The sequence below is a fragment of the Affinundibacterium amnicola genome (assembly GCF_014284275.1).
Classification (GTDB): domain Bacteria; phylum Pseudomonadota; class Gammaproteobacteria; order Burkholderiales; family Burkholderiaceae_D; genus Undibacterium; species Undibacterium amnicola.
Map to the genome: position 1 here is coordinate 57,672 of NZ_JACOFU010000004.1, position 115,343 is coordinate 173,014.

The window sequence follows — 115,343 nt, forward strand, 5'->3', positions numbered from 1 at the left end:
CTGCCACACAGGTAGCAACGAGTAAGCCGCGACGACTTGGATCGACCTGCTTTTCGATACTCATACAAACCCCAATCTATCAAAAATCAAAACTTGACGAAGCACAACCCCACTTCTTACAACCTTAAATTATAAAGGAGCTGGGAGGTGAATTAAAGAAAAAGATGCTTCACAGACCGATTTACACCGTTTTTCCATGGAAATGACCCACATGCTACGAAAATTTCATGCAAAAGTGCACGATCAGCTTCCACATGGACTAGGAATAACAACAATTTGGTAGTTGATTCACAAGAATTGACAATATTCTCTCAGCTGATATGGTTTTTGCGGATTATCATATTGCTGTTTTGCCATACTCTTAGCGCAAATACTTCAGATTTTTACTTACACTTACTTAAAACTACTTTGGGGAAATTTATGGGCATGATGCAAGAATTTAAAAGCTTCGCCGCACAAGGCAATGTCATTGACTTAGCGGTTGGTGTCATCATTGGTGCCGCATTTGGCAAGATCGTTGATTCTTTAGTTGGCGATATCGTGATGCCTGTCGTCGGTAAAATTTTTGGCGGATTAGATTTCGCCAATTACTATTTGCCATTAAATGGACAAGCGGCTGATTTAACGCTGGCAGAAGCAAAAAAAGCTGGTGCCGTTCTTGCCTATGGTAATTTTTTAACTATCGCATTGAACTTTATCATTCTTGCCTTCATCATTTTCCAAATGGTGCGCTTAGTGAATCTGATGAAGAAAAAAGATGCAGCGGAAGCCGCAGCCGTCCCAGCAGCACCAGCACCAACGCCAGAAGATGTGGTCTTGCTGCGTGAAATTCGTGATGCGCTGAAGAAGTAAGCATATCGATCCACATCGCCGCAAAAAAATGCCACCTAAAATGCCACCAACCAAGGTGGCATTTTTGATTTAAAACTCTGTGTCGTCATTTAGTCAGCTCAAACCGGATTATCAATATCGACAAACTGATGTTCTATCCCAAATTCTTGTGCGATCAATTGACCCAAAGCCTGTACGCCATAACGCTCACTCGCATGATGTCCGCAAGCTAAATACGGCACGCCAGATTCTCTTGCTAGATGCACAGTTGGTTCTGATATTTCACCGCTGATAAATACACTAGCTCCGGCCTCAATTGCTGCACCCAACATGTTTTGTGCAGCACCAGAACACCAGGCAATGATATTCACTGGCTGATCGGCCTGACCTATCATCAAGGCCTCACGCCCAAGTTGTGTTGAAATATGCGCGGCCAATTGCGCTACATTCAGAACTTGTCCCGCAGATAATTTACCCAGCCAGCCCAATTCATCTTCACCAAATCGGCCGCAAACTTCAAATCCAAACAACTTGGCCAATTGGGCATTATTCCCCAGCGCAGGATGAGAATCTAAAGGTAAGTGATAAGCAAATAAGGAAATACCATTCTCAATCAAGGTTTTCAAGCGTTGAAATTTCTGTCCCACCACCCGCATATCTTCGCCTCGCCAAAAGTAACCGTGATGTACCAGGATGGCATCCGCTTCAAGCCGAACGGCCTCATCAAGTAAGGCCTGGCAAGCAGTAACACCACTAACAATACGCTTAATTTCATTGCGCCCTTCCACCTGAAGCCCATTTGGGCAATAATCACGGAAACGTGCGACTTGTAATTCATTGGCTAAGAATTGCGCAAGCGCATTCCTCTCGACTGATTTTCTTAACATACATTCCTCATGATGCGTCGTTTATGGCTATTATTCGCTCAAACCGTGACCGTCGGTTTAGCACTGTGGTTTATTGTAACCAGCTTAAAGCCGAATTGGGTACAACAAGGCTTGGTGATTAATAAGAATCTGAGCCTGACTTCGTCAGCTACTTTGAGGGAAGCGCCAAGCAGTAAAAACAATTCACCAGGTTCCTATAATCTGGCTGCTAAGCGAGCGATGTCGTCGGTGGTCAATATCAGTGCGACGCGCAGCTCTAACAATAAGAATCCCCTGCTAAGCGATCCCTTCTTTAAGCGCTTCTTTGGCGAACAAGCGAAGCCTAGATCAGAACGTCCATCCAGTAGCGGCTCTGGGGTGATCATGAGTCCGCAGGGCCATATCCTGACGAACAATCACGTCATTCAAGGCGCTGGCGCGATTGAGGTCGCTTTAGCAGATGGTCGGTTAGCCACCGCCAAGGTAATTGGTACAGATCCAGACACCGATCTCGCGGTACTGCAAATCGATCTAAAAGATTTACCAACCATCACGCTAGGTCACTCTGAAGAAGCCAACGTCGGTGACGTCGTCTTAGCGATTGGCAATCCATTTGGCGTAGGTCAAACTGTCACGATGGGAATTATTTCTGCATTAGGTCGCAATAGTGTTGGCATCAACACTTACGAGAATTTCATTCAAACGGATGCAGCAGTCAATCCGGGCAATTCTGGTGGTGCGTTGGTGGATGCGAACGGTAACTTACTCGGTATTAATTCAGCGATTTATTCACAAAATGGCGGTTCACTGGGTATCGGTTTTGCGATTCCTGTATCCACCATCAAAATGGTCATGGAAGCCATCATCACCGATGGGCAAGTGGTACGCGGCTATCTCGGCATTAGTCCTGAAGACATCACGGAAGAAATGGCAGAAAGCTTTAACATCAAACAAACCAAAGGATCGATTGTTGCCGCGGTTGTACGTGGTGGCCCAGCGGACCAAGCGGGTGTCAAACCTGGCGACATCTGTATCGCGATTGATGGCAAGCCATTTTTGAATAGTCGTGAGATGATGAACCAGATCGCGCAACTCAAACCCAATTCCAAAGCAAAATTGAAAGTCGTGCGGCAATCAAATGAAATTCAATTGGATATCGTGGTCGGCAAACGTCCTCCATTTAAGCCGGAAGAATAAGCACTATGCACATACCAGAACTTAGCCGCTTTTTATTTGAGCTAGCAGAAAACAATAACCGCGCGTGGTTTGTTATGAACAAGCCACGCTACGATATTTTGCGTGCCGAGTTCTTGCAGATGGTGACGCGATTGATTCAAGAATTGAGCAAAATTGACCCTACAATCGCGCAATGCGATCCCAAGAAAGCCTTATTTCGCATCAATCGGGATGTGCGTTTTGGTAAAGATAAATCTCCCTATAAGACCTACTTTTCCGCATCCATTTTACCTAGCGGCCGCAAGAAACCTAGCGAAGGTGGTGGCCCAGCTTATTACTTTCAGATCAGTCAGGATAATCGATTATTATTTGCGGTCGGTGAATATATGCCACCAGCAGATCGTCTAAAGAACATTCGTCAACATATTCTTGACGATGATACTGGATTCAAAAAGCTGATCAAAAACAAAGCAATGAAAAACTGCTTTGGCGAACTACAGGAAGAAGGAAAATTAATACGTCCACCCAAAGGTTTCGACCCTGAACACGCTTTGATCGAGTATTTGAAATTGAAAAGCATGATGGTATGGACGGAGTGTTCTTTAGACGGCATGTTGTACGAGGACGTGCACAAGACACTGCTTGGCGGCTTTAAAACCGCCTTACCTTTGGTGACTTGGCTGAGGGCAGCCGAGTTCAGTTAAGGCACTTTATTGATCAGGTGGCGTGGTCGGCGCTTGCGTCGCTTTGACAAAGATCGGCGCGATAAACAATCCCAATTCAAATAGCATCCACATCGGAATCGCCAAGGCCAATTGGCTCACCACGTCCGGCGGTGTCACGACAGCAGCGATAATAAAAGCACCAACGATCACGTATGAGCGTATCGCCTTCAATTTTTCAACGGTCAAAATACCTGTTCGTACTAACACAATCACCACAATCGGTACTTCAAAAGTCAAACCAAACGCCAAGCACATCGACATAATAAAATCGAGATAATTTTCGATATCAGGTGAAACAGTAATCGAGGTCGGCGCAAACTCAGCGATAAACTTAAACACCCGACCAAACACAAAGAAGTAACAAAAAGCGACGCCGGCGGCAAACAAAAATGAAGACGAGATCACCAATGGGGCGACTAAGCGTTTTTCATGTGCATATAAGCCAGGCGCAATGAAAGCCCAAGCTTGGTACAAAACCCAAGGCAAAGCGATGAGAAACGCCAACAGCAAGGTCACTTTCATCGGCACCAAAAATGGTGAAATCACGCCGGTTGCGATCATCTTAGCGCCAGCTGGCAAGGCAGCAATCATAGGCTGCGCCAAGAAATCATAAATCGCTGAAGGACCAGGCCAGGCGAATAAGGCCGCGCAGATGACAGCCACGCCAGCACAAGCTTTAACTAATCGATCGCGCAACTCGACCAGATGAGAAATAAAGGTATCTTGCATACCCAAAAAATTATTGTCACTCATGGCATGCCCTGAAATGAATTATTGAGAGCATTTAGAAAAAACTCGATGATGTACTGCGATTGACACGATGCTTAGCCATCCGTGCAGCGCCAGAAATAACTTGACTGCGATGTCCGTGACGGCTTTTATACCAATGTGGAATATTCGAAGTTTTGGCGACTTTTCTGCGGCGGAAATTCTTAGCTTTTGCCATCATCTCTTCACTAGAAGCAGAGGCTCGATGATCATAAGCGGAATAAATAGAATTCGAATCGGGTTGCACGAGCTCATTTAACTCTTGCTGTGCCTCAGAAAATTCTTTATGAATATCTTGCTCGAAATTTTGCGCGGCAGATTCAACTTCTTTCTGCATTTTGCGCAATTCTTCCATTTCGATTTCGCGACTCACCTCGGATTTCACCTGGCTAATATAACGCTGCGCACGACCAAACAAAGTGCCCGCCATGCGCGCTACTTTGGGAAGATCTTTAGGGCCGATTACGATCAAGGCCACTGCCCCAATTAAAGCGAGCTTGGTCAGTCCGAGGTCTATCATAAATCTGTTCTAACACCATCCGAAGATTAGTGTGTCGACTTATCCTTTGCATCGACATCAATGGTTTTTTGTTCATCAGCCTTTGGCGATTTATCTTCATCACCTTTGACGCCATCTTTAAAACCTTTGACGGCTTTACCCAAATCACTACCAACGTTGCCGAGTTTTTTGGTGCCAAATACCAAGACCACAACAACCAAGACGACCAACCAATGCCAAATACTAAATGAACCCATCATGCTTCCTTTAGAGCCTAAGCCCAAAAATCGATCAATAAAATTTACAGCGAGTGACTACAACTTCGTGCCACCAATCACATGCATATGCAAGTGATAAACAATCTGACCACCGTTAGGACCTGTGTTCACCACGGTTTTAAAACCGCCGGACTTCGATCCATCCGCATGTTCTGTGTATGCACAGCCTTGTTGCGCTGCCAGTTTAGGTGCTAATTCCAACATTTTACCCAACAATACGGCATCTTCGGCTTTTGCGTCGGCCAAACTCGACAAATGTTTCTTGGGAATAATCAAGAAATGTACAGGTGCTGCTGGATTGATGTCATTAAATGCCATCAATTCATCATCTTCATACAAAATAGTTGCTGGAATTTGCTTCTCAACGATTTTACAAAAAATGCAGTTATCCATACAGTTCACTCAAAAATTGTTACAAAATGCCGTAGACAATAATGATTAATTATCTAAGCGAGAAGCCTTTTCTTCTATTCCAGAAATCCCTTCGCGTCTAGCCAACTCGTCTAATACTTGCTGCGGGTGCAAATTATACTGCGCTAACATGACAAGCGAATGAAACCAGAGGTCGGCGCATTCATACAGCAAATCTGACGTATCGCCCGAAACACGCGCATCTTTTGCTGCTATCACGGTTTCGGTCGCCTCTTCACCAATTTTTTTCAAAATCGCATCATCGCCTTTGTGAAACAATTTAGCGACGTAAGAAGTTTCAGGGTTGCCACCATTGATCGCTTTACGGCTTTCTATCACGGCTGCCAACTGATTCAATATCGTTTCTTGAGTCATAGTCTGTGCGGCGCTTATTTATAAATGGTTTCAGGATCTTTGAGCACAGGATCAACCGTCACCCATTCACCTTCGTCCACATTGCCTTCAAATTTTTGGAAGAAACAAGAATGGCGTCCGGTATGACAGGCGATACCTTCAACTTGTTCAATTTTCAGAAGAATCACATCTTCGTCGCAATCTAAACGAATCTCTTTCACTTTTTGCACGTGACCGGATTCTTCGCCTTTGTGCCAAAGTTTTTTGCGCGAACGACTCCAATACACCGCTTCGCCAGTTTCTACTGTGCGGCTCAGCGCTTCACGATTCATCCAAGCGAACATGACCACATCATTGCTACCAACTTCTTGAGCAATGACAGGAACCAAGCCGACTTCATCCCACTTCACTTTATTTAACCAACGAAAACTCATGCTAACCTCATTGGTATATGTTGTGCTGCCATAAACTGTTTTGCTTCCTGCACTGTGTGCTGTCCAAAATGAAAAATACTTGCTGCTAATACGGCATCGGCTCCGCCGAGTTTGATGCCATCTGCGAGATCTTGCAAACCACCGACGCCACCCGACGCGATCACCGGAATATCAATCGCATCCGACACTGCGCGGGTTAAGGCCAGATCAAAACCTGAACGAGTGCCGTCTTTATCCATACTGGTGAGCAGAATTTCACCTGCACCCAATTCCGCCATTTTGCGTGCCCATTCGACCGCATCGAGACCCGTCGCATTGCGACCACCATGCGTGTACACTTCCCACTTGCCTGGCGCGACGGCTTTAGCGTCGATTGCGACCACGATACATTGCGAGCCATATTTATGTGCTGCATCTGCGACCAATTGCGGATTGGTGACGGCAGAAGTATTCATACCAACTTTATCTGCACCAGCATTCAACAAGCGCCGCACATCCGCCACTGTACGCACACCGCCACCGACGGTTAAGGGAATAAACACTTGTGAAGCGACCGCTTCTATCACAGGCAAAATCAAATCTCTGTCATCGGAAGATGCGGTGATATCCAAGAAAGTAATTTCATCCGCACCTTGCACATCATAACGACGCGCAACTTCCACCGGATCACCGGCATCGCGCAACTCTAAAAAATTAACCCCTTTGACTACCCGCCCGGCATTCACATCCAGACAAGGAATAATCCGTTTTGCTAAAGTCATTCTTCGTCTTCTTCGTAGATAAGATCACCGCTAAGTTCGTCAGCACGTTCTTGTGCGCTGAACAAATCTAAAGTGCCTTCGTAAATCGAACGACCACAGATCACGCCTTCTACACCTTCATCTTGCACGGCGCATAAAGCTTCGACATCGGCTAATACATGCACACCGCCTGAAGCGATCACAGGAACCGTCACGGCCTGCGCCAATTTCACTGTCGCGTCAATATTCACACCGCCCATCATGCCATCGCGACCGATGTCAGTGTAAATAATCGCTTCTACGCCATAGCCTTCAAATTTTTGTGCCAGATCGATCACATCATGACCGGACATTTTGCTCCAACCATCTGTGGCGACTTTGCCATCTTTGGCATCGATACCCACAATGATTTGCCCTGGAAAAGCACTGCAAGCATCTGCTAAAAAGCCCGGACTTTTGACCGCAGCTGTACCGATAATGATGTAAGAAATACCGGCATTCAAATAGCGCTCGATCGTATCGAGATCACGAATACCGCCGCCCAGTTGCACGGGCACTTCTTCGGTATCGGTTTCTTCAGCATACTCGCGCACGGTTTTGATAATCGCTTTAATCGCCGCCTCATTTTTTGGCTTACCAGCGAAGGCACCATTCAGATCCACCAAATGCAGACGACGCGCGCCTTGTTCTAGCCAGTGGCGCGCCATATCGGCGGGTTCTTCAGAGAATACAGTGGCTTGATCCATATCGCCTTGTTTAAGACGTACGCAGTGACCATCTTTCAGGTCGATAGCAGGAATGAGCAGCATGATGAGTTTATAGGGTAATTAAAAATAAAAAATTGAGGTAAAACAACAGACAGTAAAACAGACAATAAGTTTGACGTATGTTCAATAATTCAAGGCCTACGGGTTCCAGTGTACAAAATTTTTATACAGTTGCAATCCGGCTGCAGCGCTCTTTTCTGGATGAAATTGCGTTGCAAAAATATTCTCGCGCGCCACAGCTGCGGTAAATACCTGACCATATTCAGTGGTACCGACCACATCTTGCGCCTGTTCTGGCTGAACATAGTAGCTATGCACAAAATAAAAATAACTGTCGTCAGCAATGCCATTCCAAAGTGGATGTGTTTGCGACTGGCGGACGCGATTCCAACCCATTTGTGGCACTTTATAACGGGAACCATCTTCTTGCAATTGTCCGCTCAAATCAAAGCGCACAACCTTGCCTGGCAACAAGCCTAAACAAGGCGTATTACCTTCGGCGCTGACATCAAATAACATCTGTTCACCGACACAGACGCCAAATAAAGGTTTTTCACGCGCCGCTTGCAAAATCGCCTCTTGCAAACCGGATTCCTGCAAACAGCCCATACAATCTGGCATAGCACCTTGACCTGGCAAAACAAGTCGGTCAGCAGAACGGATATCGGCGATGTCGCCTGAAATCACGATCTGCGCTTCAGGTGCAACTGCGCGAAAGGCCTGAGCGACGGAACGCACGTTGCCCATGCCGTAATCGACAACAACTATCTTATTCATAAATGTGGAGTAGACATAGTGAAGGTTGTAGGTGCTACAGCGACATACTTATCGATATAGCACTTAAGCTCTTTTATAGACTACCTTTAGTGGATGGAATGGTACCCAAGGCGCGCTGATCTAATTCAGCTGCCATACGCAAAGCACGGCCAAAGGCTTTAAAAATGGTTTCACATTGATGATGCGCATTCTCGCCGCGCAAATTATCAATATGCAGAGAGACTAAAGCATGATTGACGAAACCCTGAAAAAATTCATGGGTCAAATCGACATCAAATGAACCTATCATGGAACGTTTGAAATCAACATGGTATTCAAGGCCTGGGCGGCCGGAGAAATCAATCACCACGCGTGACAAAGCTTCATCAAGTGGCACATAGGCATGGCCATAACGGCGTATGCCTTTTTTGTCGCCGATCGCAATCGCGAATGCCTGACCCAAAGTAATGCCGACATCTTCCACCGTGTGATGCGCATCGATATGTAAATCACCATCGGCTTCGATATCCAAATCAATCAAACCATGACGGGCAATTTGATCCAACATGTGATCTAAAAATGGCACGCCAGTTTTCAATGATTGTTTGCCAGTGCCGTCGAGATTGATGGCGACACGAATTTTGGTTTCGTTAGTGTTGCGTGTAACTTGCGCTGTACGTTGCATGATGAGTTTAGCTGGTGATTGTTAGCTATTAGTTTAAATATTTAAAGCTAGAGTGAATGCTTTTAAAAATAAGGCGTTTTCTTCTGGCGTGCTCACAGTAATGCGTAGGCAGTTCTGCAAAAGATCATGCATTTTACCCACATTTTTCACTAAAATTTTTTGTTCCAATAATTTTGTGAACACTTCATTGCCATAAGTCTCACTTTTCGCATTATTTGACACGCGTATCAGCAAAAAATTCGCCGCTGACGGGAAAACTTCTACACCCGGTAAGGCTGCAAGTTGACTAGACAACTCACTGCGTTGAGCACGTAATTGCGCAGCTTGCGCTTCAAAGATTTCTGCGTGTTCGAGCAGGCAAATAATCGCTGCTTCGGTCAACACATTAATGTTGTACGGCGGCCTGACTTTATCGAATTCTTCGAGCAATTCTGCCGATGCTGACATATAGCCTAGACGGATTCCCGCGAGGCCTAATTTAGACACCGTACGCATCACAATTAAATTAGAAAATTCTGGCAAGCGCGACATAAAACTGGTTTGCGCAAATGGCTGATACGCTTCGTCAACAATCACCACACCAGTATCACCAACCGCATGAATAATTTCTTCCATGTCCGCAGCATCAAACAAAGTACCAGTAGGATTATTCGGATACGCCAAATAAGTGACAGCAGGTCGATGTTCTGCAATCGCCGCCAACATCGCTGCTTTATCCAAAGTGAAATCGGTCTTGAGCGGCACACCGATAAACTCCATACCTGCAAATTTTGCTGACATCGCGTACATCACAAAACCTGGCAAAGGCGCTAGCACTTTTGCACCCGGTTTCGCGCAGGCGATGCTGATCATCGCAATCAATTCGTCTGAGCCATTACCCAACACCAGATCGTAGCCCTCAGGTACACCAAAATGCGTGCTGAGCGCGGTTTTGATGCCAGCATAATTTGGCACAGGATAACGATTCAGATCAGTTTCAGATAAGCGTTTGGCCAGCGCTTGTTGCAGCTCCGGCGTTAGCGTATAGGGATTTTCCATGGCGTCGAGTTTCAGAAAACCCGTTGCATCCGGCACGTTATATGCCGACAAGGCGCGCACGTCGGCGCGGATAATATTTTCTACTAAAGACATGAGGCTTTTGCTCGTTTTAAAAATCGATGAATAATTCTTGAATAATTTTGAGATATTCGTTCAAACCGGAATCAAGTTTCAAGTGCTACTGCGCTCTTCTTACGAACTGCAGTTTTCACACCTTTGGCTTTCGCCTTATCAGCTACAGTTTTAGTCTTAGCTTTACTAATATGCTTACTTGCTTTGGCCAACACAGGTTTAGCCCGCACTGGTTCGGTCGGTTGATTATTCAGAACTTGTAACTCTGCCTCTGCCGATTGAAGACGCGCCGCTATGATGGCGCAGTATTCTGGATTTAATTCAAAGCCGACAAATTGCCGGCCGCAACGTCGTGCTGCGATCGCAGTTGTACCGCTACCCATAAACGGGTCAAGTACCACACCGTTCTCAGGACAAGATGCAAGCAACATGCGTTGAATAATTTCTAAAGGTTTTTGGGTAGGATGTTCGACTCGCTCGGCATCTTCTTTATGCAGGCGCGAAACACTCCATAAGTCCTTAGGGTTGTAACCTAGCTCTAACCATTTGGCGCCAACAAATATCGAACGTGAACGCGCTTTCTTGGTCGCGGCATCATAGGGAATACGTACTGCATCTAAATCGAAATAATAGTTTTTCGACTTCACAAATAAACCTATCGTGTCATGGACAGACGAGAAGCTGCGAGTACTGCCGCCCATGGATGGCACACGTCTATCCCAAATAATTTCATTAATCATGGTCATGCGCTGCTTCAGCATCACGAAGACTTCTGGAGAATAGCGCCAGGTCAAAAAGATATACAGCGATCCGGTCGGTTTGAGTTTTGGCAGTGCCGCATCTATCCAACGTTCCGTCCATGCCAGATAATCAGCCGCTTCTTGTTTATCTGAATCATTACCGTAATCCTTACCCAAGCCATAGGGCGGATCAGTCAAAATCAAATCGATACTGCCATCGGGTATGCGTTGCAAACCGGTGATGGCATCTTCGTTGAAAATCTGATTGATGAAGCTAGTCATATTGCGAAAGCCTGCATAGTTTTCTCTATCGCAAAAAAGACTTTTAAACCTTTCAACACAGAGAAACAGAGACACAGAGGAGAATCTGAGAAAAGACTTTGTGCATCTCGGTGCCTCTGTTTCTCTGTGTTGAGAGGTTTTATGCAATTCATAGCGGTTATGCCTGAGCCTTCAAACGCAATTCAGCGCTACGTGCATGGGCTGGTAGGCCTTCACCGTAAGCGAGTTCCGCTGCGATCTTGCCCAGTGTCTGAGCGCCCTGCTCACTGACTTGTATCATCGATGAACGTTTTTGAAAATCATATACACCCAAAGGTGAGGAAAAACGTGCGGTACGTGAAGTCGGCAATACGTGATTTGGCCCTGCACAATAATCACCTAAAGCCTCAGAAGAAAAACGGCCAAGAAACATCGCACCCGCGTGACGGATTTGATCTGCCCACTGCTGCGGATTTTCTGCGGAAATTTCTAAGTGTTCTGCCGCAATATCATTCGCGATATCACAGGCTTCTTGCATATCACGCACCTTGATCAAGGCACCGCGATCTTTGAGTGAAGTACGAATAATTTCTGCGCGCGGCATGGTCGTAATCAGCTTGTCGATACTCGCGTGGACGGCATCGATGTAGGCCGCATCAGGACACAACAAAATCGACTGCGCGAGTTCATCATGTTCCGCTTGCGAAAACAAATCCATCGCCACCCAATCGGGATCTGTCGTGCCATCACATAACACTAAAATTTCGGATGGGCCGGCGATCATATCGATACCAACAGTGCCGAATACACGTCGCTTGGCATTCGCGACATAAGCGTTACCGGGACCAACGATCTTATCGACTTGCGGAATGCTGCCTGTGCCATAAGCCAAAGCGGCAACAGCTTGCGCTCCGCCGATAGTAAATACACGATCAACGCCAGCGATGGCGGCAGCGGCTAAGACCAAGGGATTACGCACACCATCTGGCGTCGGCACTACCATAATGATTTCACGCACGCCAGCAACTTTTGCTGGAATCGCATTCATCAATACGGAAGAAGGATAAGCGGCCTTACCGCCAGGCACATAAATACCAACGCGATCTAAAGGCGTGACTTTTTGTCCGAGTACGGTGCCATCCGCTTCAGTGTAAGAAAATCCGGCCGAACCGCATTCACGCTTTTGCACTTCGTGGTACGCACGCACACGTTGTGCCGCAGCTTCTAAAGCGCTGCGACGTTCACTAGAAATACTAGCGAGCGCGGCATGTAAATCGGCTTGCGAAATTTCCAGCGCTTGCATACTGCTGACGGTGGCTAAACGATCAAAGCGCTGCGTGTATTCCAGCACCGCCGCATCGCCACGCGTTTTCACCGCCTGCAAAATCTGCACCACACTTTGATCTATCGCGGCATCTTCACTCGCTTCAAACGCTAACAATTGGCGTAAGGTTTGTGCGAACCCTGCTTGCGTAGAATCTAAACGGGTCAGTGCCGTAGCGAACGACATGGTGGGAGCCATTACTTGCCCTCCGACGCACGTTCAAATGCTTGGAGGATAGGCTGCAAACGTTCACGTTTGAGTTTTAAGGCCGCTTGATTCACTACCAGGCGCGAAGAAATTTCCATAATTTCTTCTACCTCAACCAAATGATTGGCGCGCAAGGTATTGCCTGTGCTGACCAGGTCAACGATCACATCTGACAGGCCAACCAAGGGTGCTAATTCCATAGAACCGTACAGTTTAATCAAATCGATATGCACGCCTTTGCTAGCAAAATGCTGGCGCGCTGTTTCTGTGTATTTGGTCGCTACCCGCAGACGTGCCCCCTGACGCACCGCAGTTGCATAATCAAATCCAACCGACACCGCTACCGACATACGGCATTTGGCAATACCCAAATCAATCGGTTGATACAAGCCAGCACCACCGTGTTCGAACAACACATCTTTACCCGCCACACCAAAATCCGCGGCGCCATATTGCACATAGGTTGGCACGTCAGAAGCACGCACAATGATCACACGCACATCAGGATCATTCGTCGCCAAAATCAGCTTGCGCGATTTTTCAGGGTCTTCCGTGACGTGAATACCCGCCGCTTCCAACAGCGGTAAGGTTTCTTCAAAAATGCGTCCTTTGGATAAGGCCAAAGTCAGTTGCTGAGAACTCATATCGATTTACTTTTCTATTTAGCTTGCTCCAAGAAACCTCTAAAAATTCAATTATAGGGATGCAGTGCTAGACGCTTCCCGCAACAATACTCCGGTATTGTGAGGACAAGCAACGACGCAATGCGCCCTAGAATTGAATTTGTAGCGGTTTCTTTATTTAACGCGTTGAATTTGTGCGCCTACCGCTGACAATTTGACTTCCATGCGGTCATAGCCACGATCCAAATGATAAATGCGGTCAATCAAGGTCTCACCGTGCGCCGCCAAACCAGCAATCACCAAAGAAGCGGAAGCACGTAAATCGGTTGCCATCACCGGTGCACCGACCAATTTTTCTACGCCGTTCACGATTGCGGTATGGCCATCGATTTCAATATGCGCGCCGAGGCGATTCATCTCTTGCACGTGCATGAAACGATTTTCGAAAATCGTTTCGGTCACGCGCGCAGTACCATTTGCAAGGCAAGCTAAAGCCATGAATTGCGCTTGCATATCGGTCGGAAAACCTGGATATTCGGTAGTACGGAAACCAACTGCTTTTGGACGTCCGCTCATCTGCGCTCGTATCCAATCAGGACCGGTCGTAATAATCACGCCAGCTTCACGCAATTTATCCAAAGCCACATCCAGAATATCACTGCGCGTATTTTTAACAGTCAGATCACCGCCAGTCGCTGCTACCGCACACAAGAAAGTCGCCGTTTCAATACGATCTGCGATCACGGTATGCGTCGCGCCATGTAAGGCTTCCACGCCTTGTATCACTAGTCGATCGGTACCGATGCCGGTGATTTTTGCACCCATCGCTACCAGCAAGTTCGCCAAGTCCGTGACTTCAGGTTCGCGCGCCGCATTTTCCAATACGGTTTCGCCATCCGCCAAGGTCGCTGCCATCAACAGATTTTCTGTACCTGTCACCGTGATCATATCGGTCACGATACGAGCACCGCGCAAGCGCTTGGCTTTGGCGTGAATATAGCCCGCTTCAATATTGATTTCAGCACCCATCGCTTGCAAGCCCTTGATGTGCTGATCGACAGGACGGGAACCAATTGCACAACCGCCAGGCAAGGAAACTTTTGCTTCACCAAATCGTGCCAGCAAAGGGCCAAGCACCAAGATTGAAGCGCGCATGGTTTTCACCATATCGTAAGGGGCTTCCAGCTTATCAATCGCCGCGCCATTTAAAGTGACGACACCGTTTTCGTCGGTCACTTGCAAACCCATTTGCTTGAGCAATTTCAACATCGTTGCGACGTCTTGCAAGTGCGGCACATTGTGCAAGACGACATCGCCAGCGCTTAACAAACCTGCGCACAAAATCGGTAAAGCAGCATTCTTTGCGCCAGAAATTATGACGTCGCCATTCAGGCGATTGCCGCCTGTGATCAGTAACTTATCCATGCTTATTGAAATTCTTCCGGAGTTAAAGTTTTCATCGACAAAGCATGAATTTCTTCACGCATGCGGTCGCCCAAAGCGGCGTATACGAGTTGATGACGTTGAATCAAACGCTTGCCTACAAAAGCTGGCGAGACAATCACGGCGGTGAAATGCTGCCCATCGCCTTCGACTTCCAGATGTGTACATTCCAAGCCGGAAGCGATGTAGTTTTTAATTTGTTCTGGTGTAGGAAACACGATATGTCTTTCTAAAATATTTTTAAAATTTACTTTGTAATGTTCTTCAATACTGCAATTCAGTGTCGCACTCAGTGACGTAACTTATAACCACTGCGCAGCATCTGCATTGCGACTGCAGTCAACGCGACTAGGAAGATAGTAACAATCACCAAACTACGTACAGGATCAACATCCGATTGCTCTGAAAAGCCATAACGGAAACCATCGATCATGTAGAAGAAGGGATTGAAATGCGAAATCGTTTGCCAGATTGGTGGCAGTGAATTAATCGAATAAAACACGCCCGACAAAAAGGTTGCGGGCACAATCACGAAATTTTGAAAGCCTGCGAGCTGATCAAACTTCTCTGCCCAGATACCAACGATCAAACCCATTGTGCCAAGTACAAAGGCGCTCATCAAAGCGAACAAGGCGATCCACAAAGGCGCACTAAAACTCAAATGCGCAAACCAGGCCGTCACCACAAATACGCCTAAACCGACTGCTAAACCACGTACTACGGCCGCTAGCACATAGGCAAAAAACATTTCCCAATGCGAGAGAGGCGGCAACATTATGAACACCAGATTGCCGGTAATTTTGGATTGAATCAACGACGAAGAGGCATTCGCAAATGCGTTCTGCAAGACGCTCATCATCACCAAACCGGGAATCAAAAACGCCATGTAAGTGACGCCATGTACTTTGACATGCCCCTCCAAAGCCTGACCAAAAATCAGCAGATACATCATCGCCGTCATGATAGGCGCGGTAATCGTCTGCGTCGCGACTTTCCAGAAGCGTAAAACCTCTTTATACAATAAGGTGCGGAAGCCTATCATTGTGGATTTCCTCCGCCCATAATTTGTAGGAACACATCTTCCAAATCGGCTTGTTGCAAATGCAGATCTTCAATCACGCAACCCGCTTGACGTAAATTAGCCAGTATTGGCTCAACTTCAGCATAATTCGTAATCCGCAATGCAAAGCTATTCGCTTCAGCTTGGGTATCTGCGGGAATAATCAGATTATGCAATGAAGATGGTAAGGGGGCTGACAATGAGCTTTGCGCCAGTTGCACTTTCATTTGCGAGCCTGAGATACGCTTAATCAAAGCAGACATGGTATCGAGCGCCACCACTTTACCGGCTTTTAACATCGCAACCCGATTACACAAGGCCTGTGCTTCTTCCAGATAATGCGTGGTTAAAACGATGGTATGGCCTTCACGATTTAAGCGCGCAATAAACTTCCATAAAGTCTGACGTAACTCAACATCAACACCCGCCGTCGGCTCATCCAAAATGATGACTGGCGGTTTATGAACCAAGGCCTGTGCAACTAAAACCCGGCGTTTCATACCGCCCGACAAAGCCCGCATATTCGCGTCAGCTTTATTGCTCAGATCGAGGTTTTCCATAATCTCGTCGATCCAGGCGTCATTATTCTTGATGCCAAAATAACCGGATTGCAGACGTAAAGTTTCGCGCACCGTAAAAAAGGGATCAAACACTAATTCTTGTGGCACCACGCCGAGCTTGCTACGCGCCGCACGATAATCGCGCACTACGTCATGACCTTGCACTAAAACTTGTCCAGAGTCGGCACGATTTAAACCCGCAATAATTGAGATAAGCGTGGTCTTACCAGCACCGTTCGGTCCAAGTAAGCCAAAAAATTCACCCTCTTCAATCGAAAGTGAAACACCACCTAAGGCCTGTAGCGGTTTGCCAGCAGACTGATAGGATTTTTGTACATTGCTAATTTGTATGGCGGCCATGTGGCATTCGCGCTTATGCGTATTGATTGTGAACTGAGTGCTAGTAAAAATAATCTGTAGTTGGCATATCATTTCTTAGTGAGCACTTAGCTCGACCGCTTCGAAATAAGAATACCAAAACAAGATCACGACAATTGCCGTGAAAACCTTCGATTATAGGGGATTTTGTCTGATTACGGGTTGCGCTTTATTGAACCGCTTGTATAGACAAATTGATATAGATGGGTTGAGGATCAATGTCGCTCAGGTGTGGCGGCTTCGACGAGTTTAAAGAAATCAGTCAATCCATAGAGCGAAATTAGGCTTATCAAGCTCGCTGGGACGCCGATAAATTGCAGACTGCGGTTAAGGGATTGTGCCTGACGTTGCCAAGCCAACATGACCGCCACCGCAGCAGAATCAACGATCTGCAATGGTGTCATATCTATTTGTTCAGAGCCAGCATGAATAGCCTGCAAGCCCGCTTCTGAAACGGACACTGCGTTACGCAAACTTAATTCTTGATCTTGCAAGACCATGCTGAGCTCCGACATTCTATAAATAATTAATTCTTCGCAGAAGCTGATGCCAGCTTCTTATTTTTTTCAGTCAAAGTTTTGATCAAACCATCAACGCCATTTTTACTAACTTCAGCTGAAAAACTACCTTTGTAAGTTTCTACTAACCAAGCACCGAGAACATTAATATCAAAAATCTTCCAACCCGATGCTGTTTTCTCTAAGCGATAACTCAATTGCAGAGGTTCACCACGAGTTTGAATGACCAAACTTTTTACTTCGACTTCAGTATCATCTGGCGCGCTGCGAAATGGTTTAAATTCAACGCGCTGATCACGAATTTGGGTAATCGCACCTGAGTAGGTATGAATCAGCAAAGTGCGGAATTCTGTCACCAATTGCTTTTGCTGCTCTGGTGTAGCTGTACGCCAGCTTTTACTCACAGCTAATGAAGTCATACGTTCAAAATTAATATGTGGCAGAACCTTCACTTCAACCAAATCATTAATCCGCTGGCGATTACCAGATTGAATACTCTTATCTGTTTTCGCAGCATCGATGATTTCTGTGCTCAGACGCTTAATCAAGGCGTCTGGGGCTTCTTGCGCGTGCACCGAAGCAATCAAACCAACACTTAAACATAAACTTACTAAGAACTGACTAATTTTTTTCATCATATTTTCCTGACTTATGGGATTCATTCTTTAAACTGCACTGATGCGTTAACCGTACTCGATGGCATTTGGTTGACGCAAACTATCTCCCTCGCACCTGCCCGTCATGTTGAATGGACAAAGTACACTTTTCGAACTATTCCTGTTCTTCTTTTTTACCAGCACTAATTTGGCTTTCTCTTCTTTGTAAATATGCACCGCGAATGAACACATATTTATCTAAAGCAGCTTCCTCAATCAAACTAACAGCATCTAAAGCTGAGGCACGCTTATCAATCACTTTCAATACCGACGTAGAATTTTTCACCGCTGTTGAAGTCTGTGAATACAAAATATCCCCTTTGAAATCTATCGGTGTCGCAATCGTGTCACGCAAAGTAGACGCCCCCAAAATCGGCAGCATCACAAAGGGCCCGGCAGGCACACCCCATACGCCTAGTGTTTGTCCAAAGTCTGCGCGGTGCTTGGGCATGCCAGCAGCGCTCGCAATGTCGATCAGCCCCGCTAAACCGATAGTTGTATTCACACCGAAACGCAAAATGTCATTGACACCATCACCGATATTTCCTTGCAAAACATTATTCACCGCGGTCCAGACATCGCCAATATTGCTAAAGAAATTACCTATCCCTGTTTGCACAAAATCTGGTGTCATCGATTGATACGCTTGCGCCGTTGGTTTTAGCACAGAGGCGTCAAGACTCTCGTTGAAATTGAACATGGAACGATTAAAGCCTTCCAAAGGATCATCGGGATTATTGCCGATACCAGTGGTTTCACTGACTTTCTCTAGGGTGACCAATGCCTTCGACTTCACTTTCGTCACCGTGGAACAAGCGGTCATTGTCATACCAAATATGCACAACACCAACAAGCGGACACCCACAGTACGCAAAGTCATTAAATTTAAAAAGCGAAAACTCATTTTTGTTCTTCCTTACCTTCCGCCGCTTTACTGAACAAGAATTGACTGATCAAATTTTCCAGAACAACAGCTGATTGCGTCATGGTGATTTTGTCACCCGCCGCTAAATTTTTCACATCACCGCCAGCCTCTAAACCGATGTATTGTTCACCGAGCAAACCTGCAGTCAAAATCTTCGCCGAAGAGTCTTTAGGAAAACTATAGCGTTTTTCCATCTTCAAAGTGACTGTCGCCTGAAAACTCTTGTCATCGAAATTAATTGAACTAACACGACCAACCACCACACCCGCACTCTTGACTGCTGCGTTTGGCTTGAGACCACCAATATTGTCAAACTTTGTGGTGACATCGTAGGTCTGCTCAAATGACAGGCTACTCATATTGCCTGCCTTTAGCGCCAAAAACAAAAGCGACGCAGCACCTAGTAAAACAAACACACCCACCCACAAGTCTATCGATTTCTTTTCCATCATTTACCTCTTACTAAAATCCATTTGTGCACAAGGACGACAAATGCGATTATAAAAATTCAAATTTCAAAAACAGTTTTATTGGAACATCCAGGCGGTCAACAAGAAATCCAACCACAATACCAGCAGCGATGAAATCACCACCGTGCGAGTCGTAGCACGTGCCACGCCTTCTGGAGTTGGGGTTGCTTCATAACCTTGATAGAGCGCCACAAAAGTCACCGCAAAACCGAACACAATACTCTTGATAATGCCATTCCCAAGATCGTTCCAAATATCCACACCCGCCTGCATTTGCGACCAAAACGAACCGCTATCCACACCGATTAAGGAAACACCAACCAGATAACCACCAATGATGCCCATGGCATTAAAGATCAACGTCAATATAGGCAATGCGATAACACCAGCAATAAAACGAGGGGCGACGACACGCTGCAAAGGATTAACCGCCATCATTTCCATGGCAGCCAACTGTTCCCCGGCTTTCATCAAACCGATCTCTGCTGTTAATGATGTGCCAGCGCGTCCGGCAAATAGCAATGCTGTCACCACAGGCCCTAGTTCTCGCACCAATGACAATGCCACTAATAAACCAAGTGCCTCTTCTGAACCGTAGCGATTCAGCGTGTAATAACCCTGATAGCCCAACACAAATCCAACGAACAATCCAGAGATTGCGATAATCACCAAAGAGTAATTACCAATGAAATGGACTTGATCAGCGATCAACTGCGGTCGACGCCACAGGCTTGGTGCGTTAATCACAATACTGACGAAACTACGACTGGCGTGCCCGAGATTTTCTATAATTTCGCGCGTAGAACGACCAAGACGACTGACTAAATTCACGATCATGTCTGGTCTCCAGAATTTGACTTCAAACCAATTTCTTGCGCCATTGATTTACCTGGATAGTGGAATGGTACAGGCCCATCACTTTCTGCATGCACAAATTGTTTCACATAAGGATCGGTTGATTCCAACATCTCTCTCGGTGTGCCTTGCGCCACAATTTTTCCTTGCGACAGGAAGTAAACGTAATCAGCGATAAGGAAAGTCTCATGCACGTCATGTGATACCAAAATACTGGTAGAACCAAGTGCGTTATTTAGATTACGAATCAAAGTTGCCGTCACCCCCATCGAGATAGGATCAAGTCCAGCAAATGGCTCGTCATACATAATCAACTGTGGATCAAGTGCAACCGCGCGAGCCAAAGCAACGCGACGCGCCATACCACCGGAAATTTCAGATGGTTTTAACTTTGCTGCATTACGCAAACCAACTGCGTTTAACTTCATCATCACCAAATCTTGAATCATGCTGTCTGGTAACTTGGCATGCTCACGTAATGGAAATGCAACGTTATCGAAAACGCTTAAGTCAGTAAACAAAGCGCCGTGCTGAAACAGCATGCCCATCTTGCGACGTAAAGCATATAAACCGGATGTATTTAATTGATGAACAATTTCACCATTGACAGCAACATGACCACGCTGCGGTGTAATTTGGCCACCGATCAGACGCAAAATGGTAGTTTTACCAGAACCAGATCCACCCATCACGGCGATCACTTTGCCACGCGGAAAATCCATGTTCAAACCGGACAAAATATGCCGATTACCATAGCCAAACTGCAAATCACGAATTTCAACTAGATTGGGCACGACGATTGATTTCTGAAATAAAAACGAGATTGTAAACTAGAACGGGAAATTGAGTTGCCTTCCCATGCTATGAAAAATGTAACGAAATAATTAAATTCAATGAAAATCAATAATTTTTAAATTAAATTTAAACGAATGCAAATTCGCCAAATTAAATTCCACAACCTCACTGAAATTTAGTAAAAATAAATGAACCTAAAGTCAGCAATTTTAATTATTTCGTCTATTTATGGTGTTTTATACATCGAAAAACCACTTAAAACACGCTGCTAAGACATCAAAGTCTGGGTGAAGTTTGATGCGAAACCAAATTTATTTAGATCGGCTTACATCGCAAGCCCAAAGGTATCGTCAAACAACACTAAAGCACAGCCACATTTGAAGATATGGTGCGATAGATGGTGCGATGTTTGAGAGATGAATACTAGGGCGTGTTGAAATAATATTTTGGCATACGAATGAGTCGAAATGGACACAGGGCTAGGCTATCGCTGAAGGAAAGCATCTTTACAAAGATGCTTTGTTGCGCCAGCAAGCAGCATGCTGCTCGAAACCCTGACTTCACCGTCAAGGCGCGCCGCAGCGAATTTTAACTGTGGCACTGTAAGCGACTTGCAACAACGCCATGTGTCCATTTCGGCCATTCCCGAAGGGTTCTTAGCAAAACGCACGATGGACAGCGTTGCATCTCTTGCTGGGGCGGCCAGCCGCAGCGGCGAGATGCGCCTTGCCATCCTGCGTTTTGCTAAGAACGCATTGCCCAAATATTATGTCAACACGCCCTAGCTAGTTTGCCCGCTACAAATCAGCATCTGCTTGCGTTCTTCGGTGAACTTCCACCACGCCTGCGCTGGTTCACCTGCCATAAAACGCGTAATGGATATAAACACGTCTATCATGCAAGGATCGTGTCTTTGCTGCGTCAGTACACACAATTCCTGATACATCTGGAGAGGATCACGCCCAATTAATTGCTCAGGATAAGTAATACCCAACACAATCAAATCTGCAGCACATGCCTTACCAATGTTCGGCAAATCAGTCAGGTCTCGCAGGTGTTCACGACAAACTTTATCAGGATGCATAAGTAGAAGTTTCGCTGGTAACTCAGTTGGTAAATCAATCGGCTAAGGGCTGTTCTTCAAACATCTTAGTTTGTTCATTCCACAAATATTCCACTTCATGTGTAAAGGGAAGGTCAATCAGTGACCGAAATTTATCATCGATATTTAGAACTGCACCTAAGGAAACAAAGTGCCAGTTTTTGGCGTCATCGCAATATTCATCAGTTTCATCGCCTGCCGCCAAAGTCCAGCCACTAAATCGACGCTCAATATCTTCAGCCTCAAGCGCTTCGCGATAAAGCATATTCACCGGACGCCGATCTTGCAACACTGCACTAGTGACAAAGCATCGCTCGTTATATTTATCTGCCAAGCTGGGAATTGGATCATCTTTTTGGGATTGAATAATATGACAAGAAGAAAAAGCGATCTCATCATGTAAATGCAAGTCAGGAATAAAACGCGGCGTATTGTCTAATCTACCTAGAAATTGATCTCCGTCACGAGAGATAATTTCAACCCACATGCGCTCGGCAGTACACCCCTGATCATTTTCAGTTTCGCATTCAAAAATCAGCTTAATCAGATCACCCGCTTGCAGTTGCGCGATTAGCTCCGCTGAAGGCAGATAAAAAGTGTAAGGTGCTTCAATCGCACGACCTGATACATCTTCGAGTTTGCAAGTTTTGGACATGATGATTTGGTTTGATGTTTGAAGTTATTAGTCTACTCGAAAAAATCTCTGAGATTAAGCAGTGCCAATCTCGCATCTACACAAACAATAGGCATTATTCGACTGCTTTTTTTCAAAGTTATTGACCGATGACGCAATCAGCAGCAAGATCACAAACGAACACTTACAAATAAATTTCAAGATTCGAAAAAATGAAGCATATGCTGTTCACATGCGAAGTTTCCAATGAAATCAAGCATTCCATATTGCGACAACAACTAAAGAGAACATGCGAGCACACGAACTTAAAGATATTGCTGCGGGGATTTGCGGCTCTTTCATCAGTCGAAACAATGAAATAGAAGGATACTGGGCGCTGGGAAAGATCTATCTGTATGCAAAAGAATTGAAACTCAATAGCATAGAACTAGATTTACTGAAGAAGAATAGTCGCCCCAGTCCAACGATATATTCTGGCGTCCTAGAGTACTACGCATTGTGGCTAAGAAATCGACTACTGAAAAATCGGAATGGACATAATGTATGTAAGGCTACGGTCACACTTAACTTTCATATTTCAAGCGATACAGTACATTTACCCCGTCGCGAAACTTGGGGAGACTTATTCGAGGTTTCGGTCGTCATTTCAAACACAAAGGGGCGTGAAGCAAGGATAAAAAATTACGGCTATTGCGCACCACACGATCCTAATCGCGAATCAAGAAGTTGCCGCTAACATAAACAACATCTAAGCAAAGTAAAAGAACCGACGGTTAACTAAATCAAGCAAAAACGTCGCTAAATGACAGATGATTCAAGCGGGCCTCTCGATCACAAACACATCTATCATAACGACGCACGAATGCGGCAGCGCAGCATTTTAATTTCTTAGAATCCCTCTTCACTTAGCAAAATAAATCAAGCACAAAATTTCTTAGACAAGATCAACAAACAAGCTAACTTTACTTGCCAATAGCATGTGTTTTGTGGATACTTTGCGCCAGAAAGATTGAAGGCTTTCGAGGCGTGTAACTCCACAAGATTTAAACGCCACAATTAAAGAGGAATGCTGCACCACAACAAAGGTGCAGTAAAAAATGACCACAATTGCCTAACATTGCTTAACACAATTGAGCAAGGAGACAAACCATGCCACACTCAGAACCGTTACGTCTGCACGTACCGGAACCCACCGGCCGTCCCGGCCAGACTACCGATTTTTCTTATTTGCGACTATCGCCTGCGGGTGAAGTGCGACGCCCTGAAGTGGATGTCACACCGGTCGATACGCGCGATATCGCTTACTCGCTGATACGTGTCTTGGACGAGCATGGCAATGCCGTTGGTCCTTGGGCACCAGACATCAGCATAGAAACCCTGCGCGCTGGTATGCGTGCGATGATGAAGACGCGCATTTTCGACTCGCGTATGTTGATCGCACAGCGCCAAAAGAAAATGTCTTTCTATATGCAAAGCCTGGGCGAAGAAGCGATCGGTGCTGCACAAGCAATGGCCTTGAATCGCGACGATATGTGCTTCCCTACCTATCGCCAACAAAGTATTTTAATGGCGCGCGATGTGCCCTTGCATGGTTTGATTTGCCAACTCATGTCGAATGAAGGTGATCCACTCAAGGGTCGCCAATTGCCAGTCATGTATTCGATTAAAGAAGCCGGCTTCTTTTCTATTTCTGGTAATCTCGCGACGCAATACATACAAGCGGTCGGCTGGGCGATGGCATCGGCGATTAAGAACGATACCAAGATCGCTTCGGCATGGATAGGCGATGGCGCAACTGCCGAAGCTGACTTCGACACCGCACTGACTTTCGCCCACGTCTATCACGCACCAGTGATTTTGAATGTGGTGAATAATCAATGGGCTATCTCGACTTTCCAAGCGATTGCTGGTGGCGAGAATACGACTTTTGCAGCACGCGGCGTCGGTTGTGGGATTGCATCTCTACGCGTTGATGGCAATGATTTTCTTGCGGTGTATGCGGCATCCAAATGGGCGGCAGAACGTGCGCGCAGCAATCTTGGCCCTACGCTGATTGAATGGGTCACTTATCGTGCAGGTCCGCATTCTACATCGGATGACCCATCGAAATACCGTCCTTTAGATGACGCGAATCACTTCCCCTTAGGTGATCCGATTGCGCGTTTAAAACAATACTTGATCAATCAAGGCGCATGGTCAGAACAAGAACATGAGGATACCCAAAAAGAATTAGAGGCGATGGTGATCGCTGCGCAGAAAGAAGCTGAGAAATTTGGCTCTCTGGCAGACAACCATGTATTTAGTCCGGCAGAAATGTTTGAGGACATCTATGAGCAAATGCCTGAGCATTTGCGTCAGCAACGCCAACAATTGGGGATCTAAAAATGAGTAACGATGTAAAGGGAAAATCCACGCCCATGACCATGATTCAGGCGCTACGTTCAGCGATGGATGTGATGTTAGAGCGTGATAATGATGTGGTGGTGTTCGGCCAAGACGTTGGTTATTTCGGTGGTGTATTCCGTTGCACCGAAGGCCTGCAAAAAAAATACGGTAAGTCACGTGTCTTCGATGCGCCAATTTCTGAAAGCGGTATCGTGGGTGTGGCAGTCGGTATGGGCGCTTATGGTTTACGTCCCGTTATCGAAATTCAATTCGCTGATTATATTTATCCGGCTTACGATCAAATTGTTTCTGAAGCAGCGCGTTTGCGTTTTCGCTCTGCCGGTGATTTCACCGCACCATTAACGATACGTACGCCTTGTGGCGGTGGTATTTATGGTGGACAAACGCACAGCCAAAGTCCGGAAGCGGTGTTCACCCATGTGTGTGGTTTACGCACGGTGATGCCATCCAATCCTTATGATGCGAAAGGTCTGTTGATCGCCTCGATAGAGAATAATGATCCGGTGATTTTCTTAGAACCTAAGCGCATTTATAACGGTCCGTTTAATGGTCATCATGATCAACCTGTTGTTCCTTGGTCTAAACATCCTATGGGCGATGTGCCTGAAGGTTATTACACGGTGCCATTGGAATCAGCATCGGTTTTCCGCGAGGGTAAAGATCTGACCGTGCTCACTTACGGCACGATGGTGTGGGTGTCTGAAGCGGCTGCGGCGGAAAGTGGTGTCGATGCCGAGATCATCGATTTGCGTAGCATCTGGCCTTTGGATTTGCCGACTATCTTAGCCTCGGTGAAAAAAACAGGTCGTTGCGTCGTTGTGCATGAAGCGACGCGTACCAGCGGCTTCGGTGCTGAACTGACGGCACTCGTACAAGAGCATTGTTTCTACCATCTGGAAGCACCGATCGAACGCGTGACGGGTTGGGATACACCTTACCCGCATGCGCAAGAATGGGATTACTTCCCTGGTCCAGCCCGCGTTGCCGCGGCATTCAAACGTGCGATGGAGAAATAAGATGGGTATTCATGTCATTAAAATGCCGGATATCGGCGAAGGTATTGCAGAAGTTGAGTTAGTCGCGTGGAATGTCAAAGTCGGCGATATGATCACCGAAGATCAGGTGATGGCGGACGTCATGACGGACAAAGCCACCATCGAAATTCCTAGTCCTGTGCATGGCAAAGTGCTAGCGCTTGGCGGCGCTGCGGGTCAAGTCATGGCGGTGGGATCTGAGTTGATTCGGATTGAAGTCGAAGGTGCTGGGAATATGGATGCGAATGCAGCCTCAACAGCGCCTGCTCCTGCAAAAGCAGAACCAGTTGCAGTCGCAGCTGCGCCTGCGCCAGTTGTAGAGAAACCAGCAGCACAAACAGCGCCGCCGGCTAAAGCGCCTGTCGCGGCAACAGCCACTTCGGCAGCAAAAACCAGCAGCGTTCCAAGCGCAGCGCGCGCCAATGGTGAAAAACCCATCGCCTCCCCAGCGGTACGTCGCCGTGCTTGGGATCTGGGCGTGGAATTGCAATTCGTTCCTGGCACTGGCGCAGCAGGTCGTATTACGCAAGACGATTTAGATGCCTATGTTGCACGCGGCTCAACGCCGATTGCTTCTGGCGGCAATAGCTATCGCGAACTACATGAAGAAACCGCGATTCCCGTCATCGGTCTGCGTCGCAAAATCGCGCAAAAAATGCAGGACGCAAAACGTCGAATTCCACATTTCTCCTACGTCGAAGAGGTCGATGTCACGGAACTGGAAGCTCTGCGCACGCAACTCAATCAAAAGTGGGGTAAAGAACGCGGTAAGCTCAGTTTGTTACCCTTATTGATGCGTGCCGTCGTTTTAGCAGTACGCGACTATCCACAAATCAATGCACGCTACGATGATGAGGCTGGCGTAGTCACCCAATTTGCCGCCGTACATTTAGGCATTGCAGCGCAAACACCAGCAGGCTTGATGGTGCCCGTAGTGCGCCATGCCGAAGCACGTGATTTGTGGAGCAATGCAAATGAAATGGGACGATTAGCTGAAGCAGCCCGCATAGGCAAAGCGACACGGGAGGAATTATCAGGTTCGACAATTACGATCTCTAGCCTCGGCGCACTCGGCGGTATCGTTTCTACCCCCGTCATCAATTCACCTGAAGTTGCCATCATAGGTGTGAACAAAATGGTAGAACGCCCAATGATACGCAACGGCCAAATCGTCGCACGTAAGATGATGAATCTATCTTCGTCATTCGATCATCGCGTGGTCGATGGCATGGATGCTGCGCAATTTATTCAAGCGATACGCGGGTATTTGGAATGCCCGGCTACGCTGTTTATTGAGTGAGGTCGGAACGCAATGAACACCCCTTCCCCTTCAAGGGGAAGGCTGGGATGGGGATGGGATTTAGTTGTGCAACAGAGACTACTGATCGCGCTACAAAAACCCCATCTCCACCCTAACCCTCCCCTTGAAGGGGAGGGAATCTTCATCGTGATGACAACTAACATGAAGCCCGATTAACTCTATCAAGATTCAAGAAAATATTATGCAAACAACATCCACAACCCTAATCGTGATTGGCGGTGGCCCTGGCGGTTACATCGCTGCCATTCGCGCGGCACAACTCGGCATTGCCACCATACTCATCGAAGGCGATCAACTCGGCGGCACTTGCCTCAACATCGGCTGTATTCCATCCAAAGCCTTGATCCACGCCTCTGAGGAATTTGAAAAAGCCAAGCATTACTCACACGGTTCATCTATCGGCATACAAGTCAGCACTCCCAGCATCAACATAGTCCAAACCATCAGCTGGAAAGACGGCATCGTCAAACGCTTAACAACGGGCGTTGGTGCCTTGCTCAAAAAAAATGGCGCACAAGTGGTCAAAGGCTGGGCGCAAATTCTCGATGGTAAAACCGTCGCGGTAATGCAAGATGGCAAAGAGGTGCAACGTATCACTTGCCAACATCTATTAATCGCATCTGGTTCAACACCAGTAGAACTTCCTTTTATGCCCTTTGGTTCTGGCAGTGGCAAAGTCATCAGCTCAACCGAAGCCTTATCACCGACAGAAATTCCAAAGAAATTAGTGGTCGTCGGTGGCGGCTATATTGGTTTAGAACTCGGCATCGCGTATCGCAAGCTCGGTGCTGAAGTTAGCGTCGTGGAATCACTTGACCGTATCTTGCCTGCTTACGATGAAGACCTGACCAAGGTCGTCAAAACTGCACTCAAACAATTAGGTGTTGAAGTTCATCTCGGCCTTACCGTACAAGGTTTGAATGCAGATGAAAATGCAGTGCGCTTGAAAAACGCCGCCGGTGAAGAATCTGAACTCGCTTGCGATAAAGTCTTAGTAGCAGTTGGACGTCGCCCTCGCACGGAAGGTTTTGGCTTAGAAAGTTTAATGCTAGACATGAATGGCCGCGCCATCAAAATTGATGATCAATGCCGCACGTCTATGCGTGATGTATGGGCGATTGGCGACGTGGCAGGCGAACCTATGCTGGCTCACCGTGCGATGGCACAAGGCGAAATGGTGGCAGAAATCATCGCGGGCAAACGTCGTCATTTCACCCCGGCTTCTATCCCCGCCGTATGTTTCACCGATCCCGAATTAGTCGTGGTCGGCAAATCACCACAAGAAGCGCAAGCCGCAGGTATAGATTGCATCACAGCGATGTTCCCATTTGCGGCCAATGGTCGCTCCATGACTTTAGAATCGAGCGAAGGCTTTGTGCGTGTGGTGGCACGCAAAGACAATCACCTGATCGTCGGCTGGCAAGCCGTTGGCAAAGGGGTTTCTGAGCTGAGTGCAGCTTTTGGCTTATCACTCGAAATGGGGGCAACGCTCGAAGACGTCGCTGGCACGATTCATTCACATCCAACTTTGGGCGAAGCGGTGCAAGAAGCCGCGCTGCGTGCTCTAGGACACGCTTTGCATATTTAAAATATAGGCATGTAAAGAACAATGAAAAAATGTCGGCACACAAAGTACCTCTGTGACCGACATTTTTCATAAAAACATAAAAGATTCCTCTAAAATACTTTCGTAACTTTAAGTTGCCATCACAAACCACTAACACCCTTCACCAGATAACGATGGGTATGTTTATCCATACGAATAGAAACTAAACCTTCCGCCCAACAGGCTTCTTCACCTGCTTTCAATTTCAATTTCACTTGTAGGCGCAATTGGTCTTTGGCATAAACTTGTTGGCGCGTTGCGCCGGTTTTGCAATCTGCTGTTGACTCTGCTTGTAGCGCACGCAATTCGGTTCGCACGCCATTCAAATTAATGATCGCTGATTTAGTATCGTTGCTGATCAAGAGTACTAAAGCGCCGCTGCCATAGCTGCCCTCATCTTTGGAAAAACTTGCGATACGAAATTCGTAAGGTGCGTGCAGAGATTTGCTTTCTTGACGATCTAATTCCTGTAAAGCCACTTGCTGTGCGATTGCGAGACTGTTTAACTGCAAGCTGAAAATAAGCAAGCCAAACTTCAAATGAAAAGCGCGCATCTTCATGTTCCTTTTTTATTTTTACAGTGACAAATTCAATCCAAAATTCTCCATCAGAGCATAGATCAAAGAATATGCTTCAAGTTCCATTTCCAAGCAGAGTGAACGAAACAACATACATAAAATGGGACTGATACAAAATCGCGCTAGCGTCTGTTTTGGGTAAGCCCTGATAAAAAATCAGCTTAAAAAAAGCATTTGCAAGTCAATACCCTCGTTTCATTCAAGTAGCACATTTAGAAGCTGATATTCTGAATTAAGGTTTATTGACAAGTAAATAATCCAAAATGATCTCATGCGCCTTAAATGTGAACATACAGCAACTAATTCGCAGTAATAAGCAGCATCACCAAGGGTACAACAAAAATTCGATGCTAAATTAGTGCTGTACGTAAAATAAAAAATTAGGCTTCTAGAACGCATAATAAGTTCGTACAAAAAATTTGCATTTACATAAAAATCCTTGGGCCGAAAGGGAGCGTGCGCGGTGATGTCATCTTGGAATGCATTAAGGCTCCAAATCAGAACTTGCCTTCACATGAGCCTTTTCTGCGTATCGATTTCTGTCTGCGCACAGGCGATACCGCGCGCTGATTCTATAGCCGCCATGTCTGGCGCTCCACTCATTAATAATTACGATTCAAAAACTTATAAAGCACATAGCCAAAATTGGATTTCCGTTCAAGATAAGCGCGGCGTTTTATACTTCGGTAATTCATCAGGTTTAATTGAGTTTGACGGACAGCGCTGGCAATCGATTAGCACCAAGGGAAATCCTATGATGCGGGCATTGGCGATTGCTTCTGATCAAACAATTTTTTATGGTTCTATTGGTGATCTTGGTTATCTGGCTGTCGACAAAAAAGGCAAAGTAGAAGCTATCTCGCTGCTTGAAAAAATTCCCGAGAATGAACGCAATTTCAACGACGTGTGGCAGATTGAAGCAACCTCTCACGGTGTGTATTTTTTAACCCGCAGCAGAATTTTTCGTTTTTTTCAGGGGCAGATCAGCGTCTTGAGTGGCAAGTTCGCATCCTCTCAAGCGATGGTGATGAACGATCATCTTTTGTATGTGGACAGTGAGCTTGGTCTCAGCATGATCGCTGCTGGAAAGATTATTCCTCTTCCCGATTTTGCACAGGTTGGCAATGGAAAACGTGTGGTATTAAGTTACTTTGGTCCTCATCAAGTACTGGCTGCACGCGCCTCTGGCGACTTCCTCAGATTAGATTTCTCACCGCTGTGGAATGCTGCGCAGAAAAGCTATCAATCGCTCAGCCGCGATCAATCGGCACCTCTCGTACACAAGTTCGCAACAGAAATCGATCATCTAACTGACACCAATAATCTCTTCCTTTACAAGATGATTCCGGTTGGTGAACATCTGTTCGCGATCAGCACGATCAAAGGCGGCATCATTTTGCTCAATCGCCAAGGTAAAGTCCATGCTGCGATTACGCGTAATGCGGGATTAATCGACAATACCGTCGCTAGTGTGATGTTAGATCGAGCCAATAATTTATGGGCGAGTACGAATTCAGGCATCTCGCACATCGAATTGAGCCTGCCACAAACGGTCTACACTAACCGCAACGGCATTGATGGCATCTCTATTTCTAGTATCGCGCATCGTGGTGAATTTTATGTTGGCACTTATCAAAACGTACTCCGCAAGCTGCCGTTTCATTATCAACAAAAACAAGACGCGCCACAGTTTGTTGCGATCCCTAACAGCCCGGGCGAAATCTGGCAGTTCAAAGAAATCGCTGGTGACTTGATGATTGCCTCCAGCCGAGGCTTATTCAGACTGGTCGATAATCAAACACAACGCATTGCTGGCTCAGGAAGCGACGGCTATGCAATTGGCAGCTCACCGCGCTGGCCCGACTATCTGTTTATGGGGAAAATGGGTGGGCTAGAAATCTTCAAACGTGAAAATGGACAATGGAAATTATTCAGTCAAGTTCCGCAAATTCACGAAAATATTCGCCGGATTACCGCCGATGCCAGCGGTGATCTCTGGCTATCAACTGAAGTACAAGGATTACTGCGGCTTCACTTTGTTGGTGACGATCCTAGCCAGGTAAGTATTCACAGAATCGGCATCAAGCATGGACTGCCGCAGTTGATTGGAAATCGTGCAAAATTTATCGACGACACCTTGTTCTCAATCACCAGCAAGGGGCTATACAGCGCAAAAATTGCGCCTTGGTCAGATGCATCTGATCAAACGCAATTTAGTCCAGACGCACGCTTCGGCAAGCAATTTAGTGATGGCAGTATGAACGTCAGCGATCTCAATTCAGATCAACATGGCGGCTACTTATTGCAAACTTCGGAAGGCGTACAATTGCTAGAAAAAAGTCATGATGGGACTTTTCTCAACAAGAATCAGGCATTTCGTGGATTAATCACTAGCGATGAGTCACTGTATGTTCATCCCGACGGTAGTATTTGGTTACCGGGTGAAAATCTATACCGTGTTCAGACACAAACCGACAAAGACTATACACAAAGCTTTTCGGCGATGATCAGACGAGTTGCAGCCAATACGACCGAAAGCATTTTCGAAGGCAGCTTTGGCAAGCAAACAAGGAGCATTCAAGATGCGTCAACAGTTTTTCACTTAACGCAAGCGGCGCAAGACATCCCTCAACTGAGCTATCAACAAAATGCCTTAATGTTTGAGTTCGCCGCTGATTTTTACGAGAAGCCAGGCAGTACACAATTTCAATATCGGTTAGAGGGATTTGATCACCATTGGAGCGAATGGACGCGGATTAGCGCCAAGGAATACACCAATATCCCAGAAGGAAAATATCGCTTTCAGGTAAGAGCGAAAAACATTTATGGCAAACTGGCAGAAGAAGCTGCTTATCAATTCACGATACTTCCGCCTTGGTATCGAACGCATTGGGCTTATGCATTATGGTTCATCCTAATCGGCACGACGATCCTCGGTGGCATGCAGCTTTATACAATACGGCTACGCAAGAATAAAAAACGTTTAGAACACGAAGTGATCGAACGCACGCGTGAAGCAATCTTACAAAAAGACGCAGCAGATCAGGCGCGTCATAAAATCGCGTTGCTCGCTGAAATGGGCAAGCAAATTACCTCATCGTTAGAAATCCACGCCATCGAAAAAAGCCTGTACACCTATGTGCAAGATCTGATACCGAGCAACACCTTTGGTATTGGCATCGTTGACTGGGAACACCGTGTGATTCGCTTCGATTACGTGATAGAAAATGGCAAGCCAATTCATTCTTATCAACGTAGCCTCGATGCAAGCGACCAACCTGCAACGCAATGCGTCTTATCGGCAAAAGAATTACTGGTCAATAATCTGACACTCGATACCAGAGAATTAGATAGCTTTATCAGCCTCGAATTTGATACTAGCCAGATCAAACAGGATGATGGCAAATCAAAGCCTATGCCGCGCTCAGCAATCTATGTTCCGATGATGTTGAATAATCGGGTGATGGGTGTAATCGCCTTGCAAAACGATGCCAGCAATTCTTATCATGAGAACGACATCACAATCTTGCGCTCATTAGGGTCTTACGCTGCCGTGGCATTTGACAACGCCAACTCTTATCATCGTTTGCAACTCACCCAAAGCAAATTAGTAGAACAAGAAAAATTAGCCGCGCTCGGCTCACTCGTCGCTGGTGTCGCACATGAACTCAATACACCGATAGGCAATAGCCTGCTCACCGCCAGCTCGCTTGATGAATTAAGCGCGCAATTGGGGCAAGATATTCAATCAGGCAGCATACGTCGTTCTCGCTTAGAAAATTTCAGCACACAAGCGAAGACAGCATGCACACTACTCATGCGAAATTTAGAAAACGCAGCCAATCTGATTACCAGCTTCAAGCAAATCGCCGTTGATCAAACCTCTGATAAACGACGCGTATTTAACTTACAAACTGTCACCACCGAAGTCGCATCAACCTTAGGCGGGCGGATACGGCGTGATCTTCATCAGCTAAAAATACAAATTCCCGCAAATATTGAAATGGATAGCTATCCGGGACCGTATGGGCAAGTCATCAGTAATATGATCATCAACGCTTTGCTACATGCTTTCGATGAAAATAAGAGCGGTGAAATCCGAATTATCGCAAGCCAGTTAAACGCGTCTCATGTCCGCATTCAAATCAAAGATAATGGAAAAGGCATCAGCGAAGACAACCTCAACCGCATCTTCGATCCTTTCTTCACCACCCGCATGGGGCAAGGTGGCAGCGGCTTAGGTTTGCATATCAGTTACAACATTGTGACGGCGATTTTGGGTGGCAGCATTAAAGTCAAAAGCCGTGTTAGTAAAGGAACGATATTTGAATTGATCCTGCCACTCTGTGCGCCAGAGGTTAACGCAGAAGAGCCACCTACGAATAACTAAAGGTGAGCAAAATTGCGGTAACACGAGGATAGACAAGCCAGGTCGCGTTACCCGCATTCGCGCAACATCACCCACAAACGCAAACTTACACACAACTCATTGAACGCGATTATCACAATGACTGATTTGTGCCGACACAGACTTCAATAGCTCAACTTCAGTCGTTAATAAATCGGCATATTTATTCAATTTTTCTAAAGATAGCTTTTCATCTTTCTGATTGGCGGTGCCCGCTAGCTTGACCAAATCAAAACGCGCCAACAAGATACGGATATGATCCAACTGCGTCTGCTTCGCTTTGGAAAGACATGTACTTACTTTCAAATCCCCGATTCTATCTTCCAGAGTTTTAAGCTCCAATATCTCTCGGGCACTATCCGAATAACTCCAGAATTCTTCATTTCTAGTTACAGACTTAGCCAGCGCTCTACTTATCGCAGCAAGCCTAATTGAGGTTTCATTAATCTGACTAGACCCAAGATCACGCGGTGTAATCTTTTTGTACGCTTCAATTTCAGCTTGCTCTATGACCGCCAAATTTTCTGGCTTAGCAACTAACTGCACATAATTTTCTTGATCCAAATAATAGTTCGCCGCCACACGTACCGACTCTGGAGAAATCGTCTTCAGTAATTTTTCCGGTGCAAATAATAATCGCGCAGTCGGCGTAGTTAACTTCGATTCAAGTAATTGCCTTGCCCAGTAATCGTCGTCCTGCAAGCGCTCTTTATGTAACTGCGTCCAAGCCTTTTTCACTTGATTGAGCTCTGCCATTGAAGGTGGGTCTTTTTGCAAACGTTGAATCTCTTGAAATAATGCGCTCACGACCGCATCAGTCTGCTCTGCCGCACATGGCAAAATAAAGGCCAACTGATATCGCCCCCCTGCGATGGGGAACAATTGGCTAGAAATACCGCTGGCATAAATTAGCTGGCGCTCTTCACGCAATGATTGTATTAATCGCAAACGCAAAATATCTGTCAGCAGCGTGAATCTTAGGCTTTCTTCCTCGGTGTAATTAAATGCACCATTGAATATAATCCGAACAGAAGCTTTGTTATCTTTGCCGACAAAGATTTCCTTCTTACGGATGCCGCGTTTAGGCAGAGGATATTCTGGCTGAATCTGATCTGCCTGTTCCTTGCCCGGTAAATTCGCCAGATACTTCCGCAGCAATGGGCGCATCGTATCTACATCAACATTGCCAACAAATACAAAATAGCTACCCGAAAAATTTTGATGTAGTTGATCAAAACTGGCAATCACCTTATCCATGTTGAGAGATTCGACCTCGTCAAACGGCGGAATAAACATAGCACGCGGATTGTTATCGTAAACCAGCTTAGTGAACTGATCATGGATAATCATCTCTGGTCTTTCAATCGCTTCCAATAAATTTCGCTTGATACGATCTAATCCAGAAGAAAATAGCGCTTTGCTTCTCGATGAGTTCACCAATCGTTGATAGTTCCACTGCAATAATGTCTCCAAGTCGAGCGTTGAGCTGCTCCCAGAAATCGTTTCGACATAAGGCGTCAAATTGATTCCAAGAGCCACCGTTTTCGGTTGCAAAAATTCTTGCACCGCGCGTGGTGAAAGATCATCAAACCCCATTGATAGGGTTAAATTGGGCGCATAGGTGGCACTTAACACTTGATTGATCGGCGCTTTAGAGCTGCCGCCCAGAGATTGATGGAACATACTGATTTTGTTATTCGTAAAGTCAGTTTTTTTGATGATGACCGTGACGCCATTTGACAAGCTGAATTCTGTCGTTCCGTAGATCACATTATGCGTTTCCGAAACAATCTTTCCAGCCGATGTTGGGGGTGTCTTTAGCAACGACTTGATTCCCGATCTCGCTACAACCTGCTCAACTTTTTGTGTTTGTGCATCCGCAATGGTGGCCAAGATAGTTTGTTTCGAGGGTAGCCATTCTTCGTCACTTTTTGGTGCAATATAAAGCATCTGCGGTTTACTCTCGGGCAGCAACTGGGCTTTCGCATAGTCATTTAACTCTTGCAAAGTAATGCTTGAATAGAGTGGCTGCATCAGATCCCAATACTGCGCTGTGCTTGTGAGATTCTCGCCAAAAGAAAAATGATTGACATAATCATTGACGAAAGAATCAGAACTCAATTTGTCTCGTTCAAGATACGATTGCTCAAATGAATTGAGTCTGACTTTGCGCCTGTCGTTTAATTCTGATTCTAAAAAACCATATTTCTGCACTTGTAATAGTCGTCCAATCACGGCCCTAATCGCCGCTTTTGCAGCCGATTGTGTACTTGCTGCATCAACCGGTTTAGGATACTCAAAAACAATCGCGCGTCGTTTCTTTGTTCTCAATAAATTCGAATTCAACGCAGCCGCACGAGTAAAGAGCGGGCTATAAGTACTTAGCCTATCGTCCAGCAAATCCCAGTAAAGCGTGCGAAGCATACCTTGACGCAATTCGCCTATCGTTTGAAATGGACCAAGATTTTGTACTTGATAAGTCAACTCTAATCGGTGTGTACTTTGCTGCGGATCAGTGAAAATCACTAAATTGGATTCGCCAAATTCAGGTAATTCTTGGGTAAACTGTTCCGCGTTTTGAGGCGGATTCTGCAACCCTGAAAACAATTTCTGAATGGCTTTTTCAAGGGCCAACGGATCAATGTCGCCAACCGCAATCAAAGCCATTTGATCTGGCCTATACATCTGCCGATACAGTTGCTGTAACATCGGCGCAGTGAAATTTTTACGTATGGCCTCCACGCCAATTGGCGAACGAGATGGATACTTTGTTCCTCGCAAAGTCAGATCGTAAGTTGCGGAAGTTTTCCTCAGTTCTAAGTTATTTCTAATTCGCTGTTCTTCTAAAATGATAGCCTCTTCGGCTGAAATATCATCTACACGTATCTCAACGTGTCCTGCGATATCGGCTAAAGCTGTCAAACCAATCTGCACATGTTCCTTTTTTGAACTTGGCAATGACATTTCATAACGAGTTAATTCATGTTCGGTATAAGCATTTAAGTCGCGTCCAAACTGCAAGCCAATTCCTTCCAACTTCGGTCGCAAGGTCTCGTTCTTAAAGTTCTTTGAATTCTTAAAAACCAAATGCTCAATAAAATGCGCAGCCCCCTGTTGCTGATCACTTTCGTGAATCGATCCGAACTTCACCAGCAAACGCAACTCCACTATCTGCTTAGGTTTGTCGTTCTTTTGAATGTAGTAAGTTAAGCCGTTTTTGAGTCTCCCAATTTTGACACTTGGGTCAACAGGTAAAGGTGAGGCGAGATCAACGGATGCAGTCGCAAAAAGGGACTGCAACAATAGACCAAATACCAAGACGAGCTTAGTGGGTGACAAGGAATGAAGCAAATTCATAGAGATGAGGCTAACGAAATATAAAATTATCTATTTTACATTACCATCAACACTCTATATGCATTGAATTCTTGCTGTCATAGTATAAACAACGAAATGACCTGAAGACGATCACAAAACTGCACTTGGCTTCATTAGAGTTCGCAGAGGCTAAAAGATATCGTCAACCCAGCACTGGTCGACTGGTCGTTTAATACCCCACCAACTTAGTCGCAGGAAGCGCATCAATTCTAAAGGTCTTCACTGATTCGGCGAGGAAATTAGCGCGTTCTTCTAAAGACATCACCGCGGCAGAAATTTCTTCGACCATCGCAGCATTTTGCTGGGTACTGGCATCGACTTCACGCACAGCCTCTGCCATCTCATTGATTTCATGTGATTGCTCGTTTGAACCCCGCGTAATTTGATCCATAATTACCGTGACGCTTTGGACCGAATTCACGATCTCTTTCATCGTGCTGCCAGCATCATTCACATAGCGCGCGCCCGATTCAATATCTTGTATCGAATCACGAATCAAATCACCAATTTCTTTCGCTGCACTGGCGCTACGTTGTGCCAAACTGCGCACTTCGGAGGCAACCACAGCGAAACCTCGACCCTGCTCACCAGCGCGTGCGGCCTCAACTGCGGCGTTCAATGCCAAGATATTGGTCTGAAAAGCGATGCCATTAATGACTTCGGTAATTTCGCCAATTTTACGAGATGAAATCGTGATTTTTTCCATCGTTTCTACAGCCTGAGAAACAATCACACCGCCTTTAGTAGCAACTTGAAATGCAGATAAAGCGAGTTGATCCGCTTGCTTCGCATTCTCTAAATTATGGGTCACTTTGGCAGCGAGAGAATCCATATTTTCAGCGGTGTGCTGAACCGTTCCTGCAATTCTGGCACCACGTTCTGCTAAATCATTATTGCCCGCAGCGATTTCAGTGGTAGCTAAACTAATCGACTCTGCCGATTCACGAACACCCGCGACGATCTTCGATAGCGCTTGCACACTCAGGCGGAAAATGTTGATCGATTCAGAAATTTCGTCGTTACCAATCGCGAGCTTTGATGTGGTCAGATCACCTTCGCCAAGCATGTTCACACGTTTAGACATGCTCTTAAAGCCACTCATTGAAGTCAAGTAAAAAGTGTATAAGGCATACATCGCAATAAATAGAGCAACAATCACGCCGATCAACATCAAGTTGCGATGACGGGTCAGGCTATCAACACGCAGTTCTAACGCCACACCTAAGGCTTTTAAAGTTTTTTCGGTCAATGCTTCGTTTGCATAAATCACCTCACTACCAGCGTTATAAATTGCTTTCGCTTGGCCGCTAACCTCCGCACCCATGATGGTGTTCTGAATCAATTTTAAGTACTCGTCAGTACGCTCAAATACCTGTTGGTCTATTCCCTTCAAGGCATCTGGATTAACTTTTTGCACTCTAGACAAAGCATCTTTTGCCTCTGCGGTATCGCGTTTGATCAATGCCATAAATGCGGCGATACGTGTTCTAATTGTCTCGGCCTGATCCGGTTTGGCAGCGACATATGCAACCAAGCCGCGCAATGGTGCTAGGTTTGAAGTCATCGCTGGCAATTTCTCGGTTGCTGCAACCATTAAGTAATAACTATCGACATCGGGATCAAGTGCCAAACTAGATTGTTCGGAAATCTGTCTGCGAATTTCCATCAAAGCATCATTCACTTTGGTGTATTTAGCAGTGATTTTAGCTGTTTCTGTGTAAGCCGTTTTCTCGGCGTCTACCCACGCTTCTTTCGCAGTGCTAAGAATCGGTTTTAGCTGAAACGGATCACGCTCAGTCAATATTTTTTCCAAACTATTAAAAGCTTTTTCAATGGCCGATGCTGCTTCATTGGTGACGGTTTTATCTTCCACCTCTAATAGCCGCAGTAAAGCCTGTCCACGATGCTGCAAAACCGCATCCATCAAGGGGTTAACGTGTTCGTGATAATAAACACCAGTCGATTCATGCTCTGCAAATTCAATATAAGCATTTGCTCTGCTTACGTATAAATACAGGAGCATCATCAACGGAATAAGCAGGGTGACGACAATAATCGAAAACTTCGCTGGCATACGCAAGCTGCGCATGATTTGTTTGCCTGGACCAAAGATATTGAAAGACAATTGCATTCCCCAAAACGAAAATAATTAGAATCGGCATGACCAATTTGGAGGGTCAATTATATTCGGTGATTTTTTCCGTACGGAAATCGATTGCAAAGAATGTGCACTTCAATTGTTAATTATTGTGAAGGCAGATCACGCGACGAACTTAGCACATCAAATTTGATTCAAATCAATAACAGATCGAAAAACTCTGATCAATTTAAATAGCGAATATCGCGCATAAAAAAATCTCCAACATATACGATAAAGGACAGATTGGAGGGTAATGCCGTTCAGTTAAACGAACAAGCTCATAGTTTGTCATTCCCGCGCAGACGGGAAACCAGTGACGTAACAGCTTAAAGACACTAGGTTCTCGCCTTCGCGGGAATGACAGTGCATCTTGCTGGGCTTAACTGAACATCATTACAGATTGGAGGGAAACTTTAAACAACATCGAGCTACTCAAAAAACGCTTTACCACTTCAACTCATCTCAAAAAATCAACGCGGCAAAACCGATTCGGCAACCAGAACCTTCTCGCAAACACTCTACATGGCTGAACCAATGTCAGGTTAGCGCTGATGGCAGATACCGCATGGCAAACCCCGCAACCACCAAAACAAAGCCTACGATTAAGCCGTAGCGACCGCCTAGATCAAGCGCTTCTTTGGTCAGACCATTTCTATAAGTGCCGTAAGCCATCAAAGCGTAACCAATCGCGGAAATCATTTTGCGAGGCTCTTGGACATAGAAGATGAAGTCTATAAAATTGATGATGCTGACTACGACAAAAAAAACCAAGGTGACCTTGGTACCACTGCTAATGGGAGCTTTGAAGATTGAGTTCATATTGTATTTGTAGTGAGCGCTAACGTCTTTTAAAGTTATATGTTGAAAAGTCTTGTAGGGCGGGTGCAACCCGCGCCGCCTGTCCTATGTGTTTAATTTGATCGACCGATATACCGCGCGGGTTGCACCCGCCCTACATGGCTCAAACGCCGAGCCAGATTTTTCATCGGCCTGAAATTCACCACACAAAATATTCAAACCACTCATGAGCTTTGCCATAACGCCGAATGTTGAGGTGAAATGAGCGCGCATTGCGTAGCAAAATCCAGCAATACACTCATTCGCTCGTCATTTTCGAATACCATGTTAAATTTCATTTCACTGCCATCTGATTGTCAACACAAGACATTTGCGCATTCGTTGGATTTAAATGATTTAGATGCGCGCCAAGTTTTGAAATAGCGATCGCATATCGGGGTATCGCACCTGTTGCAGTGCGATGAAAATATTCAGGGAATTTTTCAACTCTATAAGCTCCAAATTCGTGCTCTGGAATTTCTAGTGATAATTCAAACTCATCACTAGAAATTTCTTCCTTCAAGTCAGACACTGAACACGGTAGCCATGAAATAGGATCACTACTAAAGATCAACATAACCAAATCATCTTTCTTATTTTTGACTAGACTCTTTTTGGCATACCTTGGCATAATAAAATTCTGACCGTCGGTTTTAATCATCACGAGAACTGTGTTCAGTCCTTTTTCGTAGTCTCGCATCCCGAAGTGACCGCGCGTGATCAGTTCTAACTTCTGCTGAACATCACCGCCGTATACTGAAGAGCTAACTGTCGCTATAAGAGAAAATGGCGGCGGGTCAAAGTCGATACACACAACGTTTGGTTGACTACATTTAGCAGATTTGGGAGGATTCGCAAAATACGCACCTGGAGCAAGATCCGCAACAACCAAGAGCGGCTTCGCAAGTTTTTCATCAAATGTCGGCAAAACTTTTCCTGTTTGACCTTGCGAAACAGCAGGAAGCATTAGGAGCGCAATGGTAATTGGTAATGCTCTAATGAAGTAATTCATGAAATTTAACCTGAGCTAATTTGATAAGTTAAAAAGATAACCGGACATCAAAAATAAAGCAATTTGTTTCAACTCTTTGCAAACCCGCATGGAACTTGGATCAAATTGTTTATACCAACTAAAAACTAGGTTTACCCAAATCGACAAAAGATGCAGATTGCATGATTGTATTTGAGCTCCAGAAATTCGGCGAAATCAAACAATATACGGAGCAAGATCTTTCTTATTTACAAAAAAAAGGAGACAGCATCAACCGCCATCCCCATCTTAAACCTGCACCTCAAACCAATTCACATCAAAGCGAAATCGCCCAATCAGGCAAGATTTGATTAGCGTAAATTTCTAAAGTCTTATCTAAGCCCACGAGTATCACGCCGCCGAGCACGATGAGTAGATAGCCCAACACCATTTTGGCACTCGCCACCCGACTAAATAATCCTGGACGAACTCGCTTTAGCACCTGCCCCGAAACAAACGCTGCTAGCAATAAAGCAGAAGCCGTGCCGATACCAAAGGCGAACATCACTAGGAATGCCATCCCCATGTCTTGACCTATCGACGCCACAGCGATTGCCGCGCCCAAGGTTGGGCCAACGCAAGGCAACCACACTAAGCCTAGCAGCAAGCCGACGCCAAACTGTCCTAGACTATTTGAACCACTGCCAATATCCAAGCGGCTACTAAGCATCGACAAATGTTGGTTGATCCATTCGGCTAAGGGTTTGACTACCAAGATCAAGCCCACCAATACCATCAGCACGGCGGCGACAGAACGGAAGGCATCCGGGTTCAAGCCCAAATTGAGCAAGATAAAGGATAAGAAGGCACCTGCGATGGCGAATGACAAACTCAAACCAAGCGCCAAGTAAATTGGCCCTAAACGACTTTGACCAATGGCGGACGTCATCACGATCGGAACCAAAGGCCAAACACAAGGCGATAAGACACTGAGCACACCAGCCACAAAGGCGATGGTGATGGAAGCAAATTCGAGTGGCATAACATTAATTGTAGTTGTAGTCGATGGCTTTGAGGATCTCGGCAGAAATCACTTCAACACGCGTTTCAGCAACTGCGAACCAGTGTTGCTTGTTGCCGCGATACAGTAACAAAGTGGACTGACGTGGCGCTCGGAATTGACGCACGACTTCTTTGTCCTTGTCATAGTCGACCACTAGAATCGTAAATTTTTTATTGGGATTCGCAGCGCGAAATTGCTCAAATACTTTTTGCTGTTGCTTGCAAGTTGGGCACCAAGGCGCATAGATATCAATCAACACCACAGCGCCGGAGGCTTGCAATGCATCAAAACGCGCTTGCGTGTACGGCTCTTTATCTAGTGCATACGCATTGGAAAAAACGAAGAAAAGCGCGAAAGCGGAGAGGATTTTTTTGAGGAAGTTAGTCATATCGGTCTCATTGAATAGTCGAGGTCTCTAGTTAGGGATTAGATCAATACGCCTTTGTCACCTTATTGTGTTTTCAAGTGGGAAGGACTAAGCGCATTCCCGATTGGTCGGACGAGTTTCTGGATCCTTACATCCAACGCGTTTTTGATTTATTTGCGTCTTAAGCGGAAATGAATCACCCATAAAAAAACCCTCCAATACATTCACGAATGAATACATTGGAGGGAAACCTTAAACAACATGGTGCTACTCAAAAAACACTATACGACTTCAATTCATCGCAGAAAATTAACGCGGTAAAACCGATTCATCCATCAAGAACATATCGACTTCACGCGCACATTGGCGGCCTTCGCGGATCGCCCAAACGACTAAAGACTGACCACGGCGCATGTCACCTGCTGCGTAGACTTTCTCGACATTGGTTTTGTAGCAACCTTCGCCATCAGTCGTAGCGCGGGCATTGCCGCGTGCGTCTTTGTCGACACCGAAAGCGTCCAAGACTTGCGCCACTGGTGAGACAAATCCCATCGCTAACAGTACCAAATCGGCTTTCATCTCGAATTCAGAATCTGGCACTTCACTCATTTTTCCGTCTTTCCATTCGACGCGACAAGCGATCAGTTTTTCTACTTTGCCGCCCTTACCTTCTAGACGTTTAGTCGCCACCGCCCAATCGCGATCACAGCCTTCTTCGTGCGAAGAAGATGTGCGTAATTTGGTTGGCCAGTAAGGCCAAACGAGCGGCTTGTTTTCTGTTTCTGGTGGTTGTGGCATCAGTTCGAATTGAGCGACTGATTTTGCGCCGTGACGATTGGAGGTGCCGACGCAATCGGAACCTGTATCGCCACCACCAATGACCACGACATGTTTGCCACTTGCGGACAGTTGGTCTTTGATCTTGTCTCCTGCATTCACCTTATTTTGCAGCGGTAAAAAATCCATCGCAAAATGTACACCTTTGAGCTCACGACCTGGCACTGGCAAGTCGCGCGGTACTTCTGCACCACCTGCGACGATCACGGCGTCAAAATCTTTTTTCAAATCATCTGGAGAGACGGTTTCTTTTGCCCAGTTAGTAATCGTCGATGGAAAATCTTTACCGACCAAAGTACCAGTGCGGAAAGTCACGCCTTCGGCTTGCATTTGTTCTACGCGGCGGTCGATGTGCGATTTTTCCATCTTAAAATCTGGAATGCCGTAACGTAGCAAACCACCGACGCGATCATTTTTTTCGAAGACTGTCACGTCATGACCAACGCGTGCCAATTGCTGAGCCGCTGCCAAACCTGCTGGACCTGAGCCTACGATAGCGACTTTCTTACCGGTTTTGATTGCAGGGATTTGTGGCTTTACCCAACCGTTTTCCCAACCTTTATCGATGATGAAATGCTCTATCGATTTGATGCCGACTGGCAGTTCATTAATCCCGAGTGTACAAGCGGATTCGCAAGGTGCCGGGCAAATTCTTCCAGTAAATTCTGGGAAGTTATTGGTTGAATGCAGCACGTCCAAAGCTTGTTGATAATTGCCGTTGTAGGTCAAATCATTCCAGTCAGGGATGATGTTATTCACCGGGCAGCCGTTATTGCAAAACGGGATGCCGCAATCCATACAGCGTGCTGCTTGGATTTTTGCTTGACCATCATCCAAGTGCATTAAGAATTCTTTGTAATGCTTCAAACGCGCCTTAGGCGCTTCGCTCGCTTCTTGCAAGCGCTGGTATTCCATAAAACCTGTTACTTTTCCCATGATAAAACCTCAATCTAGCTAGGCGCAATGCGCACAATTAAACTTGTATAAAACCTGTCAACACAGAGATAACGAGTAACGTTCGAAGGTCTTTGAACATTCCCTCCCCTTCAAGGGGAGGGCTAGGGTGGGGATGGGTTTCGGTCGTGCAAACTTAGAACAACTCACCCAACTAAAATCCATCCCCATCCCAGCCTTCCCCTTGAAGGGGAAGGGGTGAAAACCAGTTCACCACTACTCAAACTTTCTCCTGCTTTTCTCTCTAACTCGTAAAGGCCTGCCTTTACCTCTGTGTTGAGAGGTTTTGATTCCTTAAGCCGCTTTTTCCAATTTGACGTCAGCCTGTTTCGCCGCAAACATCTCACCCAAAGCCCGTTTGTATTCGTGTGGGAATACCTTGACGAACTTGGCGCGACTACGCGCCCAGTCGTCCAACAAATTACGTGAACGCGTGCTGCCCGTGTGTTTGAAATGACGCTCAATCGAACTGCGCAAAATTGCTTCGTCGGTTTCCGCCTCACCACCGCGAGTCTTAGCATGCCATAGGGATTTAGCGACGTTTTTCTCTTGTTCATCACCCGCTAAGACAGATTCCAAACTCACCATAGACATATTGCACTTAGGTGCAAACTCACCATCGGGATCGTAGACGTAAGCGATACCGCCAGACATACCCGCTGCGAAGTTACGGCCAGTTGCGCCAAGTACCACCACCGTGCCGCCTGTCATGTATTCACAACCATGATCACCGGTGCCTTCGATCACTGCCAGCGCTCCGGAGTTACGCACTGCGAAACGCTCACCTGCCACGCCGTTAATGAAAGCTTCACCAGCAATCGCACCGTACAGAACAGTGTTACCGCAGATGATGTTATCGACTGCCCAGCCACGGAACTCGGTGTTTGGACGAATGATGATGCGACCACCTGACAAACCTTTACCGACATAATCATTACCTTCGCCGACCAAATCCAAGGTCACACCGCGCGCTAAGAATGCTCCAGCAGATTGACCTGCAGTACCTTGCAATTGAATATGGATCGTGTCATCTGGCAAACCAGCATGACCGTAACGTTTTGCGACTTCACCGGACAACATCGCACCGACTGTACGGTTCAAGTTTTTGATAGGCTGGATGAAGGAGACTTTTTCGCCGGTTTCCAACGCCAATTTGGCTTGCGCAATTAATTTGTTATCCAAGGCTTTATCGAGGCCATGATCTTGCACATCAACGTGACGCGTCGCCACATCGGCACCCGCATCGACTTGATGGAATATACGGCTGAAGTCCAAGCCCTTCGCTTTCCAGTGGGTGATCGCTTTGGATTTATCCAAAAGATCCACACGGCCAATCAATTCGTCATAAGTACGGATGCCTAATTGCGCCATGATTTGACGTGCTTCTTCGGCGACAAAGAAGAAATAATTCACGACGTATTCAGGCTTACCAGAAAACTTTTTGCGCAATTCTGGATCTTGAGTTGCCACACCAACTGGGCAAGTATTCAAATGGCACTTACGCATCATGATGCAGCCTTCTACGACCAAAGGTGCAGTAGCAAAACCGATTTCATCTGCGCCCAACATCGCCGCAATCACGACGTCACGACCTGTTTTCATTTGTCCGTCAGCTTGCACACGCACACGACCACGCAAGCCATTCAAGACCAAAGTTTGCTGGGTTTCTGACAAACCGAGTTCCCATGGTGTGCCTGCATGTTTCACCGATGACAAAGGTGAAGCACCTGTACCGCCGTCATGACCTGCGATCACGATATGATCGGACTTCGCTTTTGTCACACCAGCCGCAATCGTACCGACGCCAACTTCAGACACCAGCTTCACGGAAATCGATGCACGTGGATTGACGTTTTTCAAGTCATGAATCAACTGCGCCAAATCTTCGATCGAATAAATATCATGATGCGGAGGTGGAGAAATCAAGCCCACACCTGGCACGGAGAAACGGAGTTTCGCGATGTATTCAGACACCTTATGACCTGGCAACTGACCACCTTCACCTGGCTTCGCACCTTGCGCCATTTTGATCTGAATTTGATCAGCGGAGCTTAAGTATTCTGCCGTCACACCGAAGCGACCGGATGCGACTTGCTTAATACGTGAACGCAGAGAATCGCCTTCTTGCAAAGGAATATCAACCTCAATCTGATCTTTGCCAATCACCGACGCCATGGTTGCGCCTTGTTTGATCGGAATACCTTTCAACTCTTGTGTATAACGCGCTGGGTCTTCGCCGCCTTCACCGGTATTCGATTTGCCACCGATACGATTCATCGCTACCGCCAAAGTCGCATGCGCTTCGGTACTGATAGAACCCATGGACATCGCACCAGTCGCAAAGCGTTTAACGATTTCTTTAGCTGGCTCAACCTGATCAAGCGGAATCGCTTTGCTAGGATCAATCTTAAATTCAAACAAGCCACGCAAAGTCATGTGACGCTTGGATTGATCATTGATGATTTGAGCGTATTCTTTGTAGGAATTAAAGTTATTTGAACGTGTGGAATGCTGCAACTTCGCAATCGAATCCGGCGTCCACATATGGTCTTCACCACGGATACGGAATGCATATTCACCACCGGCATCAAGGGCATTCGCCAACACTGGATCATTGCCGAACGCGGCTGTATGCAAACGCAAGGCTTCTTCTGCAACTTCAAAAACGCCTATGCCTTCAACATTCGACGCGGTGCCTTTGAAGTATTTATCAACCAAAGATTTATTCAAACCCACGGCTTCGAAAATCTGCGCGCCGCAGTAAGACATATAAGTCGAGATACCCATTTTCGACATGACTTTATGCAAGCCTTTGCCGATTGCTTTGGTGTAGTTGTAGATGGCTTTTTCTGCGTCCACATCTTTCAATTTAGTCGCCATATCCGCGAGCGTTTGCATCGCTAAGTAAGGATGCACGGCTTCCGCGCCATAACCTGCCAGCAAGGCGAAGTGATGTGTTTCGCGTGCGGAGCCAGTTTCGACCACTAAACCTGTCGTGGTACGCAAACCCTTGCTGACTAAATGTTGATGCACCGTGGATGTCGCCAACAAGGCCGGAATCGCCACAAAGTTTGCATCCATCTTGCGATCGGTGATGATCATGATGTTGTGACCGGATTTCACCGCATCCACCACTTCTGCACAAATTGACGCCAGACGTGCTTCGATACCGTCTTTACCCCATGCGACTGGATAGCAAATATCGAGCTCGTAAGATTTAAATTTACCGCCAGTATTCGCACTGATGTTACGCAGTTTCGCGATATCCGCAAAATCCAATACTGGTTGCGAGACTTCCAAACGCATCGGTGGATTGATGTTATTCGTGTCGAGCAAATTCGGTTTTGGACCGATGAACGACACCAGCGACATCACCATCGCTTCGCGGATAGGATCGATAGGTGGATTCGTCACCTGCGCGAATAATTGTTTGAAGTAGTTATACAGTGGCTTGAGCTTGTTCGACATCACCGCTAAGGATGAATCGTTACCCATAGAACCAATTGCTTCTTCGCCCGATACCGCCATCGGCTCCATCAAGAACTTGATGTCTTCTTGGGTGTAACCGAAAGCTTGCTGTCTATCTAACAGCGAAGCCGCTTCTGGCGTATTGTCCTCTTCACCTTTGAGCGAATTAAGTTTGATACGTACAGAATTAATCCACTGCTTGTAAGGCTTGGCATTGGAATAGGTATCTTTGATTTCTTTATCGTCGATGATGCGACCAGCTTCCAAGTCGATCAAAAACATCTTACCTGGTTGCAGGCGCCATTTTTTGATGATGCGCGCTTCTGGAATCGGCAACACGCCAGATTCAGAAGCCATCACCACCAAATCATCATCAGTAATAATGTAACGTGCAGGACGCAAACCATTGCGATCCAAAGTGCCACCGATCTGACGACCATCGGTAAACGCCATCGCTGCGGGGCCATCCCATGGCTCCATCATCGCGGCGTGGTATTCGTAGAAAGCGCGACGGTTGTCATCCATCATGGTGTGATTTTCCCAAGCCTCAGGAATCATCATCATCATCGCTTGGGCGATTGGATAACCGGCCATCACCAAGAGTTCCAGCGCATTATCAAAACTTGCGGTATCAGATTGGCCTTCAAAAATCAGTGGATACAGTTTTTGCAAATCATCACCCAACACGGCTGACTTCATCACGCCTTCACGCGCACGCATCCAGTTGAAGTTACCTTTAACCGTATTGATCTCGCCGTTATGCGCAATCATGCGGTAAGGGTGAGCCAGCGGCCATTCTGGGAAAGTATTAGTAGAGAAACGCTGATGCACCAAAGCCAAAGCAGACACACAACGCTCGTCTTGCAAATCTTTGTAGTAGACACCGACCTGATCCGCCAGCAACAAACCTTTGTAGACGATGGTACGCGCCGACATCGACGGCACAAAATATTCTTTACCATGCAAGAGGTGCAAAGCCTCAATCGCATGCACTGCCGATTTACGGATCACGTAGAGCTTACGCTCCAAGGCATCGGTCACCATGATGTCAGGGCCGCGGCCGATAAAGATCTGACGAATCACTGGCTCTTTTTCACGAACAGTCGGCGACATCGGCATTTCACGATCGACTGGCACATCGCGCCAGCCCAACACCACTTGACCTTCAGCACGCACCGCACGTTCTATCTCTTGTTCACACGCCAAACGCGACGCATGTTCCTTTGGTAAAAAGATCATACCCACGCCATACTCACCAGGCGGTGGCAATTCCACGCCCTGCTTCGCCATCTCTTCGCGATAGTATTGGTCAGGAATCTGAATCAAGACACCCGCACCGTCACCCATCAAAGCATCGGCACCCACCGCACCGCGGTGATCGAGATTTTTCAGAATCAACAGACCTTGTTCAACGATGGCATGCGTCTTCTTACCCTTGATATGCGCAATAAAACCGACACCGCAGGCATCTTTTTCGTTACTTGGATCGTATAAACCTTGTACTTGCATAGTTCCCCCTGCTGTTGCATTGCTGCACTTCGTTGCCGAAGTACCTCAATCTGCTTGCTGAACAATCCCAAATAAAGTTTTGGAAATCACCCAATCGACAATAAAAAAATCAAACTTGGGCTCAAGAATAGTGCAGCGCAAAAGATTTCACAACAAGAAAAATTAGGGTCAGAGTTTATAAAAACTGGTCTTATTTTTTGGTATTTTTTATTGGGGACGGAGTAAATATATTATGCAAAGGGAGCCAATATGAAATTCGCCGTAGCGACGATGTGCAGGCGTCAAATCAAGCAAAAAGTGGTCATGGAGGAGCAAAACTAATTGAGGAAGCTCTAGTGGGTGCAAGCCACAGCGGGGACATGAAAGAGATCAAATGTGCAGGACTCTCATGTTCACTCTGTTATACCTGTTTTGATACAGGTATAACAAAAAAGAACAATAGTTGGCGCGGGTTTTGAGAGACTTGGAACTTTATTGATGAAAATTTAAGAATGTGTTAACTTCGGTTTTTCTCACTTTAAAACAAGCTTTCATGACCGACCATCGACTTTCTGCTGGAACCGACATTGCTGAAATGGCCTTGTTCGACACTGAGGCGATTCCTCGAACTCACCCATTAAACGAAAAAGGGCTTCACGAACTTGAAGCGAGTAAACATCTTATTCGACTTCCAACGGGCGCGGATGGCGGTTACCTTTTACACTTGTACATTAATGAATTTCCTCCCGAGAAGATCATGCAGTACTGCCTAACAGACGATAAGTTGACAGGCGAGTTCAGTTCTTTGGGTGGTCGCATTGCGTTTGGTGGAGTTGAATCGACCTTCCAAGAATTCAAACCAAATCCACTCATTCGCAGCGATATGGTCATCCCTGCAGGTAATTACGCTTACACAGCATATCGAACCGACATCCCCGACGAAATCGTCAACGAAGCTATCCAAGTAGCGAGTACGGCCAGAGAACGTTGGCTGGATAGAGTGCCACTAATGATTACACTAGCCACTTTCGGGATCGCCTTTGGATTCGCTGCATTTAAGAACTTCCTTGCGGCAGGGATAGTTCTAGTCTTGGGCCACGTTTCCTTCAAATTTGTTAAGAGTCTCCCAGACCAAGGCGCGCTAGCGGCACGTCGTGAAAAAGCGCAAGAAGATTTTCCAAGCATCGTCATAGAGTTGCGAGCTAACATAGCAGTTGATAGGAATCGCGAATAAGTCTTCACTTTTACATATTTGTGATGGTCGCATTCCGATCACCTATTTAACTGAAGGGCATCGCGGTTTTTGCGATGTCCCTTTCTAGTGAAACGTTCTCTGGAATAGAGAGCGGCGAGCAACGGCAAAGCAATTTTATCCACGAACTCTCCAAAATTTTGCCCGTTCAAATGCTTTACACCTGAAGCGATGATCGCCTGTCCGAATCAACGACTTGTCGTTATTCGCGCTGGTGTTCATCGCTTCACTAAATAGCATTTTTTTCGAGCTGTATAAACATACAGTTATTATGTACTATATTTGGTTACCCAAAATTACACACTAGCTCTCTATTTCCAGGGAACTAAACGTTAAACATCAGAGAACAACATGAACCATCACGCCACCATTCAATTCAATCGGCGACTTCTTGCTCTCGCGCTTACATTCAGTGCAGTCCCAGCAGTAGCAGCAACAAGCTCCATTTCATTGCAGGTCTCTGGGCAGGAAGCATCTCAAATTGCGGGCGTTGCTCAGGTAATCGAGAAGCGCTTCGATAGCTTGAAGCCCAGCATGTTTGACTCCGTTTCTGCTCAAGTTCAAGGAAGCCGAATCAAGATTCGCTTCTCAGGGTGGACCCCGACCTCTGGGCAGGTGGAGTACTTGGTTCGAACGGTTGGCCGCTTCAAGGTAACACTTCAAGGCGAACGAGATAATCCCCTTATTGTCGAATCCGATGTGGCGGATTCCCGACCATTTAATGGGCGAGGCCGCCCCGAGCTCGCAATTCGACTTAGCGACGCTGCAGCGTCTAGGGTCACTGCAAGGACGCAGAACGCTCTAGGCAAGGACGTCGTTGTCGAATGGGATGGTCGCGTCATGGTCAGGCTTCGGATTTCCGGCCCTCTCACGCGGGATATTGCTTTAAGCGCGACATCCGATGCGGACGCATTGCTTATGAGTGCAGTTCTCCGCGGCGGTCGCCTGCCAGAGGGTGCCGTTCTTACGGTGGCACCGTAGCGATGTCTAACCAATCGGCTCAGCGTCAACGTTGAGGCCGTATTTTAAGTAGACATAAATTAAATCACGATATCGCGAGGCAACGCACTCCAATCACCATCACTTATAAAAAAGCCCCATGTCTAAATACCTAATCTCCTTTCCCAGCGCAGCAATGCAAGTACCTGATCACGAATTAGCAGAAGTTGGCCGCGACGTGCATGCGGTCATCGAAGAAGCAAAAGCAGCAGGGGTGTATGTCTTCGCTGGCGGCATTGACGAAAGCATGCCACCCGTGTTGGTCGCTGCCGATGGCACGATCACTTTGGGCGGTTACCCTTGGGCGCCTATGTTAAATGGTGGTTTTACTGTGCTTGAACTAGCTACACGTGACGAGGCCATCGCTTGGGCGGCACGCATCGCTAAAGCTTGTCACTGCCAACAAGAGCTGCGCGTGTTTGGTCTCGACTCGCGAACTTGAAGGCGCAATGTACACAATGTAGCAGCTACCATCGAACAATTGCTCGCCACGCTTGATTATGGATTCGCTATAGAACACTGCCATTTAAACTTTTTTAACAATCCTGTCATCGCATTTCAAAACACCAACGTTAAATCTCTCAAGAGGTAACCGCGGATTGTCTCTCCCCTTTGAATATGAATTTTGAGTACTCAATCAATTTGAGCTACTGAGCGTGCATGCAAGCTTGGTATTTAGAATTCATTTCAGCATTATTGATTTTCGACGAGCGAGCGGAGAGTTTTTATGGCATACGTATATGGCGATGGTAGTTATTTTGATGAGAAAACTAAAGGCTTTGATTCGAATGGTTTGAGTTCGACTTTTAAAGTCCAGCGTGACATGGTGTCATTCGGAAAATTATCTGCCAATGATATGACTGATTGGTACCAACTCAATCTTGATGGCCCTGGGCATTACTCCATTCTACTATCTACGGATGTCATCAATAACTATAGCAATGCAAACGCGTGGACTGAAAATTTCAGCGGTATTCGCGTCACTGTCACAGATCGCTATGGCACACCTTTGAGTAGTGTTGATACGAGCGTCGCCAATCTAACGACAGATGGCCTGATCAGTTTTGACTATAACGGCGACTATTCGCGTGGTGATTACTTCGTCAAAGTCAGCAATTTGTCTTATGCGCCAACCGATTATGTGATTGGTTTAGAAGCGAGCAAAATGGCAGGTTTGGATGTGTATGGTAGTTACAACCATGACTATTTGCGTGGTAGTAAAGGGGATGACCATATCGAAGCCTATAGTGGTAGCGACACCATCCTCAACAGTGCGGGGAATGACTATTTCCATGGTGGCAGTGGGCTTGACTTCCTGATCATGGCTGGCGACATCGATGAGTACAATATCAGCGGTAGCCTGAATAATTTTATGATCAAAGACAAGCTTGGCGAAGAAGGCACTGATCAAGTCGTGCAAATCGAACGCTTACTGTTTGATGATTATGCATTGGCGTTCGATGTGAATGGCGCAGCAGGTCAGGCCTATCGTTTGTACCAAGCCGCCTTTGACCGCAAACCCGATTTGGAAGGACTGGGTTACTGGATCAATAAATTAGACGACGGCATGAATCTGACCAGAGTGGCGAATGAATTTTATCGCTCTGCTGAATTCCAAACGCTGTATGGAAGCTACACCAGCAATGCGAGTTTCATCACCACGCTCTATCAAAATGTCTTGCATCGTGCGCCAGATCACGGTGGCTTTGATTACTGGAACTACAAACTCAATAGCGGCGATATGTCGCGCGCTGAAGTATTGGTGAGTTTCAGTGAAAGCGCAGAAAATCAGGCGCAAATTATTGGGCAGATCCAAAGTGGGATTGAATATTTGGAGTGGTGAGCATCATCATTGGCATCAACATCTTCATCTTAGTTCTATCAAAGCACATAAACGAGACATTCCTCAATGCGGAACTTCTTTAACCGCATGCAGGAATGTTTTTTTCTTCCGTATTTTATCGATTGAATGTTCTCAAATAACCTAAGATCCTTTACGACGCAATGCTACAAGAGGCACACTTATTACAATGATTTTTGCGACAAAAATTTAACCTTAATCGAGATTTCCAATTTATTATGACTAGTGTTCAGTATCCGCACTAAGTAGTAATTCTAACTTTCCTAGCATCATCACCAATACGCCAATTCAATTTCATCGTAAATTCATCCATATCACAGAGATAATTTCCGAATAGTAGATGCCTCGAAGAATCAATATCCTTTCATTGACGAAATTAGCACAACAGCCAACTATTCGCTGTGAATGATTTTGTCGTGATGAATTATTTTACTCTTAAAAAAGGAGATTTTATGAAACGATTACTATTTGCGTTGGCATGTTCTATCGGTATTGGGATGGCGCTTTCTGCTAGCGCTGACCCTACACCAGGTCCCGGAGTAGGCTGTCAAAGAGGATGCCAAGCCGCTGCACAAGCTTGTAATAGAAAGGCAAAAACTGACGTAGAACGGAAAAAGTGTAGCGACAATTACAATGCATGCAAAGCTAATTGCTAATTTCAAATAGAAAGAAAAATGACTGTGTGATTTTTGTACATCGTATGCGATCGAAATATTGAATAAATCATCCTCAAACTATTAGGGGATGATTTTTTCTTTATCGATTAGTGAATCAATCAATTCGAAACGAAAGCACATTCACTCACTCAAGTTGGAATCAAACTTTGCTTATTTATTGAAACCTCAATTATCGCGGTCATCGCTCATCTGCTAGGTATGCATGTACAAGATATAGAAGATCTTATTCAAAGCACGGTTGCAATAAGCACGACTGCATCTGTGTATTTCCGCGGTCCAGATTTAAACTTGATCAAGATTTTTAATTGTCTATGCTTGGTGATCTGTACCTACACTAAGTAGTAACTCTAGTTCTTCCTAGCATCATCACCAATATCCCACGCCAATTTTATCGTGATTTCATCGATATCTCCGAGACATTTTCCGAATGGCAGACGTAACTCAGAACCCATATTCTTTCGTTGACGAAATTGGTACAACAGCCGTCTGATCGCTGTAAGTAATTTTCGTCGAAATGAACTATTTAATTCTTACAAAAGGAGATTTTATGAAGCGATTATTATTGGCTCTGGCGTGCTCCATCGGTATTGGAATGGCGTTTTCTGCAAGCGCAATCAATAATGGGGGCTGCTTGCAAGGTTGCGGTATGGGTAAAGCTAAGTGTCTGGCAAAAGCAAGCACACCTCAACAAAAACAATCTTGCAACACTTCGTGGGCAAACTGCACAAAGAACTGCAACAAGCATGGAAACTAGTAATACTGATAAATGACTGCGTGATTTTTGCTAATCGTATGCGATTTCAATGCAGATTAAGTCGTCCTCAAATTGCTAGGGGATGACTTAATTTTTATCGTTTATCCGGTCAAAGTGTCCGCAGATAGCAAGTAAAAATATCCTCGCCTATTCACGAATAAAAACAAAATGAAACTCCCTCACTATCTTAAACAAAGCCTCTTCTTTATCGTGACGATATTCTTCGGATTTAGCATCGGCTATGCTGTGATCAACTTAAAAGAACTGACAAAGAAATCCTACGTCGAAGGAAATTATTCTGAATTCTATGCGGGCACAAAATCTCAGATCATTTTATATGGAACGGCTACTTGCCCTTACTGCAAAGAAGCACGCAACTACTTTCACAATAAAAAGATTGCCATCGTCGATTACGATGTTGATATGCATAAAAAAGGAGAGAAAGATTTTCAGAAGCTAGGTGGGGAAATTGTGCCACTCATTCTGATTGGCAATCGTAAAATTTCTGGTTTCGATCCTGATGCAATTGATGACGCACTCAAAGCGCTAAAGTAAAACGAGCACATCAATCCCTATCGAATTAATTCCTAGGTAAAGAAGTGAACTCCCAAGGTCGAATATTTCTAAAGCTGAAATTCTTCAAAATCAAATTTGTCGATCAACCGAAAGCATAGGAAACTCAACAAAAAATATCGTACCACCAAGAGGATTTGGATAGAAACCGATTTTCCCATCCATGCGCTCTACCATTTCTTTGGCGATTGTTAACCCTAATCCTGTGCCATCTTTTGCGCGCGTATCGGAAGCATCTGCTTGTGAAAATTTTTGAAAAATTCTTTCACTGAAATTGGCAGAGATACCAGGACCACGATCAATCACTTCGATTTTAACTCGCCCTTCTGTATTAGGCGTCAAGCGTAATCTGACGTGCTCGCCTTGCGGCGAATATTTACAGGCATTGGACAAAAGATTCGCCATCACCTGAGCGAAACGATCTGGATCAACACGCAATGCTTGATTCGGAATATCGCTATCAATCAATAAGGAAACGCCCAATCGTTGCGCAAAAGCTTGATTCGATTCCAATACATCGGCAATCAAACTCGACAATGGTATTTTCTGAAAATTGAAATCCATCATATTCGCTTCAATTTTCTGCATATCCAGCAAATCATTGATTAAACGTGCCAAACGTTCTGCGTTATTTAAAGCAATTTGCCCCAACTTCGCCGCAGCAACTGGCAACTCACCAGCAACACCGCCAACCATTAATCCAAGCCCACCACGTATCGCCGTTAAAGGCGTACGCAGCTCATGACTAACGGTGGAAACAAATTGTGTCTTCATACGTTCAACCCGTTTTTGCTCTGTGATATCACGTACGATTAAAATAAATTTTCTCTGCCCTGCATCTGCAAAACCACTCAAGGATAACTCAGCCAAGAACACGCTACCGTCGGCACGCACTTGCTGCAATTCCATTTCGCTATGCCCCTTTTGGGCAAAATCTTCGCTCGCGACCCGCTCCTGCAATTGATCGCTCACATCTTCAGCGCACAATTTGGCATAAGGCATTCTCTTAATCGCATCAAGCTGCCAGCCAAACAAGGCTAAACCTGCGCGATTACACGATTCTATTGTCCAGTATTTATCGGTTGTCAAAATCGCGTCGGCTGCATTTTGTAAAATCGCTTGCATGCGTTCAGCGTTGTCTCGATTGACTTGTTGTTGCGCTACCAGCTCTTGCAGGCGCACTGCAACCAACGATTCTAATCGAGCCTGATCACGGGTTAAATGTGCAACCCGCCAGCGATAAATCACAAACAATAATCCTGCCACGACAAACAACATCAACCATCGAAACCACACGGTTTGCCAATATCTTGGTGGTATCGCGATGTTCACACTAGCGACTTTCTCACTCCAAACCCCAAGATCATTTGCTGCCTTCACCTGAAAAACATAGTCACCTGGATTCAAATTCGTATAGGTAGCGCTGCGTCGATCAGCATCAACTTCAACCCAATCACGATCAAAACCCTCCAAGCGATAAGCGTATCTGTTTTGTGCAGGATTGGTGAAATGCAGCGCGGCAAATTCAATCGAAAAAACCGACTCCTGTTGGCTAATTGTGAGCTCCTTTGGTGCGGTAACCGGCCCTGTAAGCCTCACGCCTGTAGGTGGCTTTCCAGACTTCAATGAGCGATTAAAAACGCTGATGTCGGTGATTGCTAGCTGTGGAGGTGTCGAGAAGCTACGCACTGCGGTTGGATAAACCGAGGTAATCCCTTTTGTGCCACCAAAATACAGCACGCCTTGTTTATCTCGATACGATGCGCCAGAAAAGCTATCCGACAAACCATCGCTTGCCGTGTAACGTTTTACCACACCGCTATCCGGTTCAAAGCAAATTAAACCGTTAACCGTACTAAGCCACAGCCTGCCTTGTAAGTCACTCTCAATCGCCACGATTTTCGCGGGCCCAATGCTACGGCTATCAGAAAAATGTCGAAACGAAATCCGTCCATCTTGCGATGTAATAATTTGATTTAAGCCATTCGATGCGCCAACCCAAATACGTCCTTTCGCATCTTCATGTAAAGAAGAAATATTGTCTGCGCTGATACTCGTCGGATCAGATGCATCATGCCGGAAGTGTGTGAATTTACCGGTCTTTTGATCCAGCAAATCTAAGCCACCACCAACCCATTCTGCTCCCGCCCATAAACGTCTTCTGCTATCTTGTAAAATCGTCGTCGTTCCCTTTGCACTGCGGCTGTCAGGGTCGGCAGGATCAGATAAATATTTATGATGTTTACCGGTTTTTATTTCATAACGAATCAGGCTGTTCCCTGTGCCTAGCCAAAGAACACCTTCGTCGCCGGCAGCAATCGTGTTGATGTAATCATCGGCAATGCTACCAAATTGAATCACCGTAAATTGTGCCTCGCGCCCATTGTTGTCATCCAAACGATTTAAACCAACTGAGGTACCAATCCACAACGGGCCATTTTCTTGTTTGTGCAAACTATAGACGAGATCATTGCTCAGAGATCCGCGTTGATTTTTATGCGCCCGATAATGCTTCAGCACTTTACTGCTACTTAAGTCAAACAAAGCCACGCCATTATTATTCGCAAGCCAGATCTGCCCATCCGCTGCGCCTGCAATACGACCAATCGCATTATTTGGCCGAGGATTTTGCGCATCCGCATCAAAAGGAATGATCCTTTGAAAACCTTTACTATTGAGATTGGTGATCGCGATGCCATCCGTTAACGTCGCAATCCAGAGCATGCCGCCACGATCATGTAAAACTGCGCGTACATCGTCAGACGGCAAGCTATAAGGGTCAATCGCTTGCTTGACGAATTGCTTAAACTTTTTTGTGCTGGCATCCCATCGTAGTAATCCTGCAGAAAGCGTCGCCGCCCAAACCACACCATGACGATCTGCATAAATATGATTGACTCTGCTAGCGGGTGTATCGACACGTCGCCGCGTGCTCCAATCAGTGGCGGTATGCCAGAGCACAATGCCATTTTCTGTGCCTATCCACAACATTCCTTGCGCATCGAGATAGGTAGATCGGACGATATTTAATTTGGAGTCTGGTTGATCCGCATTATCAATACGAAAATGACGAAAACTAGTTGAACCTGGTGCCAAGTAATCAATACCTGCGGGCCAAGTTCCAGCCCACACACCGCCGCGCTCATCCACTGCGATTGCATTCAAATCATTGGTCGCCAAACTGTCGGCTCGTGCCGCATCGTGTACATATAAAGTAAAACGACTTTGCAGAGGATCAAAGTGCTGCAGCCCACCCCAAGTGGCGATCCAAAAGCCCGATTTACCGTCAGATACGATGGATTTAATAATGCGTTGATTTGCCGCGCCGCTCGATGGTAGATAGCGTGTGAAATTATTTGTTTCAGCATTAAACTTTGCCAGCCCGTTTTGCGTACCAACCCAAATCTGCCCGTCACCATCTTCATACAAGGCGGATATACGGTCATGTGGCAAACTTGAGGCGTCTGTCGCTAGGCTTTGATACTTTTCAGTTTGATAGCCATTAAAGCGATACAAACCGGCATTGTTCGTCCCTATCCAGATAAATCCTTGCCGGTCTTGCAGTAAGGACAAGCTGGATAATTGCTCGGCACCCAAAGCGGTCAAGCGCTGAAAGCGCAATTCCGAGGTCGATGATGCATAGGCAGACACACAAAAGACAAGCAACATCGTGATCACGATGTAAGCCAACTTGGTTCGTTTGATCATATTTTTTAACAAACTATGCAACAAATCACCTGCGAAATGACACAGAGAATCATCAGGATTCCTGCTGTAATCCACTTTGCCAACCAGCATCTTGACTGTCAACAGGTTTCAGTTGAGCTGGCACATAGCATCACCACAAAGCAGGGAAAGCGATCTTTTTACAACAGGGGCAAAGCTTGATAGCAGGCGTATTGACAGCGCAATTGCAAAGCATTTGCTATGCATTCATTGTGTATCAAGTGAGCATAAGCTGCGTGTAAGCTGCACATAAGCTGCACATAAGCAGCACATAAGCAGCACATAAGCAGCACATAAGCAGCAATAATTGATTTAACTTTACTATAGAATAATGCGTCAATCTGCTCGCTTCCTCGCACATTCAGCATAGTCCTTCGCTAAGGTTTTATCACCATGAAAAATAAATCCGACACCAGTGCCTCATCAAACATCATCGCGATCTTGCACGAACGATTCGAGAAAAATTTTCCTCGTCATCGCGATCTACCATGGCTTTCTATTTTGAAAAAATTAGAAAAAAATCCTGACAAACTAAACAGCCTCAATGAAATGGAACGCACAGGTGGCGAACCCGACGTACTTACTTATGACGCATCGAGTGACACCTATTTGTTCTGTGATTTTTCTGCAGAAAGCCCGATCGGGCGGCGTAGTCTTTGTTATGACCGAGCAGGATTGGAATCACGCAAAGAGCATCAGCCAAGCGACAGTGCGGTCGATATGGCGGCTGCAATGGAGGTGGAGCTCATGAACGAGGAACAGTATCGAGCCTTGCAAGCATTCGGTGAATTCGACAAAAAAACTTCTAGCTGGATACGCACGCCTGAGGCAATCAGAAAACTAGGTGGTGCGCTCTTTTGTGATCGTCGCTACGGTCATGTCTTTGTGTATCACAACGGCGCGCAGTCTTATTACAGTGCACGTGGATTTCGCGCCATACTCAAACTGTAATTCATGCCCGATCGATATCTGATAAATACCGTCAATGCGCTTAGCTCAGAAAACATGACTGAATGAATTTATACTGCCAGCTCTCTCAAACTATTTGTCAATCTATGCGCAAAAGATCACCACAATCTCAACGTTCAAGCCTACTTGGTTTGGCACTTCCATTCACCTTGTTACTGTCTGCTTGTGGCCATCAAAATCAAATAAAAGTAAGCCACGCGCCTGACTACAAGCAAGTTGTCAGTGAAGACGGTCGCTACCAAAATGCTTATCCTGGTAAGAAGACATATCCATTTACTTGTGAAAAAGATTGTTATCAACAACAAGCAACACTGCAATGTCAAAGCGAAAGCCCAGCGGAACAATGTCGTTACACTGGCCCGCAGCCCGCAGTACAAATAAATAGTGGTTTCAAAGTACGTTGGTTTGGTCACGCCAGCTTTCAAATTACCACGACGGATGGTCAACAAATCTTGCTCGATCCGGTGAGCCAACAATTTGATTGGCCAGTGAATTGGGGTTTTCATTTGCTGCAAGGTTTTAGCCGTGGGCTGCCACAAGGTCTAAGTGATCAGGTTTTATCGAATGCCAACGTGGTGTTGTATTCGCATATCCACTACGATCATTTCAATAAAGCTGACATTGAAAAGATGGGCAACAAACCACAATATTTGGTTCCGCTTGGATTTGCTGATTCCTTCCCCAAAGCTGGCTATCAGATCCATGAGATGGGCTGGTACAGTCAACAAAACTTCGCATCGCTACAAATTCATGCTGTGCCCGCGCATCATTTCAGTAATCGCATTTTAGTACCACTGATTTACGAAGATTTTGCCAAGAGTTCATGGAATGGCTGGCTTTTACAGTCACACGGAAAATCCCTTTTCTTTGCGGGTGATACCGGTTATTCACAACACTTTAAAGATATTCGCCAACGTTACGGCGCCATCGATGTATGCCTATTGCCCATCGCATCTTACTATCACAAAGAAGACGGCGCCCGCTATCGCAATGTCCACACTACACCCGAAGATGCCCTCAGCGCCGCTGTCGATTTAGGTTGCAAAGTCATGATCCCTTGGGGCTATGGCAATGCCAGTTGGAAAATGGGCGATCACAGCAGTCATTCTGCTTTACAACGTTTATTGACGGTGCGCCAAAGAATTCAAGATAAGCCCGAAGGCCAGATACCATTGCTGATCTTGAATGAAGGTGAGGAAGTGAGACCTTAGGAAACGAATTTAAGTGAGTGGACGTAACCAAACAGTCGCTAGCGTTATTAAGTTCGACTAGACAGCACATTTTTACATAAGTCCTAAGTGATCAACGACCTAATTAAATTAGCACGATAAAAATGATAGAGAAAATCGTTCTACAACCTGTGACCCAAGATCACCTCAATGCTGGCATCGCAATACATTGCGATCCTGAAACGAATCGATTTAATCCTTTTGGTCCGCCAACACCAAAACGTTTTGAGCTAGCACTGCGAGATTGGATCGCACATTGGGAGGCGCATGGTTTTGGTTACTGGGCGGTTAGTTTGGTACACGAGCCGCAGCATGTAGTTGGCTTTGGCGGCATCATGGATACGACAATTGGTACGCAGATGGGCTTGAATTTGTATTTTCGTTTATCGCCAACTGCATGGGGTAAGGGTATTGGCAGCGCGATAGCCGATGCTGGCCTGCATAAGGCCTTTGTGGTGCGCCAAAGAGATGCTGTATTGGGCTTAGTCCGACCGAAAAATCTGCCTTCACGTAAAACACTGGAAAAAGCCGGTCTGCGTATGATAGGCAGAACCGACGATGTACCAGGCCAAGAACAAAGTCTGATTTATCAAATAACAGCAGAAGAATATGCACAAAAAAATCATCCCTAGTTGCAATGAAGTCGCTGGGTGAGAACTAGGTGAAATAATCACGATTGTCAATTGAGTGCAGTTTGCGCTTCCCTAAGGCACACAACAGAAAGTTCAGGATTAAAAATAATACTTACAATTTCTCACAGTCTTCCACCCGAACTCGCATAGAATGCAGGTTTCGCTTCATGTTTATTCAACATGATTTTTCATTTATCTTTTTTAAAATGAGCATCCCATGAACAATGTATCCCGCGCTTCGCATTTACTGATCGTATTGAGTTGCCTGTTGGCATTTGGCTGCAATAAGAAAGCACCAGAAGCTTCTGCTGAAGTGGCTAGCAGTGAGCCAGCACCGGTTGCGACTGCACCAGCACCAGTTGTAAATAAAGCTGAACCTATCGCAGTGGAGCCAACGGCAGAGCAACGTGAGCAAGAGAAAAAGAAAGCGTTGATGGACTATGCCAAGATGGAAGATCAATATTTGAATGATACCAAGGCACAGTGGGGAAGTAGTGCGAAAGCCAGTTCCACATTTGGTGATGAAGGTAGTTCTGGTGCATCCCCTTACAATATGGCGACCAATGTGAAAGGTGGAGTCGACGGAAAATCTTGGACCAATGGTCGTCAAGATATTGGTTTTGATTGGCTGGAAGTCAATTACGATAAACCAGTCTCTGCAAGCGAAGTGCGGATTGTGTTCGACGATGGTAAAGGCGTTGAATCCATTAATAAAATCGAACTGCAAAGTGTCGAGGGTAAATGGAACACAGTGTGGGACGGTATTAGCGACCAAAAAGGCGATAAACGCGGCAATCGTACTTGGTTTGTACGCAGCTTCGAAAAAACCACTTATAAAGTGAAGGCGGTAAAAATTACGATCGCGAATAACTTGGAACGTGGTTACAAAACAATCGACGCCGTGCAATTAGTTGGCGAGTAACTTCGCCTCTGATTTGCAGAGACCTCTGTACAACCGTAGCGAGCGGTCGAAGTTTGGATCGAGAAGCGCACCTGTGCTTGAGCGCAGCGACGTATTGGCAAAATCGCAGATTCAAAATTCGGCCGCGCAGTAGCTTGTGCAGAGGTGTGGTGATAAAAAGTAAGGACCTTAGCCCCTGCAAATTCTTTCCAAAGCCGCTTTCAACGGCTACTTTACTATCCGCATATTTTCTCATGCCGAAATCGGCACTTTCTTTCTGGGGCGCCCACGTGCAACAGGCTCCACTCTGCGCTCGGTCAGTTTTGCCATTTCTGCTTTGTATGTCGAAGAACCAAGCACCCAAGCTTTATTGGTAGCGTCAGTGATGGTTTGCAAAAGATTCGATGGCAAACCTTTCTCTAGTAATTGACGATACGCAGCTTCACGCTGAAATGGTGTATTCCCCAAACCCCAGTACATCGCATGATCAGCTAATAAAGGATCGGCGCGCATCCCCAAATGATGCTGACAACTAGACCATAGATAAGCACTAGGGTCTTGCACCAAATGCTGGCGTACTGCCATTTCTTCCAACATCACGCAACAAGGTAAAAAATATTGTGTCGCCTCCAACACGCTTGCTTTGAATCTGCCCTGCCATAATAAACCGCTACGCTTGTACTTCGTATTGAAATATGGAACGTAATAGCGTCCCAGCCATTGCATCAATTTTCCCAAGCCCAATTCATCTGTGGGTGTCACCAGCAAATGAAAGCGGTCTGGCAAAATCGTATACGCATGAATTTGCACTGCAAACTGTTTCGCCCCTAACTTGAGCCAATCAAGAAATATTTGGTAATCGGCATGATCAACAAAAATCGTTTTGTTATCGATACCAGCTTGTGTGATGTGATGAGCTTGATGTGGAATAACCAGGCGCGGAAGTCTTGCCATGATAGGTATTTTGCAGGGCTGATTTAATGAGGGACATTGTAGTGGAAAATACCTTGGCCTGACCGATACAATGATGAAAAACCCGATTTTTATATATTACTGGCAAAGCTGGCAAGGCTGATCTCAGCATCGCAATCAACACCAAAACCAAGGCGTGAACAGAGCCAGTTTCTGCATTCATTATCCAGACGCTGTGAGGTGCTTGCCTACGCGTTTCTCGCACGATTTCGAATAAATTCAATCTTGCAGTTTCTGCATTCAATAGTTCAACAGCGTAACCTGCATCTTGCCAAATAGTCGCAAGGCGATGGATGTGCTCAAGCGAAGTTGGTGTCAGCATGCACTGACCAATTTCTGTTTGCGGTAGTACGATCAGAAGAATCTTAGCTTTCATAAAACACCTATTAGAAATAACAAGTCCACACTATAAAAAACAGATGTGATCACAGCATGTGCTGAGCGTGTAGTCTGTGTGCAATTCGCTTTTCTTTTGCAAACAGTGAATTCTGGCTGCGTAATTCAATTCAGGCATGGCGCGAATATTGCATGAACCATCTTGTTCGCCATCGTTTTTATGCATTTTTCGATTGTTCATTGGAGCATTACTTGTCTGATCCACACGCCTCTAGTTTGAAGATCGTCGTCATTAATACCGTCATGGCAGCTTCTGAACAAAGCGATCAGGATGCATCTGCAATACAAAGACAAATGACACGTTCACGCGACTTGCGCATAGGCTTGCTGCAAGCGGGCTATAACATCATTGCGTCTATTCCCGGCGATATGTATCTAGTTGATCGCTTAACGCAATTGCAACCCGACATGATCATCATCGATGCTGAATCGGATGCGCGCGATGTGTTGGAAGAATTAGTGTTAGTCAGCCGCGATGCACCGCGTCCTATTGTCTTATTCACGGAGGAAGATAATCCTTCACAACTCGCATCCGCCATGGCAGTTGGCGTCTCTGCCTATGTAGTGGCAGGCCTACAGGTAGAGCGCGTCAAACCAGTATTAGAAGTGGCAGTGGCACGATTTCAGGCGGATCAAAAATTACGCACTGAACTGCACGATACCAAAAACAAGCTAGCCGAACGCAAGACCATAGAACGCGCCAAAGGCCTATTAATGGCGCGCCATCAACTTAGCGAAAACGAAGCTTATCAACGCCTGCGTAAGCAAGCGATGGAAAAGAATCTGAAGCTGGTCGAACTAGCCCAAAGAATATTGGACGTGGCCGATTTGCTTGGTTAATTACCGCCACGATTTGGTGCATTGCACCAAGTTGGCGTCCAAAGCGGTGCAAAGCTTTAGCAAATCATCTACAAAATTTTCCCTAATTCCACATAATTTGGCATAGAACCACTTGGCAGCTTACTTGGCACCTTACTTGGCACGCTACTTGCAAAGATAAAACTAAGTACCAAAGCTGGTACACCCAGAAAATTTGCTAACGGCGGCAATTTTCACAAGACAAAGGCGTCTTCCTACCTGCTCGAATGAGCGTGGTAGTAAGACGCCTTTTTTCGTTTTGACCATGCAATTTGAAAACCATCACGCTGGAGTCTGACCATGCATAAGCAAATGAAGTCCATCACCAAAACCAATGAAACAGGTGCTAACAATGAAAACGCTACTACCGAACTCAACACCAGTTTGTCAGGCAAAAATCAAACTCGCCGCGAATTTATACAAAGTGCCAGCAGCATGGTCAGTCTTGGAGCAAGCAGCATGTTAGGCCTGGGCGCCATCGGCACTGCGAACACCGCGTGGGCGGCGGGTTCAGACAAACCAGAAAAAGAAGAAGTCAAAATCGGTTTCATCCCGCTGACTGATTGCGCATCGGTGGTGATCGCGGCGGTGATGGGCTTTGACAAAAAATACGGCATCAAAATTATTCCAACCAAAGAATCTTCCTGGGCCAGCGTACGCGATAAATTAGTCAATGGTGAACTCGATGCCGCGCATGTTTTGTACGGTTTGGTGTATGGCGTACAACTCGGTATCGGTGGTGCGAAGAAGGATATGAATATCTTGATGACGCTGAATAATAATGGGCAAGCGATTACGCTCTCTAAAAAACTCGCCGACAAAGGCGCGGTCGATGGCGCGGGTCTCGCTAAATTAATGGCGCGTGAAAAGCGTGAATATACCTTCGCACAAACCTTCCCTACTGGCACGCATGCGATGTGGCTGTATTACTGGCTGGCGGCGCATGGTATCAATCCTATGAGGGACGCGAAAGTCATTACCGTACCACCACCACAAATGGTGGCGAATATGCGTGTCGATAATATGGATGGTTACTGCGTTGGCGAACCATGGAATCATCGCGCGGTCGCTGATGGCATAGGCATTACTGCGGCGACGACGCAAGACATTTGGCGCGATCATCCTGAAAAAGTCTTAGGCTGCACCGCTGAATTTTCACAAAAATATCCTAAAACTGCGCGTGCAGTGATTGCCGCGATTCTCGATGCCAGCCGTTGGATAGATGCCTCGCTGATGAACAAACAAAAGATGGCAGAAATCATTGCCGAGAAATCCTATGTCAACACTTCTGTTGACGTGATTAATCAACGCATTATGGGGCGATACCAAAATGGTTTAGGTAAGACTTGGGATGATCCGCATTACATGAAATTTTTCAATGACGGCGCGGTGAATTTTCCTTACCTATCCGACGGCATGTGGTTCTTAACTCAGCACAAGCGTTGGGGCTTATTGAAAACTGATCCTGATTATTTGGGCGTCGCAAAAGCAGTCAATCGTATCGACATTTACAAAGATGGCGCAGCGATGGCGAAAGTCAATGTCCCCAAAGACCCTATGCGCAAGAGCAAGCTGATTGATGGCACGGTATGGGATGGACAAAATCCTGCTGCGTACGCCGCTGCATTTAAGATCAAAGCATAAGGAAGCGCGATGACGACTCTGCTTTCAACTTATTCAGCAAGCGATTCGGCTAATGCAGATACCAGCGCAGCGGAGAAACCCAAAGCTGCAACGGCTAGCGCATTAGCACTCAGGAAGGAAACAATGATGGTCAAGCCCTCTGCATTCTCTAATATTACAATCAAACTCAAAGCGATTGCCTTCAAGCTCTTGCCGCAATTTTTGGGCTTAGCCATGCTGGTATTGATCTGGGCAATTATTGCAGAGAAAAATACCTCGCTGCCCTCGCCTTGGGTCACTTTACTAGAAGCAATCAAACTTTTCTCTGATCCCTTCTACCAAAATGGCCCGAATGATCAAGGCATAGGTTGGAATATTTATGCATCTCTCAAACGGGTGGCAGTCGGCTTTGGTTTAGCGGCGGTGATCGGCATTCCACTCGGCTTCATGATCGGTCGCTTCAGCTTTATGGCGGGCATGTTTAATCCGATTATCAGTTTGCTCAAACCGGTCTCGCCATTGGCTTGGTTGCCCATCGGTCTATTAGTTTTCAAAGCAGCGCATCCTGCGGCGATCTGGTCTATTTTTATCTGCTCAATTTGGCCTATGGTGATCAACACCGCGATCGGTGTGCAACGTGTGCCGCAAGATTATATGAATGTGGCGCGCGTATTAAACCTCTCCGAATGGAAAATCTTAACCCGCATTTTATTGCCTAGCGTGCTGCCGTATATGTTAACTGGCGTACGTTTGGCAATTGGCACGGCGTGGCTAGTGATCGTCGCCGCGGAAATGTTGACGGGCGGCGTGGGTATCGGCTTCTGGGTCTGGGATGAATGGAATAACTTGAATGTACCGCACATCATTATCGCGATTGTAGTGATTGGTTTAGTTGGGCTGTTATTAGAACAAGCGCTAGTAGCGATGGCACGTGCGGTCACCTACGAAGAAACAGGAGCCTAACACTATGGAAGCGAACGATAAGAAGTACATAGAAATCCAAAATGTGGAGATGCGCTTCGATACCAAAAAAGGCAGCTTTCATGCTCTACGTGAGATCAATCTGCGCATCGCCAAAGGTGAATTCATTACACTGATTGGTCATTCTGGTTGCGGCAAATCGACGCTATTAAATTTGATCGCAGGATTAACCACTGCCACTTCCGGCGCATTGCTGTGCGCGAATCGCGAAATCGCCGGGCCTTCACCTGAGCGTGGTGTGGTGTTTCAAAATCACTCGCTATTGCCGTGGCTGACTTGTTTTGAAAACGTCTATCTGGCGGTAGAGCGCGTCTTTGCTGCGACCGAAAGTAAGACCGAGCTTATCAATCGCACTCGCAATGCTTTGGCCTTGGTAGGCTTGACCGCCGCTGATAAAAAACGTCCCCACGAAATCTCTGGTGGTATGAAACAAAGGGTAGGCATCGCACGGGCACTGGCGATAGAACCCAAAGTTTTATTGATGGATGAACCCTTCGGTGCACTCGATGCATTAACCCGCGCGCACTTACAAGACGAGTTACTCAAGATCGTCGCGAAGACGCAATCGACAGTGGTGATGGTCACGCATGATGTGGATGAAGCGGTACTCCTGTCCGACAAAATCGTCATGCTAACCAATGGTCCAGCCGCAACGATCGGCGAAGTCTTATCCGTGGAATTAGCCCGGCCACGTGAACGGGTCGCTTTAGCCAACGATGCGCAATACGCCAAATATCGCAGCGCGGTGCTGGAATTTTTATATCACCGCCAATCGCATCCAAGCAAAGAAGTCGCCTAGAGCACCAAAAAAACATTAAGGATTTTCATCATGAAAAAACTCAAACTCGTCATGGTCGGCAATGGCATGGCAGGCGTTCGCACTTTGGAAGAATTGCTAAAGATCGCGCCGGATTTGTACGACATCACGGTCTTTGGCGCTGAACCGTATGCCAATTACAATCGAATTTTATTGTCGCCAGTTTTAGCTGGCGAACAAACGATACAAGACATCATGCTCAATGATGTTGACTGGTATGCCGACAATAATATCACCCTGCATTTAGGCAAAAAGATCGTCAAGATTGATCGTTATAAACGTATTGTAATCGCCGAAGACGGCACGGAAACCGACTACGATAGATTGCTGATCGCAACAGGTTCCTCGCCTTTCATGTTGCCTGTGCCTGGCAAAGATTTGCAAGGTGTGATCGCCTATCGCGACATCCACGATACTAATGCCATGATCGCGGCGGCAGAAGAACACACGCACGCCGTGGTGATCGGTGGTGGCTTGCTCGGATTAGAAGCCGCAAATGGTTTGAAGATGCGCGGCATGAATGTCTCCGTTGTGCATTTGCCTGCGTGGTTGATGGATAGGCAGCTCGACCTGACGGCTGGCAAGATGCTACAAAAATCTTTAGAAGATCGCGGACTCAATTTCTTATTAGAAAAAAATACCGAAGCCTTGATAGGCGATGAAAACGGTCACGTCAAAGCCATACGTTTTTCTGATGGTTTAGAAATCCCTACGCAACTCGTGGTGATGGCAGTGGGCATTCGTCCGAATACGGCCTTAGCGGAATCCGCAGGCTTGTATTGCAATCGTGGTTTGATCGTGAACGACACCATGCAAACTTATGACCCGCGCATCTATGCGGTCGGCGAATGCGTCAATCATCGCGGCACGGTGTATGGCCTAGTGGCTCCTTTGTTTGAGATGGCAAAAGTCTGCGCGAATCATTTAGCCAATTTTGGTATCGGTCGTTATCAAGGTTCCGTCACTTCCACCAAACTCAAAGTCACGGGCATTGATCTATTTTCTGCAGGTGATTTCTCGGGCGGCAAAGATACGGAAGAAATTATCCTGTCCGATCCTATCGGTGGCGTTTACAAAAAACTGGTATTGAAAGACGACAAGCTGATCGGTGCTTGTTTGTATGGTGACACGGTTGATGGCAGCTGGTATTTCAAGCTACTGCGCGAAGGTAAAAACATTGCTGAGATTCGTGATTCGTTGATGTTTGGCGAATCGAATACCGGCGATGTCGGCCACGAAGGCCACACCAAAGCAGCGGCGATGCCTGATACCGCCGAAGTCTGCGGTTGCAATGGCGTGTGCAAAGGCACGATAGTCAAAGCGATTAAAGAAAAAGGTTTGTTTACTTTAGAAGATGTGCGCAAACACACCAAAGCCTCAGCCTCTTGCGGCTCATGTACGGGTTTGGTCGAACAAATCATCATGTTCACAGCAGGTGGCGATTACTCTGCAACACCCAAAGCCAAGGCCATGTGTTCGTGTACCGATCACTCCCATCATGCGGTGCGTGAAGCCATCAAAGTCAATCACTTACTGACCGTGGCAGCGGTTCAACAATTCATGGAATGGCGCACGCCGAATGGTTGTGCAAGTTGCCGCCCTGCTTTGAATTACTACCTGATTTCGACTTGGCCGAAAGAAGCGGTGGATGATCCGCAATCGCGTTACATCAATGAACGTTCACATGCGAATATTCAAAAAGATGGCACTTACTCCGTCATTCCACGGATGTGGGGCGGCGAAACCAATGCCTCAGAGCTGCGCAGAATTGCCGATGTGGTCGATAAATTTAATATCCCCACCGTCAAGGTCACCGGCGGTCAACGTATTGATTTACTCGGGGTGAAGAAAGAAGATTTACGCGCAGTTTGGCAAGACCTCGGTATGCCCTCCGGCCTCGCCTATGCCAAAGGTTTGCGCACGGTAAAAACTTGCGTAGGCAGTGAATGGTGTCGTTTCGGCACACAAAATTCCACGCTCATGGGGCAACAATTAGAACGTGAATTAGCCCGTATGTATGCACCTCACAAAGTCAAACTCGCCGTCTCCGGCTGTCCACGCAATTGCGCCGAAGCAGGCATCAAAGACGTCGGTGTGATCGGGGTAGATTCGGGTTGGGAAGTGTATGTAGGCGGCAATGGCGGCATTAAAACCGAAGTCGCGCAATTTTTAGTCAAACTCAAAACGCATGAAGAAGTGATGGAGTACACAGGCGCTTTCTTGCAACTGTATCGTGAAGAAGGTTGGTACTTAGAACGCACCGTGCACTACCTCGCCCGGGTTGGTCTCGACTATGTGAAACAAGAAATTCTAGAAAATTCTGCACGACGTGAAGAGTTGTATCAACGCTTGTTGTTTTCATTGGAAGGTGAAGCTGATCCTTGGCATGAGCCTGAGAAGGCGCAAGTGGATACGCGGCAGTTTGAGCGGATTGTTGGGTAATCGTCAGATTGTTTGTAAAAGTAAGTTTCGATAACAAGCTCCCTCTCCCGCAAGCGGGAGAGGGTTGGGGTGAGGGTGGTTCCACAAAGTTGATACATCATTTAATACATGATTATAAATTTCTTATTTGAATTGCGATTTTGTCTGCAGTACTTCAACTGCCCTCATCCCTAACCCTTCTCCCGCTTGCGGGAGAAGGGAACTTAAAACAAAGGAAAAACCATGTCCCAAGAATGGCAAGTCATCTGTCGCGTAGACGACATCCCAGTCCTCGGCGCACGTGTCGTGAAACGGCAAGCAAATACCGACGTCGCGATTTTCAGAAACACCGAAGACAAAGTATTCGCGCTCTTAGATAAGTGCCCGCACAAAGGCGGCCCCTTATCACAAGGCATCGTCTTTGGCGAAAAAGTCGCCTGCCCTTTGCATAACTGGAACATAGAATTACCGACCGGCTGTGCGGTATCGCCGGATGAAGGTTGTACACAGAAATTCAGTGTCAAAGTAGAAGCAGATCAAGTGTACTTGTGCAGTCACGAATTGCTGACTTTAGCGATTGAAACCTAATTTCACTCCAAGCCAAGGGCCAAGGTCAGAAACTATGCACGAGACTCAATCTAACTGTTGTTATTGCGGCGTCGGCTGCGGCGTCATCATTGAATCTGACGGCACACAAGTCACTGGCGTACGCGGCGATCCTGCGCATCCAGCAAACTTTGGCAAGCTATGCAGCAAGGGCAGTAATTTGCATCTGACGGCGCAGCCTGTGCTGCAACAACAAGTACGTGCTTTGTATCCTGAAATGCGTACTGCACGAGATCAAGACAGAGAACGCGTGGATTGGGAAACTTGCCTGGAAAGCATGGCAGACAAATTTGCGACCTGCATACAAGCGCATGGTGCAGATAGCGTGGGGTTTTACATCTCTGGGCAATTGCTGACCGAGGATTATTATGTCTTCAATAAACTCGCCAAGGGTTTAATCGGCACGAATAACATCGATAGTAATTCACGTCTATGCATGTCAAGCACCGTCGCTGGCTATAAGCAAAGTCTGGGTGCCGATGCACCACCTTGTAGTTATGAAGATATAGAACTGGCGGATTTAATTTTTATTGCAGGTTCAAATACAGCGTATGCCCATCCAATTTTATATCGCCGTATAGAGCAAGCACGCGAGAACAATCCCCATCTCAAAGTCGTCGTCGTTGATCCACGCCGCACCGATACGGCGCGGGAAGCTGATTTGCATTTGGCGATTTTACCCGGCACCGATGTCGCGCTATTTCATGGCATGCTGCATTTGTGTTTGTGGGAAGATTTGATTGACACCGCATTTATCGCCGCGCATACCGAAGGCTTTGCCGAACTCAAACAAACCGTACGTGATTTTACGCCCGCCTTCACTGCGCAAATTTGTGGTATCGCCGAAAAAGATTTGATCCAGGCGGCACGTTGGTTTGGTCTGAGCAAAGCCGCGCTATCACTGTATTGTCAGGGGTTAAATCAATCCAGTGCCGGTACTGCAAAAAACAGTGCGCTGATCAATCTGCATTTGGCGACCGGGCAAATCGGCAAACCCGGCGCGGGGCCATTCTCATTGACTGGACAACCGAATGCGATGGGCGGGCGCGAAGTGGGCGGTATGGCGAATCTGTTATCGGCGCATCGTGACTTGAGTAATCCTGAACACCGTGCTGAAGTGGCAGCGCTATGGAATATTCCTAGTGTGCCTGATCAACCTGGCAAGACCGCAGTCGAATTATTTGAAGCGGTGCGCACTGGCGAAATCAAAATCATCTGGATCGTTTGCACCAATCCCGCGCAATCCATGCCGGATCAAAATTTAATACGTGCAGCATTAGAAAAAGCCGAACTGGTGATCGTGCAAGAAGCCTATCGCAACACGGCAACGGTGGCGTATGCCGACATACTTTTACCTGCATCAACCTGGTCAGAGAAATCCGGCACGGTAACTAATTCTGAACGCAGAATTTCACGCGTGCGGGCGGCGATTGCAGCACCCGGCGAAGCGCATCATGATTGGCAAATTGCGACAAAATTCGCGCAAATCCTAGCGAAGAAATTGAATAAAACGCAGCCTGATTTTTCCTATACGAATCCAGAGACCATCTGGGATGAGCATCGTGATAGCACGGCTGGACGCGATCTCGACATTACTGGTTTGTCGTATTCTTTGTTAGAAGAAAAAGGGCCGCAGCAATGGCCTTACCCTGCTGATGCAAAAGCAGGACAACAACGCCTTTACGAGAACCACCAGTTCGCCACCAGCAACGGCAAAGCTCGCTTTATCAATTGCGCCTATGTCGCCACAACAGAAAAAATCACACCACGTCATCCATTTGCCTTAAATACAGGACGCTTACGCGATCAATGGCATGGCATGAGCCGCACTGGTTTGGTGGCGCAACTGTATGCCCACGCACCCGAACCTTGTATAGAAATGACAGCGCAAGATATGCAAAGACGCTTTATACAAGATGGCGATTTTGTCGAAGTCAGTAATCAACGGGGCACGCAAATTCTGATCGCCAAAGCGAGCGATCAACTCAAAGCGGGACAAAGTTTTATCGCGATGCATTGGGGGGAAGAATTTGTTTCTGGAACTCTGCACAGCGACGATGGCATAAGCAAAACTCTGTTCGGCGTAAATAGCCTATGCAATCCCGCCTTCGATCCTATTTCTAAACAGCCAGAACTAAAACACAGCGCGGTCAAAATTACTAAATTGGAATTCGCTTGGCAATTTATCGCCTGTGTGTGGATAGATCCGGCACGTATTTTGGAATTACAGCAAACATTGCGTCAATATTACCCACACTTCGCTTACGCCAGTTGCGTCTTGTTTGGACGTGAACGTCAAGGCTTACTATTTAGGGCGGCGAACCTGACTGCCGTTTCTGCGGACATCATGTCAGAGATTAGCCGCTTACTCGGTCTGCACGGCGAGCAAGTCTTGCAATATGGCGATGCGAAACGCGGCACTTCACGTCAACTGCTGATAGAAAATGATCCCGCATTATTGCCACAAAAACGCATCGCAGGTTTCGCTTTGGCAGGCGATATTGCGGCAGAGAGCTGGCTCAAGCAATTGCTATTAGACGAAGAGGTGCTGACGATTACGCCTGCATTATTGGCACAATCAAAACCTGCTAACGGCAGCGCGCCACAACATGGCAAAGACAATCAAGTCGTGTGTACGTGTTTCAACATCAAAGCACAACAAATTAAACAAGACTTGGCACTACGCAACGGTGATGAGAAACAACGCCTAGGAAGTTTGCAACAAGCTCTGCGCTGCGGCACCAATTGCGGTTCTTGTTTGCCGCAATTGAAGCAATTGGTACGTGAGACTGCTGTTGCAGAAGTCAACTAAAGTCGTCCTGACAACCTTTCTCGCTGCGGCGTTTGATTACAGCTTGCGCCTTAGTCCCATTATGTGGCACTCTCGCAGTTCATTTTCTGCCCTGACATAGCTCGGTGGCCTTACCCAATTGGACTAAACAAGCATGCAACATTTTCGACTTTCTATTCTCATTTCTCTAATTTGCTTAGGCATTGCCACCTATTGGGGTTACACCCACGGTGGCGTAACCGCAGCAGCTAGCGCCCTTGGTATTGCAATGATTTTGGCGATATTGGAAATCTCGCTGTCATTTGATAATGCCGTCGTGAATGCCTCGGTCTTAAAAAACTGGAATGCATTCTGGCAAACTCTATTTTTAACTGTTGGTATCATCATCGCCGTATTTGGCATGCGCTTGGTTTTTCCGTTGGTGATCGTAGCAGTAGCGGCTGATTTAGGCATGGCGGAAGTGTGGAATTTAGCCATCGACAATCCCAAAGAATTTTCTACCCACTTAATCAATCATCACGCCGAAGTCGCCGCTTTTGGTGGTGTTTTCTTATTACTGGTATTTTTAAATTTCTTACTCGATGATGAAAAAGAAATGCATTGGTTAGGCAATGTCGAAGCCAAAATTGCGAGCTTTGGTCGTATCGGCTCCATTCCTGTATTGATTGCGCTTGGCGTCGTGGTCGGCAGCGTCAGCTTGGTCGATGCCGCGCAGCAGTATGCGGTGCTGCTGTCCGGCGTATGGGGCATCATCGTGTATGTTGGTGTTGATTTCATTAGCAGCTTGCTTGAAAAAGAAGAAGTCACCGATATCAATGTAGGTGCCGTTGTCAAAACCGGCGGCATAGGTGGCTTCTTGTATTTAGAAGTGCTCGATGCCTCTTTCTCTTTTGATGGTGTGATCGGCGCATTTGCGATCACCAGCGATGTCGTCATCATCATGTTAGGTTTGGCGATAGGCGCTTTGTTCGTGCGTTCGATGACGGTGTATCTGGTACGTCAAGGCACCTTGGAAGAATACGTCTACCTAGAACATGGCGCACATTATGCAATTGGTATTTTGGCCTTAATCATGTTTGCCAGCATCAAATATCACATCCCAGAAATTTTTACTGGTCTGATCGGTGTGGCATTTATTGTGGCGTCATTCTGGTCGTCGCTCAAACATAAACGTCTGCACCATTAATGTAATTCAGCCCCCCCGCAAACGCCATCCTCACGATGGCGTTTTTATTTGACGTCGTTGAATCAAATGAAAATGACGACAGTGTGCTGCACATTAATCAAAGAATAACTTGCCAGTGTCGAAATCAAAAGCTATTCTAAAAACATCGCCCTAAACTAACCCGAAAGAGCCACCATGCGACGCTTGTTGATACTCAGCCTGCTCTGCTGTAGCCAGCTATTCATGCTCAATGGATGTGTGAGCAAACCTGTACTACAGACTGACGCAGGTCTTTTTCATGATGAACTTTTCACAGCACCCGCTGAGCCTGTCAGTGCTGAAACTGTCTTCAAGCTCAATCCTGCCATGCAACAATTTCTCGATCGCGAGATCCGCAAGCAATCAAGAATCCACAGCGATCAACGTGCCTTGTATATGGCGCTTTATGATGAAGGAAAACTGCGTTTACGTTATGACTCGAGCTATACCAGAAACGCCTCCGACACTTTTGATACACGTTCCGGCAATTGTTTATCTTTAGTGATTATGACGGCGGCATTTGCCAAGCAGATGGGATTAAAAACAACGTATCAAAAGGTGTTTCTTGAAGAAGAATGGAGCCGTGCTGGCGAACTATATTTTTCTAGTGAGCACGTCAATATCGTACTCGGCCAAAGAAAATTGGCGATGACCATAGACAATACTGGTTCTGAACCAATGATCGTCGATTTTTTACAACGTGGTGAAGCAGCAAATTTGCGTTCGATAGAAATTGACGAGAACACCATCATTGCGATGTTCATGAACAATCGTGCCGCGGAGGCTTTAGCACGTAATGACTACCATCAAGCCTATTGGTGGGTACGCGCAGCAATCAACGCAGATAATCAATTTGCAGCAGCTTACAATACCCTCGGCGTTATTTATATGAAACTCAATCAAGCTGAACCTGCGTATCGAGCACTCACCGCCGCATTAGCGCTGAACCCAAAAAGTTTAGTGACGATGTCGAATATGGTACAAACGCTCAATGGTCTTGACCGTGTCGCTGAAGCGAATGAATTAAGTCAACGCATGTTCGATGAACAACCCCATCCCCCGTTTCACTTCTTTCAGTTAGGCTTGGCTGCGATGAATAGAAATGATTATGCAGCGGCGAAATCCTTATTCAAGCGAGAACTTAAACGAGCACCGGATTATCACGAATTTCATTTCTGGTTAGGATTAGCACATTTCCGCTTAGGTGAAATAGCGGATGCTGAAAAAGAACTCAATCTGGCGAAACAAAACAGCAGCAATCAAAAAGACCTTGCACTATATGCTGCCAAGCTCAATTATCTGAACGCGAGGCGATGAATATTGAATCAATATCGGGAATCACTGGTAAACAAAAAACTGCCAAGCTAGTTGGCAGTTTTTGAAAAATCAAAAGCAAAATACGCAAATACACAACGCGAATGCTTCTAAAACCAAATAGATAAGCCAATCACCTTAGATCAGCCTATTTACTCGTTTTGTCTTGACTAAACTGTATTCGTTTCAATCTAGTTCAATGCAGTTCAATTCTACATCCGCTAGCAGTACCTAATCAGGCTGCGAGAAAAACTGGTGCTTTGGCAACTGCTGCCATGCGAACTGCAGGCATCTCTGCCAAATGTGTCGCACCGCTCATCAATTCAGCAATACGATCTGTCAAAGCCGATTCTTGCGTCGCTAGTTGGAAATGTGCAGGGCGTTGCGTTTGTACGATACCCCAACGAACAATAGGAGAACGTCCACTGCCATCCAATAAAGCATGGTCACGCAACCATTGCTCAAAGAAACGGGTCGGCATATTGCTCTCAACCCAGATCAGATGATCTGATGTCATCAATTTATTGTAAGACGGGCGGACTAAGATTTCGTAGATCATTTTGACAACTCCCTAAATGTCTTTGTCTTTTATGGATTCGACAAAGCTGCTGTTAGGCAAAAAACGCTATCCGCTTTAGTCCGGTTGACACAAATACTGGCAAATTGCGTGTTTTTTAAAAAATTTTGTGATTATTTTTGTCGTAAACCACGTTTAAACGCAAAAAAAGCCTGAATTTAAAAAAATTCAGGCTTTTAATAAACTTTTTATTTGCGATTAAGTCATTACTAAATCACGACTTATCTTCAGCTCAACGAAGATGTGGCCACGCAATTTAAGATACAAATGCCGGGGTTGTGCGTGTTGTGACGCTTGCGGATGAAGTGGAATTGGCATTATCACCGATAAATCCAAATAAATTCTTAGGGTTTTCCATCGCCGGGATCAAAGACAAAGTTTCGCTCATCCCCATTTCAATTGCCACGTCACGCATAAAACGTAATGCGGAATAGTCTTCTAAAGCAAAGCCAACGGAATCAAAAATAGTCACTTGATCAGGGCTGCTACGGCCTACTACCTTGCCCGACAATACTGTCCACAATTCCGTCACAGGGAAATCAGCTGGCATTTGTTGCATATCGCCTTCAATACGCGATTGCGGTTCAAATTCACAGAACACTGGTCCCATGCGCAAAACGTCAGCATGTAACTCTGTCTTTCCTGGGCAATCACCACCAACACCATTGATGTGCATACCAGGCTCTATCATATCTGCGGTAATAATCGTTGCGTTGGTTTTATCGGCAGTGACAGTCGTAATAATATCAACCCCTTTGACCGCCTCTTTGGTGCTAGCAAAGCGTTTGGTTTGCAAGCCCATTTTGTGCAAATTTGCTTCTAATTTATCAGTCGCTGCACTATCAATATCGAACAAATGGAACATATCGACACCAAGTAAATGGTGGAATGCCAAAGCTTGGAAATCACTTTGCGCGCCGTTACCAATGATCGCCATGGTTTTGCAGTTATCACGCGCCAAAGCACGCGCAGCAACCGCAGACATCGCAGCAGTACGGATAGCCGTCGTCAAAGTCAACTCACTGACCAGTTCTGGCACACCGGTTTCGACATCGGCCAAAACGCCAAATGCCATCACGGTTGGTAAATTAAAACGATAATTGCTTGGATGGCCGTTCACATATTTAAACGCATACGATTTGTCATCGGCGATCGGCATTAATTCAATCACGCCAACATCAGAGTGATTCGCAACACGCGCGCATTTGTCGAAAGAATTCCAACGTAAAAAATCTTGATTGATGTAGGAAGCAACGCCAGTAATACAAGCGCCGATACCGCGTTTGTTAATAATTTCGGCGACACGTTCTGCGCTTAAATATTGGGTTACAGCACGGCGTGGTGTGATGGTTTGTTGAGATGGTGTTGTGTGGTTTTGCTTACTCATTTTAGTCTCCGTTTATTTGAGGTTTTAATGAGAACTTGCGTAAAATTTCTACAACCAGCTGAGAGAAAACTAAGCACTTCACCGTTGAAAATGACGATAACAATTTCCGGTAAATCTCGCTGCAACAACTTTGCGTAAGTTCTTAAAAAATCTTGATGGAAGAATCTTACGGGATGTCGATGTTAAACAGAATCAGCAAAAATGTACCAAATTCATCAAATTTCTGCCAAAATGACAGTCTAAATTATCGAAATGCACAAAATGGACGCACTAGACCAACAACTGATTAGCTTATTACGCACCGATGCCCGAATGAGCATTGCCACGCTTGCACACAAGCTCAAAGTATCACGTGGCACCATTACCAATCGTATTACCAAGCTTGAAGACGATGGCATCATCGTTGGCTATACAGTTCGTTTGCGACCAGATGCACAACAGAATGAAATTCACGCATGGATTAGCATCGCCGTCGAAGGTAACGAAACCCGTGCAGTCATTGCTTCATTATTGGGTGAGCCAGGAATAGAAGAAATTCACGACACCAATGGTCGCTGGGATTTATTAGCAAGCTTGCGTGCCACCAATTTATCGGAACTGTCCTCGGTACTAGAAAGAATACGGCTGATCAAGGCAATCCAAAATACTGAAACGAGTATTCATTTGCAAACCTACCGCACATCCAGCAAAACATAAAGCGAAGACAATTACAGTGAGTGACTATCCAGTTTCGGCAAATGTTGACGAAAACAATCAAGGATGGACGCGCATCGCATTTATTCCTTTTTTGAAGCGCCCTCTGCTAACTAAATCACTCTATTGGCCTTATTAGGCACAGTTCCTGCTTATTCCTAAGAATTAATTAAACAACTATTTTGAGTAGTGCCCAGCAATCGCTGGGATTAACTAAGATCAATTAGAAATATTAAACATAGGGACGAACAATGAATTTCCTGAAAAAACTGTTAGGTATCGATAAAGAATCTCACGCAAAATCGCCTCTCAAGAAAACTCCTGAAATTCAGGCAGCAGAGGAACGCATAAAGGCACGTCAAAAGAAAGAAGCCTTAGCAAGCAGCGATAAACAAAGGCGTGAACGTTTAGTAAAAAACCAAAGCCCGACAGCGAGAGCTTCAGTCAACCAGCCAGTGTCAGCACAGGAAGAACTTCGTCGTTTAGAAAGAAGAGCCCAACAAAATCATAGCGATAAGCTTCAGGCTGATAGTGGCTTGATGGCAAATAGCAAAATGGATTTATGGCTTAACAGTATTGCGCCAGAAGATCCACCGGATACCATCGCTCCTCACCTGCGCATTCCAGATACGGTCTTTAACATCGATACCAATAAATTTGAAAAATCCTAAGCGCATCTGCATGCGCTTAAATGCGTGTAAATGCTAGAAGCAATTTACAAGTAGTAGATACATTCATTTAGCGAATTTTCCTACGCGCGGTGCGCAATGATTTTTCTTCTATCATTGTTCATCACTCATCTCTCATCGCTCATGAATTAATAAGCTACGCATCGTCCGCGAACCAGTCCGATCTAGCAGTTCGCATGTCACATCCCCGTCATCAAAGCTTGAAACAATCTGCGGTTTATCTAGCGCGGTTTTTCATTTCATTTTTCTGACCAAGGACATTCATGCAGAACGCAAGTAAACGCCACTCATTGGCATCATTAATGGCATCACTTATTATTCCGATCTCACTTTTGAGCGGCTGCGGTGGCAATAGCGATGACACCAAAGAGACGCCAATTCCAGTTGCACCAACGCCAGTCAGCATGACGATGGAAAAAATCGGCAGCTATGACGGCGCTGCGCTTGGTGCAGCCGAAATTACGGCATTTGATCCGGCTAGTAAACGCCTATTTGTTGTTAATGGCGCCAATGGTTCCGTTGATGTACTTGATTTAAGCACACCGACTGCGCCCAAGTTAATTAGCACCATTAATATCAGCAGTCTCGGCGGTGGTGTGAATAGCGTTGCGATACATGATGGCTTGGTTGCCCTTGCAATCGAAGGAAAATTGAAGACTTCAACAGGTGTAGTCGCATTCTATAATGCGGCGGATCTAAAGCTATTACATTCCGTCACAGTCGGCGCGTTGCCTGATATGCTGACATTTACTTCTGACGGAAAAATGCTGATTGTGGCAAACGAAGGAGAACCGAACAGTTATGGCTTAGCTGATTCGGTTGATCCTGAAGGTTCGGTCAGTGTCATCACCGTCAATCGCACTGGCACCTCGACAGTCAGCACTGCTGACTTCAAATCCTATATCGGTAAAGAAGCAGAATTGCGCGCAAGCGGTGTTCGTATTTATGGTCCTGGCGCCAATGCTGCGCAAGATCTGGAACCAGAATACATCGCGATTAGTGCTGATAACAAAACTGCCTATGTCACGCTGCAAGAAAATAATGCGATTGCGATTGTCGATATCGCTAGCGCAAAAGTCACTGCAATCAAGCCATTGGGCTTTAAAAGTCACAATGTTGCGGGTGCAGGTTTAGATGCTAGTGATGAGGATGGCGGCACCAACACCAACAGCGGCACACCCGTCGTCAAAATTGCTCCACAACCAGTTAAGGGTATGTATCTGCCTGATGCAATTGCACGCTATACAGTCAATGGTAGTACTTACCTGATCACCGCGAATGAAGGTGACGCGCGCGCTGATTGGCCGGGATTTAACGAAGAGACGCGTGTGGCCACCCATTGCAAATTAGGTTTAGACCCCGCAGTATTCGGCAGCGAAGCGACTAATTTATTATTTGATTCTAACCTCGGTCGTCTGCGCATCACGACTACACCGAACGGTGGTAGTGCAGGTAAAAATGCCGCAGGATTGTGTACAGAATTGTTTGCGTTTGGCGCACGTTCATTCTCAATCTGGTCCAGCGATATCGTCAGAGTATTTGATTCAGGCGACGACCTCGAACAACGCACGAAAGCGCTCAGCAATGTCGCTTTCAACGCCAGCCATGACAATAATACGCTCGATGGACGCAGTGCCAGCAAAGGTCCAGAGCCTGAAGGTGTTGTTGTCGGCACTTTCGGCAATAAGACTTTTGCGTTTATTGGTATGGAACGGGTCGGTGGCGTAATCGTGTATGACGTGAGCAATCCAACAGCACCAACTTATGTCACTTACCTCAATACTCGCAATGCCTTAACTGGCGATCGTGGCCCTGAAGGATTAGCACTAATTCCTGCAGACAAATCACCAAATAGCAAACCTTTACTGATCGTTGGTAACGAAGTCAGCGGCACAACAGTGGTGTTCCAATTGAATTTAGTTTATTGAGTTCAATCGACGCTAGACTTGATTTAGAAGCTAAGGCATACAAAGTAAAAGCCTCCTTCGCGGGAGGCTTTGTTATTTCCGAGCTCAATCTAAACACGCGCGACCTTATATTTTTGCCTCACTCAATACATCGCAAGCTGATATACAAACTGACTATTCCCATGCAGCCTGGGGGATGATCCCCAAGCCTTTAAATACAGGCTTACTAAACCAGTAACCTTGCATCAAACTGATGCCGGTCGAAAAAAGAAAATCACGCTCAGCACGGGTCTCAATACCTTCCGCTAACAATTGAATGTTCAATTCTTCGCAGATAGTGGCAATCCCTTTGACGATTGCTTGACGCGCTTTATCTGCATCAATACCACGCACCAAATCCATATCAATTTTAATGATATCTGGCTGATATTCTGACAGTAAATTCAAGCCAGCATACCCGGCACCAAAATCATCAATCGCAGTTCTAAAACCAAAATTGCGATACTGTCTAAAAATATTGACCAGATGAGGGCGATCTTGTACGCGTTCACCCTCAGTAACTTCAAATATAATTCTTTCAATTGGAAAGTTATGCTCGCGCGCAGCCTCAAACGTGGTTCGAATACACACTTCTGGTTTATACACAGCGTTGGGCAAAAAATTGATCGACAAAAATTCCTGCATTTCCAAGCGTCCTGCGCCCTGCACTGCTTTTACACGACATAATTGATCGAAGCGGTAACGATTACTATCATTCACCTGCGCCAAAATACTCGCGGCCGATTCACCATTCGGCCCACGAACGAGCGCCTCATGTCCAAAAATTGTTCGCGACGCAAAATCAACAATCGGCTGATAAGCAAATTCAAACGCCAACTCAAATGGCGTATCACTTCGACAACCGCCGCATGGTTCGACTGTGTCCACCTCGGTGGATTCAGTAGGAAAGATAGGGAAAATTGAAGTCATGTTATCAACCTATGTGCGCGATACTTCATACAAGAGACTTCTGCACAACCGTAGCGAGCGGTCGAAGTTTGAATCGAGAAGCGCAGTAGGTTGTGCAGAGGTCTCTACAAATGATTGTTCCAATAGAATAGTTCAACTCAACTATATGTCAGATTTTCTGCTTAAATCAAGCTGAATATTTTTCAAAAAAGCCACTCAATACCAAGATCCGCGATCCAATGTTGAACACATCACTACACAGGTAAATGAATCTTTTAATCTAATAAAAAACAACATCGGCAAGGACGATTTCCCAATCTTCAACATCAGCTTTGAAGAATCTTTGCGACATCATCTTTATAAACCCGACCAACTGGAATCACTACTTCACCTAGATGCACTTCATTTGCTTTCACGAGGGTGATTCCACTATGCGCAACGATATAGGAACGGTGCACGCGGCTAAATTTTTGTTTCGGTAAGATCTTCTCAAAGTCAGAAATTTTCATCTGACTAAGTATATGTCCGCCGGTATGATAAACAGAAGTGAAGTTTCCGTTTGCCTTAATATAAATCAGCTTATCCAACGCTAACTGATGCTGCTTTCTATCATCCTTAATAAAGATGGTCTTTGAATCTGCGTGGTGGGATTCAAGCAATTTTTCTTGTATCGCCTTGACTCTCTTCAAATCCTGCAGCACTTTTTCTACCGCAATAGAAAAGCGAGAAGCATTGAAAGGTTTCAATAAGTAATCGGTAATCGCGTACTCATAGCTTTCCAAAGCATATTCTTTGTGAGCAGAGACAATAATGACATAAGGTCGCTTATCGAGTGTCTGTAAGAATTCAAATCCGGTTAATCCAGGCATTTGAATATCTAAGAAAACCAAATCGACCTTATTTTTTTCCAAAACAGAATGGGCGTCATTCGCACGAAAAACACTGCCAACAAAATCAAGCGTGCCAAAATCGTCCGCAAATTTTCGTATCAAAGTATGAACGATGGGTTCATCATCTATGATTAAATAGTTCAATCTCATGCAAAAACTCTTGGCATTCTCAAAGAAAAATAGGTTAACTCAACACAAATCAATTTCCACTTTCGCGGTATATCGATCTTCATTCACTGAACATTGATATCGATGCTTATTCGGAAAAAGTAAAGCCAAGCGACGCCGAACATTATCCGTACCTAGACCGCCCTGCCCTCTTTTCAATTTATTTTTCGCAAGCACTTGCGCATCAAAATTATTCTCAATCATAAATGCGATTGCTTGATGACTGGTATGTAAACTGAAATGAATATAGGGCTGCGACGCCAAGGTTTCTACACCGTGCTTAAACGCATTCTCCAACAAATTAATAAATAACAGTGGCGGAATGCGCTGCTTAGGGTCTGCGATATTTTTACTAAAGCGTATATCTATTTGATGTTGCTGACGTATCTGATTGAGTTCGATGAAATTCTCTAAATAAGCAATTTCTTCCTCAACACTAACGCTATCTTTGCGCCCATCATAAATCGTAAAACGCATCATTTGTGCGAGTTTATGAATCACTTCCGGCGCGAGATCAGATTTAGCAACGGCTAGGCCATACAAATTATTGAGCGTATTAAAGAAAAAATGTGGATTGATTTGGCTCTTCAATAAATTCAGTTCAGCTTTTAAAGTCTCTTGATGCAAACGGTCTATCACTTGCGCTTGTTTGAATTTATCGAATATCAGAAACACGATAGGAATCATGAGTGACAGCGTAATGAAAACCATCATCAGATCAGAGTTATTTAAGCGATAAACGGCGTATAACACACCGGCATACAGTCCGCTCACCAAGAATATTTTTAAGAAGGTTTTCAAGCTCGTACTCAGAATGAATTGTCGTTTGACATGGTTTATGCGTCGTTCGTCATTGTTGTATTTATTTTGATTTTACAACCAGTATGATGAAAGTGATTAAAACTTTTATGTTTAGGACTTACGCAAACTGCCTTCGGCTTCCCGCCCCCAACTAAGACATTCGAGGGCAGGCTCTAGTCAGCGCAATTTTGCGCATGCCCTAATCCTTTTAACAGAGGTAACTATGCTAACCATACGCAATCTTTCTAAAACCTATGACAACGGCGTGCATGCGCTTAAATCCATTTCCTTAGATATCGAACCGGGATTATTTGGTCTGCTTGGCCCCAATGGCGCGGGTAAATCATCCTTGATGCGCACCATCGCGACTTTGCAAAAAGCTTCGCATGGCCAAATTAGTTTTGATAACAAGGATGTGATTCAAAACCCCAACATCTTACGCAGTTGCTTAGGTTATTTACCGCAAGAATTTGGGGTCTATCCTAAAGTATCTTGTTATGACTTACTTGATCACATCGCCTTACTGAAAGGCGTGGTAGATCATAAAGCGCGCAAAGCGCAAATTGAACAGTTGCTACATCAAACCAATTTGTATGAGGTGCGCAAAAAAGATGTGAGTTCGTATTCAGGCGGTATGCGTCAACGCTTTGGGATTGCGCAGGCCTTACTTGGTTCGCCGCGCTTGATTATTGTGGATGAACCGACCGCCGGGCTTGATCCACAGGAGCGTAATCGCTTCCACAATTTATTGTGCGAAATCAGTGAAAACGTCATCGTCATCCTTTCCACCCATATCGTCGAAGATGTCAGCCAATTGTGTCCTAACATGGCGATCTTGATTGATGGTGCAGTGTGTTTACAAGGCAAGCCAGCACATCTCATTCAAGAAATGGATGGCAGCATCTGGAGCAAGATGCTACCGCGCAATCAAACTGCACAGTACAAAGAAAACTTCAACGTCATCTCTGAGCGTCTAGTCACCGGGCAAACACAGATCGTGATACAAAGTGAGTTCCAACCAGAAATCGGTTTCGAACTGATTTCTGCCAGTTTAGAAGATGTGTATTTTGCGACCTTGAAAAAATTTGAAAAGGGAGCGCAACATGCTTAATCGCTTAGTCCTATTCGAATTAAAACTGTATCTTAAACAGGCGGGATTCTGGCTCGGCATTTTATTGTTTTGCGCATTGGCTTCGCTCATCACGACCCAGCGCGGCTCGGCTTTTTTGTACGCAAACTCCTCCTACGCGATTACCCAAACGCTACTTTTTATCTCGCCTAATATTATTTTTCTGGTGTGTGCCTTAGCAACACCCGTATTGCTGCGTGACAGTCAATATAAAACCGAGTCCATGATATTCACCACGCCGCTCGACAAGTTTCACTACATGATGAGCCGCTTTTTGGGACTATTCTTTGCGGCGCTACTAGTGATGTTTGCGATGTTGCTCGCCATGATAGTGACGAGCTTCTTTTTAGACGCCAAGCAAATAGGCCCATTCAGGCCGCATTACTATTTATCCAGCTTTGCCATCTTTATCATGCCTAGCGTTTTGCTATGCACGTCTATCATTTTTGCCACCGCAATTTTTACCAAGAATATGTTAGCGGTCTATGTGGCTGCGATTGTTGTGTACGTGTTGTACGTGATCGCTTCCGTATTAGGTAACTCTCCTTTGTTAGCCAGATCTTCACCACTCACCAGTGGCAATTATGGATTTTCTGCCTTGTTGGAGCCTTACGGCTTGATCGCCTACTTTGAGCAATCCGCATATTGGGTAAACACACAAAGAAATCAGATGGAACCGCAACTCTCTGGCAGCTTATTGAGTAATCGTTTGCTGTGGATCGCGATCAGCCTATCGATGTTCGCTTATACCTATCAACGATTCACATTCAAATTACAAGAAGAACGTTCTAAAAAAGTGGAATTAGAAACGACCACCTCTGGATTAAAGATTCAGCCTTATCAAGCGGTCGTCCCCAACCATCAGTTTGAGGATTTCCATATCGATATTTGGTTTTCAAAACTCAAAATAGAATATGCAAGCTTGGCCAGAGCGAAAGTCTTTTGGGTATTAATGATATTGACGATAGTTTTTACAGCGGTCCATCTGACGGTGGAAATGTTGACAGGCCCCATCAATGGCGCCCAGCCTTATTATGCGTCGAGCGAATTAATCTTAGAATCGCTGTTGGATCCCTTCATCATCTTCGGGAAATTGGTCGCCGTCATCTATGCCGTTGAATTATATTGGAATGACAGAGCGGTCAATGCGTATGCGATTATTGATGCAACACCGACCAGCAACTTTACTTTCTTTCTCGCGAAACTCAGCAATGTCCTAGCGATTCTCTTTAGTCTGATCACAGCGAGCATGTTGACCGCGATTGTCTTTCAATTGCTGCGTGGCATAACAGACTTCAATTTCTCCGCCTATGCCCTGCTTTACTATTACGCAGGTGTACCAATTCTGTCGGTGGCTTTATTGAGTTTGCTTTTGCAGTGTTTTGCGAAACACAAAGCAGTCGGATTTTTGCTTGCCATCGGTGTCTTCAGTCTCGATATTTTATGGAAGGCACTAAACGTCAAGCATCCTTTGCTGGTATTCGCCTACAGTCCGAAGTTTTATTTCTCCGAAATGGCAAACACAATTTATCACCACGAGGCTTTCCATTGGTACAGCTTCTACTGGCTATCATTAGGTGCCATCTTTGGCCTGCTGGCGGTGCAATTTTGGCGCAGGGGTGAGCACTTGATTGCCACATCATGGACGCGCAGTAGTAAAGGTTGGTTAGCTAGTTTTGTGATGTGTTTTATTGCTTCAGGTAGCTACGTTTTTTATCAGACCAATGTATTCAATACCTACATCAACGCGAAAGACAAATTGGCGTGGATGGAACAGTACGAGAAACAATACGGTCAATATAAGGATTTGCCGCAACCGACCATCACTAGCGTCAACTTTCAGGTGGATATAGAACCGGAACAACGCTTATATCAGGCCAAGGCTCAGCTCCAAATCACGAATCAAAGCGCGCAGCCTATTAGCAAAATTTTAGTCAATGTACTCAAGCAACCACACCTACAACAGAGTATGCAGATCAAAGGTGCAAAACTGATTTCTTATGATGCTACATATCAAAGCTATTGGTTTGCGCTGGAACCCGCGATGCAAGCAAACGAGACACGAGATGTGGAGTTATCCTTGGCGGTCACACACAATGCTTTTGCTAAATTAGATGGTGAACATTGGGTGACCAAAGGTGGCAGTTATATTGAATTGGAAGATGTGTTGCCACAGTTTGGTTTCGATTCACGCTATATGATCAGCGATGAACAAGAGCGTAAAAGCCGTGGCTTAGCGTCTTCTAAATTGGCGATTCCTAGTGAGCGCGATCAACTTGCAAAAGAAGATCGTGCGCATTTTGAAGCCACACTGTCGACACCGCTTACCAGCCGCCAAACGATGGTGACGGTCGGCCAATTACAGCGGCAATGGCAGCAAGAGGGGCGTCAATTTTTCCACTACAAAGCATCGCATAAAGTCGCATTGCAATTGGCAATGATCTCGGCGCAATTTGCCATAAAAGAAGCGCGGCATAATGGTGTGGATATTCGCCTTTATCGCAGTCCTAAACATGATAAAGATGACGCCTTGGTACTGGATGCCTTGACTAAAACAATGGATTATTTTGCGACGCATTTACAAGCGTATCCTGATAAGCAGTTCACCGTGGTGGAATTACCGTACTTTGCTAAAACGCAATCATTTGGTAGCGCGCAACCCGGCATGTATCTGGGTGTGGAAAATCGCTTCTTTAACTTAGATAATCGAGGCGCTGAAAAGAACCCTTTATTAAATGGCGTCTCGCACGAATTTGCGCATCAATTTTGGGGATTTGCGATTGATCCGAATCACCTTGGCGGCTATTCCATGTTGACGGAAGTGTTGAGCAAATACATAGAACTCGTCATGATGAACAAGCTCTACGGCGAGACGGCAAACTTGGAGGCGATACATCAGGCAATCGACCGTTACTTACGCTTACGTCCCTATAGCCAAAACACCGAACGTCCTTTGTTTAGTGTTGGTATGGAACCGCATATTTATTACAACAAAGGCCAGCATAGTATGCACGCGTTAATGGGCTTGATTGGCGAAGAGAAAATCAATATCGCGCTACGTAATTTACTCACAGATTTCGCGTATCCACGTAAGCCAACTTCTTTGGACTTATTGAATCTGTTTTATCAACAAGCCGATGCTGCGCAGAAGAAGGTGATTGATGATTTATTCAAGCGCGTCGTATTTCATGATTTCACGGTACATAATGCAAAATCGGTGCAATTGGCAAATGGTGAATACGAGACGACTATTGATCTCCGTACGCTCAAATTTGTCGTGAACCAAGCCAATAATCTTGAAGAGAAAGAACGCATTGATGAAGAAATCGAAGTCGCGCTGTTTACCAATTTCCCAGCCGAAAAACAAGCGGACAGAATTTTGCTAACGAAAAACCTATTCACACAAGATCGCAGCGTTCTCAAACTTCGTAGCTCTGAACGTCCGCAGTATACTCAGATCGATCCAAGACGACTGCGTATCGACCGGACACCGGGGGATAATTTGTTCAAGATTGAAAAATAACCTGGCTGAAACCTAAAAATAAGGTCACCGAACATTTTGTAATATTGAAGGAGCAAAGGCCTATAAGTCGACGACTTGTAGGCCTTTGTCTATTTATATCTAATAAAGTGACTTCTGCGCAAACCGACAAGCAAAAGATGCAAATTGAATTGTAGGATCCTTGCTAATGGCTACGCTTATTGATGGTGAACCGCGCTGAATATCAATACACAAGGTAAAACGTACCGCATTGCGATCACTCAGCAATACCAATTAACTTTCGCAATGCGACTGCATCCACCGCACTCGCAGCAAAATCATCGAACGCACGCTTGGCCGTCGGAATAATGTGGCGTTTAATAAATTCTGCACCTTCGCGTGCGCCAGTCTCACTATCTTTCAGACAGCATTCCCATTCCAGTACTGCCCAACCACTGTAATCGTACTGGGCCAATTTACTGAAGATGGCAGTGAAATCAACCTGGCCATCACCCACGCTACGGAAACGGCCTGCTCTTTCCAACCAAGGGGCGTAGCCGCCATAAACACCACATTTGCCGGTAGGATTGAACTCGGCGTCCTTGACGTGGAACATACGAATGCGCTCGTGATAGATGTCGATGAAATCGAGATAATTCAGTTGCTGCAGAACGAAATGACTTGGGTCATACAACATATGACAACGCTCATGTTGACCAACTGCGTCTAAAAAACGTTCAAAGCTCAAACCATCATGCAAATCTTCACCGGGATGAATTTCATAGCAGAGGTCGACACCGTTTTCTTGATAAATATCCAGTATCGGCTTCCAGCGTTTTGCTAATTCAGCGAATGCAAGTTCGACCAAGCCATTCGGACGTTGCGGCCACGGATACATATAAGGCCAAGCTAAAGCGCCAGAAAATGTTACGCTGGCATTCAATTTTAAGCGACGTGATGCCTGTGCCGCGAGTTTGAGCTGTTCGGTCGCCCACTGCGTTCTGGCGGCTGAATTGCCATGCACATGCGTTGGTGCGAAGCCGTCAAAAAGACTCTCGTAAGCAGGATGAACCGCTAAACACTGCCCTTGAAGATGCGTCGACAACTCGCTAATAACCAAACCATGTTCAGCAAGTTTGCCTGCTACTTCATCACAATAAATCTGGCTGATGGCAGCCTTATCTAGATCGAAAATATGGCCAACATTGCTCGGCATTTGTACTCCAACGAAGCCTTTGTCGGCCGCCCATTTAGCCAAACCATCGAGCGTGTTAAACGGTGCCTCACCGCGAATAAACTGCGCGAGAAAAATTGCTGGACCTTTGATGGTTTTCATAGATTCAATCTCATTTGAATTTTTAGTTTGGTTTTAATTTTAGTTTTAGTTGTAGTTTTATTTTTGATGTCATTAATACGGAACATCGTAAGCCTTGCCATTTCAGACTTATCAGGTTTTCAGCGAAACCCAAGTGCTATCTTGTGCAGATGAAGCAATGCAAGCTTCGATAAAACAAAGATCGAGATAGGCAGGGATAGCAATATGCTCAGCATTGCTATTGGCACCAACATGCGGCTTAACTGGTTCTGCGAGGATGTTTGCGAACTCCGTATACAACACAGCAAATGCTTCGAGATAGCCTTCTGGATGTCCAGCGGGAATCAGACTAATATCTCGGCTCGCCTGACTAATTTGATGGCGTGCTCTACTCAATATTTGCATAGCACCATCTAGCGTAGAAAAACTCAATTGATTGGGTTGTTCTTGACACCAATCCAACGATCCTTTATCACCAAAAATTTGCAGCCGCAAATGATTTTCCTTGCCAACCGCTACCTGACTACTTAGCAGACTGCCGCGTGCACCATTGGCATAGCGCATAAAGACTTGCGCATGGTCATCCAGCACTCTACCGCGCACGAATGAATGTAGGTCTGCCGCAATTTTGGTGGGTGTTATACCAGAAACGAAATGTGCCAAATTAAAAGCATGCACACCGATATCACCAAGGCAGCCAGCGGCACCTGCTTGCTTGGGATCAGTACGCCAGCTTGCTTGCTTTTGTCCAGACTGTTCGAGTGCTGTGGCTAACCAATCTTGACTATATTCGACTTGAACAATACGTATTTCACCGAGGTCACCGCATCGCACGCGTTCACGAGCTTCCCTTATCATTGGGTAACCTGTGTAGTTATAAGTGACAAATACATGCTTGCCAACACGTTCACTGATGGTAATCAGTTCACTTGTTTCAGCACTGGTCATGGTCAAAGGTTTATCACAGATAACATGAATGCCATGCTCTAAAAAACATTTCGCAATGGGGAAGTGCAAGTGATTCGGCGTGACGATAACTACAGCCGTGATGCCGTTTTCAATTGCTGCCTCGGCCTGTGCCATCGATTGAAAATCAGAATAACTACGATTTGCAGGAATTCCAATTTCTTCCGCACTGGCAGCGGCGCGCAGCGGATCAGAAGAAAAACACGCTGCTTCGAGTGAATACCGATCACTGATACGCATGGCGATTCTGTGTACATTACCAATGAACGCACCCTGCCCGCCGCCGACCATGCCGATACGAATTTTTTGTTTTGAATTGTTCATACGAATTGTCAGAGCTTGCTTTAAATTTAGACGTCACACAATAAAACAGCCCGCTTCAAAGAGCTGGCTTTTTCTTCAGGCGTAGTACCTGAGGGCGAAAATTCCTGCGCAACGTAACCTTGAAAACCGGTTGCGTGAATTGACTTCATAATCGCACGGTAATTTAGCTCCTGTCCCTCCGTAATTTCACCGCGTCCTGGGACTCCACCTGTGTGGTAATGCCCGATATAAGGTGTACATTTACGCAAACGGCGAATGATGTCGCCTTCATTGATTTGCACATGATAGATATCGAACAGCATCTTCATATTTGGCGAGTCAATCCGCTTACACAATTCGAATGCCCAATCGCTGCTATCGGCCATATAGTCGAGATGGTCAATTCTGCTATTGAGTATTTCCATGTGTAATACGACGCCATGTCGCTCCGCGTGAGACATAATTTTCTTCAATCCATCGACACAATTTTTTAAACCGACTTCATTGTCCATACCGCGTCGATTACCTGTGAAGCAGATCAGGTTTTTATAACCCGCTTTTGAGACTAACTCGATGTGTTCAAGATAGTTCTTGATGAGCGTTGGATGATATTGCGGGTCATTCCAACCTTTGGTCAAACCGATTTCCGCACCATTGCACATCGAAGAATCAATCTCGTGCATTTTCAAGATTGGCCAATCTTTTGGGCCAACTAAGTCCACAGCAGAAAAACCGATCGTTTTTACCAAACCACAGAGCTCCGGCAGGCTCAGATGCGAAAATGTCCATCGACAAACCGAATGACGTATATTGCCCTTTAACGAACCCATAGTTTGTGCCTTCGCCAGATGAAAGGCACTCGGTGCGAGCATTGCAATGGTGCCGAGTGAGAGTTGTTTTAACATGCTACGACGATCTAATGTGTACATAGATTTCTTTCTTTATTCAAAGCAAAAACAGCAACCACGCTAAAGCCCTACAATTTGTTTACCCGACGAGATTAAGCCCAGGCGCGCTGCCCTTTGACATAAGGTACATTGCCGTCATAACGACCTGGTACCGCCACATAACGTAAGGTTTTCGTTGCACCAGTTTCGGAGGTAAAGAAGCCTAATAAGGTCAGCTGTTTTACCATGGTGTAAAAATGCTTTGGCAGGCTTTCGAATTCTTTTTGCCGCGCAAAATCGTTGTCTTTATTTTCCGTATCGAGAGCGTGACGTCGTTCTTTATCTCTTTCGGATTGGCCGGCATTAAAGGTTTTGGCTTCTTTTTCCAAGCGCACTAACATTTCATGCTTTTGCTTAGCACTCATACTAAAGAAACTTTTTTGATATTGCTCCAAGCACAAACTCGGGAAGTTCTTCAGACCATCGACAAAGGCATCTTGTTGTGCTTTGGTGTAGCAATCACGCACCATTACCTCCATGAAGCGCCCTACCTTGGCGGCTTTAGCGCCAGGTGTATCCGTTTTAGGAATAATAGTTTCCGCTATTTCATCAAGTAAATTTATCTCGCGCGCAGTCAACCGGAAACGGATATCACTTGATCCAGCGGTATAAGATAAGCCCGTTCCTAGATTTAGAGCAAATGCTTCGCCACCAACCACTGCCATTCCCGTCATCGTAGCGACTAACTGCAAGAGTTCTCTTCGATTCATCATTTTCCTCTTAGATTTTTTTGCTTTCTTCTTCGGTAGGTATCAAGCGTTATAGATTTCCACGTTTAAGCTCATTCACGGCAAAATCGGCTGCACGTGCAGTCAACGCCATATACGTCAAGGAAGGATTAACACACGAACTTGAAGTCATGCATGCACCGTCGGTAACAAAAACGTTAGGCGCATCCCAGACTTGATTGTTTCCATTTAAAACTGAAGACTTGGGGTCGCGTCCCATGCGCGCTGTACCCATTTCATGGATACCTGATCCTACAGCGTAGCCATTGTCGTAGGTGTAAACATTCTTTAGACCTGCCGCAGTGAGCATTTCTTTCGCATCGTTCACCATATCGATACGCATACGTTTTTCATTGTCTTTCAGTTCGACGTCCATCGCCAAAACAGGCAAACCCCATTTATCTTTTTTGGTACGGTCGAGACTGATCTTATTCGAATGATCGGGCAGCATTTCGCCAAAGGCCGTGATATTGAAACCCCAATTCTCAGCCGGTACACTCATTGCTTCTTTCAACTCTTTACCAATCGTGAATTCAGCAATCTCAACGCCTCGTCCACGCCCCGCTCCACCTTGATAGCCAAAGCCACGCAGATAATCGCGCTTATCGTCATAGACATTACGGAAACGCGGAACATAAATACCTGTCGGGCGACGTCCAAAATCATACTTATCGCCAAAACCTTCCACCGTACCACCCGCGCCTAATTTGAAATGATGATCCATCACATTGTGACCGAGCTCGCCGCTACTACTACCTAAACCACCTTCCCACACATCGGTGGCTGAGTTCATCAGTACCCAAGTTGAGTTAAACGAAGATGCACAAACAAACACGATCTTGGACTTGAATTCATAGGTTTGATTGGTCTCTGCATCTAACACTTCAACACCACGTGCACGTTTCGTATTCTTGTCATAAAGAATTTGCGTCACAATAGAAAATGGACGCAAAGTCAAACGATTAGTCGCCATTGCCGCAGGCAAGGTTGAAGATTGCGTACTGAAATAGCCGCCAAACGGGCAGCCACGCCAGCACCGGTTGCGATACTGGCAGTTCACGCGATTTTGTAAAGGTTCGGTAATGTTTGCAGAGCGCCCAATAATCAAATGACGCTGACCTTTGTAAATTTCTTCCAACCGTTTCTTCACATGTTTCTCAGCGCAATTCAGTTCCATTGCGGGCATGAAGTGTCCATCGGGTAAAACATCCAAACCATCTCTACTACCTTGTATGCCTGCGAATTTCTCCACATAACTATACCAAGGCGCGAGATCGTCATAACGAATCGGCCAATCAACACCGATTCCTTCCTTGGCATTCGCTTCGAAATCCCAGCGGTTAAAGCGATAACTTTGACGTCCCCACATCAACGAACGACCACCTACCTGATAGCCACGGAACCAGTCAAATCGTTTTACTTCCGTGTAGGGGCTTTCACTGTCTTTCGCCCAAAAATCAAGTACCGTTTCATTCAAAGGATAATCACGTTTCAACACTGGATAGTCTTCGATCATCTTTTGTGTTCGACCACCACGATGAGGAAACTCCCAATTCTCTTTCATGGCGTTGACATAATCCTTCACGTGCTCCACATTGCGACCACGTTCCAGCAACAAAACGTTCAAGCCTTTTTCGGTTAACTCTTTGGCTGCCCAACCACCACTAATGCCAGAGCCAATCACAATCGCGTCATAAAAATTCTCGTCCATATTTTTCTTCTTAAAGTGTATTTCTCAATCTTTTTCGGGTTTCGTGTTTTGTTCAAAGACGGCGGATCTTCATGTTTCTAAAACTGACCGCATCACCATGATCCTGCAAACCAATATGCCCTTTTTTTGATTCGCCAAAACCTTGCATATTGCTGAATTTGCTTTTCTTAACTAAATCTTTCCAGGCGTCTGTCCATAAACGGGTATTCAAAACATGACGTCCATTCAGATAGAAATCCAATTCGCCGCGGTCACTCACAATATCGACGAGATTCCATTGTCCTGGAGCTAAGGCAACGGCCTCGGTTGCCTCAATCAAATCGTATAAATCCCCTGCGCGATGTTTGAAAATTTTTCCGTCGGCGTGACCATCATTGTCTAACACTTGCATTTCTAAGCCCGTGTTCCAGGCGTAAGGAAACTGTTTCGCATCTTCGTTCACATACAGGAAAATGCCACTGTTACCGTTCTTCTGCAGCTTCCATTCCAATTGCAAATGGAAATGATCAAATTGTTCATCGGTGACAATATCGCCACCTCCAGAGGTTTGCCATCCATCTTTTTTACTAACATCTAATTGCAATTCGCCTTGATAGATTTTCCAGGCGCTTCCAACTGACGCTTTACCATAAGCGTGCCAACCTTGGGTGCTCTTGCCGTCAAACAGAAGTTTCCAACCATTGGCCTGCTCACTTGGTGTTAGCGCATTGTGAGGGCGAGCAGCACCTGCTTTTCGTGCCGCGATAACAGCTTTCAATCCACGTAAAGATTGTTCTACACTTTGCATCGGGCTTAATCCATTTGGGTACTCTTCCTGTTCAACCACTATCCATTCGGTACCACCAACCTGAACATTCGCCTGATACAAAGCGTCCCAATCAATATTGTCTTGTCCGATGATGGTCGTATAAAATTTCCCACCATCGGTCTGAGCGGACTTCACCGGCAATTTGCTTTTATAGTGTGTCGTCAAGGTACGACCGGGATAACGCTTAACAAACAAAACAGGATCTTTACCTGCGTAACTCGTCCAGCCAACGTCTTGCTGCAAAATGACCTCATGTGGCGTATTTTTTGCAATAGCATCCCAATACGTTTGACCTTCAAAGGTGTTCATTTCGACGCTATGGTTATGGAAACCAATTCGCATGCCGAATGGCCTTAACTGTTTAGACAGTGAACTTAAATCCTGCGCTAATAATTTCACACCGACAGGATCGCCCGCGCGCGCATCGCTTGGCACGATGAGCTTAGTGCATCCAATATCTTGATAAAACTTAACGACCTTGGCGAAGCTATCTGGCTTTAGCTGTGCGATAGCAACATGCGCACCCGATACTTGTAAACCGGTTTTATCCAAAAATCGTTTCAAACCTGGCGCATCATTTTTATAGAGGCCAAAATCTCCCGCGAATTCGACACCTTGGAATCCCATCGCAGCAAGCTTCTTTAGTGTGCCTTCAAAATCTTTACTAACATCTTCTTTTACAGACCACAGTTGCACACTCAGTTGAGGGAACTGAGTGGACTTAACTGCATTCTGACTGCTTACGGGCTGACTATTTGCAGTCTGACTTGTTTGCCGGGCATGAACGATGCTGGGACTCAATAGGCTCAAACTCAACAACATACCCACTCCCAAGTAGCTAATTTTGTGAAACGAATTTTTCAATTTTTGTCTCCAACTAAATGTCTATCTTTTGTTGATTTTCCTAAATTACGAAGCCACTTTCGTTTGTTCTGCTAGTAACGAGAATTGTCGTGGTGTCATACCAATCACTGCACGAAACTCTTTAGTAAAATAGCTTTGATCGCAAAATCCCGTTTCAGAAAACGCTTTCTTAATGCCATATCCCGTCGCTAATAATTTACAAGCTTGGTGAATGCGTAAGTGCTTGATGTACTGTATTGGCGTTTGCGAAAAATGTTTTTTGAATTTGCGTTCAAAGGTGCTTAAAGACATGCACGCCAGTTCCGCCAGATCAGCAATATTGATGTCATTCATATACTCGCGTTGCATGTACTCGATACTCGATTTAAAGACCTGAAATGGTTCAATAATATTTTGCGACCGCTCTGCATCTCGACTAAAACCCTCCACTCCAACGATCACGCCTTTGCGGTTCCTAATCGGCGTTTTAGTCGTAAACAACCAAAACAATTTACCGTTCACACCGACCACGACCTCAAATTTGTCTTTGACCACAAGTGTCCCTGCCATCACAGCGAGATCGTCTTCACGAATACGACTGGCAACATCGTGACTCAAGAAATCAAAATCAGTTTTACCGATGACATCTTCGGCACTTTCCAAATCAAATTTTTCTTGCAGAAGTTTGTTGGCACAAACGAATTGCCCATTGCAATTTTTTGCAAAATAGAACGTATCGGAAAGTAGATCGAAGATGGCATAGGGTGACGAGATGCCGTGCTTCGCATAAAAATTCTTAACATCCATTGCCGTCATTGAATATCACAATCTGAAGTGAGAAATTTATCCGTCGCGAAGCGTAGCCTATGCAGCCATTTTCTTGCTCTGGTGACGATCGTGCAACCAGATCGCCGCAAAAATTGGCAACAAAATTAGGGGCACCATCGCGATAGCTTGAAAGGATTCTCTTGACGCGATTTGGATGACTTGGGCGGATTGCTCTGCAGTTAATGTAGCCAGTTTTTCAGCGCCACCGGCTGCGAGATTTTTTGCTTCATCGAAAATTTTCCCAAGCGCCGGCAATAGAAACTGTATCGCCATACCCCCAGTAAATCCCATCAAACCCAACGCCAAGGCACCACCACGAACAAAGCGTTCAGAGACAACCGCCAACATCGTCGGCCACATAAAACAAACGCCAGCACCCCAAATTGTGGCTGCCAGTAAAGCGGTCACTGGACTATTTGCGCGGCTGAGTGCGAACAAGCCTATCGCTGCCAACAAACTACTCACCCACAACAAACCGATGCTGGATAACCGATGCGCAATCGGACCTGCAAAATGACGCATTACAAACATGAGGGTGCTAACATAGATCAGAATGAAAATGCCACTCATTCCAACGGTATGACTCAAAGTAAGATCAACCCACTGACCGGGAGCGAGTTCGCTTGAGGTCGTCAACCACATGCAGCATAAGAAGACCAAAAATTGCGGACGACGATACAGTTCACGACACATGTCTGCATAAGAAACACCCTGCGCAACACGCTCGGTGACGGGAAAAACTTGACCACGCACTAGCATGATAATTGCGAAGGCTGGCAAGCAAAGCACCACCAAATTTGTTTGCCAAGGCAATCCAAAAGCTTTGACTGCAATACTGAATAATCCGCCAAACACAATGCCCGCTGGCCACCAGGCATGCAAGATGTTGAGGCGCTTAATCTTGTTATCAGGATCGATACTGACGACCAATGGATTCACTGCACCTTCGACGCCTCCCCATCCTAAGCCGGTCAACATTAAACCAATCAAGACGATGGTATAACTGCTCGCATCGACTGGGCGGATCGAAGCCCACAACACCAGTAAGCTTCCGACCAAGTTGCTCAAGGCAGAGAAAACCAAAATACGTTTGGAGCCCAAAATATCGACCAATGAGCTCCCGATGAGTAGTGTGAAAGCGAAACCAAGAAAGGTCATACCTAATGCCTGACCGACCATGGTTGCTGACTGTGCAGCATCAATCACATTGAAGATTTTCACACGCAAATCATCTGCTATTGCGGCGCGCACGGCGAAGCCTAAACCGATCGTAAAAATCGCCAAGTTCGAAGTAAACAACAAACGTGCATTGAAATTAGCTTTTGTCTCCATTTGCTTTCCTTTTTTTAATGTATTGGAAATGCTTTATTTTTTGCATCGCGCCAAAACTTGCCTGCAAATTAGGCTTGCAAATGAGACTTAATAAAATAAATTCAGTTCACTCACGCCGACTTTACAACAGCATATTTTTATTACGATGTCGCGGACATAGTAGCAAGCAAAATGACGAAGCACTATGGATAAATCCGCAAAAAATATAAGAAAATCGGCAAATAGGCATTTTTCATAGAAGTGATAAGACGACACAATGGTGCATTTTCTCCAAGCTTGCAGCACATCCTCGCTTCAATTCTTTGCAAGTTCAAAAACTAAGATTGTTGATCACCAAAACAAACGATCCATTGTGCGCCACGGCATTTTTTCATTGAAATAAAATGTCGAGCTCTCCGAATCAAGGGGAGGTGACTTCGCTTTTCTTAAAACCAAATTAAGCCATGTTTATGATGGCGCGCAACTAGATTTTTACCTCCATTACGCGGCCATTCTTACGACTACTCTCCGCCATAAAACCCATAATGTGGCTTTCGATCGACTCATCAATAGTTGAAGTCAATAGCGCTGGATTTTGCTGAGCAACCGCCTGTACAAAATCTTTGACGAGTAACCAATCACCACCGCCATGACCACTGTTTTTGTATCCGGCAACATCCTCGGCATCAGGAACAAATCGCATCTCTTTTTTGGTTCGGAAATCATGAACAACGAGCTCATTCATATCACCAACCATATCACCCATCGCACCCATCACTCGTGTACGTATTCCGTGATACGCGGTAAAGGCTTCCATAGAAAAACTGGCCGTGACGTTGTCACTGAACTGTATGCTCGATACGTAATGATCGGGTTGGTCGTTATCCATGCGATAGACACAGCGGCCATAATTACTAGTTTTAAGTCTCTCGAGCGCAGCAAGTTTGCGATCAGGAACATTTTCAGGAATGTCTAAAACATGCGATCTGCCAACGACGTCGACATACTCCTTAATAGCGGAATAAGGGCAAGAGCGTTCGACCAGACATCCATCGGTACAACGAGCAGTACTACCTGCTGGTGCATTTTCGCGGCGGAACCATTTTAGATTACCCATCGCGACAATTTTTTCAGCTTTTTTATCAATGACCCATTTCATGATATCGAGGTCATGGCAGGACTTCGCTAAAATAATCGGCGTAGTCTGTTTTGAGTTATGCCAGTTGCCACGCACGTAAGAGTGCGCCATATGGGTGTGTTCAATTGGCTCAAGATGCTGCATGCTAATGACTTCACCAATTGCGCCTTTGGCGATCAACTCTTTCATCTTGACGAAATACGGCGCGTATCGCAATACATGGCATACAGCGACAATTCGCCCAGTCTTTCTGGCCAAAGCCAAAATATTTCTACATTCTCTTTCCGTGGGCGCGATTGGTTTTTCCAGTAACACGTCGTAACCGAGACGCAAAGCTTGCATACAAGGCTCGTAGTGAAGATTGTCCGGCATCGAGATGATCACCGCATCTGCCATTTTTGGTTTTTTAAATACATCTTCCCAAGTATCGAATCGGTTCGCAGCCTCAATTTGATGTTTTTTTGCGTATTTCTCATTACGAAAAGCGACTGGTTCCGCGACGCCAATCACTTTAAGTTGCTCCGGAAATTGCGTCGCATAATTTCCATAAACATTTCCTCGACTTCCAGCACCACAAGTAATCACCGTGACAGGTTTGGATATGGGTTGGTGATTCGAATTTTCTCCAATCAGGTAACTATAAGTATTCTCTCCAACTCGCGCCAAAACATCCGTCGTGACAATGCCAGTTCCTAAACTTAAGCTGAGCGTTTTCAGTAAATTTCTACGATTCATTATGTTCACCTTTTTATTAAAATGAAGATGGATTGACTACAAACTCGATCGATTCCACTTTGCGCGTTAAGCAATCATCTTTCGGCAAATGTAAGGCTAACACCATTCGCTTCGATATTTTATAAATATATTTAATTTAAGTAAGGGAAATATTAACATCCGTTTTTTAGGATTCTTTGGTCTAAAATCTGCAAAACATGAAAGTATTTCGGCAATCAACTGTTTTATACGTTGATTAGAAGTTAGTGTCATCGGAGTTTAGCTACAAAGCATTTGTCCACGATTGATGATTTTGGTCTTCGAAAACAGCATAAGGAAGCTGGCAGTCGCGACATTGCATTTGCACCAAGAAAAATGGCCTATAAATCAGAGAGTTATAGGCCATTGTTTACTTATATTAACTTACCAGGTTTCAGAACGGAATATCGTCATCCATATCCGAGAAATTCGGTGCTGGACGCTGAGCCGGAGCTTGACGTGTTTGTTGCACCGGCGCGCTGTAGGCTTGCTGTTGCTGACGTGGCGCTGGAGCACCGCCGCCGTAGCCGTCATCATCCATAGGAGCACCGCCACCGCCGCCCATGCCTTGGCGACTGCCTAGCATTTTCATTTCATCGGCACGGATGTCAGTTGCGTATTTTTCTACGCCGTCTTTGTCGGTGTACTTACGTGTACGCAAGCTACCTTCGATGTAAACCTGTGAACCTTTTTTCAGATATTGACCAGCGATCTCTGCTAATTTGCCAAAGAAAGTCACGCGATGCCATTCGGTCGCTTCTTTCTTTTCACCGGTTTGTTTGTCTTTCCACGATTCTGTGGTTGCTACTGCAATGGTGGTCATTGCATCGCCACTTGGCATGTAGCGGGTTTCTGGATCACGGCCCAGATTGCCAATAATTAACACTTTATTCAAAGATGCCATATTCAATGTCTCCTACACTCAAAAATAATTTATCAACGTAACTCGCGTGTTTCAATAGATCAAAAATGTTTTCCCTACAGGAGGACAAATTTGCTTACTGCGTTTCTAAAAATCTTGGCTAGACCGCGTTGGCGATGTCGCTCGTATTTTCAGAATCCGGTTTGCTGGCGCGCTTAGGCAGTTCCGGCATCCGGCTTGCGATTATAAGCCAGATCAGGGATAAAACTGCAGTAAATATAAACACAGAACTGGCGCTGATATGTTGTTTCATCCAACCGCCAATGAAGCCGCCACAGGCTAAGCCTAATGCTTGCAAAGTGTTATATACACCAAGCGCCGCGCCCTTGGCGGAAGGTGGTGCGAGACGCGAAACCAAAGATGGCTGACTCGCTTCCAGAATATTAAACGCGAGGAAGAAGGCAAACAGCATCGCTATCAGCATCGTGGCGTTTTCCAAGAAGCCCCAAAAGCCCAATTGCACCAACATCAATAAGGCGATCGACCAGACAAAAACCTGCTTCATCTTGCCACTACGTTCACCGCGCATAATCGCTAGTAACATCACAAAGAAGGAACCAAACACAACTGGCAAATACACTTGCCAATGTTGATCCAACGGTAGGTGTGCGTATTGTACTAATGCCGAAGGAACCACAACAAACATGGCAACCTGACTCAAATGCAAAACAAAAACGCCTACATTTAAACGCATCAGCTCAGGATTTTTTAACACCTGCATGAACGGTACTTTAATCGTCGGCAGTGAAGGTGCATCTGGCGTAATCCAAGTCACAACGCCTATCGCCACAATCGCCATGATGGCAGTCAAAATAAATATGCCATCCATGCCTATGCGCTGATACAAGACAGGTGCTAACACTAGCGACAACGCAAAGCTGATGCCAATCGACCCGCCAACCATCGCCATCGCCTTGGTGCGATGTTCTTCCCGCGTGGTATCTGCCAACAAGGCGGTAATCGCCGCTGAAATTGCTCCAGCACCCTGCACTGCGCGCCCGATCAAAATGCCCATTACAGTATGCGACATCGCCGCGATCACAGCGCCGACAGCGAATAAAATCAACCCAATAATAATCACGGGCTTGCGACCATATTTATCCGAAGCTATACCGAACAGGATTTGCAAACAGGCTTGCGTCAGACCATAAATTCCCATTGCCATCCCGACCAAGGCAACATTGTCGCCATCCGGCAAGGTTTTGGCATGAATCGCGAAAATGGGCAGAATCAAAAACAAGCCAAACATGCGCAATGCAAAAATGGATGCCAAAGATGCGCCTGCGCGAATTTCGGAGGACGACATCTTATTTGAAACTGATGTGGAGGTGAGCGGTTGTGAGCTCATAGGTGTTGCGCTATTCATAAGACTAATACTGCAAAATTCAGGCAAAAACTGAGTGTCTGCATCCCTGACCATGATTCTCGGGACAATTTATGATGACACTCGCGCTTATTTTTGAAAACCCGTTATAGTATCAGGTTGCTCGCCTTTCATTTCGAAATGCGAACCAGAATTGCGTTTGTTCGGTTGACTGAGATTAAATCCTGTTCCAAAAAATGGGAAATATCGTGAATTGAATAAATATTCTTTTCTTTATAGCACTTAGAATCTTTTTAATCAGCAGAAATCCAGCAGGAATTGTTTCATGACCACTAGCAAAACTAAGAAATCCCTGAAGTCCGCGCCCGCAGAAATCGAATTCGATCTCGTGGACATGCCGCTCCCCAAAAAGGATGCGATCCGGGTTCGTGGTGCACGTACGCATAATCTGAAAAATATCAGCATAGACCTGCCACGCAATAAGCTGGTGGTGATTACCGGCTTATCAGGCTCGGGTAAATCCTCGCTGGCGTTTGATACCTTGTATGCGGAAGGCCAGCGACGCTATGTGGAATCACTGTCTGCGTATGCACGCCAGTTTTTGCAATTAATGGAAAAGCCCGATGTCGATTTGATCGAAGGCTTGTCGCCAGCGATTTCTATCGAGCAGAAAGCCACCTCACACAATCCGCGTTCAACGGTTGGTACCGTCACCGAAATTCACGATTACCTGCGTTTGCTGTACGCGCGTGTCGGCACACCGTACTGCCCCGATCATCCGGAAAATCCTTTAGCTGCACAATCGGTTTCACAAATGGTCGATGCCGTGTTAGCGATGCCGGAAGACAGCAAGCTAATGATTTTGGCTCCAGTAGTATCGAATCGCAAAGGCGAGCATGTCGATTTATTCGAGCAAATGCAGGCGCAGGGTTTTGTACGCTTCCGCGTGCAAAGCGGCACGCATGCCGCAAAGATTTATGATGTTGATGATTTGCCGAAACTCAAGAAAACTGAAAAGCATACGATTGATGTGGTCGTCGATCGCGTCAAAGTCAAAGCCGACATTAAGCAACGTCTGGCAGAATCATTTGAAACCTGCTTGCGTATTGCAGAAGGTCGTGCGCTGGTCGTTGATATGGATAGTGGACACGAACAATTATTCTCCAACAAATTTGCCTGCCCGACTTGCGGCTATAGCTTACAAGAACTAGAACCACGTCTGTTCTCATTCAATAATCCTATGGGCGCTTGCCCTGAATGCGACGGCCTCGGTCATATCGAATTCTTTGATCCAAAACGCATCGTCGCTTTCCCAAATTTATCTTTAGCGAGCGGCGCAGTCAAAGGCTGGGATAGACGCAATCAATTCTATTTCCAGATGTTGTCTAACCTGGCGGCTTTCTATGATTTTGATTTGGATCTGCCGTTTGAACAATTACCAGAAGCAGCACAGCAAGTCGTGCTTTATGGTTCGGGCAAACAAAGCATTCCTTTCACCTATGTGAATGAAAAAGGTCGCACTGTCGTCAAAGAACATACGTTCGAAGGTGTGGTCACCAATCTGCAAAGACGTTATCGCGAAACCGATTCGATGGCTGTCAAAGAAGAACTAGCAAAATTCATCAATGAAAAAGAATGTCCGTCTTGCCACGGTGCGCGATTGCGCGTTGAAGCCCGTTATGTGAAAGTCGGCAATGGCAAACAAGAGCGCGCGATTTATGAAATCAGTGCGATGCCTTTACGTGAAGGCATGGATTTTTTTGGCAAATTAAAACTCACAGGATCGAAGCGCGATATCGCGGATCGCATCATTAAAGAAATCAGCTCACGCCTGACGTTTTTAAACAATGTCGGCCTCGATTATTTATCACTGGATCGTAGTGCGGATACCTTGTCGGGTGGTGAAGCGCAGCGGATTCGTCTCGCTTCACAAATCGGCTCAGGCTTGACGGGTGTGATGTACGTTTTGGATGAACCTTCTATCGGTTTGCATCAACGCGATAATGACCGCTTGATCGGTACGCTCAAACATTTACGTGATATTGGTAATAGTGTTCTCGTGGTTGAGCATGATGAAGACGCGATCCGTTGCGCCGACTTTATTGTCGATATGGGACTCGGTGCTGGCGTACATGGTGGCGAAATTATCGCGCAAGGTTCTCTCAACGACATCATGCAAAGCAAGCGCTCTTTGACTGCGCAATATTTATCCGGCGCGTTGGAAATTGAAGTATCGAAAAAACGCACGGCCTTCAATCCCGAAAAACAATTTGTGATCGCTGGCGCGACTGGCAACAATCTGAAAAAAGTCACGATGAAGTTACCCGTCGGTTTACTGACTTGCGTGACAGGTGTTTCTGGCTCCGGCAAATCAACTTTGGTCAACGATACTTTATATCTGGCTGCCTCACGCCATCTGTACGGTTCACAAACCGAACCAGCCGCGTTTGAAAGCATCAGCGGCCTAGAACATTTCGATAAAGTCATCGCGGTTGATCAAGCGCCAATTGGTCGTACGCCACGCTCGAATCCAGCGACATACACTGGCTTGTTCACTCCGATTCGCGATTTGTTTGCGACTGTTCCCGTCGCCAAAGAACGTGGTTACAGCGCAGGTCGTTTCTCCTTCAACGTCAAAGGCGGACGCTGCGAAGCTTGTCAGGGCGATGGCGTGATTAAGGTTGAAATGCATTTCTTGCCGGACGTTTATGTGCCTTGCGACGTGTGCCACGGCAAACGCTACAACCGTGAAACTTTGGAAGTGCAATACAAAGGTAAGAACATCAACGAGATTCTGGCAATGACGGTCGAAGATGCGCATGAATTCTTCAAGCCTGTGCCTTTGATTGCACGTAAATTGCAAACCCTGCTGGATGTGGGTCTAGGTTATATCCGCCTCGGTCAAAGCGCCACCACGTTGTCGGGCGGCGAAGCGCAACGCGTGAAATTATCCTTGGAATTATCTAAGCGCGATACCGGTCGTACTTTGTATATTTTGGATGAGCCGACTACGGGCTTGCATTTCCACGATATCGCTTTGCTTTTGAAAGTTATTCACCGTCTGCGCGATCAAGGTAACACCGTGGTGATCATTGAACACAATCTGGACGTGATTAAAACAGCGGACTGGATTGTCGATATGGGACCCGAAGGTGGTGCCGGTGGTGGCCGCATTATCGCCAGTGGTACGCCGGAAGATGTGGCGGCGAATGAGCATAGTGTGACTGGGCATTATTTGTTGCCTTTGTTGAAGAAGAATTAAAAGCATTGCCGCAGAGGTGCGGAGTACGCAGAGAAATTCATCACAAAACTCAGCGTGTCCTGCGCTCATGTGGCAAGGCTTTTGAGCGATTTGAACGTAATTCGTCGTCATTCCTGCGCAGGCAGGAATCCAGTGTCGTCAGTTGTTCAACGAACGCCGCTGGGTTCCTGCCTACGCAGGAGTGACACAAGAACGGGCGACTAGGCATTAAGAAAGAAAACAAGCTCACGCCATTGAGTACGTAGAGAAATTCCTCAAAAAAACTCTGCTCTCTCTGCGCCTCTGCGACAAAGCTTTTGATCCAAAAAACTTTTAAATTACTATGAGCATCAAACTAATCGTAGGCCTAGGCAACCCCGGCCCTGAATATGAACAAACCCGTCACAACGCGGGTTTTTGGCTGATCGATCAACTCGCTGGCAGCGGCTTGCAGCGCGATAAAAATTTCAATGCCTTGGTTGCGAAGACGCGCATCGCAGGTGAAGAAGTTTGGCTATTACAACCGCAAACTTTTATGAACCGTTCTGGGCAATCGGTCGGTGCGCTCTGCCGTTTTTACAAAATCTTGCCAGAACAAGTCTTGGTTGTGCATGATGAACTCGATATCGCCCCTGGTCTCGCTAAGCTAAAAAAAGGTGGATCTTCAGGCGGGCATAACGGACTCAAAGACATCACAGCGGCACTTGGCACCCAAGATTATTGGCGCATGCGCATAGGCATCGGCCATCCCCGTACTTTGAATTTACAACAAGGCGTCGCAGATTTTGTTTTGCATAGACCGCGAAAAGAAGAACAACCGTTAATTGATGAATCGATTGCGCGCGGCTTAGAGATTATTCCTATGTTAATCAAGGGAGAATTTGCAGACGCGATGACGAAGTTACATACAGTGGCAAAGTAAGTCTAAACGATCCAAACATTAATCCAACAAAAAAGCCTCAGACAAAGCATTGTCTGAGGCTTTTTTTGTTTATTCAGGTGATACCTCACCTGAATATCCCTCCGTCATTAAAACTTGTAACTTCCACTTACATAGAATGTACGGAAAGTTGGAGCCCAACCATCACGCCATGTTACTGGACCTTCTGAGTTGAACAAATTGCCAACAAAGAAGTTGATACGGGTATTTTTGATGCCAGAGTATGACAAGCTATAGTTCACGAAGATAGATTCATCAACATGCTCACAAGCAGCCATATTTTCCGCAGCAACTTTTTGTGTCGCGCAGTAAGTTGGTGAAGAGATGCTATTTGTGCTGTAACCACCGTTGTAGTTTACAACGACAGAATTGTCCCAGTTGCCTGTTTTCAAGGCTGCAGTCACTTTCGCGCCCATACGACCACCACGATCATATGTACCAACAACGTTCTTATTCCATTTGCCGTCAGCAACGCTGTAAGTCTGGTAGTTCATCTCATAGTTACCATCGAGACTCAAACGCAAATCACCAACATTAGCAATCTTAAATCTTGAAGTCACATCAAAATCTAAGCCTGAAGCACGTGTTTTACCGCTATTGACGTATGGGTTATAGACCAATCCAAGCTTGCCGATGTTTTGGAAGTTTGCTGTCGTTGTTGGTGCATACTTCTTCACCAAAGCGATGAATTCATTGTCAGAGGCTGAATTATCAACGCGCAACAATTGACCCGCTGGCAGACCTGCTTCACCTTTCAAGATGTCCACTACTGAACGCGTGCCGATTTGATCTTTGCGCTCGATATTGTAGTAGTCCATTGCAAATGACCATTGCTTACTTGGAGCCATAACAAAGCCCAAAGTGTATGAACGTGAAGTTTCTGGCTTCAAATCTGGATTTGAAGCGACAAAACTTGGCAAGCTTGCTGAGCAATCTGTGTTGCGATAGCTATTGCCTAAAGTCTTATCAGCAGTAGTTGCATTTGGATTATTCTGAATCAAATTGTTCAATTCAGTCGCGATTGGGCAACGACGTGGATCGATATTGCCATTGGATACAGAACTACGGCCTAAACCATTTCCAGACTCAACGATGTTTGGCGCACGGAAACCACCTGAAGCAGTTGCACGAACCAACAAGGCATCAGTCACGGTGTAACGTAAGCCGAGTTTTGGAGAAACGTGTGCATCGAAATCACCTTGTTTATCAGCACGTAATGCGGCACTAACTTCGAGGTCTTTGATCACTGGAATTGTCGCTTCACCAAAGATCGCATATTGGTTACGCGTGTCTTTCACTTGCAAACCGAAAATACCAACTAACTCACCATTCAAGACATTGTCGGAACTCTTCATTTCATAAGCTTCACGACGGATATCAATACCCGCAGCAACTGATAATGGACCCGCTGGCAATTGCATTACTTCGCCAGTCATTGTCGCATCGAAAAAGGTCGTTGTTGCTTTACCTTTCGTTGTACGGACTGGGAACATTGTTTCTAACAACGCGATATCGTTTTTCTGACCGAACTTGTAGGTCTTATTCACGATCGCATCGGTGTACCCCTTAGCGCTAGTAGAACGTGTGGACTTGTCCGCTGTCGATTCCATATGACCGAAAGCAGATTTCCAATCGTAATTGCCCCATGTACCGTTGAGGTTCAACATGGCACGATACTGCTCAGAATTCGTTTTATTGAAATTGAATCCATCGCCTGTATCCATCATACGAGCACGATACTCAACTGGTGTTGTGTATGGATTGCTAGGATGGCCTACTGGCAATTTTGGATACGTGAATGGACCGACCATCTTGCCGCCGTACACGTTGTACCAAATACTAGAACCAGTTGTCGCTGGCGTTGTGGATGGTCCAACGATGTAGGAGTTATAAGCGTTTGCGTAGGTTAATTCGAAATTTGCATCAATTTCTTTACCGATTTTAAAGCTGGTATTACTGGCCAATGCATAACGTTCGTTATTTGTCGTTTGACCAGCGTAATCCAAGATGTCCATCTTACATTGCTTGTCGATAGGATCGATATCTGCTGCCGGGCAACCTGGCGCTGCTTTAATATTGGTACTGCTGATGAAGTAATTACCCGTTGGCGTGTAAGCACTTTTCGCATCCCAAGTCGAACGACCTGGTGTTTGACGATGCCATTCTGGGTACTTATCACGCAAATCACCGGTTGTGTAGCCATCGCGCTTATAGCCTTCGATAGTCAAATAGGTGTTAAAACCATTTGTTTCTACATCGCCGTAACCATAGATTGCGGAAACATTGCGGCTGCGGTTGTCAGCAAAATTTTCAGCGACACGGTAACCAGCTTTGATTTCTGCGCCTTGGTAATTTTTACGCAAAATGATATTGATGACACCTGCGATTGCGTCAGAGCCGTAGATCGCAGAAGCACCGTCTTTCAAAATTTCAATACGATCAATCGCGTCAGATGCGATTGCGTCTAAGTTAGTGAAATTGTCTTGCGCACCATCAGACAAACCGTATGGTGCAATGCGGCGACCGTTAACCAAAACCAAAGTCGCTACTTTACCCAAACCACGCATACCAGCAGCAGATGCGCCAGTCGCAAAACCGCCAGAACCTTGAGATGCAGAATTCAAACTTACGCCAACAGCAACTGAATCAGTGATAACGCCCAGCGCTGTGTTTGCACCACTGCGAATAATATCTTCGCGTGTCAACACTTGCACAGAAGCAGAAGTCTCAATGTTGGTGCGCTTAATACTAGAACCAGTTACTTCAATACGTTGGATTTTTTGTTCTTGCGCAAAAGCAGGAACAGCCACAGCGAGGGAGTTAAGAACGCCAATAGCGATCAAAGCTTTCGTCATTTGTTTCAGTTTCATATCAACTCTTTCATTTTGTTACAAAATTCTTGGATGACTCCAAAGTGGAAGTAGTTCCCTACTTTGGCTATTAAATTGCAGATTATTGAAAAATAATTTTCATTTCTTGATTTAATTAGGTTCGAATAATACAAGATTCCTAAGGAAAAAATCCAAATTAATTTCAATTTGTGGAAATTTCCTCAAATTTGCAGGCGAAATTTTCACTTAAATATGTAAACTTAGTTTCAATTAAGGCACGCAAAAAAATAAATATTGCAATGCAACATTTTCTCAACTTCGATTAAATGATGAAAAATTGGAAAGCAACTGCTTAAAGCGATGCGCAAGCAATTGATAATAAGAAGGGAGCAAGATGACGATCACGTGATCGTCATCCCCAAAAAAACGCTCAGTGTTTACTTTTAGCAACTAGTTAATCATCGACCTCAGAGCTAGTTGATGCCGGTATTTTTTTACCGCGTTGAGCCAAAGCCTGGCGCAACAAATATTCGACCTGTGCATTAGCACTACGCAATTCTTGCGCAGCCAAGCGTTCGATTTCAGTCCACAGCACGGGATCAATACGTAGCGGGAAAGATTTTTTTCCAGGACTTGCCATGACGACTCACATTGAAGAATATTTGCTTATGCTGTGCCCTGTGCCCTAAGACCTGAGCCATTAAGCAGCGCATTAATTTTCTGATATAGCACTTCAGGCTCCGACGAGCCTAATCGAATTTTGCTTCCATCGGTTTTATAGATTCGCACAGCGCCATCACCTGCCGCGTTATACAGCATGCCTTCAGCAGTGAATCGTATGCCTTTGCCTTCGTACCATTTAGTGTTGCAAATTTCCACGCGTTGAATCTGCGACAAAGCTAACTCCCACTTTGGGCGTCCGAACAAGCCAAAATACCAGCGTAATTTGTCTTCTTCCAGCTGTATGCTTAAGCGTGCAAAGAGCGTTAGCACAAGCAAGTTAATTAGCATCATTAAGCCGAAGACTTTCCAGATCAAGACTGATTTCTGCGCTGTCGCACCATCTAAGCCAAACGCTGCCACAGCCAAAGTGCTCAGTGGCAGTAAGATCCACAATAGAATCATCCACTGACGAGATTGATACCGCATAAAGAACTCACTTTTCTTAATTTATTAATGTCGAATTATCGTCGATTTTACAAAAGCGTCGGCGCATACAATTTAACGATCAATCGACGAAATGGCGTAAGCCCAGCAATTAATTATACAAAGTACCTGCATTAATAACGGGTTGCGTTTCTTTATCAGAACACAGTACAACTAATAAATTGCTCACCATCGCGGCTTTACGTTCGTCATCAAGTTCTACAATTTTCCGCTCTGACAAACCCTGCAGCGCCTCTTCCACCATACTGACTGCGCCTTGTACAATCTTTTTACGAGCGCTGATAATCGCTTCGGCTTGCTGACGACGCAGCATGACTTGTGCGATTTCTTGTGCATAAGCCAAATGCGTGAGTTTGGCATCTTCTACATCGATGCCGGCAGCAACAAAACGATTATGCAATTCTTGCCGCATCGCATTCGCAACCACGTCCATACCGGCACGCAAAGTTGTCTCGCCAGTTGCCAAATCCTCACCATCGTCGTAAGCATATTGTGCAGCGAGATGGCGAATAGCGGCTTCCGCCTGCACTTGTACAAATCGCTCAAAATCATCCACATTAAATATAGCCAGAGCGGTTTCCTCCACTCTCCACACAATCGCCGCACCAATTTCGACTGGATTACCGCGTTTATCATTGACCTTTAATGGTGGCGTATTGAGGGTGCGCGCACGCAAACTCAGCTTACGCTTGGTGTATAAAAAATTGGCCCAACGAAGTCCCTCGCTGCGATCAGTACCTTTATATTCACCAAAGAGTGAAAGTAAAACCGCTTCGTTAGGCTGCAACATGTACAACCCGGCAAAAATCATTGCACCAATCACATTAAGCATCAGCTTTACCATCACACTCAAAATCGTATGACTGTCGGCCGTCACCAAAAGAGCAATCCCAACAAGATGCAAAATCACACCGCAGGCTAGCATCAGATAGCCATTTTTTGACTGCAAACGATGCTCTTGAATTACTTTTTTAATGGGCAGGTTTTTCTCTTGGTTCATCATTTTCTCCATAAAATTTACACACAGACATGGACTTATTCGGACATTCAATTGAAATCAAAGTGATATCACTTTAATTTCACTCTATTCATAAGTCAAGTTTTTTTATCAAAATTTTTCAATGTGCGACAACCAACAAAATTGGCAGTTCAGGTAAGATGATCCGAACTAGAAGAACTCCATTTCCAATTCATGAAAACCAAAATACGTACCGAGCTTGCGAAGCTTTGGCAAATTGCATGGCCTGTACTCATTGGTCAACTTGCGACTGTCGGCATGTCCGTGGCTGACGTAGCGATGGCTGGACATTTCAGTGCCGGAGATTTAGCTGCAGTAGCACTCGGCGCTTCACTCTGGTCTATCATTTTGGTGACTGTGATGGGAGTGATGATCTCCATCAATGCGATCGTATCGCATGAAGTCGGTGCAGGCGCTTTCAACAAAATCCCTCACATTATGCGACAGTCAATGTGGATGGCGTTTGGCATCGGAGTCATCGCCTGCCTGCTGCTAAATCTCTCGACCGAAGTATTTGACTACTTGCAGCTTGAAGCATCCGTTCAACAAAAAGCCACTGAATTCGTACGCGTCATTAGTATTGGAATGCCCGCATTTGCGATGTATCGCGCACTGTATAGTTACACCACCAGCCTGAATGAAACCAAACCTGTGATGGTCATTGCGATCGTTGGGTTAATATTTAATGTATTGGTCAATTATCTCTTTATTTACGGCAAATTTGGTCTCCCGCAGCTTGGCTCAACTGGCTGTGCACTGGCAACAGGTGTCGCAATGTGGCTGATGCTAGGTGCGATGTTGTGGTGGGTACATCACGCGCCTGTTTATCAACAAACTTTTCCATTTACGCACAGAGAAATGCCAAAGTGGAGTGAAATTCGCTCCATGCTGCGCATCGGCTTACCGATCGGTGTAACTTACTTTGCAGAAGTTTCCGCCTTTTGTGCAGTTGGACTATTAGTGGCTCGTTTTGGTGTAATTGCAATTTCTGCCAATCAAATAGCACTCAATTTTTCTTCACTGATTTTTATGATCCCGATGAGCTTAGGAATCGCATTAACCACCCGAGTCAGTCAGACTTTAGGAGAGGGAAATGTCATTCATGCCCGTTTCGTTTCTTGGACTGGCGTCGGCATATCATTAGTCATTGCGGTAGTCTCCGCTAGTTTAATGACCATATTTCGCCATCAGGTTGCGGCTGCCTACACGTCGGATCCAGCCGTACAAGAAGTTGCAGCCAACTTATTATTACTAGCGGCCATTTTCCAATTATCCGATGCAGCGCAAGTAACACTGTCCTGTGCTTTACGTGGCTACAAAGTGACGCGCGTGCCGATGTTTATTCACATCATGGCCTTCTATGGATTCGCTCTACCGATCGGCATCGCCTTAGGATTAGCACCAGATTGGATGCCTTGGCACCCAGTCAAACCCATGGAAGCTAGTGGCTTTTGGATAGGCTTGGTACTAGGCCTGACGGTTGCAGCAATATTACTCGGCATCTTCTTGCACAGATTATCAAGTACACGAATCGCTTATCATTTAAGTAGAGTAGAGTGATGCCTCCTAGCCGCACGAGACAGCGAATAAGCTGAAATGAAAAGCACATAGTGTAAAATGGCGGATTAAATCCCATAATCTTTTCATTTGCGCAATGAACAATTTGCGCATTTATTTCTGAGCAAAGTTCATCATGAGTCTTCAATGCGGCATCGTCGGCCTACCTAACGTCGGCAAATCTACGCTTTTCAACGCTTTAACTAAAGCGGGCATTCCAGCGGAAAACTATCCTTTCTGTACCATTGAACCAAATGTCGGCGTAGTTGAAGTTCCAGATCCTCGCTTAAAGCAATTGTCTGAAATCGTTAAACCTGAGCGCGTACAAAACGCGATTGTTGAATTTGTCGATATTGCTGGTTTGGTAGCTGGTGCATCAAAAGGCGAAGGCTTGGGCAATCAATTTTTAGCGCACATTCGCGAAACTGATGCCATCGTCAATGTAGTTCGCTGTTTTGAAGATGACAATGTGATTCACGTTGCCGGCAAAGTGAGTCCATTAGATGACATCGAAGTAATTCAAACCGAATTATGCTTAGCCGACATGGGTTCGGTCGAAAAAGCGATTCACCGCGAAAACAAAAAAGCGCGTTCGGGCGATAAAGATGCGCTCAAGTTGGTGACCTTGCTTGAGAAAATCATGCCTGGTCTGAATGAAGC

At 45.7% G+C, this 115,343-nt stretch carries 96 protein-coding genes (2 of these 96 cut by a window edge); 36 read left to right on the forward strand and 60 right to left on the reverse strand.

The window, feature by feature from the left end; genetic code table 11:
- On the reverse strand, positions 1-64 hold the start of the coding sequence (petA, locus tag H8K33_RS10840) for a ubiquinol-cytochrome c reductase iron-sulfur subunit (protein ID WP_186891054.1). The gene continues 551 nt to the left of window position 1, outside the view; the window shows 64 of its 615 coding nt (coding positions 1-64); its start codon is at positions 62-64; the stop codon falls past the left edge of the window.
- A gap of 356 nt (positions 65-420) precedes the next feature.
- Between petA and mscL the strand changes: the two genes are divergently transcribed.
- Entirely contained in the window at positions 421-852 is a 432-nt protein-coding gene (gene mscL, locus H8K33_RS10845; RefSeq protein ID WP_281387340.1) for a large conductance mechanosensitive channel protein MscL, read from the forward strand.
- 98 nt (positions 853-950) lie between these two features.
- Here the strand turns inward: mscL and H8K33_RS10850 are convergent, their stop codons facing one another.
- Positions 951-1,718 (reverse strand): Nif3-like dinuclear metal center hexameric protein, encoded by a 768-nt coding sequence (locus H8K33_RS10850; RefSeq protein ID WP_186891056.1) that lies wholly within the window; start codon positions 1,716-1,718, stop codon positions 951-953.
- 9 nt (positions 1,719-1,727) lie between these two features.
- Between H8K33_RS10850 and H8K33_RS10855 the strand changes: the two genes are divergently transcribed.
- Entirely contained in the window at positions 1,728-2,894 is a 1,167-nt protein-coding gene (locus tag H8K33_RS10855; RefSeq protein ID WP_186891057.1) for a S1C family serine protease, read from the forward strand.
- A gap of 5 nt (positions 2,895-2,899) precedes the next feature.
- Entirely contained in the window at positions 2,900-3,577 is a 678-nt protein-coding gene (locus tag H8K33_RS10860; protein ID WP_186891058.1) for a DUF2461 domain-containing protein, read from the forward strand.
- Positions 3,578-3,583: 6 nt separating this feature from the next.
- Here H8K33_RS10860 and tatC read toward each other — a convergent pair whose 3' ends face one another.
- From tatC to H8K33_RS10980, 24 genes are all read right to left on the reverse strand, one after another.
- The gene (gene tatC / locus H8K33_RS10865) at positions 3,584-4,351 is read right to left on the reverse strand and encodes a twin-arginine translocase subunit TatC (protein ID WP_246443523.1); all 768 of its coding nucleotides are present in this window, start codon (positions 4,349-4,351) and stop codon (positions 3,584-3,586) included.
- A gap of 31 nt (positions 4,352-4,382) precedes the next feature.
- Positions 4,383-4,886 (reverse strand): Sec-independent protein translocase protein TatB, encoded by a 504-nt coding sequence (gene tatB, locus H8K33_RS10870; RefSeq protein WP_186891059.1) that lies wholly within the window; start codon positions 4,884-4,886, stop codon positions 4,383-4,385.
- 26 nt (positions 4,887-4,912) lie between these two features.
- Positions 4,913-5,122, reverse strand: a complete 210-nt coding sequence (gene tatA, locus H8K33_RS10875; RefSeq protein ID WP_186891060.1) for a Sec-independent protein translocase subunit TatA — start codon at positions 5,120-5,122, stop codon at positions 4,913-4,915.
- A 57-nt stretch (positions 5,123-5,179) separates the two neighbouring features.
- Complete coding sequence (locus H8K33_RS10880) at positions 5,180-5,536, reverse strand: histidine triad nucleotide-binding protein (RefSeq protein ID WP_186891061.1); 357 nt, start codon at positions 5,534-5,536, stop codon at positions 5,180-5,182.
- Positions 5,537-5,581: 45 nt separating this feature from the next.
- Positions 5,582-5,929: a phosphoribosyl-ATP diphosphatase gene (locus tag H8K33_RS10885; RefSeq protein ID WP_186891062.1), complete on the reverse strand. Its 348-nt coding sequence runs from the start codon at positions 5,927-5,929 to the stop codon at positions 5,582-5,584.
- Between the two features lie 14 nt (positions 5,930-5,943).
- Positions 5,944-6,342, reverse strand: a complete 399-nt coding sequence (gene hisI, locus H8K33_RS10890) for a phosphoribosyl-AMP cyclohydrolase (protein ID WP_186891063.1) — start codon at positions 6,340-6,342, stop codon at positions 5,944-5,946.
- The gene (gene hisF / locus H8K33_RS10895) at positions 6,339-7,103 is read right to left on the reverse strand and encodes an imidazole glycerol phosphate synthase subunit HisF (RefSeq protein WP_186891064.1); all 765 of its coding nucleotides are present in this window, start codon (positions 7,101-7,103) and stop codon (positions 6,339-6,341) included. The genes hisI and hisF overlap by 4 nt, the downstream gene beginning before the upstream one ends.
- Positions 7,100-7,891: a 1-(5-phosphoribosyl)-5-[(5-phosphoribosylamino)methylideneamino]imidazole-4-carboxamide isomerase gene (gene hisA, locus H8K33_RS10900; RefSeq protein WP_186891065.1), complete on the reverse strand. Its 792-nt coding sequence runs from the start codon at positions 7,889-7,891 to the stop codon at positions 7,100-7,102. Before hisA ends, hisF begins: the two co-directional genes overlap by 4 nt.
- Positions 7,892-7,987: 96 nt before the next feature.
- The gene (gene hisH / locus H8K33_RS10905) at positions 7,988-8,626 is read right to left on the reverse strand and encodes an imidazole glycerol phosphate synthase subunit HisH (protein WP_186891066.1); all 639 of its coding nucleotides are present in this window, start codon (positions 8,624-8,626) and stop codon (positions 7,988-7,990) included.
- Between the two features lie 73 nt (positions 8,627-8,699).
- Positions 8,700-9,290: an imidazoleglycerol-phosphate dehydratase HisB gene (gene hisB, locus H8K33_RS10910; protein ID WP_186891067.1), complete on the reverse strand. Its 591-nt coding sequence runs from the start codon at positions 9,288-9,290 to the stop codon at positions 8,700-8,702.
- A gap of 33 nt (positions 9,291-9,323) precedes the next feature.
- Positions 9,324-10,421 (reverse strand): histidinol-phosphate transaminase, encoded by a 1,098-nt coding sequence (hisC, locus tag H8K33_RS10915; RefSeq protein ID WP_186891068.1) that lies wholly within the window; start codon positions 10,419-10,421, stop codon positions 9,324-9,326.
- 71 nt (positions 10,422-10,492) lie between these two features.
- On the reverse strand, positions 10,493-11,422 hold the full coding sequence (locus tag H8K33_RS10920) for a DNA-methyltransferase (protein WP_186891069.1): 930 nt from the start codon (positions 11,420-11,422) through the stop codon (positions 10,493-10,495).
- 157 nt (positions 11,423-11,579) lie between these two features.
- Positions 11,580-12,923 carry a histidinol dehydrogenase gene (gene hisD / locus H8K33_RS10925; protein WP_186891070.1) on the reverse strand — a complete coding sequence of 448 codons (1,344 nt, stop codon included), beginning with the start codon at positions 12,921-12,923 and terminating at the stop codon, positions 11,580-11,582.
- The gene (gene hisG, locus H8K33_RS10930) at positions 12,923-13,576 is read right to left on the reverse strand and encodes an ATP phosphoribosyltransferase (RefSeq protein WP_186891071.1); all 654 of its coding nucleotides are present in this window, start codon (positions 13,574-13,576) and stop codon (positions 12,923-12,925) included. Before hisG ends, hisD begins: the two co-directional genes overlap by 1 nt.
- Before the next feature lie 153 nt (positions 13,577-13,729).
- Positions 13,730-14,980, reverse strand: coding sequence for a UDP-N-acetylglucosamine 1-carboxyvinyltransferase (gene murA / locus H8K33_RS10935; RefSeq protein WP_186891072.1), 1,251 nt, complete (start codon positions 14,978-14,980; stop codon positions 13,730-13,732).
- A gap of 2 nt (positions 14,981-14,982) precedes the next feature.
- Entirely contained in the window at positions 14,983-15,216 is a 234-nt protein-coding gene (locus H8K33_RS19905) for a BolA/IbaG family iron-sulfur metabolism protein (RefSeq protein WP_186891073.1), read from the reverse strand.
- A 71-nt stretch (positions 15,217-15,287) separates the two neighbouring features.
- Positions 15,288-16,040, reverse strand: a complete 753-nt coding sequence (locus H8K33_RS10945; RefSeq protein WP_186891074.1) for an ABC transporter permease — start codon at positions 16,038-16,040, stop codon at positions 15,288-15,290.
- A complete protein-coding gene (locus H8K33_RS10950; RefSeq protein ID WP_186891075.1) occupies positions 16,037-16,978 on the reverse strand; it encodes an ABC transporter ATP-binding protein in 942 nt (313 codons plus the stop codon). Before H8K33_RS10950 ends, H8K33_RS10945 begins: the two co-directional genes overlap by 4 nt.
- Before the next feature lie 233 nt (positions 16,979-17,211).
- The gene (locus tag H8K33_RS10955) at positions 17,212-17,496 is read right to left on the reverse strand and encodes an STAS domain-containing protein (protein ID WP_186891076.1); all 285 of its coding nucleotides are present in this window, start codon (positions 17,494-17,496) and stop codon (positions 17,212-17,214) included.
- A gap of 26 nt (positions 17,497-17,522) precedes the next feature.
- Positions 17,523-18,149, reverse strand: coding sequence for an MlaC/ttg2D family ABC transporter substrate-binding protein (locus H8K33_RS10960; protein WP_186891077.1), 627 nt, complete (start codon positions 18,147-18,149; stop codon positions 17,523-17,525).
- 136 nt (positions 18,150-18,285) lie between these two features.
- Positions 18,286-19,074 carry an MlaA family lipoprotein gene (locus tag H8K33_RS10965; protein ID WP_246443524.1) on the reverse strand — a complete coding sequence of 263 codons (789 nt, stop codon included), beginning with the start codon at positions 19,072-19,074 and terminating at the stop codon, positions 18,286-18,288.
- Positions 19,071-19,544, reverse strand: a complete 474-nt coding sequence (gene mlaD / locus H8K33_RS10970) for an outer membrane lipid asymmetry maintenance protein MlaD (protein WP_186891078.1) — start codon at positions 19,542-19,544, stop codon at positions 19,071-19,073. The genes H8K33_RS10965 and mlaD overlap by 4 nt, the downstream gene beginning before the upstream one ends.
- A gap of 78 nt (positions 19,545-19,622) precedes the next feature.
- On the reverse strand, positions 19,623-20,402 hold the full coding sequence (gene mlaE, locus H8K33_RS10975; RefSeq protein WP_186891079.1) for a lipid asymmetry maintenance ABC transporter permease subunit MlaE: 780 nt from the start codon (positions 20,400-20,402) through the stop codon (positions 19,623-19,625).
- Positions 20,399-21,214, reverse strand: a complete 816-nt coding sequence (locus H8K33_RS10980; RefSeq protein WP_186891080.1) for an ATP-binding cassette domain-containing protein — start codon at positions 21,212-21,214, stop codon at positions 20,399-20,401. Before H8K33_RS10980 ends, mlaE begins: the two co-directional genes overlap by 4 nt.
- 540 nt (positions 21,215-21,754) lie before the next feature.
- Between H8K33_RS10980 and H8K33_RS10985 the strand changes: the two genes are divergently transcribed.
- Positions 21,755-22,000 (forward strand): hypothetical protein, encoded by a 246-nt coding sequence (locus tag H8K33_RS10985; RefSeq protein ID WP_186891081.1) that lies wholly within the window; start codon positions 21,755-21,757, stop codon positions 21,998-22,000.
- Here the strand turns inward: H8K33_RS10985 and H8K33_RS10990 are convergent.
- The gene (locus H8K33_RS10990; protein ID WP_186891082.1) at positions 21,997-22,299 is read right to left on the reverse strand and encodes a helix-hairpin-helix domain-containing protein; all 303 of its coding nucleotides are present in this window, start codon (positions 22,297-22,299) and stop codon (positions 21,997-21,999) included. The two genes, H8K33_RS10985 and H8K33_RS10990, sit on opposite strands and share 4 nt — an antisense overlap.
- 34 nt (positions 22,300-22,333) lie before the next feature.
- The gene (locus tag H8K33_RS10995) at positions 22,334-22,972 is read right to left on the reverse strand and encodes an immunity protein Imm33 domain-containing protein (protein ID WP_186891083.1); all 639 of its coding nucleotides are present in this window, start codon (positions 22,970-22,972) and stop codon (positions 22,334-22,336) included.
- Between the two features lie 1,128 nt (positions 22,973-24,100).
- On the opposite strand from H8K33_RS10995, the gene H8K33_RS11000 reads away from it, so the two are divergent.
- The 4 genes from H8K33_RS11000 to lpdA all read left to right on the forward strand — a co-directional run bounded on the left by H8K33_RS11000 (position 24,101) and on the right by lpdA (position 29,300).
- Positions 24,101-25,333: a 3-methyl-2-oxobutanoate dehydrogenase (2-methylpropanoyl-transferring) subunit alpha gene (locus H8K33_RS11000; RefSeq protein WP_186891084.1), complete on the forward strand. Its 1,233-nt coding sequence runs from the start codon at positions 24,101-24,103 to the stop codon at positions 25,331-25,333.
- Positions 25,334-25,335: 2 nt separating this feature from the next.
- Positions 25,336-26,373 carry an alpha-ketoacid dehydrogenase subunit beta gene (locus H8K33_RS11005; RefSeq protein ID WP_186891085.1) on the forward strand — a complete coding sequence of 346 codons (1,038 nt, stop codon included), beginning with the start codon at positions 25,336-25,338 and terminating at the stop codon, positions 26,371-26,373.
- A gap of 1 nt (position 26,374) precedes the next feature.
- A complete protein-coding gene (locus tag H8K33_RS11010; protein ID WP_186891086.1) occupies positions 26,375-27,691 on the forward strand; it encodes a dihydrolipoamide acetyltransferase family protein in 1,317 nt (438 codons plus the stop codon).
- A gap of 199 nt (positions 27,692-27,890) precedes the next feature.
- Positions 27,891-29,300: a dihydrolipoyl dehydrogenase gene (gene lpdA / locus H8K33_RS11015; protein WP_343043820.1), complete on the forward strand. Its 1,410-nt coding sequence runs from the start codon at positions 27,891-27,893 to the stop codon at positions 29,298-29,300.
- 119 nt (positions 29,301-29,419) lie between these two features.
- On the opposite strand, the gene H8K33_RS11020 is transcribed toward lpdA, so the two are convergent.
- Positions 29,420-29,872: a hypothetical protein gene (locus H8K33_RS11020; protein ID WP_186891088.1), complete on the reverse strand. Its 453-nt coding sequence runs from the start codon at positions 29,870-29,872 to the stop codon at positions 29,420-29,422.
- Between the two features lie 538 nt (positions 29,873-30,410).
- On the opposite strand from H8K33_RS11020, the gene H8K33_RS11025 reads away from it, so the two are divergent.
- Entirely contained in the window at positions 30,411-34,286 is a 3,876-nt protein-coding gene (locus H8K33_RS11025; protein ID WP_186891089.1) for an ATP-binding protein, read from the forward strand.
- A gap of 96 nt (positions 34,287-34,382) precedes the next feature.
- On the opposite strand, the gene H8K33_RS11030 is transcribed toward H8K33_RS11025, so the two are convergent.
- The 8 genes from H8K33_RS11030 to H8K33_RS11065 all read right to left on the reverse strand — a co-directional run bounded on the left by H8K33_RS11030 (position 34,383) and on the right by H8K33_RS11065 (position 49,827).
- On the reverse strand, positions 34,383-37,661 hold the full coding sequence (locus H8K33_RS11030) for a M16 family metallopeptidase (RefSeq protein WP_186891090.1): 3,279 nt from the start codon (positions 37,659-37,661) through the stop codon (positions 34,383-34,385).
- Positions 37,662-37,851: 190 nt separating this feature from the next.
- A complete protein-coding gene (locus tag H8K33_RS11035; protein ID WP_186891091.1) occupies positions 37,852-39,807 on the reverse strand; it encodes a methyl-accepting chemotaxis protein in 1,956 nt (651 codons plus the stop codon).
- 552 nt (positions 39,808-40,359) lie between these two features.
- Positions 40,360-40,641, reverse strand: a complete 282-nt coding sequence (locus H8K33_RS11040; protein ID WP_186891092.1) for a hypothetical protein — start codon at positions 40,639-40,641, stop codon at positions 40,360-40,362.
- Between the two features lie 313 nt (positions 40,642-40,954).
- A complete protein-coding gene (locus H8K33_RS11045; protein ID WP_186891093.1) occupies positions 40,955-41,671 on the reverse strand; it encodes a hypothetical protein in 717 nt (238 codons plus the stop codon).
- A 295-nt stretch (positions 41,672-41,966) separates the two neighbouring features.
- The gene (locus tag H8K33_RS11050) at positions 41,967-42,671 is read right to left on the reverse strand and encodes a cytochrome c biogenesis CcdA family protein (RefSeq protein ID WP_186891094.1); all 705 of its coding nucleotides are present in this window, start codon (positions 42,669-42,671) and stop codon (positions 41,967-41,969) included.
- Between the two features lie 4 nt (positions 42,672-42,675).
- A complete protein-coding gene (locus tag H8K33_RS11055; RefSeq protein ID WP_186891095.1) occupies positions 42,676-43,080 on the reverse strand; it encodes a thioredoxin family protein in 405 nt (134 codons plus the stop codon).
- A gap of 288 nt (positions 43,081-43,368) precedes the next feature.
- Positions 43,369-44,832: a glutamate synthase subunit beta gene (locus tag H8K33_RS11060; RefSeq protein ID WP_186891096.1), complete on the reverse strand. Its 1,464-nt coding sequence runs from the start codon at positions 44,830-44,832 to the stop codon at positions 43,369-43,371.
- Positions 44,833-45,144: 312 nt separating this feature from the next.
- Positions 45,145-49,827, reverse strand: a complete 4,683-nt coding sequence (locus H8K33_RS11065; protein ID WP_186891097.1) for a glutamate synthase-related protein — start codon at positions 49,825-49,827, stop codon at positions 45,145-45,147.
- Positions 49,828-50,359: 532 nt separating this feature from the next.
- On the opposite strand from H8K33_RS11065, the gene H8K33_RS11070 reads away from it, so the two are divergent.
- The 5 genes from H8K33_RS11070 (at position 50,360) to H8K33_RS11095 (ending at position 55,904) form a co-directional block, all read left to right on the forward strand.
- On the forward strand, positions 50,360-51,040 hold the full coding sequence (locus H8K33_RS11070; RefSeq protein WP_186891098.1) for a hypothetical protein: 681 nt from the start codon (positions 50,360-50,362) through the stop codon (positions 51,038-51,040).
- Positions 51,041-52,157: 1,117 nt separating this feature from the next.
- The gene (locus tag H8K33_RS11080; RefSeq protein ID WP_186891100.1) at positions 52,158-52,499 is read left to right on the forward strand and encodes a YciI family protein; all 342 of its coding nucleotides are present in this window, start codon (positions 52,158-52,160) and stop codon (positions 52,497-52,499) included.
- Between the two features lie 285 nt (positions 52,500-52,784).
- Positions 52,785-53,900 (forward strand): DUF4214 domain-containing protein, encoded by a 1,116-nt coding sequence (locus tag H8K33_RS11085; RefSeq protein WP_186891101.1) that lies wholly within the window; start codon positions 52,785-52,787, stop codon positions 53,898-53,900.
- 1,242 nt (positions 53,901-55,142) lie between these two features.
- Positions 55,143-55,349 (forward strand): hypothetical protein, encoded by a 207-nt coding sequence (locus H8K33_RS11090; RefSeq protein WP_186891102.1) that lies wholly within the window; start codon positions 55,143-55,145, stop codon positions 55,347-55,349.
- A gap of 168 nt (positions 55,350-55,517) precedes the next feature.
- Positions 55,518-55,904, forward strand: coding sequence for a glutaredoxin family protein (locus H8K33_RS11095; RefSeq protein ID WP_186891103.1), 387 nt, complete (start codon positions 55,518-55,520; stop codon positions 55,902-55,904).
- Positions 55,905-55,994: 90 nt separating this feature from the next.
- On the opposite strand, the gene H8K33_RS11100 is transcribed toward H8K33_RS11095, so the two are convergent.
- The gene (locus H8K33_RS11100; RefSeq protein ID WP_186891104.1) at positions 55,995-59,732 is read right to left on the reverse strand and encodes a two-component regulator propeller domain-containing protein; all 3,738 of its coding nucleotides are present in this window, start codon (positions 59,730-59,732) and stop codon (positions 55,995-55,997) included.
- Positions 59,733-60,041: 309 nt separating this feature from the next.
- On the opposite strand from H8K33_RS11100, the gene H8K33_RS11105 reads away from it, so the two are divergent.
- From H8K33_RS11105 to H8K33_RS11120, 4 genes are all read left to right on the forward strand, one after another.
- Positions 60,042-60,599, forward strand: a complete 558-nt coding sequence (locus tag H8K33_RS11105; protein ID WP_186891105.1) for a DUF4256 domain-containing protein — start codon at positions 60,042-60,044, stop codon at positions 60,597-60,599.
- Between the two features lie 104 nt (positions 60,600-60,703).
- The gene (locus tag H8K33_RS11110) at positions 60,704-61,828 is read left to right on the forward strand and encodes an MBL fold metallo-hydrolase (RefSeq protein WP_186891106.1); all 1,125 of its coding nucleotides are present in this window, start codon (positions 60,704-60,706) and stop codon (positions 61,826-61,828) included.
- Between the two features lie 122 nt (positions 61,829-61,950).
- Complete coding sequence (locus H8K33_RS11115) at positions 61,951-62,478, forward strand: GNAT family N-acetyltransferase (RefSeq protein ID WP_186891107.1); 528 nt, start codon at positions 61,951-61,953, stop codon at positions 62,476-62,478.
- 217 nt (positions 62,479-62,695) lie between these two features.
- On the forward strand, positions 62,696-63,400 hold the full coding sequence (locus H8K33_RS11120) for a hypothetical protein (protein ID WP_186891108.1): 705 nt from the start codon (positions 62,696-62,698) through the stop codon (positions 63,398-63,400).
- Between the two features lie 231 nt (positions 63,401-63,631).
- Here the strand turns inward: H8K33_RS11120 and H8K33_RS11125 are convergent, their stop codons facing one another.
- Together H8K33_RS11125 and H8K33_RS11130 are read right to left on the reverse strand one after the other, a co-directional pair.
- Positions 63,632-64,333 (reverse strand): transposase, encoded by a 702-nt coding sequence (locus H8K33_RS11125; protein ID WP_186891109.1) that lies wholly within the window; start codon positions 64,331-64,333, stop codon positions 63,632-63,634.
- Positions 64,266-64,727: a hypothetical protein gene (locus tag H8K33_RS11130; RefSeq protein ID WP_186891110.1), complete on the reverse strand. Its 462-nt coding sequence runs from the start codon at positions 64,725-64,727 to the stop codon at positions 64,266-64,268. Before H8K33_RS11130 ends, H8K33_RS11125 begins: the two co-directional genes overlap by 68 nt.
- A gap of 314 nt (positions 64,728-65,041) precedes the next feature.
- Here H8K33_RS11130 and H8K33_RS11135 point away from each other — a divergent pair, with 314 nt between their 5' ends.
- The 9 genes from H8K33_RS11135 to H8K33_RS11175 all read left to right on the forward strand — a co-directional run bounded on the left by H8K33_RS11135 (position 65,042) and on the right by H8K33_RS11175 (position 77,365).
- Complete coding sequence (locus H8K33_RS11135; protein ID WP_390319696.1) at positions 65,042-65,587, forward strand: ANTAR domain-containing response regulator; 546 nt, start codon at positions 65,042-65,044, stop codon at positions 65,585-65,587.
- Between the two features lie 453 nt (positions 65,588-66,040).
- Positions 66,041-67,249 carry a CmpA/NrtA family ABC transporter substrate-binding protein gene (locus tag H8K33_RS11140; RefSeq protein WP_186891344.1) on the forward strand — a complete coding sequence of 403 codons (1,209 nt, stop codon included), beginning with the start codon at positions 66,041-66,043 and terminating at the stop codon, positions 67,247-67,249.
- A gap of 213 nt (positions 67,250-67,462) precedes the next feature.
- On the forward strand, positions 67,463-68,191 hold the full coding sequence (gene ntrB / locus H8K33_RS11145) for a nitrate ABC transporter permease (RefSeq protein ID WP_390319699.1): 729 nt from the start codon (positions 67,463-67,465) through the stop codon (positions 68,189-68,191).
- Positions 68,192-68,195: 4 nt separating this feature from the next.
- Positions 68,196-69,008: an ABC transporter ATP-binding protein gene (locus H8K33_RS11150; RefSeq protein ID WP_186891112.1), complete on the forward strand. Its 813-nt coding sequence runs from the start codon at positions 68,196-68,198 to the stop codon at positions 69,006-69,008.
- A gap of 30 nt (positions 69,009-69,038) precedes the next feature.
- Positions 69,039-71,468: a nitrite reductase large subunit NirB gene (gene nirB, locus H8K33_RS11155; protein WP_186891113.1), complete on the forward strand. Its 2,430-nt coding sequence runs from the start codon at positions 69,039-69,041 to the stop codon at positions 71,466-71,468.
- A gap of 222 nt (positions 71,469-71,690) precedes the next feature.
- The gene (gene nirD / locus H8K33_RS11160; RefSeq protein WP_186891114.1) at positions 71,691-72,035 is read left to right on the forward strand and encodes a nitrite reductase small subunit NirD; all 345 of its coding nucleotides are present in this window, start codon (positions 71,691-71,693) and stop codon (positions 72,033-72,035) included.
- Positions 72,036-72,069: 34 nt separating this feature from the next.
- Positions 72,070-74,865 (forward strand): nitrate reductase, encoded by a 2,796-nt coding sequence (locus H8K33_RS11165; RefSeq protein ID WP_186891115.1) that lies wholly within the window; start codon positions 72,070-72,072, stop codon positions 74,863-74,865.
- A 133-nt stretch (positions 74,866-74,998) separates the two neighbouring features.
- Positions 74,999-76,030: a DUF475 domain-containing protein gene (locus H8K33_RS11170; protein WP_186891116.1), complete on the forward strand. Its 1,032-nt coding sequence runs from the start codon at positions 74,999-75,001 to the stop codon at positions 76,028-76,030.
- A gap of 174 nt (positions 76,031-76,204) precedes the next feature.
- A complete protein-coding gene (locus H8K33_RS11175; RefSeq protein WP_186891117.1) occupies positions 76,205-77,365 on the forward strand; it encodes a tetratricopeptide repeat protein in 1,161 nt (386 codons plus the stop codon).
- A gap of 232 nt (positions 77,366-77,597) precedes the next feature.
- Here H8K33_RS11175 and H8K33_RS11180 read toward each other — a convergent pair whose 3' ends face one another.
- Both H8K33_RS11180 and H8K33_RS11185 read right to left on the reverse strand, forming a co-directional pair.
- On the reverse strand, positions 77,598-77,921 hold the full coding sequence (locus H8K33_RS11180; protein WP_186891118.1) for a hypothetical protein: 324 nt from the start codon (positions 77,919-77,921) through the stop codon (positions 77,598-77,600).
- Between the two features lie 274 nt (positions 77,922-78,195).
- Positions 78,196-79,326, reverse strand: a complete 1,131-nt coding sequence (locus H8K33_RS11185) for an ornithine cyclodeaminase (protein WP_186891119.1) — start codon at positions 79,324-79,326, stop codon at positions 78,196-78,198.
- A gap of 261 nt (positions 79,327-79,587) precedes the next feature.
- Between H8K33_RS11185 and H8K33_RS11190 the strand changes: the two genes are divergently transcribed.
- The 3 genes from H8K33_RS11190 to H8K33_RS11200 all read left to right on the forward strand — a co-directional run bounded on the left by H8K33_RS11190 (position 79,588) and on the right by H8K33_RS11200 (position 82,636).
- On the forward strand, positions 79,588-80,022 hold the full coding sequence (locus tag H8K33_RS11190; protein WP_186891120.1) for an Lrp/AsnC family transcriptional regulator: 435 nt from the start codon (positions 79,588-79,590) through the stop codon (positions 80,020-80,022).
- Between the two features lie 248 nt (positions 80,023-80,270).
- The gene (locus tag H8K33_RS11195) at positions 80,271-80,690 is read left to right on the forward strand and encodes a hypothetical protein (RefSeq protein WP_186891121.1); all 420 of its coding nucleotides are present in this window, start codon (positions 80,271-80,273) and stop codon (positions 80,688-80,690) included.
- A 281-nt stretch (positions 80,691-80,971) separates the two neighbouring features.
- Positions 80,972-82,636 carry a choice-of-anchor I family protein gene (locus H8K33_RS11200; RefSeq protein WP_246443525.1) on the forward strand — a complete coding sequence of 555 codons (1,665 nt, stop codon included), beginning with the start codon at positions 80,972-80,974 and terminating at the stop codon, positions 82,634-82,636.
- A 153-nt stretch (positions 82,637-82,789) separates the two neighbouring features.
- Here the strand turns inward: H8K33_RS11200 and H8K33_RS11205 are convergent, their stop codons facing one another.
- The 3 genes from H8K33_RS11205 to H8K33_RS11215 form a co-directional block, all read right to left on the reverse strand.
- On the reverse strand, positions 82,790-83,584 hold the full coding sequence (locus H8K33_RS11205; protein WP_186891123.1) for an EAL domain-containing protein: 795 nt from the start codon (positions 83,582-83,584) through the stop codon (positions 82,790-82,792).
- 305 nt (positions 83,585-83,889) lie between these two features.
- Positions 83,890-84,603: a LytR/AlgR family response regulator transcription factor gene (locus H8K33_RS11210; RefSeq protein ID WP_186891124.1), complete on the reverse strand. Its 714-nt coding sequence runs from the start codon at positions 84,601-84,603 to the stop codon at positions 83,890-83,892.
- Between the two features lie 39 nt (positions 84,604-84,642).
- Complete coding sequence (locus H8K33_RS11215) at positions 84,643-85,422, reverse strand: sensor histidine kinase (protein ID WP_186891125.1); 780 nt, start codon at positions 85,420-85,422, stop codon at positions 84,643-84,645.
- A 223-nt stretch (positions 85,423-85,645) separates the two neighbouring features.
- Between H8K33_RS11215 and H8K33_RS11220 the strand changes: the two genes are divergently transcribed.
- The gene (locus H8K33_RS11220; RefSeq protein WP_186891126.1) at positions 85,646-86,533 is read left to right on the forward strand and encodes an ABC transporter ATP-binding protein; all 888 of its coding nucleotides are present in this window, start codon (positions 85,646-85,648) and stop codon (positions 86,531-86,533) included.
- Positions 86,526-90,074 (forward strand): M1 family aminopeptidase, encoded by a 3,549-nt coding sequence (locus H8K33_RS11225; protein ID WP_186891127.1) that lies wholly within the window; start codon positions 86,526-86,528, stop codon positions 90,072-90,074. Before H8K33_RS11220 ends, H8K33_RS11225 begins: the two co-directional genes overlap by 8 nt.
- Before the next feature lie 235 nt (positions 90,075-90,309).
- On the opposite strand, the gene H8K33_RS11230 is transcribed toward H8K33_RS11225, so the two are convergent.
- The 11 genes from H8K33_RS11230 to H8K33_RS11280 all read right to left on the reverse strand — a co-directional run bounded on the left by H8K33_RS11230 (position 90,310) and on the right by H8K33_RS11280 (position 103,953).
- Complete coding sequence (locus H8K33_RS11230) at positions 90,310-91,368, reverse strand: sugar phosphate isomerase/epimerase family protein (protein WP_186891128.1); 1,059 nt, start codon at positions 91,366-91,368, stop codon at positions 90,310-90,312.
- Positions 91,369-91,479: 111 nt separating this feature from the next.
- Positions 91,480-92,637 carry a Gfo/Idh/MocA family protein gene (locus H8K33_RS11235; protein ID WP_186891129.1) on the reverse strand — a complete coding sequence of 386 codons (1,158 nt, stop codon included), beginning with the start codon at positions 92,635-92,637 and terminating at the stop codon, positions 91,480-91,482.
- Between the two features lie 26 nt (positions 92,638-92,663).
- Positions 92,664-93,545 carry a hydroxypyruvate isomerase family protein gene (locus H8K33_RS11240; RefSeq protein WP_186891130.1) on the reverse strand — a complete coding sequence of 294 codons (882 nt, stop codon included), beginning with the start codon at positions 93,543-93,545 and terminating at the stop codon, positions 92,664-92,666.
- 71 nt (positions 93,546-93,616) lie between these two features.
- Positions 93,617-94,276, reverse strand: a complete 660-nt coding sequence (locus H8K33_RS11245; RefSeq protein ID WP_222613388.1) for a gluconate 2-dehydrogenase subunit 3 family protein — start codon at positions 94,274-94,276, stop codon at positions 93,617-93,619.
- Positions 94,277-94,322: 46 nt separating this feature from the next.
- Positions 94,323-96,002, reverse strand: coding sequence for a GMC oxidoreductase (locus H8K33_RS11250; RefSeq protein ID WP_186891132.1), 1,680 nt, complete (start codon positions 96,000-96,002; stop codon positions 94,323-94,325).
- Between the two features lie 52 nt (positions 96,003-96,054).
- A complete protein-coding gene (locus H8K33_RS11255) occupies positions 96,055-97,674 on the reverse strand; it encodes a 3-keto-alpha-glucoside-1,2-lyase-like domain-containing protein (RefSeq protein ID WP_222613389.1) in 1,620 nt (539 codons plus the stop codon).
- 45 nt (positions 97,675-97,719) lie between these two features.
- Entirely contained in the window at positions 97,720-98,469 is a 750-nt protein-coding gene (locus tag H8K33_RS11260) for an AraC family transcriptional regulator (RefSeq protein ID WP_186891133.1), read from the reverse strand.
- A gap of 48 nt (positions 98,470-98,517) precedes the next feature.
- Positions 98,518-99,813: an MFS transporter gene (locus H8K33_RS11265; RefSeq protein WP_186891134.1), complete on the reverse strand. Its 1,296-nt coding sequence runs from the start codon at positions 99,811-99,813 to the stop codon at positions 98,518-98,520.
- Between the two features lie 463 nt (positions 99,814-100,276).
- The gene (locus H8K33_RS11270) at positions 100,277-101,665 is read right to left on the reverse strand and encodes a Gfo/Idh/MocA family protein (RefSeq protein WP_186891135.1); all 1,389 of its coding nucleotides are present in this window, start codon (positions 101,663-101,665) and stop codon (positions 100,277-100,279) included.
- Positions 101,666-102,077: 412 nt separating this feature from the next.
- Positions 102,078-102,587: a single-stranded DNA-binding protein gene (gene ssb / locus H8K33_RS11275; RefSeq protein ID WP_186891136.1), complete on the reverse strand. Its 510-nt coding sequence runs from the start codon at positions 102,585-102,587 to the stop codon at positions 102,078-102,080.
- A 118-nt stretch (positions 102,588-102,705) separates the two neighbouring features.
- Positions 102,706-103,953 carry an MFS transporter gene (locus H8K33_RS11280; RefSeq protein ID WP_246443527.1) on the reverse strand — a complete coding sequence of 416 codons (1,248 nt, stop codon included), beginning with the start codon at positions 103,951-103,953 and terminating at the stop codon, positions 102,706-102,708.
- 370 nt (positions 103,954-104,323) lie between these two features.
- Between H8K33_RS11280 and uvrA the strand changes: the two genes are divergently transcribed.
- Together uvrA and pth are read left to right on the forward strand one after the other, a co-directional pair.
- On the forward strand, positions 104,324-107,191 hold the full coding sequence (gene uvrA, locus H8K33_RS11285) for an excinuclease ABC subunit UvrA (RefSeq protein WP_186891346.1): 2,868 nt from the start codon (positions 104,324-104,326) through the stop codon (positions 107,189-107,191).
- A gap of 322 nt (positions 107,192-107,513) precedes the next feature.
- On the forward strand, positions 107,514-108,092 hold the full coding sequence (gene pth, locus H8K33_RS11290; RefSeq protein ID WP_186891138.1) for an aminoacyl-tRNA hydrolase: 579 nt from the start codon (positions 107,514-107,516) through the stop codon (positions 108,090-108,092).
- A gap of 107 nt (positions 108,093-108,199) precedes the next feature.
- Here the strand turns inward: pth and H8K33_RS11295 are convergent, their stop codons facing one another.
- The 4 genes from H8K33_RS11295 to H8K33_RS11310 form a co-directional block, all read right to left on the reverse strand.
- Entirely contained in the window at positions 108,200-110,980 is a 2,781-nt protein-coding gene (locus H8K33_RS11295) for a TonB-dependent receptor plug domain-containing protein (RefSeq protein WP_246443529.1), read from the reverse strand.
- 415 nt (positions 110,981-111,395) lie between these two features.
- Positions 111,396-111,581: a type II toxin-antitoxin system antitoxin gene (locus H8K33_RS11300; protein ID WP_186891139.1), complete on the reverse strand. Its 186-nt coding sequence runs from the start codon at positions 111,579-111,581 to the stop codon at positions 111,396-111,398.
- Between the two features lie 26 nt (positions 111,582-111,607).
- A complete protein-coding gene (locus tag H8K33_RS11305; protein ID WP_186891140.1) occupies positions 111,608-112,090 on the reverse strand; it encodes a hypothetical protein in 483 nt (160 codons plus the stop codon).
- A gap of 109 nt (positions 112,091-112,199) precedes the next feature.
- The gene (locus H8K33_RS11310; protein WP_246443531.1) at positions 112,200-113,111 is read right to left on the reverse strand and encodes an SPFH domain-containing protein; all 912 of its coding nucleotides are present in this window, start codon (positions 113,109-113,111) and stop codon (positions 112,200-112,202) included.
- A 189-nt stretch (positions 113,112-113,300) separates the two neighbouring features.
- Between H8K33_RS11310 and H8K33_RS11315 the strand changes: the two genes are divergently transcribed.
- Positions 113,301-114,686, forward strand: a complete 1,386-nt coding sequence (locus H8K33_RS11315) for an MATE family efflux transporter (RefSeq protein ID WP_186891142.1) — start codon at positions 113,301-113,303, stop codon at positions 114,684-114,686.
- 133 nt (positions 114,687-114,819) lie between these two features.
- Positions 114,820-115,343 carry the 5' portion of a redox-regulated ATPase YchF gene (ychF, locus tag H8K33_RS11320; RefSeq protein ID WP_186891143.1) on the forward strand. It continues 568 nt past the right edge of the window, so 524 of the gene's 1,092 nt are visible here — the first part of the coding sequence; its start codon is at positions 114,820-114,822; the stop codon falls past the right edge of the window.

What these genes read in the sequence shown, in the direction of transcription:
- mscL (WP_281387340.1), top strand. Translation starts at nt 421, where the DNA reads ATGGGCATGATGCAAGAATTTAAAAGCTTCGCCGCACAAGGCAATGTC.
- H8K33_RS10850 (WP_186891056.1), bottom strand. Translation starts at nt 1,718, where the DNA reads ATGTTAAGAAAATCAGTCGAGAGGAATGCGCTTGCGCAATTCTTAGCC.
- H8K33_RS10855 (WP_186891057.1), top strand. Translation starts at nt 1,728, where the DNA reads ATGATGCGTCGTTTATGGCTATTATTCGCTCAAACCGTGACCGTCGGT.
- H8K33_RS10860 (WP_186891058.1), top strand. Translation starts at nt 2,900, where the DNA reads ATGCACATACCAGAACTTAGCCGCTTTTTATTTGAGCTAGCAGAAAAC.
- tatC (WP_246443523.1), bottom strand. Translation starts at nt 4,351, where the DNA reads ATGAGTGACAATAATTTTTTGGGTATGCAAGATACCTTTATTTCTCAT.
- tatB (WP_186891059.1), bottom strand. Translation starts at nt 4,886, where the DNA reads ATGATAGACCTCGGACTGACCAAGCTCGCTTTAATTGGGGCAGTGGCC.
- tatA (WP_186891060.1), bottom strand. Translation starts at nt 5,122, where the DNA reads ATGGGTTCATTTAGTATTTGGCATTGGTTGGTCGTCTTGGTTGTTGTG.
- H8K33_RS10880 (WP_186891061.1), bottom strand. Translation starts at nt 5,536, where the DNA reads ATGGATAACTGCATTTTTTGTAAAATCGTTGAGAAGCAAATTCCAGCA.
- H8K33_RS10885 (WP_186891062.1), bottom strand. Translation starts at nt 5,929, where the DNA reads ATGACTCAAGAAACGATATTGAATCAGTTGGCAGCCGTGATAGAAAGC.
- hisI (WP_186891063.1), bottom strand. Translation starts at nt 6,342, where the DNA reads ATGAGTTTTCGTTGGTTAAATAAAGTGAAGTGGGATGAAGTCGGCTTG.
- hisF (WP_186891064.1), bottom strand. Translation starts at nt 7,103, where the DNA reads ATGACTTTAGCAAAACGGATTATTCCTTGTCTGGATGTGAATGCCGGG.
- hisA (WP_186891065.1), bottom strand. Translation starts at nt 7,891, where the DNA reads ATGCTGCTCATTCCTGCTATCGACCTGAAAGATGGTCACTGCGTACGT.
- hisH (WP_186891066.1), bottom strand. Translation starts at nt 8,626, where the DNA reads ATGAATAAGATAGTTGTTGTCGATTACGGCATGGGCAACGTGCGTTCC.
- hisB (WP_186891067.1), bottom strand. Translation starts at nt 9,290, where the DNA reads ATGCAACGTACAGCGCAAGTTACACGCAACACTAACGAAACCAAAATT.
- hisC (WP_186891068.1), bottom strand. Translation starts at nt 10,421, where the DNA reads ATGTCTTTAGTAGAAAATATTATCCGCGCCGACGTGCGCGCCTTGTCG.
- H8K33_RS10920 (WP_186891069.1), bottom strand. Translation starts at nt 11,422, where the DNA reads ATGACTAGCTTCATCAATCAGATTTTCAACGAAGATGCCATCACCGGT.
- hisD (WP_186891070.1), bottom strand. Translation starts at nt 12,923, where the DNA reads ATGGCTCCCACCATGTCGTTCGCTACGGCACTGACCCGTTTAGATTCT.
- hisG (WP_186891071.1), bottom strand. Translation starts at nt 13,576, where the DNA reads ATGAGTTCTCAGCAACTGACTTTGGCCTTATCCAAAGGACGCATTTTT.
- murA (WP_186891072.1), bottom strand. Translation starts at nt 14,980, where the DNA reads ATGGATAAGTTACTGATCACAGGCGGCAATCGCCTGAATGGCGACGTC.
- H8K33_RS10945 (WP_186891074.1), bottom strand. Translation starts at nt 16,040, where the DNA reads ATGATAGGCTTCCGCACCTTATTGTATAAAGAGGTTTTACGCTTCTGG.
- H8K33_RS10950 (WP_186891075.1), bottom strand. Translation starts at nt 16,978, where the DNA reads ATGGCCGCCATACAAATTAGCAATGTACAAAAATCCTATCAGTCTGCT.
- H8K33_RS10955 (WP_186891076.1), bottom strand. Translation starts at nt 17,496, where the DNA reads ATGGTCTTGCAAGATCAAGAATTAAGTTTGCGTAACGCAGTGTCCGTT.
- H8K33_RS10960 (WP_186891077.1), bottom strand. Translation starts at nt 18,149, where the DNA reads ATGAAAAAAATTAGTCAGTTCTTAGTAAGTTTATGTTTAAGTGTTGGT.
- H8K33_RS10965 (WP_246443524.1), bottom strand. Translation starts at nt 19,074, where the DNA reads ATGAGTTTTCGCTTTTTAAATTTAATGACTTTGCGTACTGTGGGTGTC.
- mlaD (WP_186891078.1), bottom strand. Translation starts at nt 19,544, where the DNA reads ATGGAAAAGAAATCGATAGACTTGTGGGTGGGTGTGTTTGTTTTACTA.
- mlaE (WP_186891079.1), bottom strand. Translation starts at nt 20,402, where the DNA reads ATGATCGTGAATTTAGTCAGTCGTCTTGGTCGTTCTACGCGCGAAATT.
- H8K33_RS10985 (WP_186891081.1), top strand. Translation starts at nt 21,755, where the DNA reads ATGCTGCTCGAAACCCTGACTTCACCGTCAAGGCGCGCCGCAGCGAAT.
- H8K33_RS10990 (WP_186891082.1), bottom strand. Translation starts at nt 22,299, where the DNA reads ATGCATCCTGATAAAGTTTGTCGTGAACACCTGCGAGACCTGACTGAT.
- H8K33_RS10995 (WP_186891083.1), bottom strand. Translation starts at nt 22,972, where the DNA reads ATGTCCAAAACTTGCAAACTCGAAGATGTATCAGGTCGTGCGATTGAA.
- H8K33_RS11000 (WP_186891084.1), top strand. Translation starts at nt 24,101, where the DNA reads ATGCCACACTCAGAACCGTTACGTCTGCACGTACCGGAACCCACCGGC.
- H8K33_RS11005 (WP_186891085.1), top strand. Translation starts at nt 25,336, where the DNA reads ATGAGTAACGATGTAAAGGGAAAATCCACGCCCATGACCATGATTCAG.
- H8K33_RS11010 (WP_186891086.1), top strand. Translation starts at nt 26,375, where the DNA reads ATGGGTATTCATGTCATTAAAATGCCGGATATCGGCGAAGGTATTGCA.
- H8K33_RS11020 (WP_186891088.1), bottom strand. Translation starts at nt 29,872, where the DNA reads ATGCGCGCTTTTCATTTGAAGTTTGGCTTGCTTATTTTCAGCTTGCAG.
- H8K33_RS11025 (WP_186891089.1), top strand. Translation starts at nt 30,411, where the DNA reads ATGAGCCTTTTCTGCGTATCGATTTCTGTCTGCGCACAGGCGATACCG.
- H8K33_RS11030 (WP_186891090.1), bottom strand. Translation starts at nt 37,661, where the DNA reads ATGAATTTGCTTCATTCCTTGTCACCCACTAAGCTCGTCTTGGTATTT.
- H8K33_RS11040 (WP_186891092.1), bottom strand. Translation starts at nt 40,641, where the DNA reads ATGAACTCAATCTTCAAAGCTCCCATTAGCAGTGGTACCAAGGTCACC.
- H8K33_RS11045 (WP_186891093.1), bottom strand. Translation starts at nt 41,671, where the DNA reads ATGAATTACTTCATTAGAGCATTACCAATTACCATTGCGCTCCTAATG.
- H8K33_RS11050 (WP_186891094.1), bottom strand. Translation starts at nt 42,671, where the DNA reads ATGCCACTCGAATTTGCTTCCATCACCATCGCCTTTGTGGCTGGTGTG.
- H8K33_RS11055 (WP_186891095.1), bottom strand. Translation starts at nt 43,080, where the DNA reads ATGACTAACTTCCTCAAAAAAATCCTCTCCGCTTTCGCGCTTTTCTTC.
- H8K33_RS11060 (WP_186891096.1), bottom strand. Translation starts at nt 44,832, where the DNA reads ATGGGAAAAGTAACAGGTTTTATGGAATACCAGCGCTTGCAAGAAGCG.
- H8K33_RS11065 (WP_186891097.1), bottom strand. Translation starts at nt 49,827, where the DNA reads ATGCAAGTACAAGGTTTATACGATCCAAGTAACGAAAAAGATGCCTGC.
- H8K33_RS11070 (WP_186891098.1), top strand. Translation starts at nt 50,360, where the DNA reads ATGACCGACCATCGACTTTCTGCTGGAACCGACATTGCTGAAATGGCC.
- H8K33_RS11080 (WP_186891100.1), top strand. Translation starts at nt 52,158, where the DNA reads ATGTCTAAATACCTAATCTCCTTTCCCAGCGCAGCAATGCAAGTACCT.
- H8K33_RS11085 (WP_186891101.1), top strand. Translation starts at nt 52,785, where the DNA reads ATGGCATACGTATATGGCGATGGTAGTTATTTTGATGAGAAAACTAAA.
- H8K33_RS11090 (WP_186891102.1), top strand. Translation starts at nt 55,143, where the DNA reads ATGAAGCGATTATTATTGGCTCTGGCGTGCTCCATCGGTATTGGAATG.
- H8K33_RS11095 (WP_186891103.1), top strand. Translation starts at nt 55,518, where the DNA reads ATGAAACTCCCTCACTATCTTAAACAAAGCCTCTTCTTTATCGTGACG.
- H8K33_RS11105 (WP_186891105.1), top strand. Translation starts at nt 60,042, where the DNA reads ATGAAAAATAAATCCGACACCAGTGCCTCATCAAACATCATCGCGATC.
- H8K33_RS11110 (WP_186891106.1), top strand. Translation starts at nt 60,704, where the DNA reads ATGCGCAAAAGATCACCACAATCTCAACGTTCAAGCCTACTTGGTTTG.
- H8K33_RS11115 (WP_186891107.1), top strand. Translation starts at nt 61,951, where the DNA reads ATGATAGAGAAAATCGTTCTACAACCTGTGACCCAAGATCACCTCAAT.
- H8K33_RS11120 (WP_186891108.1), top strand. Translation starts at nt 62,696, where the DNA reads ATGAACAATGTATCCCGCGCTTCGCATTTACTGATCGTATTGAGTTGC.
- H8K33_RS11125 (WP_186891109.1), bottom strand. Translation starts at nt 64,333, where the DNA reads ATGGCAAGACTTCCGCGCCTGGTTATTCCACATCAAGCTCATCACATC.
- H8K33_RS11130 (WP_186891110.1), bottom strand. Translation starts at nt 64,727, where the DNA reads ATGAAAGCTAAGATTCTTCTGATCGTACTACCGCAAACAGAAATTGGT.
- H8K33_RS11135 (WP_390319696.1), top strand. Translation starts at nt 65,042, where the DNA reads ATGACACGTTCACGCGACTTGCGCATAGGCTTGCTGCAAGCGGGCTAT.
- H8K33_RS11140 (WP_186891344.1), top strand. Translation starts at nt 66,041, where the DNA reads ATGGTCAGTCTTGGAGCAAGCAGCATGTTAGGCCTGGGCGCCATCGGC.
- ntrB (WP_390319699.1), top strand. Translation starts at nt 67,463, where the DNA reads ATGCTGGTATTGATCTGGGCAATTATTGCAGAGAAAAATACCTCGCTG.
- H8K33_RS11150 (WP_186891112.1), top strand. Translation starts at nt 68,196, where the DNA reads ATGGAAGCGAACGATAAGAAGTACATAGAAATCCAAAATGTGGAGATG.
- nirB (WP_186891113.1), top strand. Translation starts at nt 69,039, where the DNA reads ATGAAAAAACTCAAACTCGTCATGGTCGGCAATGGCATGGCAGGCGTT.
- nirD (WP_186891114.1), top strand. Translation starts at nt 71,691, where the DNA reads ATGTCCCAAGAATGGCAAGTCATCTGTCGCGTAGACGACATCCCAGTC.
- H8K33_RS11165 (WP_186891115.1), top strand. Translation starts at nt 72,070, where the DNA reads ATGCACGAGACTCAATCTAACTGTTGTTATTGCGGCGTCGGCTGCGGC.
- H8K33_RS11170 (WP_186891116.1), top strand. Translation starts at nt 74,999, where the DNA reads ATGCAACATTTTCGACTTTCTATTCTCATTTCTCTAATTTGCTTAGGC.
- H8K33_RS11175 (WP_186891117.1), top strand. Translation starts at nt 76,205, where the DNA reads ATGCGACGCTTGTTGATACTCAGCCTGCTCTGCTGTAGCCAGCTATTC.
- H8K33_RS11180 (WP_186891118.1), bottom strand. Translation starts at nt 77,921, where the DNA reads ATGATCTACGAAATCTTAGTCCGCCCGTCTTACAATAAATTGATGACA.
- H8K33_RS11185 (WP_186891119.1), bottom strand. Translation starts at nt 79,326, where the DNA reads ATGAGTAAGCAAAACCACACAACACCATCTCAACAAACCATCACACCA.
- H8K33_RS11190 (WP_186891120.1), top strand. Translation starts at nt 79,588, where the DNA reads ATGGACGCACTAGACCAACAACTGATTAGCTTATTACGCACCGATGCC.
- H8K33_RS11195 (WP_186891121.1), top strand. Translation starts at nt 80,271, where the DNA reads ATGAATTTCCTGAAAAAACTGTTAGGTATCGATAAAGAATCTCACGCA.
- H8K33_RS11200 (WP_246443525.1), top strand. Translation starts at nt 80,972, where the DNA reads ATGCAGAACGCAAGTAAACGCCACTCATTGGCATCATTAATGGCATCA.
- H8K33_RS11205 (WP_186891123.1), bottom strand. Translation starts at nt 83,584, where the DNA reads ATGACTTCAATTTTCCCTATCTTTCCTACTGAATCCACCGAGGTGGAC.
- H8K33_RS11210 (WP_186891124.1), bottom strand. Translation starts at nt 84,603, where the DNA reads ATGAGATTGAACTATTTAATCATAGATGATGAACCCATCGTTCATACT.
- H8K33_RS11220 (WP_186891126.1), top strand. Translation starts at nt 85,646, where the DNA reads ATGCTAACCATACGCAATCTTTCTAAAACCTATGACAACGGCGTGCAT.
- H8K33_RS11225 (WP_186891127.1), top strand. Translation starts at nt 86,526, where the DNA reads ATGCTTAATCGCTTAGTCCTATTCGAATTAAAACTGTATCTTAAACAG.
- H8K33_RS11230 (WP_186891128.1), bottom strand. Translation starts at nt 91,368, where the DNA reads ATGAAAACCATCAAAGGTCCAGCAATTTTTCTCGCGCAGTTTATTCGC.
- H8K33_RS11235 (WP_186891129.1), bottom strand. Translation starts at nt 92,637, where the DNA reads ATGAACAATTCAAAACAAAAAATTCGTATCGGCATGGTCGGCGGCGGG.
- H8K33_RS11240 (WP_186891130.1), bottom strand. Translation starts at nt 93,545, where the DNA reads ATGTACACATTAGATCGTCGTAGCATGTTAAAACAACTCTCACTCGGC.
- H8K33_RS11245 (WP_222613388.1), bottom strand. Translation starts at nt 94,276, where the DNA reads ATGATGAATCGAAGAGAACTCTTGCAGTTAGTCGCTACGATGACGGGA.
- H8K33_RS11250 (WP_186891132.1), bottom strand. Translation starts at nt 96,002, where the DNA reads ATGGACGAGAATTTTTATGACGCGATTGTGATTGGCTCTGGCATTAGT.
- H8K33_RS11260 (WP_186891133.1), bottom strand. Translation starts at nt 98,469, where the DNA reads ATGACGGCAATGGATGTTAAGAATTTTTATGCGAAGCACGGCATCTCG.
- H8K33_RS11265 (WP_186891134.1), bottom strand. Translation starts at nt 99,813, where the DNA reads ATGGAGACAAAAGCTAATTTCAATGCACGTTTGTTGTTTACTTCGAAC.
- H8K33_RS11270 (WP_186891135.1), bottom strand. Translation starts at nt 101,665, where the DNA reads ATGAATCGTAGAAATTTACTGAAAACGCTCAGCTTAAGTTTAGGAACT.
- ssb (WP_186891136.1), bottom strand. Translation starts at nt 102,587, where the DNA reads ATGGCATCTTTGAATAAAGTGTTAATTATTGGCAATCTGGGCCGTGAT.
- H8K33_RS11280 (WP_246443527.1), bottom strand. Translation starts at nt 103,953, where the DNA reads ATGAGCTCACAACCGCTCACCTCCACATCAGTTTCAAATAAGATGTCG.
- uvrA (WP_186891346.1), top strand. Translation starts at nt 104,324, where the DNA reads ATGCCGCTCCCCAAAAAGGATGCGATCCGGGTTCGTGGTGCACGTACG.
- pth (WP_186891138.1), top strand. Translation starts at nt 107,514, where the DNA reads ATGAGCATCAAACTAATCGTAGGCCTAGGCAACCCCGGCCCTGAATAT.
- H8K33_RS11295 (WP_246443529.1), bottom strand. Translation starts at nt 110,980, where the DNA reads ATGAAACTGAAACAAATGACGAAAGCTTTGATCGCTATTGGCGTTCTT.
- H8K33_RS11300 (WP_186891139.1), bottom strand. Translation starts at nt 111,581, where the DNA reads ATGGCAAGTCCTGGAAAAAAATCTTTCCCGCTACGTATTGATCCCGTG.
- H8K33_RS11305 (WP_186891140.1), bottom strand. Translation starts at nt 112,090, where the DNA reads ATGCGGTATCAATCTCGTCAGTGGATGATTCTATTGTGGATCTTACTG.
- H8K33_RS11310 (WP_246443531.1), bottom strand. Translation starts at nt 113,111, where the DNA reads ATGATGAACCAAGAGAAAAACCTGCCCATTAAAAAAGTAATTCAAGAG.
- H8K33_RS11315 (WP_186891142.1), top strand. Translation starts at nt 113,301, where the DNA reads ATGAAAACCAAAATACGTACCGAGCTTGCGAAGCTTTGGCAAATTGCA.